The sequence below is a fragment of the Pseudomonas sp. GW821-FHT03A09 genome (assembly GCF_059421065.1).
In genome coordinates, this window is record NZ_JBWKUX010000001.1 from 1 (window position 1) to 112,948 (window position 112,948).

Below are 112,948 nucleotides of genomic sequence, written 5' to 3' on the forward strand. Positions count from 1 at the left end.
GATCTCTCGTCAGCGGGAGGCGAATTCTACAGCGTTACACGCTGCTGTCAACACCTCTTTTTCAACTTCCTGGCCGCTTCGATGAACTGAAGCAACTCACTGCCGAAAACATCATAACTCATTGTTTGACAAGGAGTTTTCCGTTTCGACTGCGCCGGAAGTGGGGCGAATTATAGACAGATATAATTCGCCGTCAACACTTAATTTCTCTTTTCTATCAATAAGTTGGAATTGATTAGAAATCACCCAAACGCCCCTCCCTCTCTATATAGAAGAGAGCCCTCAGATAACGCCCGCCTCCTTTAAAGCGGCCACATTAGCCGGCATCAATCCCAGCACGTCTTGCAGCACCTTGACGGTATGCTCTCCCAATAGAGGTGGCGCGCTCCGATACTCCACCGGCGTCTTGGACAACCGGATCGGGCTGGCAACCTGAGGCACCACCCCCGCCAAACCATGGGGCAGCCTCATCTCCAGTCCGCGCGCCCTGACCTGCGGATCGGCGAACACCTGCGCTAGGTCATTGATCGGCCCGCACGGCACACCCACTCGCTCCAACTGTGACACCCACTCAGCCGTCGTCTTGAAGACCGTAGCCTGACGAATCAACGGGATCAGCTCCGCACGGTTGGCCACCCGCGCCTTATTGCTTGCGAAACGCGGATCATCGACCCACTGCGGCTGCCCAGCCACTTCAGCGAACTTACGGAACTGCCCGTCATTACCCACCGTCAGGATAAAGTCACCATCAGCCGTGGGAAAATCCTGGTAGGGCACGATATTCGGATGCGCATTACCAAGGCGCTTCGGCGACACGCCCGTCGTGAGGTAATTCATGGCCTGGTTAGCCAGACACGCCACCTGCACATCCAGTAGGGCCATATCAATATGCTGCCCGCCACCGTCATGATCGCGGTGGGCCAAAGCAGCGAGAATCGCCACGGTCGAGTAGAGCCCCGTGAGAATGTCAGTCAATGCCACGCCAACCTTCACAGGCCCAGCCCCATCATCACCTTCAGGTCGACCGGTCAGACTCATTAGCCCGCCCAACCCCTGGATCATGAAGTCGTAGCCCGCACGCGTCGCATAAGGCCCCGTCTGACCAAAGCCCGTTATCGAACAATAGATCAGCTGCGGGTTGATCTCCTTGAGCGACTCATAATCCAGCCCATACGCCGCCAGCCCACCCACCTTGAAATTCTCAATGAGGATGTCGGACTTGGCTGCCAGGTCGCGCACCAGCTTCTGCCCCTCCGGCCGCGTGAAGTCGATGGTCACCGACTCCTTGTTACGGTTCGCCGACAGGTAATACGCGGCCTCACTGGTGTTCTCGCCACGGGCATCCTTGAGGAAGGGCGGCCCCCAGGCGCGCGTATCGTCACCGCTACCTGGCCGTTCGACCTTGATCACCTCCGCCCCAAGGTCCGCAAGAATCTGCCCGGACCAAGGCCCCGCCAATACTCGCGATAAATCCAGCACCCGCAGATGCGAAAGCGCGCCCATGCCGTGCTCCTATTAATAGAACGCCTGAAGGCCGGTCTGCGCACGCCCCAGAATCAAGGCATGCACGTCATGAGTCCCTTCATAGGTATTCACCACCTCCAGGTTGACCAGATGACGCGCAACCCCGAACTCATCGGAGATACCGTTACCACCCAACATGTCTCGCGCCATACGCGCGATATCCAGAGACTTGCCACACGAGTTGCGCTTCATGATCGAAGTAATCTCAACCGCCGCCGTGCCTTCATCCTTCATGCGGCCCAGGCGCAGGCAGCCTTGCAGGGCAAGAGTGATCTCGGTCTGCATGTCGGCCAGCTTCTTCTGGATCAATTGAGTCGCCGCCAACGGGCGGCCGAACTGTTGACGATCGAGGGTGTATTGGCGAGCCGTATGCCAGCAGAATTCGGCCGCCCCCAACGCCCCCCAGGAAATACCGTAGCGCGCGGAGTTAAGGCAGGTGAAAGGCCCTTTCAAACCGCGCACGTCCGGGAAGATGTTCTCTTCCGGCACAAACACGTTGTCCATGACGATTTCGCCAGTGATGGAAGCGCGCAACCCAACCTTGCCGTGAATCGCCGGAGCGCTCAGACCTTTCCATCCCTTTTCCAGGACAAAACCGCGAATATCGCCGGCGTCATCCTTGCCCCACACCACAAATACATCGGCGATGGGACTATTGGTGATCCACATCTTGGCGCCCGTCAGGCTGTAGCCACCATCCACCTTGCGCGCACGGGTAATCATCGCGCCTGGATCAGAGCCATGGTTGGGCTCGGTGAGGCCAAAACAACCAATCCATTCACCAGAGGCCAATTTCGGCAGGTACTTCTGCTTCTGCGCCTCAGTACCAAATTCGTTGATCGGCACCATGACCAATGACGACTGCACACTCATCATCGAGCGGTAGCCGGAGTCGACGCGCTCCACTTCACGTGCAATCAACCCATAACTCACATAGTTCAAGCCACTGCCACCGTACTGCTCAGGGATCATCGCCCCCAACAGGCCGGTTTCGCCCATCTCGCGGAAGATCGCAGGGTCGGTCTTTTCATGGCGGAAAGCTTCGAGTACACGCGGCGCCAGCTTGTCCTGGGCGAATTGCTCAGCACTGTCACGCACCATGCGCTCTTCTTCGGTGAGCTGTTGATCCAGCAGCAGTGGATCGATCCAGTTGAAGCTTGCCTTGCCAGCCATGAATAAGTCCTCGCGGAAGAAATCAGAAGTCGTGGATGGAGCCTAGGCCGAGCAGACGCAGAGGGCAAACGAGGTTTCTGCATAGGGTTGTGCTAATTTCTCACTTCGTAATGGTCTAGAATGGCGCAAATGCGCTTTATAAGTGAGTACACCGTACATGCGCAGAAAAATCCCCAGCACCACGGCTCTTGTCAGTTTTGAAGCAGCGGCCCGTCACGAGAGCTTCACCAAGGCTGCGAATGAGCTTTCCATCACCCAGGGCGCCATTTGTCGACAGATCGCCAGCCTTGAGGAGTTTTTAAGTGTCGAGCTGTTTCGACGCTCACGGCGCGGGGTCAAGCTGACGGAAGCCGGGCTGTCTTACAGCCGTCGCGTCGCCATGCAACTGGATGCCGTGGAGCGCGACACCTTATCCGTCATGGGGCAGCAGGGCGCCAACGTTATCGAACTGGCGGTAGTTCCCACCTTCGGCACCCAATGGCTGATCCCCCGACTCAAGGACTTTCAACGCAAGCACCCGGAAGTCACGGTCAACCTTACCAACCGCACGCGCCCCTTTCTGTTTGCCGATACCGAGTTCGACGCGGCAATCTACTTTGGCGATGCTGACTGGTCCGGCACCGAGTCCCATCGACTGATGGGAGAGAACCCAGTTCCCGTGTGCAGCCCGCGCTTACTGGGCGCCCGCACTCACTTCAGCCCCCAGGAGATCGCAGAACTGCCACTGTTGCAGCAAACCACTCGCCCCTACGCCTGGCGCCAATGGTTCAACGCCCAACAGTTGAACGTGCCCCGGGACATGACAGGCCCTCGTTACGAGCTATTCTCGATGTTGTCCCAGGCTGCCATGCATGACATGGGCATCGCGTTGATTCCGCCATTCCTCATCCAACGCGAGCTTGATGAGAAACAATTGGTGATTGCCAACCCCGAGGCATTGAGCAGTTCGAAGGCCTACTACCTGATGATCCCCGAGAGAAAGGTCGAATCCGCATCGCTGCACGCATTCAGGGACTGGTTGATCGATCAATCACAACGCTACAGCCCCAGTATTTAAAAGCCAAAACCGCACTTATTGACCTTGTAGTCAGATAAATTAAAAACCTACAGATATACGTATATGTCGCATTTTGACAGACTGTACCTATTCATCAAAAATGAAGCTCAACACCATGACTTACATGGCTTGTAGCGACTATCACCAAGCAATACGCGACCATTCACGGCAACGATGGAAAAAGACTCAATAAACACCTACAAGCCTTTAAACACCTGTATTTAAAGAGGTTATTTTCGAGCATTGCGACAATCAGTCACAGGGTGACTTGTAGTTAATTTTTCGTCACCCGTCATAATCCCTTGAAGGCCGTAAAGTTCGCCTGCAAAATGCCGCGCCCCGCTGTCATTTCAGCGGGATCGTGCTGATCGGCCGCCCCAGATGCGCCACTCACGGTGCACTGGCCTTTTTACAAAAAGATCAAAAGCAAAAAGATCATGCAGGAGATTTGACGTGCACATTGGTGTTCCTCTCGAAACCCAGACCGGTGAAACGCGGGTGGCTGCCACCCCGGAAACCATCAAAAAGCTGATCGGCCAGGGCCATAAGGTCACTGTACAAAGCGGTGCAGGCGTCAAAGCCAGCATCGTCGACAGTGCCTATGAAACGGCAGGCGCAACCATTGGCAGTGCCAACGATGCATTTGGCGCCGAGCTGATTCTCAAGGTGGTTGCCCCCAGCGACAGCGAACTGACGCTGATCAAAAGCGGCACCGTATTGGTGGGCATGCTCAATCCGTTCAGCAACGAAACCATCGCCAAGCTGGCAGAGCAGGGCATTACTGCCTTTGCGCTTGAGGCCGCACCGCGCACCTCGCGTGCCCAGAGCCTCGACGTGCTGTCATCCCAGGCCAACATTGCCGGCTATAAGGCCGTGTTGCTCGCCGCTCATCACTATCCGCGCTTCATGCCGATGCTGATGACCGCCGCAGGTACCGTCAAGGCTGCTCGCGTGCTGATCCTCGGTGCTGGCGTTGCCGGCCTGCAGGCTATCGCGACGGCGAAACGCCTGGGTGCGGTGATCGAAGCGTCCGACGTGCGCCCCGCCGTGAAAGAGCAGATCGAATCCCTAGGCGCCAAGTTCGTCGATGTACCGTACGAAACCGATGAAGAGCGCGAATGCGCCGTCGGTGTTGGCGGTTACGCTCGCCCGATGCCGAGCAGCTGGATGCAGCGCCAGGCCCTGGCTGTGCACGAACGCGCCAAGCAGGCTGACATCGTCATCACCACGGCCCTGATTCCCGGCCGTAAAGCACCGACGCTGCTGAGCGCAGAAACCGTTGCACAAATGAAGCCCGGCTCGGTGGTCATCGACCTCGCCGCGGCTCAAGGCGGCAACTGTCCACTGACCGTTGCCGACCAGGTCGTGGTAGAGAATGGCGTGACCATCTGCGGCCCGACCAACCTGGCCGGCGCTGTCGCCGCCGATGCCTCGGCCCTGTATGCGCGCAACCTGCTGGACTTCCTGAAGCTGGTCTTCACCAAGGAAGGGCAGTTTGAAATCAACCTCGAAGACGACATCGTCGCCGCATGCCTCATGTGCCGCGACGGCCAAGTCATCCGCAAAAACGCCTAAGCAGGGATTCAGACGATGGAAGAGCTTATCTCCCCCGGTATCTACAACCTGATCATCTTTGTGCTGGCCATTTATGTCGGTTATCACGTGGTCTGGAACGTCACACCCGCACTGCACACACCACTGATGGCCGTGACCAACGCCATTTCCGCCATTGTCATCGTCGGCGCCATGCTGGCCGCGGCCCTCACCGTGACGCCACTGGGCAAGACCATGGGCACCCTGGCCGTGGCCCTTGCGGCGGTCAATGTATTCGGTGGCTTTTTGGTCACGCGCCGCATGCTTGAGATGTTCAAGAAGAAAGCCCCGAAAGTAAAAGAAGAGGCGCCGAAGTAATGAGCATGAACCTCGTCACGACGCTCTACCTGATCGCGTCGATCTGTTTTATCCAGGCCCTCAAAGGCCTGTCGCACCCAACCACCTCGCGACGCGGCAACCTGTTCGGCATGCTCGGCATGGCGCTCGCGGTGCTGACCACCGTGGGCCTCATCTATAAGCTCGGCGCCGAACTCGCTACTGCCGGTATCGGCTACGTGATTGTCGGCCTGCTGATCGGCGGCACCGCCGGTTCGATCATGGCCAAACGCGTGGAAATGACCAAGATGCCGGAGCTGGTGGCGTTCATGCACAGCATGATCGGCCTGGCAGCGGTGTTCATCGCCATTGCCGCCGTGGTCGAGCCGCAATCCCTGGGCATCGTCAAACACCTGGGCGACTCGATCCCTGCCGGCAACCGCCTGGAGCTGTTCCTCGGCGCAGCCATCGGTGCAATTACCTTCTCCGGTTCGGTGATTGCATTCGGCAAGCTGTCCGGCAAGTACAAGTTCCGCCTGTTCCAAGGCGCACCGGTACAGTTCGGCGGCCAGCATAAGCTCAACCTGGTGCTCGGCCTGGCCACCCTCGGTCTGGGCCTGGCGTTCATGTTCACCGGCAACCTCACCGCTTTCGCGCTGATGCTGGCCCTGGCGTTCGTGCTGGGCGTGCTGATCATCATCCCGATTGGCGGCGCCGACATGCCCGTCGTGGTGTCGATGCTCAACAGCTATTCCGGCTGGGCGGCAGCGGGGATTGGCTTCTCGCTGAACAACTCGATGCTGATCATTGCCGGCTCCCTGGTGGGCTCCAGCGGTGCGATCCTGTCGTACATCATGTGCAAGGCGATGAACCGTTCTTTCTTTAATGTACTGCTCGGCGGTTTCGGCAATACAGCGGATGCCGCAGCGGCGACCGGCTCTAAAGAAGCGCGCCCAGTGAAGTCCGGCTCGGCCGACGATGCGACGTTCCTGCTGACCAACGCCGACACCGTGATCATTGTGCCGGGTTACGGCCTCGCGGTAGCCCGAGCGCAGCATGCACTCAAGGAACTGACCGAGAAGCTGACCCACCACGGTGTCACTGTGAAGTACGCGATCCACCCAGTCGCTGGCCGCATGCCCGGGCATATGAACGTACTGCTGGCCGAGGCCGAAGTGCCTTACGACCAAGTGTTCGAGATGGAAGACATCAACTCCGAATTCGGCCAGGCCGATGTGGTGTTGGTATTGGGTGCCAACGACGTGGTCAACCCGGCCGCCAAGAACGATCCGAACTCACCGATTGCCGGCATGCCGATCCTCGAAGCGTTCAAGGCCAAGACCATCATCGTCAACAAGCGCTCGATGGCCAGCGGCTACGCAGGCTTGGACAACGAGTTGTTCTACCTGGACAAGACCATGATGGTCTTCGGCGACGCCAAGAAAGTCATCGAAGACATGGTCAAGGCCGTCGAATAACACTGCGCCAGCGCAATACCCAAAACCCTGGCCTCCAGTAGGCTGGGGTTTTTTATTGGTGCGATGAAACCCGACCAAAGGCTCTAAATCGCTACCCGGCATTCGACCATGGTAGCGGGCCGAATTTTTTTGAAATCACTAAACTGCGCACCTTGCTTCCGTAGCCTGAGATAACAATTCATGTACCGTGATCGTATCCGCTTGCCTTCGCTGTTGAATAAGGTCATGAGCCCGGCCGACGCCGCCGCACTGATCGAGGACGGCATGACCGTCGGCATGAGCGGCTTCACCCGTGCCGGTGAAGCCAAGGCTGTCCCCCATGCCCTGGCGGAACGCGCCAAGACCTCCCCCCTGAAAATCACCCTGATGACCGGCGCCAGCCTGGGCAACGACCTGGACAAGCAACTGACCGAAGCCGGCGTGCTGTCCCGGCGCATGCCATTCCAGGTCGACAGCACCCTACGCAAGGCGATTAACGCCGGCGAAGTGATGTTTATCGACCAGCATTTGTCGGAAACCGTCGAGCAACTGCGTAACAACCAGCTCAAGTTGCCAGACATCGCGGTGATCGAAGCCGTGGCGATTACCGAGCAAGGGCATATTGTGCCCACCACCTCCGTAGGCAACTCGGCCAGCTTCGCGATTTTCGCCAAGCAGGTCATCGTCGAGATCAACCTGGCGCACAACCCGAACCTGGAAGGGTTGCACGACATCTATATCCCGACTTACCGGCCGACGCGCACGCCGATCCCGCTGGTAAAAGTGGACGACCGCATTGGCAGCACCGCGATTCCGATCCCACCGGAAAAAATCGTCGCCATCGTGATCACCAACCAGGCCGACTCAGCTTCCACAGTGACGCCACCTGACAGCGACACCCAAGGCATCGCCAATCACCTGATCAACTTCCTCAAGCAGGAAGTGGACGCTGGCCGCATGACCAATAAGCTCGGCCCGCTGCAAGCCGGCATCGGCAATATCGCCAACGCCGTGATGTGCGGCCTGATCGAGTCGCCGTTCGAAGACCTGACCATGTACTCGGAAGTGTTGCAGGACTCGACCTTCGACCTGATCGACGCCGGCAAGCTGAGTTTTGCATCCGGCAGCTCGATCACGCTGTCGGAGCGACGCAACGCCGATGTGTTCGGCAACCTGGAACACTATAAGGACAAGCTGGTACTTCGCCCGCAGGAGATCTCCAACCACCCGGAAGTGGTGCGTCGCCTGGGCATTATCGGCATCAACACCGCCCTGGAATTCGACATCTACGGCAACGTCAACTCCACCCACGTCTGCGGCACGCGGATGATGAACGGCATTGGCGGCTCCGGGGACTTCGCCCGCAACGCGCACTTGGCCATCTTCGTGACCAAGTCGATTGCCAAGGGCGGTGCAATTTCCAGCGTGGTGCCGATGGTCAGCCATGTGGACCATACCGAGCATGACGTCGACATCCTGGTGACCGAAGTCGGTCTGGCCGATCTGCGTGGCCTGGCGCCGCGGGAGCGAGCCCGCGTGATCATCGACAACTGCGTGCACCCGACCTACCGCGATGCGCTAAATCGTTACTTCGACGCGGCCTGTGCCATCGGCGGGCATACCCCACACATCCTGCGCGAAGCGCTGAGTTGGCACATCAACCTGGAAGAAACCGGGCATATGCTCAAGGGTTGATGGATACGGGATCGAGCTGATGCAAACACAGTTTCATCAGCTCGAAACCCTAACGACCATATCTGTAAAAAACTGTACTGCTGTACCGGTCTTTTCCTACCGAATACTCCTACTCCCTTCATCGAAAATGCCTATTTCGCACTATTTCAGTGCGGACAGGTACAGTTGCCCCATTTCCGTACAGTACAGCCCCTATAAACAGTTAACTGGCCTCTCACAATACAGGCGAACTGTATCTAGAGAGTCTTGCGCGGGAGGAGGATCATTGGCATCAGTTAAACCACTACCTAATCCCGCCACAAGCGGAAGGATGTCATCATGGAACGTACACTCAGTTCCGAACTGTTCTTCGAAGAAAAAGCTGTAAACACCCAGGCTTCCCTGCCTTTGCGCGTTCTCGCCAACCTGATGTTGTGGCAGCGCCGCATCTCCAGCCGCCACCAACTGGCTCGTCTGGATTCGCGTCTGCTGGCTGACGCCGGTATCAGCGAAGCTCAACGCTACGAAGAGCTGAGCAAGCCGTTCTGGCGCTAATGAGCGCCCGCTGGCCCTGACCCACCGGGTCCAACCGCCAGCACCCTGATTTGTCAAAACAAAGCCCGCTCCGGGAAACCCGGGGCGGGCTTTGTCTTTTCTGGAATAAGGCATTGAATGGCCATATTTGCACTGACAATAACAGTTCTATAAAAACAAAATACAACCAGTACAATTCAATTACAGTCTTCCGAATGGACAAACGGCGGCTTAATATCCACACGCCACGTGGCGAACCTTGTAGAACGTGCGTCTGATGCCCAATAGCACCAATGTCCGTTTCACAGTGGCCGCTCTGCGCCGCATTCTTTGTTTATCTACAGGAGTTATCCCATGTCCCGTCTTCGCCTGCTGAGTGCTGCAGCCCTGTTGGCCATCGCTGCCAACGCCAACGCGAGCAGCTTGATCATCACCACCGACTCGATCGTCGGCGCACTCAAAGCCACTTCCGATGCCAGCTCCGATGCCACGTCCTCCCTGCGTGACCACAAGGTGGTACAGGCCGCCCGTGACGACGCTGCCAGCTTCGTTGCCAGTGAAGGTGCCATCCGTGGCGTGAAGCTGGAAAGCGCCCTGGCGCACATCCGCCAACAAGCACCACAACTGAACGCAGCGACTGATGCCCAGTTGGCCCAGGCAATCCTAGTGATCTGATCGCCGCTGACACACAGGGAGCGCCAGCCGCTCCCGGATGCCTCGGCGCTGGCTCTCGCCCGGGCATTGCGCTAGCCTTGGCGCTCGCTTTCAGTTGTCGAGTCCCATGGTTTTTTCATACCGCCTGTTGTTGGTTCCTGTGTTGTCTTCCGCCTGCTGGTCGCCATTGGCTTCGGCCTTTGACGTGTCCACTCAGAGCACCGTCATCAGTGCCTATGCCACCAGCAAGGTGACATCAGCGCCCTTTGACAGAAAGTTGATACTGGCCGCCCAGGATGACGCCGCCGCTTTTATAGCCACAGACGGCCAATGGCGAGGCGCCCGACTGGAATCCGCGCTGGATTACCTGCGCCGCACCCAGCCAAAACTTAACGCCAGCGACCTTGAACTGGCGCAAGCAATTCTCGTCCAATAGTCATCTTTGTATTCTGGAGTTATTCCATGCGTAGCCCGCTGATCGCCGCCGCTCTCGGCCTGCTGTTGTTGACCGATGTCGCCCACGCGCAAACCCTGAAGGCCACCAGTAACATCATCGTACGTGCTTCGGCCCGCACCATTGATTTCACCTCGGACACCACCACCTCCATCCGCGACTCCAAAATCGTGCGTGAAGCCCACGATGACGCCGCCAGCTTCGTCGCCTCCAATGGCGAGATCCGTGGCGCACAGCTGGAAGCCGCGTTCGACACCCTGCGAACCCGCGTGCCTGAAGCTCGCGATGCCAGTGACCAGACCCTCGCCGAAGCTATCCTCGCACTGTGAGGCGCGTCGTCGCCTGGCTATTGGCCGGGGCTGCTGTGCTGCTCTGTACAGGTACCGCCCAGGCCAGCCTGCAGCTGCGGCTCATAACCGAGGGTTTGAGCCCGGCCGAACAGCAGGCCAGCCAGGCGTTGCTCGATGAAGCGATGCGCTCCTTGCCGCCGCGCTTTGTCGAGCAGTTGGACCGGCGCATCGATGTCGGCTGGACCGACAAGATGCCTGAGAATGCCTACGGCCAAGCCTCTCTGGTGTCCGAGCTGGACCTCAATCGCAACCTGCTCGCCAGCCTGACCGACGGCAGTGCCGCCACCCAGAAAACCAATCGCCCCCACGGCACCGTGCGCCGCGAAATGCTCGCCACCGTGCTGCATGAACTGACCCACATCTATGACCGCGCACGCCTGTGGTCCAAAGACGATCGCGCGCTGATCAATCGCTGCAGCCGCCAGAACAACATCACCGGCCTGATCGGCCTGCCCGACCAATGCCGTGGCCAGAATGACCGTCGCTTTACCCTCAGCGACGACCCGCGCCTGCTGGACCTTGCCGGCTGGCCGCAATACGTCGGCCGCCGTGGCGAGCGCGAGCAGCACAACCATCAGGTTGCCCGCAGCCCGGATATCTACGAAACCACCAGCCCGCTGGAGTTCGTGGCGGTCAACATGGAGTATTTCCTCCTCGATCCCAGCTACGCCTGCCGCCGCCCCGCGCTGTTCCGTTACTACAGGGACCACTTCGGCTGGGCACCGCCTGAGCAGGACACCTGCGCCAAGACCTACGCGTTCCTGAATGCCGGCAACGACTTCGCCAAGACGCCGCTGGGTCAGATCGACCCCGAGCGCGTCTACGAAATCGACTACCTGCTGGCCGAAGCCAACCAGAACCTGGTGAGCCGCTGGGGCCACAGCATGTTGCGCCTGGTGATCTGTGCGCCCGGACGCCCGCGTGGCCCGGATTGTCGCCTGGACCTGGACCAGCACCTGGTGCTGTCCTATCGGGCCTTCGTCGGTGACGTACAGCTGTCGAGCTGGGATGGCCTGGTCGGCAAGTACCCATCGCGGTTGTTCGTACTGCCGCTGGCCCAAGTGATCGATGAATACACCAAGACGGAACTGCGCGGTCTCGCCTCGGTGCCGTTGAAACTCAACCGCCAGGAAATCAACGACACCGTCGAGCACGCAGCCGAAATGCACTGGAGCTACGACGGCAACTACTTCTTCATTTCCAACAACTGTGCGGTGGAAAGCCTGAAACTGTTGCGTAGCGGCAGTGCCAACCCACAGCTGACCGGTCTGGACAACATCACCCCCAACGGCTTGCTGGAAGTCCTCAGCGCCCGCGGCCTAGCCGACACCAGCGTACTCAACGACAAGCGCGAGGCGTTGCGCCTGGGTTATCACTTCGACTCGTTCCGCGAGCGCTACCAGGCCATGTTCGATGTGTTGCGCAAGCGCCTGCCGATCAAACAGACCCAAGTCGAAGATTGGCTGTCCCTCAGTGCCGCCGAGCGGCGCCAGTGGTTCAGCCAGGCCGACTTGCGCACCAGCGCTGCGTTGCTGCTGTTGGAACAAGCCAGCTATCGCAAGCAGCTGATGCTGGCCCAGGACGAAGTCAAGCAACGCTACCTCAGCGCCCGCGAGCTGAAAAACGGCGGCATGGAAAAAGCCAACAACACCCTGCAGCAAATCCTCGCCAACAGTGGTTTCCTCAGCCGCCCGGCGGAACTGCTGGGCAGCGGCGGCTACGGCCTGCCGCAACCGTCGGAAGCCAAGCTCTTGGAGTCGGAAAGTGCCGAGCGCCAGAAGCAACTGCAGTCGTTGACCGGCGACCTGGATAAAGAGGTGAGGGCGCTGCTGGACCCTTCCCGCGCCGCCGAGATTGCCGCCTGCGAAGCCAACCTCAAGCAGATGGGCGAGCATCTGCGGGCATTGCACAAGGCTGCCGGCGGCCTCGAACTACCCTGATCTACTGGCGGCAAACACCGCTCTGATGTGGGAGCTGGCTTGCCTGCGATAGCGGTGGGCCAGGCAACCAGGATGTTGAATGTGCCGACGCTATCGCAGGCAAGCCAGCTCCCACATTTGCTCTGCACGCTGAGTATTTCCCTTCATCAGCTGTTTTCTCAGCGAAAGCTGGTTGAAAGGTTTCAAGTCTAGGATCGCCCCACTGTCGGCAACAGACCGGCTGTTAACAACAACAATGGTGATTCCCGATGTCCGCTCGTACCCGCCTGTTCGCCCCCACTCCACCCGTACGCCTCGTGCCTTTCGTTCTGCGCTGACCCCACCCGGTTCGCCATTCCCTAGCCGCGCTACGCCTGGAGTTTTCCTATGCTGACTTTCCTTGGCTTTGCCATGGTCATCACGTTCATGTTCCTGATCATGACCAAGCGCCTATCCGCGCTGATCGCCTTGATCATCGTGCCGATCCTGTTCGCCCTGTTTGGTGGCTTTGCACCGGAGATCGGTCCAATGATGCTCGCGGGCATCACCAAGCTCGCGCCGACCGGCGTGATGCTGATGTTCGCCATTCTCTACTTTGCCCTGATGATCGACTCGGGCCTGTTCGACCCGGCCGTGCGCAAGATCCTCAAGATGGTCAAGGGCGACCCGCTGAAAGTCTCGGTCGGCACCGCCGTACTGGCCCTGGTGGTGTCGCTCGACGGTGACGGCGCCACCACCTACATGATCTGCGTGGCCGCCATGCTACCGCTGTATCAGCGCATTGGCATGAGCCCGCGGATCATGGCGGGTCTGATCATCCTCGCCGGCGGCGTGATGAACATGACCCCTTGGGGCGGGCCGACCGCGCGCGCCGCCAGTGCACTGCATGTGGACCCCTCGGACATCTTCGTACCGATGATCCCGGCCATGGCCGCAGGCGTAGTGGCAATCCTGATGATTGCCTACATGTACGGCAAGCGTGAGCGTGCTCGCCTGGGTGAACTGCACCTGCAGGGCGACGAAGTCGACCATAGCGAGATCAGCGTCTCGCAATACCCCGACGCCCGCCGTCCGAAGCTGATCTGGTTCAACGGCGCCCTGACCTTCGCCCTGATGTGCGCCCTGATCGCCGGCCTGTTGCCGCTGCCGGTGCTGTTCATGGTGGCGTTCAGTATCGCCATGATCGTCAACTACCCATGCCTGCAAATGCAGAAAGACCGCATTGCCGCGCACTCCGGCAGCGTACTGGCGGTAACGGGCCTGATCTTCGCCGCCGGTATCTTCACCGGCATCCTGTCGGGCACCGGCATGGTCGACGCCATGTCCAAGAGCTTGCTGACCGTCATCCCGGATGCACTGGGTCCGTATCTGGCCGTGATCACTGCGCTGGTGAGCATGCCGTTTACCTTCTTCATGTCCAACGACGCGTTCTACTACGGCGTACTGCCGGTACTCGCCGAAGCCGCCAGCCACTACGGCATTACCGCCGTGGAAATGGCCCGCGCCTCCATCGTTGGCCAACCCGTACACCTGCTCAGCCCGCTGGTACCCTCGACCTATCTGTTGGTGGCTCTGGCCGGCATCGAGTTTGGCGATCACCAGCGCTTCACCCTCAAGTGGGCAGTGCTCGTATGCCTGTGCATAATGTTCGCCGCTTTGCTGATGGGGATTTTCCCGCTGTTCAGCACTCTATAATCGTGACACCCCCATCGCGCGGCGCTGCAGCTTGCGTGGTTTAACACTCGCTCAAAGGAATACACATGGAATGGCTGACCAATCCGGAAATCTGGATTGCCTTCTTTACCCTGACAGCCCTTGAGATCGTCTTGGGCATCGATAACATCATCATGATTTCGATCCTGGTCAGCCGCATGCCCAAGCATATGCAGGCGCGCACCCGGATCTTCGGCCTGGCATTGGCCATGGTCACGCGAATCCTGTTGCTGCTGTCGATCACCTGGGTGATGCAACTCACCGCCGACTTGTTCGTGGTGTTTGACCAAGGCATATCCGGTCGCGACTTGATCCTGTTCTTCGGTGGCCTGTTCCTGCTGTGGAAAAGCTCCCAGGAGATGTACCACGCACTGGAAGGTGAAGACGAAACCCACGATGAGCCCAAGGGTGCCGGTGGCAAGTTCATCTACACCATCATCCAGATCGCGATCATCGACATCGTGTTCTCCCTGGACTCGGTGATCACCGCTGTCGGCATGGTCTCCCATGTACCGGTCATGGTCGCTGCGATCGTCGTTGCCGTACTGGTGATGATGATGGCGGCCGGTACGATCAGTGACTTCATCGACAAGCACCCGTCGCTGAAGATGCTGGCACTGTCGTTCCTGCTAGTAGTGGGTACCGTGCTGATCGCTGAGTCCTTCGACGTGCACGTGCCGAAAGGCTATGTCTACTTCGCCATGGCGTTCTCGCTGGCGGTGGAAGCGATCAACATCAAGATGCGCACCGCAATCGCGAAAAAGAAGAAACAGCAGGACCCGGTGAAACTGCGCAAGGACATTCCGGGTCAATAAACCCGAGCCAGACCAAAAGGGGCTTTTAATAAGCCCCTTTTTTCATCCATAAAAAGCTTCAGCTGTATAAAGCTGTTTTCATGACACTTTTGTTTCAATCCCCGCTTTAGCTATGCGATGCTGGCGCAGAGCCCATTCGCCAACTACAGCTTAACGACAAGACGTAGAACGGCACGCGGCAACTTTCCTTCGCTCTTTTTGGAGCGCACCCACACGGGGGGCCGAGCATGCTGACCTTGCTCAATCTGCTTTCCGCCGTGACCCTGCTTATCTGGGGCACGCACATCGTCCGTACCGGCATCTTGCGGGTCTACGGTTCCAACTTGCGCCAAGTCATCGGGCAAAACATGTCCAAGCGCTGGCTGGCTTTTGTCGCCGGTATCCTGGTGACGGCCATGGTGCAGAGCAGTAACGCCACCGCCATGCTGGTGACGTCCTTTGTCGGCCAAGGCTTGATGGGCTTGATGCCCGCCATGGCAACCATGCTTGGCGCCGACGTGGGCACGGCGTTAATGGCGCGGGTGCTGACGTTCGATTTGTCCTGGCTGTCGCCGCTGCTGATCTTTCTCGGCGTGATTTTCTTTTTGTCGCGCAAACAAACGCGGGCAGGGCAGATGGGTCGCGTCGGCATCGGCCTGGGCCTGATCATTCTGGCGCTGCAATTGATCGTCGAAGCCGCGGGGCCGATTACCCACGCCCAAGGTGTCAAAGTCATCTTCGCCTCGCTGACCGGCGATATTTTGCTCGATGCCTTGGTCGGCGCCCTGTTCGCGATGATTTCATACTCCAGCCTCGCCGCTGTCCTGCTGACCGCGACCCTGGCCGGCGCGGGTGTGATCGGCTTGCACGTGGCCATCGGCCTGGTGATCGGCGCCAACATTGGCAGCGGCGTGCTGGCCTTTCTCAGTACCAGCATGCAGAACGCCGCCGGGCGCCAAGTGGCCTTGGGCAGCCTGCTGTACAAACTGATCGGCCTGTTGCTGATCATCCCGGTACTCGACCCGCTCGTGCGCTGGATGGACGGCCTGGACTACAGCGCCCAAGGTATGGTCATCACCTTCCACCTACTCTACAACGTCAGCCGCTGCCTGATCCTGCTGCCCAGCATCGGCCCGATGGCACGCCTGTGTGCCTGGCTGCTACCGGAACAACAGGAAGCCAATGGCAAGGCCAAGCCGCGCCATCTGGACCCTACCGCCCTCGACACCCCCAGCCTGGCCTTGGCCAACGCCGCCCGCGAAACCCTGCGCCTGGGCGACTTGATCGACAACATGCTGACCGCGATGCAAGAAGTGCTGCGCGGCAAACAGACCGCCATCACCCAGGAAATGCGTAGCCTCAGTGATGACGTCGAGGCACTCTACAGCGCCATCAAGTTGTACCTGGCGCAAATGCGCCGCGAAGACCTCAGCGAGCAGGACAGCCGCCGCTGGGCCGAGATCATCGAGTTGTCGATCAACCTGAAACTGGCCGGCGACCTGATCGAACGCATGCTGCGCAAAGTCCAGCAGCAGAAAACCTCGCAACGCAGGCAGTTTTCCGAAGTGGGTCTGGAAGAACTGACCGGCCTGCACAGCCAGTTGATTGCCAACCTGCGCCTGGGCCTGTCGGTGTTCCTCAGCGCTGACCCGGAAAGTGCCCGGCAACTGCTGCGAGAGAAGCGCCGCTTCCGTGCCCAGGAGCGGCGCCTGGCCCACGCCCATGTCAGCCGACTGCAACGCAAGATCGTACAAAGCCTGGAGACCAGCTCCCTGCACCTGGAGCTGATTGCCGACATGAAGCGCCTCAACTCACTGTTTTGCAGCAGCGCGTATGTCGTGCTGGAAACCTCTGACACCGGCGCACTCTCCGCCGAAGATATTGCCGACATCACCCATTCGCCCTGAACGTACGACGGCCTGTGAAGTCAGTTAACAATGGACCTCATCCGCCGGGAAGCTTGTTATGCGTCGCCTGTTATTCGCCTGCCTGCTATTGGGCTCGGCACACACCCTTGCCTTTGACCGCCTGCAAGTCGAGGGCTACACCTTGCCCAACGGCCTGCAAGTGCTGCTCAAACCGGGCACCGAGCGCGGGCACGTGGCCATCCGCCTGGTGGTGGGTGTCGGCCTGGATGACTTCAGTTGTGCTGACAAAGAACTGCCGCACCTGCTCGAACACTTGCTGTTCAGTGGTATCGACGGTGCCGGCGAAAGTGACCTCGAAGACCGCATGCAAGCCCTCGGCGGCGAATGGAACGCCTACACCAGCAACGCCGACACCACCTTTGTCATTGAGGCGCCCGCCCAAAACCAGCGCAAGGTGCTGGACCTGCTACTGGCGATCCTCACCCGTACCCAACTGACCGACGCGCACATCAAGGCCGCCAAGCAAGTGGTGGAACGCGAAGACGGCGGCCATTACTCGCACCTGCAACGCCTGCTCGACCGCCAGGACCTCGGCCACAACGCCAGCAATCAACTGGCCGTCGAGCTGGGGCTCAAGTGTGCTGAACGGGCTCAGGTCCACCACCTGACCCGCAGTCAGTTGGAGGCACTGCGCAAAGATTGGTACGCACCCAACAACATGACCCTGATCGTCGTCGGCGAGCTCGACAAACTGCTGCCTGCGTATCTGGAACGCACCTATGGCCAACTTGACCCGGTGGAGCCAAGCGAGCACCGCCCCCTGCCAGAAATCCAGCACACCGCCGCCAGCCACCGTGACTTGATCCACGGCTGGGTCGGTAACAGCGCCAAGCTGCATTGGTTGTTCCCGGAGCCGGTGCTGGACGACCAACATGACGAAACCTACGACCTACTCAAGGACTACCTCGACTGGGCGCTCTATCGTCAACTGCGCCTCAAGCACGGTTTGTCCTACGGTCCGTGGACTGAGCGCGAAGTGTTCGGCGGTGTGGGTTTCCTGAGCCTGAATGCCGACCTCGAGCGGGACAACCTCGCCGAAGCCGAACAGGTGCTGCAAGACCTCAAAGCGCAATTGCTCAAGGACGGCCTCGACCCGGCCACCTTCACCCGCCTGCAGCAAGCCGCTATTGCACGCCAAGCCTGGGCCGTGCAGGGCAACAGCGCATTGGCCGACTATTACTGGAGCGCGTCGGGCGACTACGCCGATGGCCACTTCAGCGATCCGGCCAAACGCATCAAGGCGGTTAGCCTTGCACAGACCAACCAGGCCATGCGCCAAGTGTTCAGCCAGCCAGGCTACTGGCGCATCGAAAAACCGCTCTTGAGCTATGACGCCCTGACCTCGCTCAGTGCCGGCGTGCTGGGGCTGATGGCTTGTGTGTTAATCGGCTTGCGGCTTTATCGCAAACGAACCGTGTCATGACACACCGAACACAGGGCTAAGACGTTATTCTGTCTGGGATTTTTCCTATTCGAACTGTGAACCGCCCATGCCAAACCTGCCGCCCCTTATCCAGCGCATCCTCGAACTGATCAAGCGCTACCCTGGGGTCATCGCGCTCGGCGGCTTTATCTCGGGTGTTTGCAGTTTCATCCTGGTGGACCGCCAGCAAGGCATGGCCAGTTGGATCGCGGTGATCATGCTGGTGAGCTGGCTATGGCTGATGCTGGAGAACAGCTTCAACCAGCTGTTTGCCAAGGTCTTCAACCGGGAAATTCCCGAGCCCCTGCTGCGCTATGCCACCCAGATGATCCACCAGGAAAGTCTGTTTTTTGTATTGCCGTTCTTTTTCGTCACCACCACATGGAACAGCGGCCAGTCCATTTTCACCGGCTTGCTCGGCGCGGCGGCGCTGGTGTCGATCACCGACCCGCTGTACTACAAGTGGCTGGCACCCAAGCGCTCACTGTTTCTCGCACTGCATACCCTGACGCTGTTCGCCGCGTTGCTGACCGCGCTGCCGATCATCCTGCACCTGACCACTGCCCAGAGTTACAAACTGGCCTTGGGCGTGGCTATGCTGCTATCGATCCCAAGCCTGGCCGCGAGCCTGCCGCTGCGCAGCGTGAAAGGCTGGGCGATGCTGCTGGGGGTAACATCGACCATTGGTTGCGCCGGATGGTTCTTGCGCAGTTGGGTGCCGCCAGCCACGTTGTGGATGACCGAAGTGGCGATCAGCACCCAGTTGCAAGACCGCACGCCGGGCGATGACCTCAAGGAAGTCACCGCCGCCCAACTGCGCAGCGGCGGGCTGTACGCCTACACCGCGATCAACGCACCGCGTGGGCTGGATGAGCGGATCTACCATGTGTGGAAATTCAATGGCCAGGAGGTCGACCGCATTGCTCTGGATATCCACGGCGGGCGCAAGGAAGGCTACCGCGCCTGGACCCACAAGCAGAATTTCCCGGCGGATGCAGTGGGGCGCTGGCAAGTGCGGGTGCTGACCGAAGATGGGCAAGTCATCGGGGTATTGCGCTTCAAAGTCACTGACAGCACACAAACGGACAACCCAAAGTAGGCTGGATCGTGCTATTACGTAGGCATTATGGATAGCCAGACAAACTCGGAGCTTATGACCACCAGTACAACGGGCGGCGCAGCCCACCTCGATACGTCCGCCACTCCGCCGTTACTCAGGATTACGGGGGACTGGACGCTTGCCCACTACGCACACCTGAAAAAGCTCTTGGACAAGCTCGACGGCCCGTACGACGCCAGCGCACGCATCGACCTCAACGGTCTCGGCGCCCTGGACACCGCTGGCGCATCACTGCTGGTGGAACTGCTCGGCCCAGACCGTATCGAGCATTCCGCCGAGCAGACCGATTGCAGCCTGTCCGCCGCCGACCGTGCATTGCTCAAAACCGTCTACCGCTCCTTGAATGATTTCTGCGTGCCGGTCAAAGAACCGGAAGAAGCCGCTGGCATTCAGGTACTGGCCCGCATCGGTCGAGCCGTCGACACGGTGTGGCAAGACGCCATGAAGCTGCTGGGCTTTATCGGCCTGATCCTCGAAACCTTCGCCCGTGGCATTTTCCGCCCCAAACGCTGGCGCCTGACGCCGATGGTCGCGCATATCGAACAAACCGGCCTCGACGCCGCGCCCATCGTGGCCTTGCTGACCTTTCTGGTGGGCGCCGTAGTGGCGTTCCTCGGTGCTACGGTCCTCAAGAGTTTCGGCGCGACGATTTTTACCGTGGACCTGGTGGCATTTTCGTTCCTGCGGGAGTTTGGCGTATTGCTCACCGCGATCCTGATCGCCGGCCGCACCGCCAGTGCTTTCACCGCGCAAATCGGTTCGATGAAGGCCAACGAAGAAATCGACGCCATCCGCACCTTGGGCCTGGACCCGATAGAGCTGCTGGTACTGCCTCGTGTATTGGCGCTATTGGTGGCGCTGCCGATGCTGACCTTCCTGGCGATGCTTTCGGGGATCGTCGGCGGTGGCGTGGTGTGCGCCGTGGCCCTGGATATCTCGCCGGCGATGTTTCTCTCGCTGCTGCAATCGGACATCGGCGTGCAGCATTTCCTGGTGGGCATGGTGAAGGCGCCGATCTTTGCCTTCCTGATTGCCGCCATCGGCTGCCTGGAAGGTTTCAAGGTCAGCGGCAGCGCCGAGTCGGTCGGCGCCCACACCACCTCCAGCGTGGTGCAATCGATCTTTGTGGTGATCGTGCTGGATGCGGTCGCGGCGATGTTCTTCATGGAGATGGGCTGGTGAGTCGTCTACACCGTGCGCCCACTGAGGCGGTGATTGAAGTACGGGGTCTGTGCAACCGCTTTGGCAGCCAGAGCGTGCACGAGAACCTCGATCTGGATTTGTACAAGGGTGAGATCCTCGCGGTGGTCGGTGGCTCCGGTAGCGGTAAGTCGGTGCTGTTGCGCAGCATCGTCGGCCTGCGCCGGCCCAGCGAAGGGGAGGTGCGTGTGTTCGGCAAGAACCTGCCGAGCCTGTCGGAGCATGAACGCTCGCTGGTGGAACGGCGCTTTGGTGTGCTGTTCCAGAAGGGCGCGCTGTTTTCTTCGCTGACCGTCACCGAAAATGTCGCCCTGCCATTGATCGAACACGCGGGCCTCAGCCGCGCCGACGCCGAGCACCTGGCGGCGGTCAAACTGGCGCTGGCCGGGCTGCCGTTGTCGGCGGCCGACAAGTACCCGGCGTCGCTGTCCGGCGGCATGATCAAGCGCGCGGCCCTGGCTCGCGCGCTGGCGCTGGACCCGGACATCCTGTTTCTCGACGAACCCACCGCCGGCCTCGACCCGATCGGCGCGGCGCAATTCGATCAACTGATCCTGACGTTGCGTGATGCGCTGGGCCTGAGCGTGTTTCTGGTCACCCACGACCTCGACACGCTGTACACCATCACCGACCGTGTGGCGGTGCTGGCGCAGAAGAAAGTGCTGGTGGCGGACGCCATCGATATCGTCTCGGAAACGGACGACGCCTGGATTCACGAATATTTCCACGGCCCCCGTGGCCGCGCGGCATTGGATGCCGCTCAATCGCTCAACGAGGTATGACATGGAAACCCGAGCCCATCATGTGATGATCGGTCTGTTCAGCGTAATCGTGGTGGTCGGCGCGATGCTGTTCGGCCTGTGGCTGGCCAAGTCCAGCGTCGACAGCGCCTTTCAGGAGTACGAGGTGGTATTCAACGAGGCGGTCAGCGGGCTGTCCCAGGGCAGCTCGGTGCAATACAGCGGGATCAAGGTGGGTGACGTCACCAGCTTGCGCCTGGACCCCAAAGATCCACGCCGCGTCCTCGCCCGCATTCGCCTGGCCGGGCAGACGCCGATCAAGGAAGACACCCAGGCCAAACTGGCCCTGACCGGCATCACCGGCACCTCGATCATCCAGCTCAGTGGCGGTACACCGCAAAGCCCGGAACTCAAGGGCAAGGACGGCAACCTGCCGGAAATCATCGCCTCGCCATCGCCCATCGCACGCCTGCTCAACAACAGCAACGACCTGATGACCAGCATCAACTTGCTGCTGCACAACGCCAACCACATGTTCTCCCGCGAGAACGTCGAACGCCTGAGCAACACCCTGGACAACTTGCAACAAACCACCGGCGCCATCGCCGACCAGCGCGGTGATATCAAAGTGGTGATGCAGCAATTGCTGCAGGTGAGCAAACAGGCCGGCGCCGCATTGGAGCAAACCACCACGCTGATGCGCAGCGCTAATGGCTTGCTCAATGAGCAAGGCAAGCAAGCCTTCGGCAGCGCCGAGCAGGCGATGAAATCCCTCGAACAAAGCACCACGACCATCAACACCTTGCTGACCAACAACAAGGATTCGGTGAACAGCGGCATGCAGGGCCTCAACGAACTGGCGCCAGCCGTGCGCGAACTGCGCGAAACCCTGGGTTCGCTGCGCGCCATCTCCCGCCGCCTGGAAGCCAACCCCAGCGGTTACTTGCTGGGCAGCGACACGAACAAGGAGTTCACGCCATGAAGCGTGCTTACCAACTGATCATTCCGGTAGCCATTGCGCTAGTCAGCGCTTGCTCGATTCTGCCCAAACCCGACCCTTCGGACGTGTACCGCCTGGCTGCGACCCAGACGGCAACGCAGGGCGCGCCGGTGAGCTGGTCGCTGCGCGTGTCCAAACCCCAGGCCAGCGAGTTTCTCGACAGCCCGCGCATTGCCGTGGTGCCCAATGGCGACCTGATCAGCAGCTATGCGAGATCCCGCTGGAGCGATCCGGTGCCGGTGTTGCTGCGCAACCGCTTCATGGACGGCTTTCAGCGCGATGGGCGGGTGACGTTGCTGAGTACCGATGAGACCAACTTGCAGGCTGACTACGAGCTGGGCGGGCAGTTGCAGGCGTTTCAGAGCGAATACCGCGGTAATGCGGTGGAGGTGCTGATTCGTCTGGATGCGCGGCTGGTGCGTGGGAGTGATCAGCGGATTATTGCCAGTCGACGGTTTGAAGTGAGACAGCCGGTGAGTGATACCAAGGTGCCTGTGGTGGTGGCCGCGTTTGGGCAGGCCGCTGATGGTTTGAATAAGCAGGTGGTGGATTGGGTGGTCGCGCAAGGCAATACCGCTGCGAAACGCTGAGGGCCTCTTCGCAGGCAAGCCAGCTCCCACACTTGAATGTGTTCACAAATCAAAATGTGGGAGCTGGCTTGCCTGCGATAGCGATCTAACAGTTAGCCAAAGAACCAGTAGCACACCGCAATAGCCGCCACTACACCGGCAAACTCCGCCAGCAGCGCACACCCCACCGCATGCCTGGCGCGCTGGATACCCACCGAGCCAAAGTACACCGCCAACACATAAAAGGTGGTTTCCGTACTGCCCTGGATCGTCGCCGCCACCAGTGCCGGGAAGCTGTCCACGCCTTTGGTCTGCATGGTCTCGATCAACAATGCTCGCGCGGCACTGCCGGAGAACGGCTTGACCATTGCGGTGGGCAGTGCGTCGACAAAGCGTGTATCCATGCCGGTCCAGGCCACTACATGACGAATGCCTTCCAGACCGAAGTCCAATGCCCCGGAGGCGCGCAACACGCCCACGGCGCAGAGCATCGCCACCAGGTACGGCAGCAGGTTCTTGGCGACATCGAAGCCCTCTTTGGCACCTTCGACAAACGCTTCGTACACTTTGACCTTGCGCAACGCACCGATCACCAGGAACAGCATGATCAAGCCAAACAGCGTCAGGCTGCCGAGGATCGACGACAAACCCGCCAGCGCCGTGGCAGACAAGGTTGCCAGCAACGCCATGAAACCACCCAACACCAACGCGCCGGGAATCAGGTAGGCCAGCACCACCGGGTCCCACAGCCGCAAGCGCTGCATGATCGCCACCGACAGCAGGCCGACCAGGGTTGAGGCGCTGGTGGCCAACAGGATCGGCAAGAACACCAGTGTCGGGTCGGCAGCGCCTTGTTGGGCGCGGTACATGAAAATAGTCACCGGCAGCAGCGTGAGCGAAGACGCATTGAGCACCAGGAACAGAATCTGCGCATTACTCGCAGTGTTCGGAATAGGGTTGAGCTCTTGCAGCGCCTTCATGGCCTTGAGGCCGATGGGCGTGGCAGCGTTGTCCAGGCCCAGGCCGTTGGCAGCGAAGTTGAGGGTGATCAAGCCGATCGCCGGGTGGCCAGCGGGCACCTCGGGCATCAGGCGACGGAACAGCGGGCCAAGGGCCTTGGCCAGCCAGTCGACGATGCCGGCCTTTTCGGCGATGCGCAAAAAGCCCAGCCACAGCGTCAGGGTGCCGAACAGCAGCACCATCACTTCCACCGACAGTTTGGCCATGGCGAAAATGCTTTCCACCATCGCCGCGAAAATCCCGGCGTTACCGCCGACCAGCCATTGCGCCAGTGCCGACACCATTGCCACGACAAAGAAGCCAAGCCACAGGCCATTTAGCATCAGTTGAGTCCCCCGAAAGATGGGGCGAATGATAGCGGGGCTGACAGAAACGACAAACCCCGGATTTCCCGGGGTTTGTTCAGATCACCTGACGATCAGCTACGGCTGGTCTCGCCGGCCACCAGGGTTTCCTTGGTGCGCCAGTGCGGCAGGGAGTTCCAGTAGCGCTCGCCCTTGGCGTCGTCGTACATGCCTTCCCAACGGGAGATGACCAGTACGGCCAGGGCGTTGCCGATAACATTGAGCGCGGTGCGCGCCATGTCCATCACACGGTCGACACCGGCAATGAAGGCCAGACCTTCCAGCGGGATACCCACGCTGCCCAGGGTAGCCAGCAGTACCACGAAGGACACACCCGGCACGCCGGCGATACCTTTGGACGTGACCATCAGGGTCAGCACCAGCATCAGTTGCTGGCCGACCGACAGGTCGATGCCGTACAACTGGGCGATAAAGATGGCTGCGATGCTCTGGTACAGCGTCGAACCGTCGAGGTTGAACGAGTAACCGGTCGGCACCACAAAGCTGCAGATCGCCTTCGGTGCGCCGTAGGCTTCCATCTTCTCGATCACACGTGGCAGCACGGTTTCGGAGCTGGCGGTGGAGTAGGCCAGTACCAGCTCATCCTTGAAGATACGGATCAGCTTGAGGATCGAGAAGCCAAACAGGCGAGCGATCAAGCCCAGCACCACAAAAGCGAAGAACAGGATGGCGACGTAAACCAGGATCACCAGCTTGGCCAGCGGCAGCAGGGAGGCGAAACCGAAGTTGGCAACGGTCACAGCGATCAGTGCGAAGACGCCGATCGGGGCGTACTTCATGATCATGTGGGTGACTTTGAACATGCTCTCGGACACGCCCTGGAACATCGTCACCAGCGGCTCGCGCAGCTCAGGCTTGAGGCTCGACAAGCCAAGGCCGAACAGCACCGAGAAGAAGATGATCGGCAGCATTTCGCCACGGGCCACGGCGGCAAAGATGTTCGATGGGATCAGGTTGAGGATCGTCTCGATGAACGCATGCTCATGCTGCACTTCAGCAGCGGTGGCGGTGTATTTGGAGATATCGACGGTACCCAGGGTACTCATGTCGATGCCCGCGCCAGGATGGAACAGGTTGGCCAACAGCAGGCCGACCACGATGGCGATGGTGGTGACTATTTCGAAGTAAAGGATGGTTTTGACACCGATCCGGCCGAGCTTTTTCGCGTCACCGACACCGGCAATGCCGACGATCAGCGAGGAAATCACAATCGGGATCACGATCATCTTGATCAGGCGGATAAAGATATCGCCCGCTGGCTGCAACACATTGCTGATCCACCAGGCTTTCTCAGCACTGAAATGGTTGAGCACTGCACCGATTGCGATCCCCAGCACCAAACCGATGAGGATCTGCCAGGCGAGGCTTAGCTTTGCCTTCTTCATGTCATTACCCTTACTTCAAGTGGACTTAAGGCAAATGCGCCAGCTGGAACGCTCGAAAGCGAAAAAGTGTGTGCATCCGCCTCCATGGAAGGTCACCGCAGCATGGCCGAAATGGCTTACTGGCAGGCGAAAAAAGGCGCAACTATTCCGATGCAAGGGGGCGACGTCTAATGCCGTAAACGCCTACCCTATGCCGAATCGGCATGAGTTTTTTTGATAATAGCTGTCTGAACGGTCAGTTCAAATGCGACATATTGTCTGGTAAATATGCCGTGAAGCTGCCAAACCCGGCTCGCTCAGAGATGCTGGACGACTTTTGGCGATTGGCAGAAATGCCTGGAAATTCACGGGATTGGCGTCAGAAATGTCCTATGGCGCAGGCAAAACTTTCTCGATAGATGGTCACATGGACACACCAAGTAATGGTTAGCCGTGAGCAAAAGAGAGTTTTTCGACTAAGGACTGTATGACAGGCCGCGATAAGAGTCATAAGCCCGCCGCAAGTTCAACAAGCATGAGCGCTTGTGAACTTGCGTCGCAGCTTTTCTCCTGACCCGGCCCTCGCGCAAGCACTCCCTGTGCCCGTAGGTCACGCCGATCTCAATTGATCAGAGCAACCCGGCCCCTTGGTCATGCATCACCCTTGGCGAGCGATGCAGACAGAAAGAAGCGAAGCGGCTTCTTTCTATGGATGCAGGTTTCGTCGACGCTGAGTACGCCAGACGGAACCTAGTACCAATTCGGATCTTTCTTGAGCTGCTCCATCAGCAGCTTTTGCATGCCTTCATCCGGTTTGCCGAGGAAACGGTAGTCGGCGTGCCGCGTCGGGGACTTGTCCGCTGGCAAACCGGCCGGGACTTGTACCAACATGGCGTAGGCATGTTTCTTGTCGTAGCTGAAGGCAACGATCAGGCGTTTGCTCAGGCAGGTGTCTGCGGTTTCGCAAAGCGGCCCGACCAGGTACTTGTCGCCATCTTCTTCTACGGCATTCATCTGTTCGGCTGTGCCCGAGAGGTTCATCACCCATTCCGGCAGACGCTCTTCTTTCTTCACCACACCTTGCCAGGTTTCGCGAAACTGCGAATCCGAACTCAGCAATTCATTGGCCCGGGATTGGCCGTCGTTGGCGGCCATCGCCCAGCCGCTGCCGCCCAAGAGCAGGACGGCAGCCATGGCTTTAAAGGACAAAGTGGTCATATTCAGCCTCGGCCGCGACGACCAAAGAAGAACGAAGCGATGAACATCACCAGGAATACGACAAACAAAATCTTGGCGATGCCCGTAGCGGTGCCCGCGATACCACCGAAGCCCAGCACTGCAGCCACAATGGCGATGATCAGAAATGTGATTGCCCAACTCAACATGGCGATTCTCCTTACGCTTCTATAGGGGTAACAGCGGTGGTGCCGTGCAGCCGCTCAACAAGAGCGACCTTTCTTGCCTAGAACACCCAACGTTCTTGGGTGGGAAGCTCGTCCAGGGTGGAGTCCTGGTCGGCCACTCTTAATTGCGGAGCGGTCACATTGGCAGCCGCCACGCTGCCAATGGCACGACTCTCAAAGGAAGAGAAATGGGTCTGCATCCTGACGGGGCGTTCGAATTGCGGGGCTGGCTGTTGACTCTGCTGCCAATGCTGCATTTGCTGACCGGCAATCAACGTGACCATCAAGGCCAGGCTGCCGAACAGACCTTGCTGTAGGCGCAGTGGCGATACACGTAATTGGCTGAGGCTTTGGCGAGTCATGCTGTGTTTCTCCCGCATTCTGATTATTCGTTGGGAGAAGTGTTGCAGGGCGCATGCCAGCTTTTTATAAGAAAAATATTCAATAAAATCAGCATGTTATGAATAATACTTTGAAGCTAAGCCCAGCATCCTGCACGATGCCTCGCTCAAGATCGTGCGAAATGCACGACGGCCAATGGTCGGGCCAAGGGATCGAAAACGACTGTCGAGTTGCCGAAGTGGCAAGTAGGAATGAAAACGCCATCAATTGGCGGGTTTGTAGGAGGGCGTGCAGATAGCTGCACGAAGACGCCTTTTATCAATCAGAATAAACCATGCAACTTGCCCGATTATTCCGGGACTAATCACCATCATTCATAATTAAGGAGCGCGGGACAGATGGAATCAGCCAAGGAGCTTCAAGGCCGCATTCTTTTAGTGGATGACGAATCCGCAATCCTGCGCACGTTCCGGTACTGCCTGGAAGACGAAGGCTACACCGTCGCAACAGCCAACAGCGCTGCCCAAGCCGATGCCCTGATGCAACGCCAGGTGTTCGATCTGTGTTTCCTCGACCTGCGCCTGGGCGAGGACAATGGCTTGGACGTCTTGGCCCAGATGCGCATCCAAGCGCCATGGATGCGCGTGGTGATCGTCACCGCGCATTCCGCCGTGGATACTGCCGTCGACGCTATCCAGGCGGGTGCTGCCGATTACCTGGTCAAGCCGTGCAGCCCTGACCAGTTGCGCCTGGCCACCGCCAAGCAGTTGGAAGTGCGCCAATTGTCGGCACGCCTGGAGGCGCTGGAAGGCGAAGTGCGCCAACCCAAGGACGGCCTCGACTCGCACAGCCCGTCAATGATGGTGGTGTTGGAAACCGCCCGCCAAGTGGCGGGCACCGATGCCAACATCCTGATCCTGGGCGAGTCCGGCACGGGTAAAGGTGAACTGGCCCGCGCCATTCACGGCTGGAGCAAGCGTGCGAAAAAGTCCTGCGTGACCATCAACTGCCCGTCGCTGACCGCGGAATTGATGGAAAGCGAGCTGTTCGGCCACAGCCGCGGCGCGTTTACCGGTGCCAGTGAGAGCACGCTGGGCCGGGTCAATCAGGCCGATGGCGGCACACTGTTTCTCGACGAGATCGGTGACTTCCCGCTGACGCTACAACCTAAATTACTGCGCTTTATCCAGGACAAAGAGTACGAGCGCGTCGGCGACCCGGTGACTCGACGTGCCGATGTGCGCATCCTCGCGGCCACTAATTTGAACCTGGAAGATATGGTGCGTGACGGCCGCTTCCGGGAAGACTTGCTCTACCGTCTCAACGTCATCACCTTGCACCTGCCGCCATTGCGTGAGCGCAGTGAAGACATCCTGACCCTGGCCGACCGTTTCCTGGCGCGCTTCGTGAAGGAGTACGCGCGGCCTGCCCGGGGCTTCAGCGATGAAGCCCGTGAGGCACTGCTCAACTACCGCTGGCCGGGCAACATCCGTGAGCTGCGCAACGTGGTGGAGCGTGCCAGCATCATCTGCCCTCAGGAGAAGGTCGAGATCAGCCATCTCGGCATGGCCGAACAGCCGACCCACAATGCACCACGCATCGGCGCGGCGTTGAGTCTGGACGAACTGGAGAAAGCGCATATCGGCGCCGTACTCGCCACCAGCGACACACTGGATCAGGCGGCACGCACGCTTGGCATCGACGCGTCGACCCTGTACCGCAAACGCAAACAGTACAACCTGTGAGCTGTACCCTATGAAGCTTGCGATGAAACTGCGCACTCGGTTGTTCCTGAGTATCTCAGCGCTGATCACCGTCGCCCTGCTGGGATTGATCCTGGGCCTGGTCAGTGTCATGCAAATGGCCAAGACCCAGGAGTCATTGATCCGCAGCAACTTCATTACCCTGGACCTGGGGCTCAAGCTGCGCCAGAGTCTGGGCGACCAGTTGATCATGATGCTGGAAAAGCGCCCCGATCCCGAGGCACTGCAAGCGTCGAAGCAGCGCTATTTTGATCTGTTGGACCAAGGCATCGCCCATGAACAAAGCGATGGCAACAGCCATGGTTTCAGCCAGGCGCGCACCGACTACCAAAACCTGCTGGAGGCGTTTGACGAATCCCAGCAAGCGACAGCACCACCGGGCAGTAAGGAAAAACTCACCGAAACCTTCAATGTGTTGCGCAACGGGCTGATCGCCGATCACAAGCTGGCGCTGGAAAACATCAGCACCAACGAGCACAAGTCCCGCGAACGCGCGTTGTTGATTGCTGGATTGCTGGGGTTGGTGGGGCTTGCGGTGTTGATCATTGGCTTCGTCACCGCGCATGGCATCGCCCAACGTTTTGGTGGGCCCATCGAGGCGCTGGCGAAAGCCGCCGATAAAATCGGACAGGGCGACTTTGAAGTGACGCTGCCCATTTCCTCGGCCGCGGAGATGAACCAGTTGACCCGCCGTTTCGGCATCATGGCCGAAGCACTGCGCCAGCATCAGGCGACCAATGTCGATGAGCTATTGGCCGGTCAACAACGCCTGCAAGCAGTGCTCGACAGCATTGATGACGGCCTGCTGATGATTGATCGCCAAGGCTGCCTGGAGCACCTCAACCCCGTGGCACAGCGCCAGCTGGGGTGGGACGAGGAACGTCTCGGCCAAGGCTTGGGTGAGGCCCTTGGCCGCCCGGAAATGGATGAGCAACTACAACTGGTGTTGCGCGGTGGCAACCTGGAACGGGCGCCGGAAGATCTGGAGGTGGAAGTCGAAGGCGAGCTGCGCCTGTTGACCTACAGCCTGACGCCTGTGAGCCATACCCAAGGGCATATTCTCGGTGCAGTCATGGTGCTGCATGACGTTACGGAACAGCGGGCCTTTGAACGGGTGCGCAGCGAGTTCGTCTTGCGCGCCTCCCATGAGTTGCGCACACCGGTGACCGGCATGCACATGGCCTTCGGCTTGTTTCGCGAGCGGGCAAAATTTCCCGCCGAGTCCCGGGAAGCGGACCTGCTGGATACGGTCAACGAAGAAATGCAGCGCCTGATGCAGTTGATCAACGACCTGCTGAATTTTTCACGCTACCAGAATGGCCTGCAAAAACTCACATTGTCGCCGTGCGACGTGACTGAGCTGCTGGAGCACGCACGAGCGCGGTTCGCGGAACCGGCGAATGCGCAACACATCGAGTTACTGGTAGAGACCCAAGCCGATTTGCCCCGGCTGTACGCCGACCAGGCCCAGCTGGAACGCGTGCTCGACAATCTGCTGGCCAATGCCCTTCGGCACACGGCCGAAGGCGGACAGATTCGTCTGCAGGCTCGTCGCCATGGCGAGCGCGTCATTATCAGCGTCGAGGACAACGGCGAAGGTATTGCGTACGGCCAGCAGGGACGCATCTTCGAGCCCTTCGTGCAGGTGGGCCGCAAGAAAGGCGGCGCCGGCCTCGGGCTGGCGCTGTGCAAGGAGATCGTGCAACTGCATGGCGGCCGCATGGGTGTGTACTCACGGCCGGGGCAAGGTACGCAGTTCTATATGGCGTTGCCGCTCTAACGCTTATCGATGGTTCAACGCACGCAGGATCGCGGCACTTTCGGCATCTGGCGTACCATCAAACCGTGATGGGCGGAAATGCATCTGGAAAGCCGCCAGCACATGGCGCGTGGCGACATCCAGTTCGCCGGTCTGCGGTGTCTGGTAGCCCAGACGCGCCAGTTCTTCCTGGAACCACGTCACGCTTGGCAACTCCGCTGCGTACTGTACCTGGAACCGGGAAACGGCCTGGGCATCCGGCCAGGCACCCAAGCCTGCAGCGGCCAAGCGCTTCCACGGAAACAGCGGGCCGGGATCAAGTTTGCGCAATGGTGCGATGTCGCTATGACCGATGATGTTCTTCGGATCAATTCCGTTGCGCTTGCTGATGTCCTTGAGCAACACAATCAACGACTGCACTTGCGCTTCGGAATACGGATACCACACGCGGCCCGTCGGCGTGTCGCGATACCCCGGGTTGACGATTTCGATACCGATGGAGCTTGAGTTGAGCCAAGTGCGCCCCATCCATTCGCTTTGCCCAGCGTGCCAGGCCCGCTGGCTCTCATCCACCAACTTGTAGATGGTGCCCGAACCGTCGTCGCCGATCAGGTAATGGCTACTGACCTGGCCGTGGGTCAACAGGGCCAGGGAACGTTCGAGGTTGGCGGAGGTGTAGTGGACGACGACGAACTGCACGCGGTTGTCGTGGTTCACTGAAGGGTGGCTGGTGTCCAGGCGGGGGCCGCTGGCACAACCGGCGAGTAGAAGGAACACAAAAGCAATGTACAAGGATTTCATGACAGATCACGTTACGCTGAAGACGATAATGCAACAGTGTAACGTACGGTGTGCAGCGCAGCGTTCAAATAACAAAATGGAACATCTTTTAAGCCGCCTGCACCTTATTGCGCCCTGCCGCCTTGGCCCGGTACAGCGCCTCGTCGGCACGCTTGAGCGCCAGATCACTGCGTTCACCCGGCTGAAACTCTGCCACGCCCATGGACACCGTGATCGTCACGGGTTCGCCCTTGAAGTGGAACGGGCACGCCTCGATCGCCGCACGCAGCACCTCACCCACGGCCAAGGCATCGGCCAGGGATGAATCGGGCATCAGCAACACAAACTCTTCACCGCCAAACCGCGCGATAAAATCACTGGGGCGCAGGCGCTTGTGCAGCACGTTGGCGATGATCTTCAAGACTTTGTCGCCGGCCAAGTGACCATAACCATCGTTGATGCGCTTGAAGTGGTCGAGGTCCAGCATCGCCAGCGATAAGCTGTTACCGAGCTGGTGCCAGGCATTGACCTCATGATCCAGGCGCTCGCTCCAGGCAGCACGGTTAGGCAGGCCAGTAAGCGGGTCAATCAAGGCTTTCTGACGCTGCACCTCCAAATGCTCGCGGTAGCCTTGAGCTTCCTGCTCCATGCTCGCAACCCGCTCGGCCAAACCTTTCAAGCGCGCCGCCACTTCCTGTTCGCGCTGGTCACGCTGCTGTTGGTGCTCGTCCATGGTGCCAAGCAAACCTTCCAGGTGACTTTCCAGCACCTGCTTGAGGCTGTCCAGGTCGGCGGCTTCCTGCACACTGCTTTGCAGGCCGTCCACCTGTTCACGAATCTGCGTATCCAATTCCCGTGCGGCCGAGCGGCTGTCGGCGTGGCCGTCACTGGCGACCTGAAGATGCCCCTGGAAAGCTTCGAGGCGCTCGTTAAGCTGCTTGAGGTAAGCCTCGAACTCATGCTGGCCGCTGTCGGTGATCGCCAGCATCAACACGGCTAGGTCATCGAGAATCGGCAGCAATTCGTACCAATTCAAACCATTGGCCAGACGCTCACGCATGGATTCGGCCTGGGGCCGGTGGCGCTCAGGTAGCGATAGGTCTTCCAGCAAACCGAGCAACGTGTCTTCGATGTGCTTGGCCACCGAACTGTAGGACGGCTCGGGCGAGTCGGGCAGGGCATAGATGCCCTCCGATTGCAGCGCATCGGAGTCAGACTCCGGACTTTCCAGCACGGGCGGGAGCGACAGGCTGCCGATCGTCGTTTCTTCCGGCGTGTCGACCTGAACCTCAGGCGTTTCGACAAACGCGGCAAGCGCACTCTCAGGTGCCAATATTTGCGCAGGCGGCTCAGAGTCCTCAGGTTCGGGCGCCTCGACCGGCACGGCGGTAGCTACCGATTGAACAGGCGCTTCGAACACAAATGTTTCGCCAGCGACCTCCACACGCTTAGAGGGTGCAACAGGTTCAGGCGGTGGCACCACCGCGGCTGGCGGTAATGGCGTGAAAGCCCGTAAAGCTTCGGTCAACGCTTCGGATTGCGCTGGCTCTTGGGGCTTGGGCACAGGCTTTGCGACAACAGGTTGCGGTGTGGGTGTTGCTGGCGCAAGGGCTGGTTCAGTGACCTCGACAGCGACGTCTTTGCTACCAAACAAGCGTTGAAGCAAGCCTGGTCCAGGGCGCGAGCTTTCACCCTCCGGTTCGAGGTTGTTCAGCGCCTGCCCTTGCAGGCTGCTGAACTCACTGAGCAACAACGGTATTTCCCGCGCCTGCCCGACACGGCCATCAAGCTGCTTGGCGAAGGTTTTCAGCGGGCGAGCCACTTCACGGGGCAGCGGCAACTTCTGCAACTGCGCGACCAGGGCGGTGAGCGCGGTGCTGATCTGGTCGACCCGGGTTTCGCGGCGCTGCTCCGAGTCCAGCACGGCTTTTTCCAGGCGCGGGAGCAATGCGGCGAGAGCTGCGTCCATGTCGTCGGTGCGCACGACATCGCGCATTTCCTTCATGCATTGATCGACCGCGCGGTCTGTCCCCTCTGCGGCGAGCGTGCTACGCACCAGCCCACGACGCAGCAGGTCAAGGCGGGCAGCCCAGCGCCGTTCGAGCTTGTCTTGTTGCTCGATGCTTTTGAGGTATTTCTCTTTCCAGCGCTGGGCGTCGTCGCTCATTCAAGGGATCCGCGAGGGCTTGTGCTCAACGCGGGTAATGCATCAGCCGTGAGCGAACCCGGCAGACGAATCTCTACCGCGACCGGCAGGTGATCGGAGATGGGCTGCGCCAGAACCTGCACACTTTCGAGCGTGAGGGTCGGGCTTAGCAGGATATGATCCAGACAGCGTTGCGGGCGCCAGCTGGGAAACGTGGCTTCGACTTGCGGCGCCAGTAACCCAAGGTCGCGCAACGGGGAATTCTGCAACAGGTCGTTGGCATGGGTGTTCATGTCACCCATCAAAACCTGGTGCTTGTAGTTGCCAATCAACTCTCGCACATAGGCCAGCTGAAGGTTACGCGTACGTCCCCCGAGCGCCAGGTGCATCATCACCACCACCAAGGCTTCCGGGCCCTCGCCAAAGCGCACGAGAATCGCCCCGCGCCCCTTGGGGCCTGGCAATGGGTGGTCTTCGATAGCCGTGGGTTTCAGGCGGCTGAGCACACCATTACTGTGCTGTGCCAAACGGCCGAGGTTGCGATTGAGTTGCTGATACCAGTAGGGAAAAGCACCCAGCTGTGCCAGGTGTTCCACTTGGTTGATGTAGCCGGAACGTATGCTGCCGCCATCAGCTTCCTGCAAGGCGACCAGATCGAAGTCGTTGAGCAGGTTGCCGATCTTTTGCAGGTTACCGGCCCGACCGGTATGGGGCAGCAGGTGCTGCCAGCCGCGGGTCAGGTAGTGCCGGTACTTCTCGGTACTGATGCCCACCTGGATATTGAAACTGAGCAGGCGCAAGCGGCTGTCAGCCGGCAAGCCTGTGGACTCCAGGTGGTGTTCGTTGACCTGCGGCTCATGCAGGCCAACAACGCGTTCGGTACCCCGGCGGCGCATGGTGGGCCCCTTACTTGGCTGCGCGCTCTTTGGCGATCAACTGGTCGGCCACATTCAGGGTCTCTTCAGGACCACCGGTAGTGCCCAGGTCAAAGCGGTATTTGCCGTTGACGATCATGGTCGGTACGCCTTGCACGCCATACTTCTGAGCGAGTTCCTTGGCTTGCTTGATCTGGCCCTGGATCGCGAAAGAGTTGAAGGTGGCGAGGAATTTGTCCTTGTCGACACCCTGGGTGGCGACGAAGTCAGCCATTTCTTCCGGCTTGGTCAGGCGCTTGCCTTGTTTCTGGATAGCGTCGAATACGGCGTTGTGGACCTTGTGCTCCACACCCATGGCTTCCAGGGTCAGGAACAGTTGACCGTGGGCATCCCATGGGCCGCCGAACATGGCTGGGATACGCTTGAAGTTAACGTCGGACGGGAGTTTCTCGGCCCAAGGGTTGATGGTCGGCTCAAAAGCATAGCAATGCGGGCAGCCGTACCAGAACAGCTCCACCACTTCGATCTTGCCAGGCACCGAAACCGGAACCGGGTTGGTCAATTCAACATAGGTTTTACCGGCTTCAAGCGGCACGTCGGCAGCTTGTGCGGTCATGCCGAAAAGGCTGGCGGTGACGAGAGCGGCGCTGAGGATCAGATTACGCATGCTTTACTCCTGGACAAATAAAGTCGCCTCACGCGACCTTTGTTGTGACAGGTCTACGCGGACATGAGTTCGTTAGTGTAACGGCACCGGCCACAAAAAAGGGCGGCCTAAGCCACCCTTTTTATGCTTGCATCGATGGATTAATCGAGCGTTAACGTTGCCGGGCCAATCAGTGCAGACCCTGGATGTAACTGGACAGCGCTTCGATATCTTTGTCCGAGAGCTTGGCAGCAATGTCAGTCATCATTTTGTTACCCGCATCGCCATCGATGTAGCGAACTTTCTCGCGGAAATCCTTCAGTTGCTTGGCCGTGTACTGAGCATGCTGGCCACTCAGGTGAGGGAAGCCTGCGGCCGCGAGACCACCGCCGTCCGGGATGTGGCAAGCCTTGCAGGCGGGCATGCCACCGATTGGCTGGTCTTCAGCGAGCTTGCCGCCTCGGAACAATGCCTGGCCTTTTTCGACCAGTTTCGGATCAGCAGCTCCCACACTGCCTTTCTGGCTGGCAAAATACGCCGCGATATCTGCCAGGTCCTGATCGCTGAGGTTGGTCAGCAAACCGGTCATTTCCAGGACCGTGCGCTTGCCATCCTTGATGTCGTGCATCTGCTTGGTCAGGTAACGTTCACCCTGGCCGGCCAGTTTGGGGAAGTTCGGCGCCGGGCTGTTGCCATCCGGTCCATGGCAAGCACCACATACGGCGGCTTTCGCCTGGCCCGCTGTAGCGTCGCCTGCAGCATGGGCAACACCGGTGATGCCCAAGGTCAACAGCAGACTCACGATCAGTTTGTTCATCAGCTAATCCAACTACGGCTAAGGGGTTTAAGAGTTATCTACCGGGTTTACTCACCATCAACTCAATGACGGCCTGGTAATCCTCAGTACTGCAGTCCATGCACAAACCACGCGGCGGCATTGCCTTGAAACCCTGGGTTACGTGTTGCACCAGCGTGTCCATGCCCTGCGCCAGTCTGGGCGCCCACGCTGCCTGATCACCCCGCTTGGGGGCATTGGGCAGTTGGCCGGCATGGCAAGCCACGCAAACTCGGTTGTACACCGCTTCGGGTTCCTGTGTAGCCTGAGCGCCATACAGCGGCATCAGGACACCAAAAGCGAGCAACCATCGGGTCATACATCGACCTTTTCAGGGTTTGAGAGCGTTTTGCGTTCTAATGCGCAATGAAGGTCTTTCGCTCCCGTGAACCTCATCCTTCGCTGGGACAAAGCACACACAAAATCTGCGGCATTATATACTGGCGCTACTGAAACGGAAACGACACCGCTTGCCGCACCCTTTCTCGGCACCGCCCACATCGGAAATCTCATGCAACTCAAGAATCCCATCCTCGGCCTGTGCCAACAGTCCACGTTCATGCTCAGCGCCGCCAAAGTTGACCAATGCCCCGATGACGAAGGCTTTGAAGTCGCTTTTGCCGGCCGTTCCAACGCCGGTAAATCCAGCGCGCTGAACACCCTGACCCACGCCAGCCTGGCGCGCACCTCGAAAACCCCGGGCCGCACGCAGCTGCTCAATTTCTTCAAGCTAGACGATGATCGGCGTCTGGTCGACCTGCCGGGCTACGGTTACGCAAAAGTACCTATCCCGTTGAAGCTGCACTGGCAGCGTCACCTGGAGGCTTACCTGGGTGGTCGCGAGAGTTTGAAGGGCTTGATTCTGATGATGGATATCCGTCATCCAATGACTGACTTCGACTTGTTGATGCTCGACTGGGCCATGGCCAGCGGCATGCCGATGCATATCCTGCTGACCAAGGCCGACAAGCTGACCTACGGCGCGGCCAAGAACACTCTGCTCAAGGTCCAATCGGAAATCCGCAAAGGTTGGGGTGATGCAATCAGCATCCAGCTGTTCTCGGCGCCGAAGCGCATGGGCCTGGAAGAGGCTTACACCGTACTGGCCGACTGGATGGAATTGGCGGACAAGGGCGCAGAAATCGCCGAATGACTTTTCTGCAGGCAAAAAAAACCCCGGACTTCGTATGGGGAGGGGAAGTTCGGGGTTCAAGTTCTAGACCGCTAGGGTGAGGTCCAGATATCTGCCAACACTTAACACAACATAGGAGCATTGAAGGGCTTCACCACCCATTCAGTAACTCTGAGTAGCGGTTTACGGGTTAAGTTCCGGCAGGTTCAAAAAACTATTGGAAATAACTGACGCCGATTTCTGATCTAAAGCGCTCTGCCATCACCCTCGGTGATGGCAGAGCCGCGAAAGTCAGTGCGCCTCATCCCAGTTGTCGCCCACGCCCACATCCACCACCAACGGCACATCCAACCGGGCCGCCGCGCTCATGTGTTCGCGGATCTTCTCGCTGACTTGCGCCACTAGGTCTTCACGCACCTCAAGCACCAATTCGTCGTGCACCTGCAGGATAACCTTGGCGTCCAGGCCCGACTCGGCCAACCAGTTATCCACCAGCACCATGGCCTTCTTGATGATATCTGCCGCCGTGCCCTGCATCGGCGCGTTGATCGCTGTGCGTTCAGCGGCCGCGCGATCCTGAGGTTTATTGGAGTTGATATCGGGCAAATACAGCCGGCGCCCGAAGAAGGTTTCCACATAACCTTGATCGGCAGCCTGGGCACGGGTGCGCTCCATATACTCGCGAACGCCCGGGTAACGTGCGAAGTACACATCGATGTAGGCCTTGGCGGTCTTGGTATCAACGCCGATGTCCTTGCCGAGCTTCTGCGCGCCCATGCCGTAGATCAGGCCAAAGTTGATCGCCTTGGCACTCCGACGCTGATTGGACGTGACCTCAGCCAACTCAACCTTGAACACCTCGGCCGCCGTGGCCGTGTGCACATCCAGGTTGTTGCGGAAGGCATTCATCAGGCCTTCGTCCTTGGACAGGTGCGCCATGATCCGCAGTTCGATCTGCGAATAGTCCGCCGCCAGCAGCTTGTAGCCCTTGGGCGCGACAAATGCCTGGCGAATCCGCCGCCCTTCGGCGGTGCGTACCGGGATGTTCTGCAGGTTCGGGTCACTGGAAGACAAGCGCCCGGTCGCCGCCACCGCCTGATGGTAAGACGTGTGAATGCGCCCAGTGCGCGGGTTGATCTGCTCCGGCAGGCGGTCGGTGTAAGTGCTTTTGAGCTTGCTCATGCTGCGGTACTGCATCAGCACCTTGGGCAACAGGAAGTCGTCTTCGGCCAGCTTGGCCAGCACTTCCTCAGCGGTGGAGGCCTGGCCCTTGCCGGTCTTTTTCAGAACGGGCAGGCCCAGCTTCTCGTAGAGAATCGCCCCGAGTTGCTTGGGCGAACCCAGGTTGAACTCTTCACCGGCGATCTCAAACGCCTGGCGCTCCAGCTCAACCATCTTGTTGCCCAGTTCGATGCTCTGGATGCCCAGCAGATCCTTGTCGACCAGCGCCCCCTGGCGCTCGATACGGGCCAATACCGGCACCAACGGAATTTCGATATCCGTGAGCACACTCGCCAGAGTCGGGACGGCTGAAAGTTGCGCAAACAGCTCCTGATGCAGGCGCAAGGTAATATCGGCGTCTTCCGCCGCATACGGGCCAGCCTGTTCCAGCGCGATCTGGTCGAACGTCAGCTGCTTGGCGCCTTTGCCGGCAATGTCCTGGAAGGCAACAGTGTCATAGTTCAGGTACTTCTTGGCCAGGCTGTCCATGTCGTGGCGCGTTGCCGTGGAGTTCAGCACATAGGACTCGAGCATGGTGTCGAAGGCGATGCCGCGCACGGTGATGCCCTGTGCAGGGTCGCCACCGATGGCGCAGTTGGCCAGGATGTTCATGTCGAACTTGGCGTGCTGGCCGACCTTGAGCTTGGTCGGATCTTCCAACAGCGGTTTGAGGGCCAGCAGCACGGTGTCGCGGTCCAGCTGCTCCGGCGCACCGATGTAGGAATGGGTCAGCGGGATGTAGGCCGCTTCGTGAGGCTGGACGGCGAAGGAAACACCGACCAACTGCGCCTGTTGGGCGTCGATTCCAGTGGTTTCGGTGTCGAAGGCAATCAACTTCGCATCGTTGAGTTTTTTCAGCCAGGTATCAAAGGTCGCCTGGTCGAGGATGGTGGTGTAGCTCGCCTCTGTCGGCGCCACCGCCTCAACGACTTCCTCAACAACAGATGCCGTCTTGAGCTCTACCCGCTTGGCATCGCGCTGGACCTCATCAATCCAACTCTTGAACTCCAGCAGCGTGTACAGCTCCAACAGCTTCTCGCGGTCCGGCTCAATCAGGTGCAGGTCATCCAGGCCGACATCCAGCGGTACATCGCACTTGATCGTCGCCAATTGGTAAGAAAGAAATGCACTCTCCCGATGCTCTTCCAGCTTCGCCGGCAGCGTCTTGGCGCCTCGGATAGGCAGCGTCGGCACGATATCCAACTGCTCATAAAGCTCTTTGATCCCACCATTCACGCCCACCAGCAAGCCGGAAGCGGTCTTCGGACCAATACCCGGAACGCCCGGGATGTTGTCGGATGAGTCGCCCATCAACGCCAGATAGTCGATGATCTGCTCCGGAGCGACGCCAAATTTCTCCTTTACGCCCTCGATGTCCATCGAACTACCGGTCATGGTGTTGACCAAGGTAATGTGCCCGTCGACCAACTGCGCCATGTCTTTGTCGCCGGTGGAAATCACCACCGGTCGTTTGGCGGCTGCGCTGCTGCGGGCCAGGGTGCCGATTACATCATCGGCCTCGACGCCTTCGACGCACAGCAGCGGGAAGCCCAGCGCGATGACGCTCTGGTGCAGCGGCTCGATCTGCAGGCGCATGTCATCGGGCATGCTCGGGCGATTGGCCTTGTATTCGGCGTACATGTCGTCGCGAAAGGTCCCACCCTTGGCATCGAATACCACGGCGAACGGACTGTCCGGGTACTGCTTGCGCAGGCTTTTGAGCATGTTCAACACGCCCTTGACCGCACCGGTCGGCAGGCCTTTGGAGGTGGTGAGCGGTGGCAGCGCATGAAAGGCGCGATACAGATAAGAAGAACCGTCCACCAGGACGAGGGGGGCTTGGCTCATGAGCAGGATCAACCTTTTCGGCGGGTCAGGCGCTAGAATAGCCGGACCAATGACGACAAAGGGACAAGGTTATCATGCGTACAGTAAATAGCCTGTTGTTGACCGGCTTGATTGCATTCTTGCCATTGGCCGCCACGGCAGCCGACAGCGCGCCTACGGCGGACCCGGAAGTTACGATCCGCACCGAAGGTGATAAAACCATCCAGGAATACCGCCAAAACGGCTTCCTGTACGCAATCAAGGTAACGCCGAAGGGTGCGCCGCCGTATTTTCTAGTGCGGGCGGACGGAACCGATGCGAACTTCATCCGTTCCGACCAGCCGGATATGCTGATCCCGTCATGGAAGATCTTCGAATGGAAATGACTTCTTAACTTCAATTGGCGCCGCCCGTTGCGGCGCCCGTACTGGCAGTTTTAACCATGTCTGTGTTTACCCCCCTGGCTCGGCCCGAGCTGGAAACCTTTCTCGCCCCTTACGGGCTCGGCCGCCTGCTTGATTTCCAGGGGATTGCCGCAGGTAGTGAAAACACCAATTTCTTTATCAGCCTGGAACAGGGCGAGTTCGTCCTGACCCTGGTTGAACGCGGCCCGGTCGCGGAAATGCCGTTCTTCATCGAACTGCTCGACGTGCTCCATGATGCCGACCTGCCGGTGCCTTACGCCCTGCGTACCACCGACGGCGTGGCCTTGCGCGAGCTCAAAGGCAAACCGGCGCTGCTGCAGCCGCGCCTGGCCGGCAAGCACATCAAGGATGCCAACGCCCAGCATTGCGCCCAGGTCGGCGACCTGCTGGGCCATCTGCACTTGGCCACCCAAGGCGAAAAAGTCCTGGAACGCAAGACCGATCGCGGGCTGGACTGGATGCTCAGTGAAGGTGCGCAGTTGATTTCGCACTTGAACGATGCGCAGCAACGCTTGCTGCAAGATGCATTGACCGAGATCGAAGCCCACAAGGCCCAGATACTCGCCCTGCCACGCGCCAACGTGCATGCCGACCTGTTCCGCGACAACGCGATGTTCGAAGGCACGCACCTGACCGGCCTGATCGACTTCTACAACGCCTGCTCCGGCCCGATGCTATACGACGTGGCGATCGCCCTGAATGACTGGTGTTCGGATGCCGATGGCGTGATCGATGGCCAGCGCGCCCGCGCGTTGCTGGGTGCCTATGCGAGCCTGCGGCCGTTCACCGCCAAGGAAGCCGAGCTGTGGCCGACCATGCTGCGCGTGGCCTGTGTGCGATTCTGGCTGTCACGCCTGATCGCCGCCGAGTCGTTTGCCGGGCAGGACGTGTTGATCCATGACCCCGCCGAGTTCGAGCACCGTTTGGCGCAGCGCCAGCAGGTCACGATCCAACTGCCGTTCGCCCTTTAAAGGACCCACTCGGTCAAAAAAATGTGGGAGCTGGCTTGCCTGCGATAACGATGTCGACTGACACACAGCTATCGCAGGCAAGCCAGCTCCCACAGGTCAGAGTGATTCCAGGCAACCCGCCAAATCGTTACCCAACTTCTCCAGCACCTGCTCATAACCCTGGGTGGTTGCCGGTGTGTAGCCGCCCAACGCATCCAACTCCGCCAGCTTCACCGGCAAGCCAGCCACCAGCGTCTCCGCCAAGCGCGGACGCAGCGGCGGCTCACTGAACACACATGTCTTGCCCACTTCCTGCAAGCGCGTACGCATCGCCGCTACGTGCTGGGCGCCCGGCTGCACTTCGGCGGCGACACTGAATACACCCGTGTGCTTGAGCCCATAGGCATCTTCGAAGTAATCAAAGGCCTCATGGAACACGAAGTAAGGTTTGTCGCCGATTGACGCCAGACGCGCCTTCAACCGCGTATCCAACGCATCCAGACGCTCATCGAAGGATTTCACGTTGCTTTGATAGCGCGCGGCATTGGCCGGGTCGGCAGCGCTGAGGTCTGAGGCCATGCGCGCCGCGATCACGCGAGCGTTAACCGTCGACAGCCACAAGTGCGCATCCAGGCTGCCTGGACGGTGATCGTGGTCATGTTCGTCGGCTTCGTCGGCATGAGAGTGGCTATCTTCGGCGAAACGACGCAGTTTCATACCTGGAAGATCCTGTACGGCCACGGTCGGCAGGCTGCGCCCCTTGAGCACGCGCGGCAGGAAGCTCTCCATGTCCGGGCCAATCCAGTACAGCAGGTCCACCGACTGCACGCGCCGTACGTCGGATGGGCGCAAGGCGTAGTTGTGTGGCGATGCGCCGGGCGGTAGCAACACCTCTGGAATCGCCACGCCGTCCTGTACCGCGGCGGCGATCAACTGCAATGGTTTGATGCTGGTCAGCACCTTGACCTCAGCCTGAGCGGCCCCGGCAATGAACAAACTGGTGACAAATACGACAAAAACGGGAAAAAGTCGGGACACGATGACCACTCAATGGCGTAGGAACGGGTAACATAATAACGTCTCTATCAAATGTCTGTCGCCGCTCATGCCTAAAACACCGCTTGCCAGCCGTCCCCACGACCACTCTCACTGCGTGCACACCGCACTGTCGGAAGCCGACACGCTGTGCACACAGAAGGGCCTGCGCCTGACCGCCTTGCGTCGTCGCGTGCTGGAACTGGTGTGGCAGAGCCACAAACCGCTGGGCGCCTACGACATTCTCGGCGTGCTCAGCGAGCAGGACGGCCGCCGCGCCGCGCCGCCTACGGTGTACCGCGCGCTGGATTTCCTGCTGGAAAACGGCTTGGTGCATCGCATTGCCTCGCTCAACGCCTTTGTCGGCTGCAGCCACCCGGAGCACGCGCATCAGGGCCAGTTCCTGATCTGCCGCGAATGCCACGCCGCCATTGAGCTTGAACAGAAAAGCATCAGCGACGCCATCATCAAAAGCTCCGCCGACGTCGGCTTCAAAGTCGAAGGGCAAACGGTGGAAGTGGTCGGGCTCTGCTCCGGTTGCCAGGGGGCCTGATGAGCAACGCGTTAATCCGCCTGGAGCAGGTCGGGGTCACGTTCGCCGGGCAAAACGTGCTGGATAACATCGCCCTGAGCGTCGAGCCCGGGCAGATCGTCACCCTGATCGGCCCTAACGGCGCCGGCAAGACCACCCTGGTGCGTGCTGTCCTTGGCTTGCTCAAGCCCGACAGCGGCACGGTGTGGCGCAAGCCCAAGCTGCGCGTGGGCTATATGCCGCAAAAGTTGCATGTGGACCCGACGTTGCCGCTGTCCGTACTGCGTTTTCTGCGCCTGGTGCCCGGTGTCGACCGTGCCCGCGCCCAGGCTGCGCTCAAGGAAGTCGGCGCCGAGCAGGTGATCGACAGCCCGGTGCAAAGCATCTCCGGCGGCGAAATGCAGCGCGTGTTGCTGGCCCGCGCCCTGTTGCGCGAGCCCGAGTTGCTGGTATTGGATGAACCCGTGCAGGGCGTCGACGTCGCCGGCCAGGCCGAGCTGTACAGCCTGATCACCCGCCTGCGCGACCGCCACGGCTGCGGTGTGTTGATGGTGTCCCACGATTTGCACCTGGTGATGAGTACCACCGACCAGGTCGTCTGCCTGAATCGCCATGTGTGCTGCTCCGGTCATCCGGAGCAGGTCAGTGGCGACCCGGCGTTCGTCGAGTTGTTCGGCAAGAACGCCCAGAGCCTGGCGATCTACCACCACCATCACGACCACGCCCATGACCTGCATGGCGCCGTGGTCGACGATCCCACCGCACCTCACACCCACGTTCATGGAGATAGCTGCAAGCATGGCTGATTTTCTGCTCTACGCCCTGCTGGCAGGCTTGGCTTTGGCGTTGGTAGCGGGCCCCTTGGGCTCGTTCGTGGTTTGGCGACGCATGGCCTATTTCGGCGACACCTTGTCCCACGCCGCGTTGCTGGGCGTGGCCCTGGGTTTTTTGCTGGATGTGAGCCCAACTATCGCCGTTACCGTGGGCTGCCTGCTGCTGGCGGTGCTGCTGGTGACCCTGCAACAGCGTCAGCCGCTGGCCTCCGACACGCTGCTGGGCATCCTGGCGCCGAGTACCTTGTCCCTGGGCCTGGTGGTGCTGAGCTTCATGCATGAAGTGCGCATCGACCTGATGGCCTATCTGTTCGGCGATTTGCTGGCGATCAGCCCTGGCGATCTGGCGTGGATACTCGGCGGTAGCGCCGCCGTGCTGGTTTTGCTGGTGACCCTGTGGCGCCCGTTGCTGGCGATCACCGTGCATGAAGAGCTGGCCACGGTGGAGGGCTTGCCCGTGCCGGCGCTGCGTATGGCCCTGATGCTGCTGATCGCGGTGGTGATTGCTGTCGCGATGAAGATAGTCGGCGTATTGTTGATCACGTCGCTGCTGATCATTCCGGCCGCCGCCGCCCAGCGCCATGCCCGCTCCCCCGAGCAGATGGCCATCGGCGCCAGCCTGCTGGGGATGCTGGCAGTGTGCGGGGGCCTGGCGCTGTCCTGGTTCAAGGACACGCCGGCCGGGCCGTCGATTGTGGTAACGGCGGCCGCCCTGTTTCTGCTGAGTTTTGTCCTGCCCCGTCGAGGGGTGTAGACTTGCTCGCTTTTTGCGCAATTAGAGAGTCGCAGGAATGAAGCCGTTCAACGCCCGTTATCTGCTCCTTGCCGCATTTTCCCTGCTGCTGGGTGCCTGCCAAAGCACACCGCCCGCCGCTCCCGAAGCCCCGGACGCGCGTGCTGCGGCCATCGCGCAGCTGGAGCAAAACCTGGCCAGCAGTGAGCTGGCCACCGCCGAAGACCAACTGGCCGCATTGCAGGCCCAGTCGCCCAACGACCCGGCGCTGGAAACTTACCAGCGCCAACTGGCTGAAGCCTACCTGCAGCGCAGCCAGATCGTGCTGCAAAAGGGTGACGTTAACGCCGCCGCCACCGCCCTGAGCCGTGCCCGTGCGCTGATGCCCAAGGCGCCAGCGCTGACCGGCGGCGTCAACAGCGCCATCAGCCACGCTCGCAAAGCAGAATTGGATAAAGCCGAAGCCGCCCTGAAAGCCGCCGAAGCCAAGCCTGCCGCCAAGGTCATCGACCCGGCCGCAGAAAGCACCACCGTGGCGCTGAACCTCACCGATATTGAAGAACTTCGCCATCAACTGGATGCGATCGCCACCGATGTGGTGAATTACCAGTGCGACGTCAGCATCCAGGCGCCACGCACCCAGGATTACCCATGGCTGGCCACATTGCTGACCAAACGGGTGAAGCGAATTGATTCGGGGTATGACCTGAAGATTCACCGGCAGATTCTGAAGAACATTCCGGCGCAGGTTGTGCTGATTCCGCGCAAGACGCAGTAAAAGCAAAAAGCATCGGGAGCAAGCCCCCTCCCACATTTGAATTGTGAATACATTCAAGTGTGGGAGGGGGCTTGCTCCCGATAGCGATCTAACAAACAGCAGACCACTTAAGCCAGAATCGCCTTGGCATCCGCACCGACGATCAACCCCGCACCCACTTCAAGCTCCAGCAATGGCCTTCATCAGCCCCCGAGGACATTAAGCTGCTTGAGTAGTCACGGGTGAGATTTTGCACCGTTCCGTTTTTATGACCTTTGATCGCGTTATTGCCAAATCACTGGTTGAATGCGAAATAAATGCTAAGAAACACTATACGGACAGGCTAAAATGCGCGCCCGGCTAACCGCTGATCCCCCTTTCATGCGCCCCACAAGGTTCGCTACGTGATCGAGTTTCATAACGTCCATAAAACCTACCGCGTCGCCGGTAAGGAAATCCCCGCCCTGCACCCCACCAGCCTGCGCGTCGAAAACGGCCAGGTGTTCGGCCTGATTGGCCACTCCGGTGCGGGCAAAAGCACACTGCTGCGCCTGATCAACCGCCTCGAAGAACCGAGCGGCGGCCAGATCAATGTCGACGGCGAAGAAGTCACCGCCCTGGATGCCAACGGCCTGCGCCGTTTCCGACAGCAAGTCGGGATGATCTTCCAGCACTTCAACCTGCTGGCCTCCAAGACCGTCGCCGACAACGTCGCACTGCCGTTGACCCTGGCCGGCGAATTGTCACGCAAGGACATCGACCTGCGCGTGGCCGAGCTGCTCGCCCGCGTTGGCTTGTCGGACCACGCCAAGAAGTACCCGGCGCAGTTGTCCGGCGGCCAGAAGCAGCGCGTCGGCATCGCCCGCGCCTTGGCGACCAAGCCGAAAATCCTGCTGTGCGACGAGGCCACCAGCGCCCTCGACCCACAAACCACTGCCTCGGTCCTGCAGTTGCTGGCCGAGATCAACCGCGAGCTGAAACTGACCATTGTGCTGATCACCCATGAAATGGACGTGATCCGTCGCGTCTGCGACCAGGTGGCCGTGATGGATGCCGGTGTGATCGTCGAGCAAGGCTCGGTGGCCGATGTGTTCCTGCACCCCAAGCACCCGACCACTAAGCGCTTCGTGCAAGAGTCCGAGCAGGTCGACGAAAACGAGCAACGCGACGACTTCGCCCACGTCCCAGGCCGCATCGTGCGCCTGACGTTCCAGGGCGATGCGACCTACGCGCCGCTGCTGGGCACCGTCGCCCGCGAAACGGGTGTGGACTACAGCATCCTCGCCGGTCGTATCGACCGCATCAAAGACATCCCTTACGGGCAATTGACCCTCGCCGTCACCGGTGGCGACATGGAAGCCGCGTTTGCGCGCTTCACCGCCGCTGACGTCCACATGGAGATCCTGCGCTAATGGACGTCCTGTTGAGTTTCTTCGCCAATATCGACTGGTCCGAAATCTGGCTCGCCACCGGCGACACCATGACCATGCTGTTCGGCTCGCTGTTCTTCACCGTGGTGCTCGGCTTGCCGCTGGGCGTGCTGTTGTTCCTGACCAGCCCGCGCCAACTGTTCGAACAGAAAGGCCTGTACGCGCTGCTGTCGCTGATCGTGAACATCCTGCGCTCGCTGCCGTTCATTATTCTGTTGATCGTGATGATCCCGTTCACTGTCCTGATCACCGGCACTTCGCTGGGCGTGGCGGGCGCAATTCCGCCGCTGGTCGTGGGCGCGACGCCATTCTTTGCGCGACTGGTGGAAACCGCCCTGCGTGAAGTGGACCGCGGCATCATCGAGGCCACCCAATCCATGGGCGCCAGTACACGCCAGATCATCACCAACGCCTTGCTGCCCGAAGCGCGCCCCGGCATTTTTGCGGCGATTACGGTGACGGCGATTACACTGGTTTCCTACACGGCCATGGCCGGTGTGGTCGGTGCCGGTGGCCTGGGTGACCTGGCGATCCGTTTCGGTTACCAGCGTTTCCAGACTGATGTGATGGTGGTCACCGTGGTGATGCTGCTGATCCTGGTGCAAATTCTGCAAACCGTCGGCGACAAGCTGGTGGTGCACTTTTCTCGAAAATAACGGCCATGGCCGGCCCCCGCCGGCACTTGCCCGAACAAGGAGCTTGCTGGATGAAAAAACTACTGGTTGCTTTCGCCGCCGTTGCCGCCTTTTCCGCCCACGCCGAGACCATCACGGTCGCCGCATCGCCGGTGCCCCACGCGGAAATCCTCGAATTCGTGAAGCCGGCCCTGGCCAAAGAAGGCGTGGACCTGCAGGTCAAAGTCTTCACCGACTACGTGCAGCCAAACGTGCAGGTGTCTGAAAAGCGCCTTGACGCCAACTTCTTCCAACACCAGCCGTACCTGGATGAGTTCAACAAGGCCAAGGGCACTCACCTGGTGAGCGTCGGCGCCGTGCACCTGGAACCCCTGGGCGCCTACTCCAGCAAGTACAAAAAGCTGGAAGACCTGCCGAACGGCGCCAACGTGGTGATCCCGAACGACGCCACCAACGGTGGCCGTGCACTGCTGCTGCTAGCCAAGCACAACCTGATCACCCTGAAGGACCCGACCAACATCCTGTCGACCATCAAAGACATCAGCGGCAACCCGAAAAACCTGAAGTTCCGCGAACTGGAAGCCGCCACCCTGCCACGCGTGCTGACCCAGGTCGACCTAGCGCTGATCAATACCAACTACGCCCTGGAAGCCAAGCTAGACCCATCCAAGGACGCACTGGTGATCGAGGGCAATGACTCGCCTTACGTGAACATCCTGGTCACTCGCGAAGACAACAAGGATTCGGACGCCGTGAAGAAGCTGGTTGCAGCACTGCACACGCCTGAAGTGAAGAAATTCATCGAAGAGAAGTACAAAGGCGCGATCAAGCCGGCGTTCTGATCCAACTCGATATCCTAAACACTGGAGATCAAAAAATGTGGGAGCGGGCTTGCCCGCGAATGCAGAGAGTCAGTCGATACATTCGTGACTGATACACCGCTTTCGCGGGCAAGCCCGCTCCCACATTTCGTTCTGTGTTTGCAGTTACTTACGCTGCAACAGGCCAGGCAGTTGCGCGATTAGCTTCTGGTTATTCAACGGCGCCCGAATAAACCCACGCTGAGTACCATCCGGCCCGATCACTGCCAGGTTGCCGCTGTGGTCGACGGTGTAGTTCGGCTTGGTGGTATCCGCCGGAATGAACGGAATGCTCACCGCATTCGACACTTTCTGCACCTCCTCCACATTCGCGCCGGTCAGCCCCTCGAATTGCGGGTCGAAGTAGCCCAGGTACTGCTTGAGCTGGGCGGGCGTGTCGCGGTTCGGGTCGACGCTGACCAGAATCACCTGCAACTTATCCACAACATCTTTGGGCAACTCGCTCTTGATCTGACGCAGCTGGGCAAGGGTGGTGGGGCAGATGTCCGGGCAGAAGGTGTAGCCGAAGAACAGCAGGCTCCACTTGCCCTTGAGCTCATTGACCACCACGGGCTGGCCATCCTGGTTGGTCATGGTCACCGACGGCAACTGGCGGCTTTGCGGCAGCAGGATGATGCCGGCGTCAATCAGCGCGGTAGGGTCGCCCTGGCCTTTGCTGTTCAGCACTTTGTTGACGGTCAGGCCCATGATCAACGCGACGATGGCCACCAGGATAAAGACGGTTTTTTGAGTTCGAGTCATAGGTTCAACAATAGGTAGTGGTCGACGAGCAGGGCGATAAACAACAGCAGCAGGTACCCAATAGAGTACTTGAAGGTGTTGATCGCCGCGTGCGGCTTGCTGCCACGGTACAGCACCCAGGCCCATTGCAGAAAGCGTCCGCCCAATACCAGCGCACAGGCCAGGTACAGCAGCCCGCTCATATGAATCACATAAGGCATCAGGCTCACCGCCAGCAGGGCGAAGGTGTAGAGCAGGATATGCACCTTGGTGTAGTGCTCACCGTGGGTGACCGGCAGCATCGGAATATCGGCCTTGGCGTATTCTTCCTTGCGATGGATGGCCAACGCCCAGAAGTGGGGCGGGGTCCAGGCGAAAATAATCAGCATCAGCAGCAACGGCTCGGCACTGACATGGCCGGTGACCGCGACCCAACCCAGCAACGGCGGAGCCGCGCCGGCCAGGCCTCCGATGACGATGTTCTGCGGCGTCGCACGCTTGAGAAAGCCGGTATAGATCACCGCATAGCCGAGCAACGAAGCCAGCGTCAGCCAGGCCGCCAGAGGATTGGTGAACGCCAGCAACAGGGTCAGGCCCGCAACCGCCAGAAACAAGGCAAAAGCCAGCGCAGCAGCAGGCGACACGCGCCCCTCGGCCAATGGTCGTTTGTGGGTACGCGCCATCACCGCATCGATCCGCCGATCCACCACATGGTTGACCGCCGCCGCACCACCCGCACACAAGGCAATACCCAGGTTGCCGAACACCAGCACCGTCCACGGCACACCCGCGCGAGTGGCGAGGAACATGCCCACCAGGGAAGTGATGAGCATCAGCACCACCACTTTCGGCTTGGTCAGCTCCAAGTAGTCACGCCAGATCGCCTGATCGCGGCGTGCGCCGATCAAGGTCGCCATGGCATTTCTCCTTTAAGGGTAATGAGGCCCGATACGTGCTTGCGTGGAATGAAGCGCCACCCGAACGGTAGCTGATTACGTACCCGGACCAAGCTGGTACGCGCGTGGTAATTGACCAGCACCAGCGTCAGAAGCAACGCTGCGCCACCCGCGTTATGCGCGACGGCCACCGGCAACGGCAGGTGAAAATACACGTTGCTCAGGCCCAGGCTGATTTGCGCCGCCAAAGCGATCAGCAGCAAACCCGCCAACCGGGTCATCCCCACGGCACGCAGTTGCCAAGCCAGGCCCAGCAGCACCAGCGTGACGATGATTGCGCCGATTCGGTGGGTCAGGTGGATGGCCGTGCGCGCATCACTATCGAGCTGCCCGCCCAGGTAATTGGGGCCGATGTGCTGGGTCAGGTGGAAACCGTTGGCAAAGTCCGCCGCCGGCCACCACTGACCGTGGCACGTCGGCAGGTCGATACAGGCCACCGCCGCATAATTGGAACTGACCCAGCCACCCAGGACGATCTGCCCGATCACCAGCACCAACCCCGCCGTCGCCCAATACTGCAGGCGCTTCGGCACGATCAATGCGGGCAGCACGCCGGACAGGCGCAGCGTTAGCAGAAACAACAGACTCAAGGTCGCAAAACCACCCAGCAGATGGCTCGTGACCACTTGCGGCCACAGCTTCAACGTCACCGTCCACATACCAAAGGCCGCCTGGGCAAACACCACCGCCAGTATGAACAGCGGCAACTTCACCGGTTGGCCGGGATCACGTCGATGGCTCCATGACCGCGCCGCCAGCAGCACGATCAGCAAACCTAAAGTGCCGGCAAAGTAGCGATGAGTCATCTCAGCCCAACCCTTGCCGGCCTCCACCGGCGTGTCGGGGAAATGCAACTCGGCGTGGGCCAACTGGGCTTCGGTCTTGGGCACGCTGATAAAGCCATAGCAACCGGGCCAGTCCGGGCAGCCTAGCCCGGCGTGGGTCAGGCGGGTGTAGGCGCCCAGCAGCACGACCAGCAGCGCCAGCAAGGTGGCAAACAACGCGAGGCGAAATCCAGGTTTGGCCATGACGATGCCCTTATCCGATGTTGGACAGTTTCAGCAGCAGGCGCAGGTCGTTGAGCAGGTCCTTGCCCTTGACCTTGGCGTCGTAGCGCAACACCAGGTTGCCGTGGGGGTCGACGATCCACAGTTGTGCATCGCCCGGTACGGCGGCATCTTTGGTGAAGGTCGACAAGTCCAGCGCGTAGCGTTGCAGCTGCGGGTACTCGGCCTTGAGCTTGGCCTCGTAGTCGGCACTCAGCGGCTGGGCACTGGCCAGGGCGTGGCTGGCCCGGGAAGCATCCCGGCCCAGGCTGATTTGCAGCTGGCGCGCCAGGTACACCAGTTGCTGGCAATCGGCGGCGCAGGCGGTGGGCGCAGTGACCAACAGTTGCCAACGGTCTTCGTCCGCTTGTACGCCGATGTCGGCGCGGGTCTGACCGTTGCCGATCATTTCACCGTGATAACTGCGACTGTCCGGCACCCAGAACTGCAACTTGTACATGAACGTGGCCAACGCCATCGGGCCGATCACCATCATCAGGATCAACATCAGCTGCCAGCGACCTTTACGCCGGTCGGGCACCTCAGACATGTTGAGTGGATTCATGGCCGCTCCCATGGGACTTCTCCTTTTTGTTGTGCCATCCGAGGTAGAGGTAAAGCGCCAGCAACGCCAGCGCCATGGCGAACCACTGCACGGCGTACCCCAAGTGTTTTTCCGGGCCCATGGCGACCACCGCCCAGGTGGTGTCGTACGTACCAGGACCAGGCTCGGCACGCAGCTCGTAGGCAAAACCGCTGCGACCCAACTCCGCCCACAGGGCGGCGGGGTGCAGGGCGGTGAGCAGACGCGGCCATTGTGTGGTGGCCGGGTCGGCATGCAATTGGAAGGTCTCGCCGGGAGCGACGTACACCCAGGCGTCTAGGTTCAAAGGTTGTTCAGGCGTGCTGAAGCTCGGTGGCGTACGCCGGTCCGGCCAGGGCAGCCAACCGCGATTGAGCAGCAGCCAAAGGCCACTGGCCTGATCATGAAACGGTTGCAATAGCTCCACACCTGCGCGGCCGTCACGCATACGGTTGTCGAGCAGCACGCTGTGCTCGGCGTCGAACTGACCCCGCAGATGCACGCGGCGAAAGGCTGGGTCTGCCATGTCATTGAGTTGCACGCTGCTGATCGGATCGGCCATGCGTCGCTCGACATAACTGTCCACCAGCAGCTGTTTTTCATGGCCGCGAGCCAACTGCCAGAAACCCAGGCCCACCATCAGCGGCAGCAGCACCAGCACCACCAACGTGGGTGCGAGCCCTGGACGAAAGCCTTTTATGGCGCTGGCTATACTTGTTTTCATTGCCCGCCTTTTCATTGCCCACCCATCCGAATGGAACCTGACCATGCTCAAAGCAGCCATTGCCCTGATGCTGATCGCGACTGTCGTGAGCCTGTTCAGCGGCTTGTTCTTCCTGGTCAAGGACGAGGGCAACTCCAACCGCCTCGTCACTGCCTTGACCGTGCGCGTCGTACTGGCCGCGATCACCGTAGGCTTGATCGCCTGGGGCTTTTTCAGCGGCCAGTTGGTCTCTCATGCACCGTGGTAAGCCGCCTCACAGCACATAAACGAAGAAAAACAGGCCGATCCACACCACATCCACAAAGTGCCAATACCAACTGGCCGCCTCGAAGCCGAACTGGTGCTCGGCATTGAAATGCCCACGCAGGATGCGCATCAGCATCACGAACAAAATGATGGTGCCGATGGTCACGTGGGCGCCATGAAAACCCGTCAGCATGAAGAAGGTTGCGCCGTACACGCCCGAGCCGAGGGTCAGGCCCAGCTCTTTATAGGCGTGCATGTACTCCTCGGCCTGGAAGCCCAGGAATGCCCACCCCAGTAGAACGGTGAGCGCCAGCCAGATTTTCAGCGCACCGCGATGCCCCTTGCGCAACGCATGGTGGGCGATGGTGATAGTCACGCTGGAGCTGACCAGCAGGATCGTGTTGACCAGTGGCAAGCCCCACGGGCTGATAGTGCCTTCTGGCGGGGGAAAGAGTTTCGGGTCTGGGTTATTGAGCAGCGGCCAGGTGAATTCGAAATTCGGCCACAGCATGTGCGCGATGCCTTTATGACCCTCACCCCCCAGCCATGGACCAGACATGTGCCGCACATAAAACAGCGCACCAAAGAAGGCAATGAAGAACATCACCTCGGAAAAGATGAACCAGGTCATGCCCCAGCGAAACGAGCGGTCCATCTGCGGGCTGTACAACCCGGCGCGGCTTTCCTTGATCACTGCGCCGAACCAGCCGAACAGCATGTAGGCCAGCAGCAGGCCGCCGACGAAAAAGATCCACGGGCCATGGGACTCCGGGCGCGCCGCCTTCAAGTCGTTGAACCACACGCCAAGGCCGTACACCGTGATCAACATGCCAAACGTGGCAATTATGGGCCATTTGCTTTGTGCTGGTACGTAGTACGTATCATGAGACGACATGTATTCGCTCTCCTGATTGAGGGGGCAAACAGTAGCTAGCCGCCGGTATGGACGGCCACCGGCGGTTGGCGCGCAGTGATGTCAAACAGCGTGTACGCCAGGGTCAAATGTTTCACATCCTTGGGCATCGCCCGGTCGACGATGAAACGCACCGGCATCTCGATACGCTGACCTGGCTGGAGCACTTGCTGGGTGAAGCAAAAGCATTCGGTCTTGTGGAAATACATCGCCGCTTCGGCCGGCGAAATGCTCGGCACCGCCTGGGCGGTCATGGCTTTGTCGGTGGGGTTGTAGGCCACGAACAGCATCTCGGTGACGGCGCCTGGGTTGACCACCACTTCGTCAGCCTTGGAGTGAAACTCCCAGACCATATCGATAGCGTTGGTGGACAGGAACTGCACGCGCACCTGGCGCGTCGGGTCTACCACCTGCTCCCCCTCGTACTGCCCGGCAGTCTTGCCGTTGATGCCGAAGGCCTTGCACATCACGTCATAGATCGGCACCAGAGCGAAACCGAAGGCGAACATCGCCACCACCAGGATCAACAGGCGGGTAACCAGGCGCTTGATCGGTACGGACTCAGCCATGACGACCACCTGAGCCGAACTCGGTCAATGTGGGAGGGGGCTTGCCCCCGATAGCGATATCACCGCCAATAATGATGTCGACTGGCACACCGCCATCGGGGGCAAGCCCCCTCCCACATTGACGGTGTTCACAGCGCAGCCGGGTGTTCATTTGACCTCCGGAGGCGTGGTGAAGGTGTGATACGGCGCAGGCGAGGGGATGCTCCATTCCAAGCCCTCGGCACCGTCCCACGGCTTGGCTGGCGCAGGCGGGCCGCCACGGATGCACTTGATCACGATGAACAGGAAGAAGATTTGTGTGGCACCGAACATGAAGGCGCCAATGGACGAAACCATGTTGAAGTCGGCGAATTGCAGGTTGTAGTCCGGCACCCGGCGCGGCATGCCGGCCAGCCCCACGAAATGCATCGGGAAGAACGCCATGTTCATCCCGATGAAGGACAGCCAGAAGTGCAGCTTGCCCAGGGTTTCGTCGTACATGTGGCCGGTCCATTTCGGCAGCCAGTAGTAGGCCGAGGCGAAGATGCCGAAGATCGCGCCGGGCACCAGTACGTAATGGAAGTGCGCCACCACGAAGTAGGTGTCGTGGTACTGGAAGTCCGCTGGCGCAATCGCCAACATCAGCCCGGAGAAGCCGCCAATGGTGAACAGAATCACGAAGGCCACGGCAAACAACATTGGCGTCTCGAAGGTTAGCGAGCCTTGCCACATGGTGCTGACCCAATTGAAGACCTTCACCCCCGTCGGCACGGCGATCAGCAGCGTGGCGTACATGAAGAACAGCTCGCCCACCAACGGAATACCCACCACGAACATGTGGTGCGCCCATACGATGAACGACAGAAACGCGATGCTCGCCGTGGCATAGACCATCGAGGTGTAGCCAAACAATGGCTTGCGCGAGAAGGTCGGGATGATCGAGCTGACGGCACCGAAGGCCGGCAGAATCATGATGTACACCTCGGGGTGGCCGAAGAACCAGAACACGTGCTGGAACAACACGGGATCACCGCCACCCGCCGCACTGAAGAAGCTGGTGCCGAAGTGGATGTCCATCAGCATCATGGTCACGCAGCCGGCCAGCACCGGCATTACCGCGATCAGCAGGAACGCGGTGATCAGCCAAGTCCAGACAAACAGCGGCATCTTCATCAGGGTCATGCCAGGCGCACGCAGGTTGAGGATGGTGGCGACCACGTTGATCGCGCCCATGATCGAACTGATGCCCATCAAGTGAATGGCAAAAATGAAGAACGTCACGCTTTCCGGCGCATAGGTGGTGGAGAGCGGCGCGTAGAAGGTCCAGCCGAAATTCGGCCCGCCGCCCGGGGTGAACAGCGTCGATACCAGCAGCAGGAACGCGGCCGGCAGCAGCCAGAAGCTGAAGTTGTTCATGCGCGGCAAGGCCATGTCCGGCGCGCCGATCATCAGCGGGATCATCCAGTTGGCCAGGCCGACGAAGGCCGGCATCACCGCGCCGAACACCATGATCAGACCATGCATGGTGGTCATCTGGTTGAAGAACGCCGGTTGCACGATCTGCAGGCCCGGCTGGAACAGCTCGGCACGGATGACCATGGCGAACGACCCGCCAAGCAGGAACATGGTGAAGGCGAACCACAGGTACATCGTGCCGATATCTTTGTGGTTGGTGGTCAGCACCCAACGCATCAGGCCCTTGGCGGGTCCGTGGGCATGGTCGGCATGACCATGGTCGATCACAGTGCTCATGGCCGTTCTCCTGCACGCGAGTGGGCGGATGGGTTCAGGGCATACGCGGTGAGGGCAGTCATTTGCTTTCCGCCTGTTTCAGAGCCAGCACGTCTTTGGGCGTGACCATGTCGCCTTTGTTGTTACCCCAGGCATTGCGTTCGTAGGTCACTACGGCCGCGATATCCACTTCCGACAGTTGCTTGCCGAACGCGGCCATGGCGGTGCCAGGCTTGCCGAAGTAGACGCGGTGCAGGTGGTCTTCCTTAGACCCAGTGGCGATTGGCGAGCCTTTGAGCGCCGGGAACATCGGCGGCAAACCTTGGCCCTCGGCCTGGTGACACGCCACGCAGGTGGTGTGGTAGATCTTGTCGCCACGGGCCACCAGCTCATCCAACGTCCACTCTTTGGAGGTCAGCTCCTTGAGCTTGGCGGCTTCTTCCTTACGCTCGCCAAGCCAAGTTTCGTAGTCGGCCTTGGATTTGACATCGACCACAATCGGCATGAAGCCGTGGTCCTTGCCGCACAGTTCAGCGCACTGGCCACGGTAGATGCCGGGCTTCTCGATCCGGGTCCAGGCTTCGTTGACGAAGCCGGGAATGGCGTCACGCTTGACCGCAAAAGCCGGCACCCACCAGGAGTGGATCACATCGGCAGCCGTCACCAGGAAGCGCACCTTGGCGCCCACCGGCAACACCAGCGGTTGGTCGACTTCGAGCAGGTAATGCTCGCCCTTGGTGGCCTGGTTATGGATCTGCTCGGCCGGCGTGGCCAGGTTGCTGAAGAACTCCACGTCCTGGCCCAGGTATTTGTAGTGCCACTTCCACTGGTAGCCGGTGACCTGGATATCGATATCCGACTCACTGCTGTCGTAGATGTTGATCAGGGTTTTGGTCGCCGGAATGGCCATGGCCACCAGGATCAGAAAGGGCACCACGGTCCAGAGAATCTCCACGGTCGTGCTCTCGTGGAACTTGGCCGCCACCTGGCCTGTAGAGCGACGGTGCAGGATCATCGACCAGAACATCGCGCCAAACACGACGATGCCAATCACCACACAAATCCAGAAAATGGTCATGTGCAGGTCAAACACGGCGTGGCTGACTTCAGTAGCCCCTGGAGCCATATTCGTGGTCCAGGCGGCGTGCGCCTGGCCGAATACCGACCACAACAGTAGGCCCATCCAAACATGTGGATGTCGCGTCATTGCGGGTTCCCCTTTATGTTTCTTGTTATCCCGCCGGTTTGCACCTGCGGCGAAGGGAGCGGCTTCCATACTGCTTACAACCGCCAAGCCTTGCCTGCGTCTGCAGTTGGGCGTCATCAGCTAATTGCGTACAAACCCGAGTATAGACAGCACCTGCAACCCCGCAATGTGTGGGGGCAAATGAACAAAAAACGACGGGCGGGCCTAATAAAACCGGGGGCGCAAACGTTTATCCGACGAACGATGGCAATTCGATATAACCGCCACGCATAACCATGAAATAATTATGACAAATGCGTCTTAGGCGCTCGTATAAACGAGCTACCTTATCCTCTCCCTTTTCCTACGCCTGTTTCACTGGAGCCTTCATGAACACCGCCGCATTGCGCGAGCAGATTTCCCGTGCCCATCAACACGAAGCCACTACGGGCCAGCTTGCCCTGCAGCTGGAAAAACAATTGCCGCACCTGCATTCGGCCATCTCCCTGGCTGACGGTGATCGCAACATTGTCATGACTCGCTTCGTGACCGCCTACATCGACCTCGTCCCCGACCTGCTGGAGGCCGCCAACGACGTGGCCCGCGAAGCCGGGATTGAGAGCCAGATCAAGCCAGTCCTGAAAATCGCCGAGCACTTCTTCCTGCAGCCCCCTGCAATCCTGGCCGGCCACGAAGGTCTCGACGGCTTGTTGGACGAGGCCTACCTGGCCCATCGCCTGGTGGAAGAGGTCAACGATCTGTATATCAAGCATTTCGGCCAGCCGTTGATCCCAGCCGATACCACCGTCGCCAACTTGATCGCTCATCAACTGATCGGTGAGCAATTCGCCAATCAGTTGGATGAAGCGGTGCATCTGGCCGTGGATGAAATGCTCAACGAAGAGAGCTTTGCGCTGGAGTCGGTCGAGGCCTATCGCGAGACGCTCAAGAGCCCGAACACGGAAGCGGCGTGGAAACGCTGGCCGTGCCTGTCGCGGCAGTTGGGGGTTGAGTTGTCACTGGATCAACCTGCCTAAACTTTCCGGCCTACGAAGATCAAATGCGGGAGGGGCTTGCCCCCGATTGCGGTGTATCAGCCAAAGAGATTTCGACTGGTGCACAGCTATCGGGGGCAAGCCCCCTCCCACAGTTTTGTCAGCTAACAGACGGTGCAGAGCCTATCCCCACCGTCGTCCGCACCCGCCCTTCCAACCGTCGCTTCAACCCTCGCGCCTCGATCACCAGCGTCGACCCCTTGGCCGCATTTGCCCGGCCCCATTCCTCCAGCAACTCCAGGCAGGAATGATCGATGTAACTCAAGTTGTTAAGCGGTACATGCACGGTAGTCCCGGCAGGCACCGTCGACAGCACCTGGGTCAGCGCCGGCACTTTCAGAAAGGTCGCCGCCCCCGTCAGACGCAATTCCATCTCGCCGTCTTGCGGCAAGTCGATCAGGCTGACTTTCAGCCGCGAAGCCTTGAACGCCAGCTTCACCAACGTCAGCCCGAAGCCCACCAGTACGCCCGTCAACAGGTCGGTGAAGATGATCGCCAGTGCGGTGGCCGCGTAAGTGAACATCGGCATGCGTCCATATCGGCCCAGCGCCTTGAACGCCTTGAGGTCCACCAGCTTGATCCCGGTGTACACCAGCACACCCGCCAGACTCGCCACTGGAATGCTTTGCAGCACACTCGACAGCAACAGCACGAACGCCAGCAGCCACAGCCCATGGAACATGGCCGACAGCCGCGTGGTAGCACCGGCCTGCACGTTGGCCGAGCTGCGCACGATCACACCGGTCATCGGCAGGGCACCGACCAGACCACAGAGCATGTTGCCCACGCCTTGGGCAGACAACTCTTTGTCGAAGTCCGAACGCTGACCGCTGTGCATGCGGTCGACCGCCGCTGCGGAGAGCAAAGTTTCGGCGCTGGCAATAAACGCCACGGCAAATGCAGCGATCAACAACTGCGGATCGGCCAGGTTCAGCAGGTCACTGGGACGCAGCCAGTCGATGGCATCGGCGAGGTTTTCCGGGACTTCGACACGCTTGACCTGCAACGCCAGCACCAAACTGACAACCGTCGTCAGGCCCACACCCAACAGGGCGCCCGGAACGAAGCGCAGGCTTTGCGGGCGCAACTTGTCCCACAGGTACATCACCAGCATCGTCGACAGACCGAGCAGGCCAGCCTGCCAACCCAGGCCACCACCGAGGGTTGGAATCGCTTCGCCCAGCGCAGCCGGAAAACCCGCCAGGTTATCCAGCCCTGAAGGTTTGGGTGCACCGTCGAGCATCACATGGATCTGTGATAGCACGATCAGTACACCGATCCCCGCCAGCATGCCGTACACCACCGCAGGTGCCGTGACGCGGAACCAGCAACCCAGGCGCAGACGCCCAGCCACCAATTGCAGGAACCCCGCCAGCAACAAAATCGGCCCCAGCATCAACATGCCGTGCTGGCGCACCAGCTCGAATACCAACACCGCCAACCCCGCCGCCGGGCCACTGACCTGCAGCGGCGAACCCGCCAGCCAACCCACGACCAGGCCACCGATAATCCCGGTGATCAACCCCTTGGCCGGCGGCATGCCGGAAGCAATCGCGATACCCATGCACAGGGGCAGGGCAACCAGAAACACAACCACAGAGGCGAGCAGCTCCCGCGGCAATACAGCTTTCAATTGAGCAGCACGCATGATGACTCTCCCAAGGCATTTGCCGGGCGCGGCAAAGCCTGGCTGCATCCATGGCAGCCACCGCTTGGCCCGGCAGGGAAGTGTTTTAGAAGCGCGCTTTAGGCGTCGCGGAAGGAATCGGCTCGGTGCCGTTCAACGGTCGAAATGCCGCTGTGTCCGCATCGTAGGCTCGGACTTCGCTGGTCTCGATGTTGTAGATCCAACCATGGATAAACAAATGACCGTTGGCCATGCGCGAAGCCACGGAAGGGTGGGTGCGCAAATGTTGCAGTTGAGCGATGACGTTTTCTTCCGTCAGCACTTTCATGCTCTCGCCTTCATTGGCGCAGTCGCAGTTGTCATGAACCATGGTCTTGGCGACCTCGGCATGCCGCAACCAGGCTTTGACCGTCGGCATCTTCTCCAGGCTGTCCGGGTTGAGTACCGCACGCATGGCACCACAGTCTGAGTGCCCACACACGATGATGTGCTGCACGCCCAGGGCAAGTACCGCGTATTCGATGGCAGTGGAAACACCACCGTTCATCTGGCCGTAGGGCGGTACTACGTTACCGACGTTACGGGTCACGAACAGGTCGCCAGGGGAGCTTTGGGTGATCAGCTCGGGCACGATGCGCGAGTCGGCGCAGGTAATGAACATCGCCCGCGGGCTCTGGGCCGTGGCGAGTTTCTTGAAGAGTTCTTCCTGTTGGGGGAAGACGTCGTGATGGAAATGCAAAAAGCCGTCAACGATATGCTTTAGCGCTGCATCGGCGGTTTCCGCCACCTGAGGGGCTGAAGCCGACGCAGCCAACGGCTGTTTATCCTTGTCACTCATGATTCATCCTCTTGATTAATGCAGGGGAGTGTTCAAGTCAGATCGACGCCAGTCAGTAAAAATTCCTACAGCGGCGAAGCAGACTCATCAGCCACTCGTTAAACAAGGTAACCATCGAAACTTAACTCAAACTGAAAGAACCGCTCTAGATCGCGGGTTTCAGTGATGTCAAAACGCGACTATTCCTACAGAACTAACGCGCTACTCCTAGGCAGTTTACAGCAATGCCATCTGTCTGCCCGGTGGGCAGAATGCTGCGCAATCCAGATTGAACCCTTCCCGACGGTTCAACCCCAGCCGCTTGATCGCCTTGCTGAACCGCTGCGCCAACAAATCGGCAAACGGTCCTTCACCACGCATGCGTACGCCGAAACGGCTGTCGTACACCTCGCCACCGCGCACCTGGCGCACCAGGCTCATCACATGGACTGCACGCTGCGGGTAATGTGCGGCCAGCCACTCCTCGAACAACGGCGCCACCTCCAGCGGCAAGCGCAGCATCATGTAGGCCGCACTTTGCGCACCGGCGGCATGGGCCTCGGTGAGCAGGCTCTCCAGTTCGCTGTCGTTGATCATGGGGATCATCGGCGAACACAGCACGCCCACCGGGATGCCGGCCTCCCGCATCACCCGAATCGCCCGCAGTCGCGCCTTGGGCGCCGCCGTGCGCGGCTCCAGGATGCGCTTGAGCTCATCATCCAGGCTGGTGAGGCTGATCATCACCGCCACCAGGCGCTGGCGGGCGAGTTCGGTCAGCAGGTCGAGGTCGCGCAATATCAGCGACCCCTTGGTGATGATGGTCACCGGGTGCCGGTAGCGCAGCAATACTTCAAGCGTTTGCCGGGTAATCTTGTACTCACGCTCAATGGGCTGGTACGGGTCGGTGTTGGAGCCGAGATTGATCGGCGCACACACGTAGCCGGGTTTCGACAGCTGTTGCTCCAGCACATCGGCGGCATTGGTCTTGGCGATCAGTTTGGTTTCGAAATCCAGGCCCGGCGACATGTCCCAATAGGCATGGCTGGGTCGCGCATAGCAGTAGATGCAGCCATGCTCGCAGCCGCGATAAGGGTTGATCGAACGATCGAAGGGCAAATCCGGCGAGTTGTTGCGGGTGATGATGGACTTGGCCGTTTCGATACGCACTTCAGTGCCCTGGGTCGGCGGTACTTCCTGAAACCAGCCGTCGTCCTCGGCCACACTGACGGTGGGCGCAAAGCGGTTATGCAGGTTGGTGGCAGTACCCCGGCCACGGGGTGGCAGCGCAGTCGACATAAAAACGCCTCGATACTGTTTTTATATACAGTATCGAGGCGCACGGTTTCTGACCAGTGCCGTTTGGCGGTCAGGGCAGGGTCAATGCTTTTGCGTCACTTGCCCCAAGTCATCGCCGGACGTGGTGCGCCTATCACTCTTGCGCAGGTCGGCCACGTCGCTGGCCTTCACTGGCGCCCCTTTATTGCCCCAACTGCCGCGAACGAAACTGACCACATCCGCCACTTCCTGGTCCGACAGGCGCCAGGCGAACGCCGGCATGGTGAAGGTGGATGGTGCCGTGTGGGTCGCCGGCAAGGTGCCGCCATTCAACACGATGTTGATCAATGACGTGGCATCCGCCGTCTGCAGCACCGGGTTACCCGCCAACGCCGGGAACACCCGCGTATAGCCATGACCGTCAGTGCGATGGCAGGCCGCGCAGTTGTCGATGTACACCGACGCACCCGGCTTGCTGTCATCACCTTTCCACAAGGCCTCTGCCACCTGCTTGTCGTACTGGTGCGGCTGATCCTTGGGATCGACCGCCGGCAGGCTCTTGAGGTAACGGGCGATGGCAGTCAGGTCATCTTCCGACATGTACTGCATGCTGTGGACTACAACGTCACTCATGCCGCCAAACACCGCGCTACGGTCGCTACGGCCAGTCTTGAGGAATTGCACCAGTTGCTCTTCGCTCCAACTGCCGAGACCGTCCTTGTGGTCACCGCGCAGGCTTTTCGCGATCCAGCCTTCCAGCGGCGCGCTGCCGGACAGGAACGCATTGCCCTCGGTGGCACTCAGGGCTTTTTCCTGCATGGTCAGGGCACGCGGTGTATGACAAGCACCACAGTGACCAAGACCTTCCACAAGGTACGCACCACGGCTGACCACCGGATCGTCAGTCGCTTGGGTCGGCTGCTCCTGCACCGCCGGGGCAAACATCCAACGCCATGCCGCCAAAGGCCAGCGCATGCTCAAGGGCCAGGGAATATCGCTGTCCTTGTTCGCTTGAGCAACCGGCTCGACCCCCTTCATGAAATACGCATACAACGCCTGCATATCGCTGTCGCTGACGCGCGCGTAAGACGGGTAGGGCATCGCCGGGTAAAGCGTACTACCGTTCTTGGCGACGCCATGGCGCACAGCCTTGTCGAAGTCTTCGAAGCTGTAATCGCCCAGGCCCGTCTTGTCCGGGGTGATGTTGGTGGAATAAATCACGCCGATCGGGGTTTCCATCGGCAGGCCGCCAGCAAAGGGTTTGCCGTCCTTGGCGGTATGACAGGCGACACAGTCGCCGGCACGGGCCAGGTATTCACCTTGCTTGATCAGGTCCGTTTCAGCCGCGCTGATCGAGCAACTGCTGAACAGCGCCACGGAGGCGATAACGAGTGCTTTCATAGTCATCGCTCCTTATGCCTGAACCAATGGGCCGGGGTTTTTCAGGTACTGCTCGCGGATCGCCCGCGCCGACCAATAGGTCAACGCCGCCACCAGGCCGGTAGGGTTGTAACCCAAGCCCTGTGGGAAAGCGGACGCGCCTGGGACAAACACGTTGTGTACATCCCAGCTCTGCAAGTAGCGGTTCAACGCACTGGTTTTGGGGTCGGTGCCCATGATTGCGCCACCGTTGAGGTGAGTGGTCTGGTAGGACGCCGTGTTGAAGTGCTCACCGACTTTTTTACCGAGCATGGCAATGGCCTTCGGGTTCATCGCTTCAGCGACCTTGCCCATTTTCTCCATCATGAAGCGGTTCATCTTGATGTCGTTTTCCTGCCAGTCGAACGTCATACGCAGCAGCGGCAGGCCGTAGGCATCGCGGTATACCGGGTCCAGATCCAGGTAGTTGCTCCGGTAGGATTGATGGGCGCCGTGGGCATCCATCGACACCTGATGAGTGTAGTAATCGGCGGTAGCACGCTTCCACGCACTGCCCCAGGCCGGCGTGCCCGGCGGGTTGGAGGTACCCGCAATCGGCCGGCTGCCCGCTTGGTTGACCCACATCGGCGAGCCGCCCACAAAGCCGTGTGGCCCGTGGTCGAAGTTGTCCGCGTTGAAATCATCGATGGCCACGCCATTGCCGCCGGCACCGATGAAGTTGTTGGTGTAGGTGTCTTTATCGAAGAAGGCCTTGATGGTGCCCATGTTCTGGTAGGCGAAGTTCCTGCCCACCACGCCTTCATTGGTAATCGGGTCGTAGGGTTTTCCGATGCCCGACAGCAGCATCAGGCGCACGTTATGGAATTGGAAAGCGCCGAGGATCACCAGGTCCGCCGGCTGCTCGCATTCGCGCCCCTGAGCGTCGATGTAGGTCACGCCGGTGGCTTTTTTCTTAGTGCTGTCCAGGTTGACCTTGAGCACGTGGGAATTGGGACGCAGCTCAAAATTCGGCACCTGCCGCAGCGCCGGCAGGATGTTCACGTTCGGCGACGCCTTGGAATACATGTAACAAACGTAGCCGCTGCAAAAACCGCAGAAGTTGCACGGCCCCATCTGCGCCCCGTACGGGTTGGTATAAGGCCCTGAGGTATTGGCCGACGGCAGGTTGTAGGGTTTGTAACCCACGTCGCTAGCCGCTTTCTGAAACAGCTGTGCGGAGACGGTGTTTTTCTGCGCCTCCAGCGGGAACGGGTTGGAGCGATCCGGCGCATACGGGTTGCCGCCACGGCCTTCGCCCACCAACTGACCTTTGACGGTCCAGGCCTGGCCCGAGGTGCCGAAGACTTTCTCCGCGTAATCGAAAAACGGTTCCAGCTCTTCATAGCTGACGCCAAAGTCCTGGATGGTCATGTCCTTGGGGATGAAGTTCTTGCCGTAGCGCTCTTCATAGTGGCTACGCATGCGCAATTCGATCGGGTCGACACGGAAATGCACACCCGACCAGTGCAGGCCTGCACCGCCCACGCCATTCCCCGGCAGGAACGCACCCAACTGGCGGTTGGGCAGGGCGACGTCATTCACGCTATGGCGAATGGTCACCGTCTCCTTGGAAATGTCCTGGAAGAGTTTTTTACGCACGCTGTAGGTCAACTCGTCGATGACCTGAGGGTAGTTGCCGTCCGGGTAAGTGTCCTGCATCGGGCCGCGCTCCAGCGCTACCACGTTCAGGCCAGCTTCCGTCAGCTCCTTGGCCATGATCGCGCCGGTCCAACCGAAACCTACGATCACTGCATCCACTTTCTTCATGATGGTCGCCACGTTTATGCCCTCTCGCCACGGATGGAAACAGCCGGGAAGGGGTACTGCTCGTTGCGTTCCACCCAATCCATGAAATCGGCGCGGGCGCCGGGGAAGCCGATCATGGTCCAGCCGACCATGCCTTTGTTGCCACCGTGGATCGGGTCGCAGAAGAAACCTTCCTTGGTGTTTTGCAGCAGAAGGTTGAAGAACATTTTGGCCGGCACCGCTTCAAAATGCGCGCTCACTTCACTACCGCCCGCCTCCAGACGACGCAGCATGTCATCCTGGGTAGCGCTGTCTTGCCCAGCAAAAGCTTTACCATTGAACGCTTTCGACCACGCATCCGTTGCGGCAATGCCCAGGCGATAGATCTCTTTGGGCACCAACTTGCTCTGCCAACCCATCTCAGGCGCGGCATCGGCGTTGAACGGACCTTGCATGAACCACAGTGCGCCACTGGCGTAAGGCGTGTTCATCTGACGATCGATGTATTCCGGTGCACCCGCTTCCAAAGCGCCAGGGCCTTGGGCATCGGCGGGAATCAGGCGGGCGACAGCAGCGTTGATAAACGCCCATTCTTCAGCGGTGAAATAGCTGGGCTCGTAGGCTTTGTCGCTCGCAGGCGTCTTGGCCGGTGCGGCCTGGGCAGGCTCCGGTGCGGCCATCAACATCGAGCCGCCAAGGCCAGTGCTGGCAACCGTGACCACCGGGATCAAGGTCAAGGATTTGCGCAAAAAGTCGCGCCGCGGGTTGTCTTGATCTTGATCAGACATGGGTGCACCTCATCATGTGGTCACGGGTTTATCCGCCGCTTCTGGGAGCAGCGTGAAGGCATGGATGCCAAGGGCGTAGAACACCCTGGCAAACAATAGTTACAAATGATAGCAGCCTAAGAATTGGGGCGAATCGATTCAGCGGCAAAAAAAACGTAAATCAGCGCCGCCCGTTCACAATTCTTTGACGAGGACCTCACACCCTGTTGACCCCCCATAGGTGAATCTGTGGCCCATCAGCCATTTCCCTATTCGGTCACAAAGCGCATGTCCAAGATTCGATTGTTGCCTGCCCTCGGCCTGGCGTTCATGGCCTTGTTCGCCACCGTTCACGCTCAAGCCGAGGACGTTCCGTCGACTCGCTCGCCGGAGTGGGCCCAGCCTGTAGGCAACCAGTTCAACCTGCACCAGATGACCCCCACGCTCTATCGCAGCGCGTTGCCGGACAGCAGTGCCGTGCCTGTGCTGGAAAAACTCAAGATCGGTACGGTGATCAACTTTCTGCCGGAGTCGGATGCCAACTGGCTGAAATCACCGGATATCAAACAGGTGCAGTTGTCTTATCGCACCAACCATGTCGACGATACCGACGTACTCGCCGCCCTGCGTGCCATTCAAGAGGCCCAGGCGAACGGCCCGGTGTTGATGCACTGCAAGCACGGCTCAGACCGCACCGGCCTGATGGCAGCGATGTATCGCGTGGTGGTACAGGGTTGGAGCAAGGAAGACGCACTGAATGAAATGACCCAGGGCGGCTTCGGCACCAGCAATGGTTTCAAGGACGGCGTTCGCTACATGATGAAGGCTGATATCGACAAGTTGCGCACTGCCTTGGCGAATGGCGATTGCAGCACCAGCGCCTTTGCCCTGTGCTCGATGAAAAGCTGGATCACCACCTCGACGAAGGATGAGAAACAGCTTTAACAGACACACCAATAGCTGCAAAAAAAAGCGGGGCACTTTAGGTGCCCCGCTTTTTTAGTCTTTTTTCAGCTTCGGATTAGGAAAGAACTGCACCGCCTGCACCTTCGGGTCCGGTGCTTTCAACGCCGAGGTATTCACCCGCGTACCCAACTCCTTGGGCACCGACAAACCTTGGTCATTCAGCGTATCGGTGTACCCACAGGCCACGCACTCACGATGTGGCACGCTGTCCTCGGTCCACATCTTCAACTTGTCCGGCTCGCTGCACGCCGGGCAGACCGCCCCGGCGATAAATTGCTTTTTGGTAATCACAGGCCCTTCACTCATGCTGCCGCGTCCTCACTCAGGCCGCTGTGGCGCAAGAGTGCGTCAATCGATGGCGCACGTCCGCGGAAATCGACGAACAGCACCATCGGCTCCTGGGAACCGCCACGAGCCAGGATGGCCTCGCGGAAAGCGCGGCCCGTCTCGGGATTGAGCACGCCGTCTTCTTCGAATTTGGAGAAGGCATCCGCCGACAGCACTTCGGCCCACTTGTAGCTGTAGTAACCCGCCGCGTAACCGCCCGCGAAGATATGCGCGAAGCTGTTGGGGAAACGGTTGTAGGCTGGCGGACGCATCACCGAAACCTCATCGCGCACGCCTTCCAGCACCTGCGCTACCGTGCGGCCATCGCCATGGGTAGCGTGCAGCTCGAAGTCGAACAGCGAAAACTCCAACTGGCGCACCATCATCAGGCCGGACTGGAAGTTCTTCGCCGCCAGCATTTTTTCCAGCAGATCCTGGGGCAGCGGCTTGCCGGTTTCATAGTGGCCGGAGATCAGCGCCAGGCCTTCCGGCTCCCAGCACCAGTTCTCCATGAACTGGCTCGGCAACTCCACCGCATCCCAGGCCACGCCGTTGATGCCGGACACACCAGCATGTTCCACGCGGGTCAGCAGGTGATGCAGGCCATGGCCGAATTCGTGGAACAACGTGGTCACTTCATCGTGGGTCAGCAGGGCAGGTTTGCCGCTGTCGGCCGGGGTGAAATTGCACACCAGGTTAGCCACCGGGCTTTGCAACACGCCATCAATCGTGCGACGACGGTCGCGCGCACCGTCCATCCAGGCACCGCCACGCTTGTTGGCGCGGGCGTACAGGTCAAAGAAGAAGCGGCCGACATGCTGGCCGTTTTCCTTGATTTCAAACAGGCGCACATCCGGATGCCAGGCGTCGAAGCCTTTCTGCTCGGCGATCTCGATGCCGTACAGGCGTTGCACAATGGCGAACAGCCCGCCCAACACTTTGTCGATAGGGAAGTAGGCGCGCAGGGCTTCCTGGGACACGCTGTAGCGCTGCTCCCGCAGTTTTTCGCCGTAGAAACCGCTGTCCCAGCTTTGCAGGTCGGCGCAGCCTTGCTCGGCGGCGTACGCCTTGAGCTGTTGCAGGTCCTGGGCGGCAAACGGCTTGCTGCGCTTGGCCAGGTCACGCAGGAAACTCAGCACCTGGTCACTGGACTCGGCCATCTTGGTGGCCAGGCTCAGCTCAGAGAAAGAGGCATAACCCAGCAGTTGGGCCAGCTCCTGACGCAGGTCGAGGATCTGCTCCATCACCGGGCCGTTATCGTTCTGACCGGCATTCGGGCCCTGGTCCGACGCACGGGTGCAGTAGGCGGCGTAGACTTCTTCACGCAGGGCGCGATCCTGAGCGTAGGTCATCACCGCATAGTAGCTGGGGAATTCCAGGGTGATCAGCCAGCCATCGAGGCCCTTGGCCTGGGCGGCGGCGGCCATTTGCGCCTTGGCCGAGTCGGTCAAGCCGGCGAGGGTGGCTTCATCGGTAACGTGCTTGGTCCAGGCTTGAGTGGCGTCCAGCAACTGGTTGGAGAATTTGCTGCCCAGCTCCGACAGCTTGCTCTGCACTTCGGCGTAGCGTTTTTGTTGCTCTGCGGGTAAATCGATACCCGACAGGCGGAAGTCGCGCAGGGAGTGTTCCAGAATGGTTTTTTGCGCCACGTCGAAGCCGGCGGCCTCCGGGCTGTTGGCCAAGGCTTCGAAAGCCTGGAACAGTGCGCGGTTCTGACCCATCTCGGTGGAGTAGGCGCTCAACGCAGGCAAGCACGCCTCGTAGGCTTCGCGCAGTTCGGCGCTGTTGCACACGGCATTGAGGTGGCTGACCGGGCTCCAGGCGGCGCCCAGGCGGTCGTTCAGTTCGTCCATCGCCAGGATCAGCCCGGCCCATGTCGGATTTTTACCCTGGCTTTGCAGGATGCCTTCGATGGCAACACGGTTGTCGGCGAGGATCTGTTCGATGGCCGGCTGCACGTGCTCGGCACGGATCGCCGAGAACGGCGGCAGGTCGTAGGACTGCAGAAGGGGGTTGTTCGCGCTCACGGTTGGCACCTTGGCTGAAGAAACGGATAAGACAAAGATGGGGCCATCTTAATTACAATCAATGCCCACCGCAGCTATCAGCAAAAGAGAGAGAGGCTATCGTGACCCTTCGCACCTATCAGAATCACACGCCAACCCTGGGCACCGGGGCGTTTGTCGATATTTCGGCGGTGGTGATCGGCGATGTCGAAATCGGCACCGACAGCTCAGTGTGGCCGCTGACCGTCATCCGCGGCGACATGCACCACATCCGCATCGGCGCACGAACCAGCGTGCAGGACGGATGCGTGTTGCACATCACCCACGCCGGGCCCTTCAACCCGGACGGCTTCCCACTGCTGATCGGCGATGACGTGACCATCGCCCATAAAGTCATGCTGCACGGCTGCAGCGTAGGCAACCGCGTGTTGATCGGCATGGGCAGCATCGTGATGGATGGCGCCGTGGTGGAAGACGACGTGATCATCGGCGCCGGCAGCCTGGTGCCGCCGGGCAAGAAACTCGACAGCGGCTTTTTGTATGTGGGAAGCCCGGTTAAACAAATCCGCGCGCTGACTGACAAGGAGCGCGCCTTTTTCACCTACAGCGCCGCGAACTACGTGAAGCTCAAAGACCTGCACCTGGCCGAAGGATTCAATCAATGACCCTGCATTACTCCACCGTGCTGTTCGACCTGGATGGCACCCTGACCGACCCGCGTGAAGGCATCACCCGCTCGATCCAATACGCCCTCGCCAAGCTCGGTATCGACGAGCCGGACCTGACCCAGCTGGAACACTTCATCGGCCCGCCGTTGCTGCAAGCGTTCATGCAGTTCTACGGGTTCGATGAAGCCAAGGCATGGGAAGCGGTGAACTTCTACCGCGAGCGCTTCAAGGTCACCGGCCTGTATGAAAACCGTGTGTTCGACGGCGTGATGCCGCTGTTGGAAGAATTGAACAGCCAGGGTCGCCAGCTGTACGTGGCGACCTCCAAACCGTGGGAATTCGCCCGCGAGATCGCCCGGCATTTCGACTTTGCCAAACACTTCAAGGTGATCTACGGCAGCGAACTGGACGGTACACGCACCAACAAAGTCGAGCTGATCGCCCATTTGATGCGTGAAGAAGGCCTGGACCCGGCCACCACCTTGATGATTGGTGACCGCAAGCACGACCTGATCGGTGCGCGTAGCAACGGGCTGGATTCGGCGGCGGTAGGCTATGGGTTTGGCAGTTTTGAAGAGTTGAATGCCGAGGCGCCGACTTGGCATTTTGAAACCCTGGATCAGATGCATCAGGCGTTTATGCAGCGCCCTTGAGATGGCTATCGCAGGCAAGCCAACTCCCACATTTTGACCGTGCTCGACGATCCAATGTGGGAGCTGGCTTGCCTGCGATGGGGCCCTATCGGCCACTGACTTCCAACTGTTTCAACGCCGCCTTACGCTGTCCCACCGACAACCCACCCATCTTCTCTACCGCCGCAAAAAACCTCACCCAATCCCCACCTTCCTGCCGAAACAACGCCGCAAACGCCGGCACCCACTGGTCGTACAGCCCAAACGGCAACAACCGTGCGTTGTTCATCGGCTGATTGACCCACACGTCATAGCGCTTGTCGCCCCCCCACTGGCTGTCGCGCATCCGTCGGTACTCACTGCGCAAGCGTTCGAATTCCGCCGCCTTGGCCTGGCGCATCACGTCCGCCGCCAAGGGCTGCGCGTACAGCGTTTCCAAGCGTTTGCGGGTGTCGAGGACCAGCCGGATAAATTGATCACGCTGCCTCAACGCTGCGTCACCGACAGGCGCCAAGCCTCGGGCCGCACGCCATTGACGGGTGCCTTCCTGCTCGACGAAATTGGCGTAGGACTCGTTGAACTCGGTGTCGTCCTTTACATAGAAACGCTGGTGCGCCAGCTCATGGAAGATCAACGTGGCCAGTCGCTCGTCACCCCAGTTCATCATCGAGCTCATGATCGGGTCATCGAACCAACCCAGGGTGGAATAGGCCTCGACGCCACTGACCGACACGTCCATGCCCCGTTGTTGCAACAGCGCCGCTTCGCCACGCGCCGCACCTTGGTTGTAGTAGCCGCGATAAGCCACACAACCGGCGATGGGGAAGCAATGGGTTTCAGGCGACAGAGAAAATTCCGATGTGGCGAAGACATTCCAGACGACATAGGGTCGACCGATGTCGGCGTACAGCCGGTAACTCCGGTTGTCAGGCAGGTGCAGGTGTTCGCTGGCAAAGGTCCGCGCCTTCTGCGCTTGCACCAGGTGATCGCGCAAGACCTGTGGCCGTGACGGGTCTGCGATGACCTCGGAAACCGGCTCCCGGGCCCGCAATAATTGCCACTGGCCGCTGGCTAATTGGCTGTAGTAACTCACGCTGGAACAGCCGCTGAGCAGTACAACCATCAACCCTGGAAGAAAACGCCTGACCATGCCCCGATGACTCCTGGGTAAATTGCCCGCCAGACTAGCCTGCCTGTGTGGGATTTTTCCATGGCGTGGCGTGTTTATACTGATAGAGAGTCCGCTCCATCCCTTCCACCGCCTGAGTGCCCGCCATGCGCCAGCTATTGTTTTGCATCACCGCCCTGTTTCTCAGCGCCTGCGCTTCAACCCCGATTCCACCGGTTGACCCGCATCAGGCCTGGGTCGACTTCACCACGCCGACACCGGGCGCCAAACTGGTGATGGCCCAGCGCCTGGACGGCAAGAGCCTCAACGACGGGCGTTTCTTTCAGGTGCCACCCGGCAGCCATGAGCTAATGGTGCGGTTTGATTTTGAAGTCCCCACGGGCGGCAGCTTCGGCGGTTTTGGGCAAACAACTGACCGTACCTGCTTCATGACTTTGCAGTACGACAACTTCCAGGCTGGCCAGCGCTATGTGTTGGAAGGGCGGTCGCTGGCCTACACGCCCAATATTCGGCTGTACAACACAGCTCGTCAGTTGTTGGCCGAGGAACGCAGTGTGAACTGCATCTGATCAGTCGTTGTTTCTCTGATAGATGATGCGCTTGGTGCCGTTTTCACAGGAGCCGACAATCATGGCGCTGTCGTGATTCTTGGCCTCTTCGGCAGTGATGATCTCCAAGGTGTAAGACGGAATCGCCTTGGCCTGGATCTTCACTTCGATCTCTTTCCTGAGCTCTTCACAATCTTTTGGCGCGGCCACAGCCGAAGTGGCCAACGCACCGCAAATGATCGCCAAGGCAAAACGTTTCATGTGTGAAGCTCCCTGAATGCATGCGCACGGGTGTGCGCCTAGGCTGCATAGCCTATAGGACCACATCTAGGAAACACGAGTTCTGATTTAACGCAGAACTAAATGAATGTGGGAGGGGCAAGCCCCTTCCCACATTGGATCTGCTGCGTTAGTTGACCAGCGTGGCATCCAGGCTGATTTTCGCATTCAGCACCTTGGACACCGGGCACCCTTCCTTGGCCTTTTTGCTCAGCTCATCGAATTGCGCCTGGCTGGCGCCCGGAATCTTGGCTTTCAGAATCAGGTGTACGGCGGTGATCGCAAAGCCACCGTCTACTTGGTCCAGAGTGACTTCCGCCTGGGTGTCGATGCTGTCGGCCTTGAGGCCGGCGTCGCCGAGAATCATGGAAAACGCCATGGAGAAACAGCCGGCATGAGCAGCACCGATCAGTTCTTCGGGGTTGGTGCCTCTACCGCCTTCGAAGCGTGCCTTGAAGCCGTAAGGCGCGTCGCGCAGCACGCCGGTTTCGGTCGAGATGGACCCCAGACCGGTCTTCAAGTCGCCTTCCCAGTGAGCCGATGCTTTTTTCTTGATACTCATAGCTATCTCCTCGAACGGTGGTTTTGCGTCAGTTGGAGTTCTGAGGATAGAAGCTTTGGCAAAGTTCATCTTGTCAGAGAAACCTAGTGCTCCAGTAGGAAATTTTACGATCGCCTATTGAATCTCGGGTATATGCCCTCATTGCATGAAGCATGCACATGAAGCGGCAGGTTTTGGTTCGTCTATAAGCCTGCGCACCCAATGGAGAAGCAGGCTTATGAAATCGCTGTCCGACGTAAAGTTCTCGACCCTCGACCTCGTGCCCGTGCGCGCCAATGGCAGCCCGGCGCAATCGTTGCGCAATTCCCTGGACCTGGCCCAGCACGTGGAAAAGTTCGGCTACCACCGTTTCTGGGTGGCGGAACACCACAACATGGACGGCATCGCCAGCTCGGCCACTTCGGTGTTGCTGGGCTACCTGGCTGGCGGCACCTCGACCATCCGCGTCGGCTCCGGCGGCGTGATGCTGCCCAACCACGCGCCCCTGGTGATCGCCGAACAGTTCGGTACCCTGGAAAGCCTCTACCCCGGCCGTATCGACCTGGGCCTGGGCCGCGCCCCCGGTTCAGACCAGATGACGGCCCGCGCCCTGCGCCGTGAACGCTCCGGCAGCGCCGACGACTTCCCGGAAGACGTGGCCGAACTGATGGCCTACCTCGGTCCGCGCACGCCCGACCAACGGGTGATCGCGGTCCCAGGCACCGGCACCAACGTACCGGTGTGGCTACTCGGTTCCAGCCTGTTCAGTGCACAACTTGCGGGGGAGCGAGGCTTGCCCTACGCCTTCGCCTCCCATTTCGCTCCGCGCCTGATGCATGAGGCGATTCGCGTGTATCGCAATCACTTCAAGCCTTCAGCCGTGCTGGATAAGCCCTACGTCATGCTTGGCATTCCGCTGGTAGCCGCCGATACCGACGAGCAGGCTGATTACCTGGCCACTTCGGTCTACCAACGTATCCTCGCGCTGATGCGCGGCCAAAGCCTGGTGCAGCGCCCGCCCGTAAAAACCATGGACGGCCTGTGGCTGCCCCATGAAAAAGACGCGGTCGGCAGCTTCCTCGGCCTGGCGATGGTGGGCAGCCCGGCGAAGATCCGCGCCAAACTGGAGGTGTTGATCGAGCAGACCGGCGCCGATGAGCTGATCTTTACCTGTGACCTGTACGAGCACGCCGACCGGATTCATTCCTACGAACTTCTTGCGCAGTTGATGAAGGGCTAAAACCCATAGGCGAAAAAAACCGACGCACTCGCGTCGGTTTTTTATGTCTGGAACACGGGATTAACCGCGCTTGTAGACGATTTCCTTGGTGCCGCCGCCGCAGGTGCCGACTACCGAGCCACCGGCCGAAGCGCCTTTATCCACGATTTCCAGGGAGTAGTGCGGTACGCCTTTAGCGTCGATTTTCGCTGCGATCTCGCTTTTCAGCTCTCCGCAGTCCTTCGCCGCCATCGCTGTGCCCGCAATGCTCAACAAACCTACCGCTAACAAGAACTTCTTCATCCGTTACTTTCCTTGCGCTGATCGAAAAGAGCGTGCCGACGCTTATGGCATCGGCCCCCAAAGGTTGTAGCGCAGGTTATGGCAATCGGCCAGTCAGCAAAGTTCAACTGTCGCGCTTAACTGCTGGCAATTCGGAATCCCACCTTGAGCGTGACCTGGAAGTGCGCGGCCTTGCCGTCCTTGATGTGGCCACGGGTTTCGGTCACTTCGAACCACTCCAGGTGCTTGATGCTCTTGTTGGCCTCGGCCAGCGCATTATTGATGGCGTCTTCGATGCTGGTGGTCGAGGAGCCAACCAGTTCGACTTTCTTGTAGGTGTGATGATCAGACATGACGTTTCTCCTGAGGACTTTAATCAGCGTAGCAGTCAATGTTCGTACTGCTTCTGGCGACCGTTCCTAAGTGAAAGTTCAGATTTACTGCACTTTCTGAAACCGGTGCAGTCGGTATCTACACATGCCACTCAATCACTTCAGGAGAGTCCAAATGGCCAACACTTCTTTACGCAAAGCGTCGCTGGAAAGCATGGAAGCCGAGATTTCGAGCCTGCTCAAGTCTCTGGAAAGCCTCAAGGACGACGCATCTGACGAGTCGCGCAAGACCCTGAAGGCCCTGAAAAGCAACGCCGAGAATGCCCTCAAGCACTCCCGCCACCTGATCAGCGATGCCTACGAAGAAAGCAAAGTCAAAATCCGCGAAACCGGTGCTGCGACCCGGGATTACGCACAAGAGCATCCATGGACTACAGCCGGTGTCGCCGTTGGCGCACTGGGCCTGATAGCCGCTTACCTGCTGTGCAAACGCCGTGACTAAACCGGCTGGCGCAAAAGCTCTGCCTTGAGCCACTGCGCCAACCGACCAGCGCGCCCGTCTGCGGCGCGCTTGGGTAGCCACAACGCCAGGTGCGCCGGGGTTTCACTGAAACCCCAGGGCGCCACCAGGCGACCCGCGCGCAGGTCCTCTGCCACCAGCGGCTCTGGCGCGATCGCCACTCCCAGACCCGCCACCGCCGCCTCCAGCAAGTAATACAAATGCTCAAACCCTTGGCCGTGTTTCAACGCGCCAGGCTCGATGCCGTATTGCCGCGCCCAACTGGGCCAGGCTTGCGGACGCGATGTGGTATGCAACAAAGCTTCGCCACACAGGGCTTGCGGCGGCGCCTGGTGCAGGCGTTCGTAACCGGCAAAACGCGGGCTCATCACCGGGCCGATACGTTCGCTCGCCAGCTCGTACACCTGCATATCCGCAGGCCAGGGCGGTTCAGCGAACACCAGCAGAGCATCCAGGCCAGGGCGCCGCGGGTCGAGGTCGCCGTCACCGGCCGACAGGTGCAGGCGCAGGTCTGGCAAGTCGGCGTTCAAGCGGCCCAGGCGCGGGATCAACCAGCGCGCCAGCAAGCTCCCCGAGCAGCCGAGCACGAAGGGCGCGTCAGCGCTGGCCTGGGTCAGCTCGGCACACACGTCCCTTAAACGTTCGAACGCTTCAGCACTGGCATCCCGTAGTCGAACGCCGGCATCTGTGAGTTTAAGGCCGCGCCCGTCTTTGGCGAACAAACTGACACCCAAGTGTTCTTCCAACACCTTCAGCTGGCGGCTGACGGCGCCGTGAGTCACGTGAAGTTGCTCGGCAGCCTGACTGACGCTGTTGAGGCGGGCAGTAGCTTCAAATGCACGCAGGGCGTTGAGGGGCGGAAGGTCTCGACTCATCTGTGAGTTTTCCTGACATGTTGCGGCGATCTTATCGGTTTTCAGCGTAGAGCGTGAAGGGTAGAGTGGCCCTCATTGTTTCCTACACCCATTCTTTCCTGGAGCGTCCCATGACTCAGTCCCAGACCGATCTACGCAACGGCCCAGACGCCAACGGCCTGTTCGGCGCGTTCGGCGGCCGTTACGTCGCTGAAACCCTGATGCCGTTGATCCTCGACCTGGCCCGTGAGTACGAAGCGGCCAAGATCGATCCGGCCTTCAATGAAGAACTGGCCTACTTCCAACGCGACTACGTCGGCCGCCCAAGCCCGCTGTATTTCGCCGAGCGCCTGACCGAGTTCTGCGGTGGCGCCAAGATCTACCTCAAGCGCGAAGAGCTGAACCACACCGGCGCGCACAAGATCAACAACTGCATCGGCCAGATCCTGCTGGCACGGCGCATGGGTAAAAAACGCATCATCGCCGAGACCGGCGCCGGCATGCACGGCGTGGCCACTGCCACCGTGGCGGCACGCTTCGGCCTGCAATGCGTGATCTACATGGGCACCACCGACATCGAGCGCCAGCAGGCCAACGTGTTCCGCATGAAGCTGTTGGGCGCCGAAGTGATCCCCGTGGTCGCCGGCACCGGCACGCTAAAGGACGCGATGAACGAAGCCCTGCGTGACTGGGTGACCAACGTCGACAGCACCTTCTACCTGATCGGCACCGTGGCCGGCCCGCATCCGTACCCAGCCATGGTGCGCGACTTCCAGGCCGTGATCGGCAAGGAAACCCGCGACCAGTTGCAAGCCCAAGAGGGCCGCCTGCCGGACAGCCTGGTGGCGTGCATCGGCGGTGGCTCCAATGCCATGGGCCTGTTCCACCCGTTCCTGGACGACACCAGCGTCGAGATCATCGGTGTCGAAGCGGCCGGCCACGGCATCGAGACCGGCAAGCACGCCGCCAGCCTCAACGGTGGCGTACCGGGTGTGCTGCACGGCAACCGCACTTTCCTGCTGCAGGACGACGATGGCCAGATCATCGACGCCCACTCGATTTCCGCCGGCCTCGACTACCCGGGCATTGGCCCTGAGCACGCCTGGTTGCACGATATCGGCCGCGTCCAATACACCTCCGTGACCGACGACGAAGCGTTGGATGCCTTCCACAAATGCTGCCGCCTGGAAGGGATTATTCCTGCACTGGAAAGCGCCCACGCCCTGGCCGAAGTGTTCAAACGCGCACCGACCTTGCCGAAGGATCACCTGATGGTGGTCAACCTGTCGGGCCGTGGCGACAAAGACATGCAAACCGTGATGTTCCACATGGAACACTCCCAACAAGAGCAGTCTCAACAAGAACAATCCAAGCAGGAGAAACACTGATGAGCCGCCTGCAAACCCGCTTCGCACAGCTTAAAGAACATAACCGCGCCGCTCTGGTGACCTTCATCACCGCCGGCGACCCGGGCTACGACACCTCGCTGGCGATCCTCAAGGGCTTGCCTGCCGCCGGCGCCGATGTGATCGAGCTGGGCATGCCTTTCACCGACCCGATGGCCGACGGCCCGGCCATTCAACTGGCCAACATCCGCGCGTTGACCGCCAAGCAGAACCTGGCGAAAACCCTGCAAATGGTTCGTGAGTTCCGCAAAGACAACAACGACACGCCACTGGTGTTGATGGGCTACTTCAACCCGATCCACAAATACGGCGTGCCGCAGTTCATCGCCGACGCCAAGGCAGCCGGTGTTGACGGCCTGATCGTGGTCGACATGCCGCCCGAGCATAACGCCGAGCTGTGCGACCCGGCCCAGGCAGCAGGCATCGACTTTATCCGCCTGACCACGCCAACCACCGACGACGTGCGCCTGCCGACCGTGCTCAACGGCAGCTCCGGCTTTGTGTACTACGTGTCGGTGGCGGGTGTGACCGGTGCCGGTGCCGCGACCCTGGAACACGTCGAGGAAGCCGTGACCCGCCTGCGCCGCCATACCGATCTACCGATCAGCATCGGCTTCGGTATCCGCACGCCAGAACAGGCCGCGGCCATCGCACGCCTGGCCGATGGTGTGGTGGTGGGTTCGGCATTGATCGACCACATCGCCACTGCCAAAAATGATCAGCAGGCAATTGATGGCGTATTGAGCCTGTGCGCAGCGCTGTCGGAAGGTGTTCGCAGCGCCCGTAAGTAAACGCCGTGTAGCGGTGGGTAAAGTTCCTGATACAGAGGAATCATACGGGCGAATCAGTACCTAAACTGACAAGACCAAGGGATTTCGAACCCGGTTCGAAATCCCTTTTTTGTGCGTGCAGTACTGAGGAATACCCCCATGAAAATGCCTAAACGCTTGATCGCTGGTCTCGCCGTGCTGATGCTCGGCGCGAGTGCCCTGGCGCAGGCCGCGCCCTACGATGAGCGTGGCGGTCCCGGCCCCGACCGAGGCGGCCCGCAAGGTCAGCATGAGCAACGCGGTGATGACCATCGAGGCCCGCAGAACAACCACCGTGGTGGCCCACCGGAAGACTTCGGCCCGGTGCGCCAGGTGATCCGGGATAACCACAACGACTTCCGCCGTGGCGCACCGCCGCCGCCCGGCGTGCGTCTGGTGCGCGGCCAGCCGCTGCCGCGCAACTACTACGGTGAGCGCTTGGACAACCGAGCCCTGGCCCACCTGCCGCAATACCCTGGATATGAATGGCGTCGCTCCGGTGGCGACATCGTATTGATCGCCATCGGCACCAGCATCGTCTATCAGATCCTGGATGGCGCGCTGTACTAAAAGTGGGGGGCGCCGTTGTGGCGAGGGAATAAGCGCCCTCGCCACAGGGTTTACCTAAAGCTCTATGCGCTCGACTTTGCCTACCAGCAATACGTAGGACAACGCCCCAAGCAACGCCAGCACCGCGATGTAAGTGATCGCCGGCGCAAACGAATCGCCACTGGCCAGAAAGCCAATCACAATCGGCGTGGCAATCGCCGACAAGTTACCGATGAAATTGAATACGCCACCGGTCAAACCCAACAGCCGTGCCGGTGCCAGGGTCGACACCAGCGACCAGGTAATCGACGCCAACCCATTGCCAAAGAACGCCACCGCCAGGAACGCAATCACCCACGCTGTCGAGTCCACATAGTTGGCGCCGATGATTGCCGTGGAAATCAGCAACCCGCCGATGATCGGCAACTTGCGCGCAAAACCCACCGACGCGCCGCGGCGAATCAGCCAGTCGGAAAAGATCCCCGAGCACAGCACGCCGACGAACGCCGCCAGGAAGGGCAGCGATGCGAGCAAGCCCGACTTGATGAAGTCCATGCCGCGATATTTCACCAGGTAGGTCGGGAACCACGTCAGGAAAAACCACAGCGTGGAGTTCAGGCAGAACTGGCCCAGGTAGATGCCCCAGAGTTTGCGCTTGCTCAGCACGATGCCCAGGTCGACCCAACTGAATGGCGCCTTGGCGGTTTTTTCCTGCATGTCCACCAACCCGCCACCTTCACGGATCAGGTCGATTTCAGCTGCGTTCGCGCCTTTGAAATCCTTCGGCTCGCGATACACCGCGTACCAGATCACCGCCCACAAGATCCCCACGCCACCGGTGGCCACAAACACCATATGCCAGCCAAATGCATGCTGCAGCCAGGCCAGTACCGGCGTGAGAAACGCCAGACCGACAAACTGCCCGGAGGTGTAGACGCCAATCGCCGTCGCGCGCTCACGCTCGGGAAACCAAGTGGTGACCACGCGGCTGTTGATCGGATAGGCCGGAGCCTCCAAAGCACCCACCGCCATACGCAGCACGAACAGCGCGATAAAACTGGCGGCAAAGCCGAGCATTACCGTGGCGACGGACCATAGCAGCAGGGCGGCCGTGTAGAGAATGCGCGGCGGCACGCGGTCCACCAGCCAGCCACCAGGGATCTGCATGGCGGCGTAGGTCCAGCCGAAAGCGGAAAAAATCAGCCCGACATGCACCGGGTCGATACCCAGCTCACTGGTCAGGGCAGGGGCGGCAATCGACAGGTTGCTGCGGTCGAGGTAGTTGATCACCACGGTGATGAATAACAAAACCATGATGAAGTAGCGCTTTCGGGTAGGCGTGACTAAAGAAGCCTGCCCGGTGAAGGATTCAGGGTGCATGGGGGGTTGCCTCTTCTTATGTTTATTGAGGACCGAATGGATCTGACTGAAGAAGCCGAATCAAACTGTGGGAGCTGGCTTGCCTGCGATAGCGGTGTATCCGTGCCAGATGTGCACACTGGCCCACCGCTATCGCAGGCAAGCCAGCTCCCACAGTTTTAACCGCATTTCTTCAGTAGGAAATCACCACTCGGCGAAGCTGCCGTCGGCATGGCGCCAGATCGGGTTGCGCCAGCGATGGCCGATGGCCGCGCGTTCGATCACATATTCCTCGTTGATCTCGATACCCAGGCCCGGCCCATTAGGGATTTTCACGAAACCCTGGTCATAGTCGAACACGCCCGGATCGCGCACGTAGTCGAGTAGGTCGTTGCTCTCGTTGTAGTGAATGCCCAGGCTCTGCTCCTGGATAAACGCGTTGTAGCAAGCAGCGTCCAATTGCAAGCAGGCCGCCAGGGCAATCGGGCCCAGCGGGCAATGGAGGGCCAGGGCCACATCGTAGGCTTCGGCCATGTTGGCGATCTTGCGGGTTTCTGTGATGCCGCCCGCGTGGGAAGCATCCGGCTGGATGATGTCGACATAGCCTTCGCTGAGCACGCGCTTGAAGTCCCAACGCGAGAACAGGCGCTCGCCCAGGGCAATCGGCGTACTGGTGAGCGGCGCCAGCTCTTTCAATGCTTCGTAGTTTTCACTGAGCACCGGCTCTTCGATGAACATCAGTTTGTACGGGTCCAGTTCCTTCATCAGCACTTTGGCCATGGGCTTGTGCACACGACCATGGAAGTCGACGCCGATACCGACGTTGGGGCCGACCGCATCACGCACGGCGGCGACATTGGCCAGGGCCAGGTCGACTTTTTCGAAGCTGTCGACGAACTGCAGTTCTTCAGTGCCGTTCATCTTCACGGCAGTGAAGCCGCGGGCCACGGCCTCTTTGGCGGCACGGGCGGTGTCGGCGGGGCGATCGCCGCCAATCCAGGAATACACGCGGATCTTGTCACGCACTTGGCCACCGAGCAGATCACTGACCGACACGCCGAGGGCCTTACCCTTGATGTCCCACAGCGCCTGGTCGATGCCGGCCAGGGCGCTCATGTGCACCGCGCCGCCACGGTAGAAGCCGCCACGGTAAAGCACCGTCCAAATGTCTTCGATATTGCGTGGGTCTTTGCCGATCAGGTAGTCGGACAGTTCTTCGACGGCAGCCGCCACGGTATGGGCGCGGCCCTCAACCACGGGCTCACCCCAACCGGTCACGCCCTGGTCGGTCTCGACCTTGAGGAAGCACCAGCGCGGCGGGACGATAAAGGTCGTCAGTTTGGTAATTTTCATCTGTTATCTCTCTTATAGATGCAGCGCCTGCGGGCGCGAACTTGAAGTCAGCTCAGGGCGTTCCAGGCAGCCACATAAGCCTGGGCGCGGCTCGCTACCTGATCTGCCGTCATACCCGGTTTGAACAACCCGGAACCCAGCCCGAACCCTTTGGCGCCGGCGTCGATAAACACCTGCATGTTGTCCGGGGTGATACCGCCCACCGGCAGCAACAAGGTGCCCGCAGGTAAGACCGCCAGCCACGCCTTGATCACGGCGGGGCCCATTTGCTCAGCGGGGAACAGCTTTAATACGTCGGCACCTTCGTCCAGGGCGGCGAAGGCTTCGGTGGGCGTTGCGACGCCCGGCGACAGCAACAAACCCGCTGCCTTGGCGGCACGCAGCACCTTGGCATCGCTGTGGGGCATCACGATGACCTGGCCACCCGCGGCTTTCACCTGTTCGACCTGTGCAGGCGTCAACACCGTACCGGCACCGATCAGGCAATCGGCGGGCAGGGTGTCACGCAGGGTGCGGATGCTGGTGTAAGGGTCCGGCGAATTCAGTGGGACTTCGATCACACGAAAACCCGCTTGGTACAGCACCTGGCCGATGGCTTGGGCCTCGTCCGGGTGAATGCCGCGCAGAATGGCAATCAAACCGTTTTGCGCGAGTGCTTGCTTGAGCATGTCAGGCCTCCGATACAGGCTGAGTGAGCCCGGCCGCCACGGCCAGTTGCCACAGGCCACGCTCGGTGGCTTCCTGCGCCAGGCTGACGTGGGCAAAGCCGCAAAGGGCGAGGGCACGTTGATAACGGGCGCAGAGGGCGGCGGCGCCGACCAGGATGATGGGCTTGTATTTGGCACTGACGGGCAGGCCTGCGAGTTCATGACCGATGAGCAAGCCGGACAAGTAATCGGGCTGCTGGTCAGGGGCGAGTTCGGCAGTGAGTCCAAGGGTGCGGGCACTGAACAAGGTCGACAACACGCCGCGCTGGCCATCTTTTGACAGCGCCACCTGCACGCCACGGTCAAAGGCTTCGGCCTGGAAGTGCTCGGATACTCGTTGAGTCCGCCCAAGAAGGCTGTGCTTGCTCAGCACCGCGAACAGCTCGCCGGTCATGAAGGTGTCGAAGTGGGTGATGCAGCCTTCGACGACCTCGACCCACTTGGAATGGCTGCCCGGCAAGCCGATCAACACATCAGCGCCCAGCCCTTGCAGCACGCCCAATACCTGGGTTTCTTCGCCGCGCATCACATTGGGCAAGCCAACCTGCTCGATCACACCCGGCACGATGTGCACGTCGACCCCACGCACGCTGTGCACGCGGTGCAGCGCCTGGCCCAGGCTTGCAACGTCGACCGGCGTGTTGCGGTAGGCCGCTTCGCTCCAGCCCTGGGCGCTGCCGACCATGCCGCAGGCGATCACCGGCAGGCTTGGCTCGGCGTCGAGCCAATCGCCACACGCCGCATCGAACGCCAGCTCGAAGCCGTTGCTGCAACGCACACCGGCAATGTCCCGGGGCTCGCTGGGCAAATGCATGATGCCCCACGCCAGCGAGCGCTGTTCCAGCACCACGCCTGCCGGACCGAGTTTATAAGCACGAAGGGAACTGGTTCCCCAATCGAGCGCGATCAATTGCGCCTGCATCGCTTCACCTGAAATGAGTGGGTGCTGAAAAAAGCAGATGGGCGAATATAAACCTATGCCCGGCGATATCTCAATATATAAATATCAGTCCCACATGTTGAGCAATAACCATAAAAAATCCCGTCGCCTTTGCACAAGGGAACGGGATTCGTATCAGCTTTGATTAAAAAACAGACAAATTCAGCTCGCGCATCGCCCCCATCCAGATCGCGTAGTCGGTGTGATCTTTCAGGTCATCACCGGTTTCAGGGTGCAGGAACACCACCAGGCCATTGCGGTGCAACGCCAACCACGGCAGTACCACGCCGATGTATTCCGGCTCGAACGCCAGTTGGCAGCTCCAGTCCGGGTGCGGGCCCACAGGCCGCTCGTGCACGCGCCCCATACGCAACGGGAACAGCTTGGTCGCGTCTTCACACAGGGTGCGCGCCTGCTCGATGGTGCTGGCGTCGAAATAGATATGGGCGTGATAGCCCTTGATACGTTGCATGGCGAAATCCGTGTCCACTGTGCGCCGATCCTAGACCGCAATCGACGGCAGGGCCAGCCCGGTCAACGACTTCGCGCTGCTGGCCTGCTCCGCTACCAACCAGTCGACAAAGCGCTCGATCAACTGGCCCCGACGTTTACGTTGTGGCTGCACGACGTAATACCCGAAGCGCGACACCACCGTGTCGCTGATCGGCCGGCACAACCAGTTCTGTTGCAGCAGATCATCCACCAGGTGGCGCCAACCGATGGCTACACCCTGGCCGGCAATCGCTGCCTGGATCAACAGCGTGTAGTTGTCGAAGCGCAACTGGCCTGGGGTGGGCGTGGCAGTGATGCCCAACTCGCGAAACACACCGCTCCAGTCGAACCACTGGCTGTTGTTTTCCTGGCGCAGGTGCAGCAGGGGAGAATCCTGCAAATTCCGTACAGTCAGCGGCGTGGACTGCGCCTTGAGCCACTGCGGGCTGCATACCGGGAAAACTTCCTCATTGAACAGCCACAGGCTGTCGCCCTGTTTGAAGCGGCCATCGCCGAACAACACCGCTACGTCGATATCACTGCGCAGGGTGGCGTGGTTGCGTTCGCTGGTGACCAGGCTGACATCCACCAGCGGGTTGGCCTGATGGAAGCGGTGCAGGCGCGGCATCAGCCAGTAGGCGGCGAACGCGAAGTCGGTGGCTACTTGCAACACCTCGTGCTGACCCTGCTGGGTGATTGCGCTCAGTCCTTGGTTGATGGTCTGCAAGCCCCCCTGGGTGTGCTCGAACAACAGCGCACCCGCGTCGGTCAATTCGATGCCTCGGTAGATGCGATCAAACAAGCGAATCGCCAACTGTTCCTCGAGGCGCTTGATCTGCTGGCTGATGGCCGGCTGGGTGGTGCCCAGCTCCATCGCGGCAGCGGTAAAGCTGCGATGGCGCGCTGCGGCTTCGAAGACACGCAGCAGGTCAAGGGACAGGCCAGCGAGGGCTTCATACATAAGCTGTAGTTATCCTAGACATTGCTTTTCATGGGCTTTACCCCAATTTTCATGGGCCGCATGCTCATTCGCATAAACACTGCCTATGGAATGCCGATAGATCATGAAGCGCAAGAACATTCTTTTCATCATGGCCGATCAAATGGCTGCGCCGATGCTGCCGTTCTACGGACCTTCCCCGATCAAACTACCGAACCTGAGCCGCCTCGCCGCCCAGGGCGTAGTGTTCGACGCTGCCTATTGCAACAGCCCCTTGTGCGCGCCGTCGCGCTTCACGCTGGTCAGCGGCCAGTTGCCGAGCAAGATCGGCGCCTACGACAACGCGGCGGATTTCCCTGCCGATGTGCCGACCTATGCCCACTACCTGCGCCGCCTCGGCTATCGCACAGCGCTGTCAGGCAAGATGCACTTTTGCGGCCCCGATCAGTTGCACGGCTACGAAGAGCGCCTGACCAGCGACATCTACCCCGCCGACTATGGCTGGGCCGTGAACTGGGATGAACCGGACGTGCGTCCCACCTGGTACCACAACATGTCGTCGGTGCTGCAAGCCGGCCCGTGTGTACGCACCAACCAGCTGGATTTCGACGAAGAGGTGGTGTTCAAAGCCCAGCAGTATCTGTTCGACCATATCCGTGAAGACGGCGACCAGCCGTTCTGCCTGACCGTATCGATGACCCATCCCCACGACCCGTACACCATTCCCAAGCCATTCTGGGATCTGTACGACGACAGCGACATCCCATTGCCTACGACGCCGCCTCAGGCTGATCTCGACCCGCACTCACAGCGCCTGCTCAAGGTCTACGACCTCTGGGGCAAGCCATTGCCTGTGGATAAGATTCGCGATGCGCGGCGCGCCTACTTTGGTGCGTGCAGCTACATCGACAGCAACGTCGGCAAGCTTCTGCAAACCCTGGAAGACACCGGCCTGGCCGACGACACGATCATCATCTTCTCCGGCGACCACGGCGACATGCTCGGCGAACGCGGCCTCTGGTACAAAATGCACTGGTTTGAAATGGCCGCCCGGGTGCCGCTGCTGGTGAATGCGCCGGGGCAATTCGCGGCGGGCCGCGTGTCTCAAGCCGTGTCCACCGCCGACCTGTTGCCTACCCTGGTGGAGCTGGCCGGCGGCGAGCTGGACCCGCGCCTGCCGCTGGACGGCCGCTCACTGCTCCCGCACCTGCAAGGGCAGGGCGGGCATGATGAAGTGTTTGGCGAGTACATGGCAGAAGGCACTGTCAGCCCGCTGATGATGATTCGCCGTGGCGCCTACAAATTCATCTACAGCGAAGACGACCCTTGCCTACTGTTCGATGTACACAACGACCCACGGGAGCAGGAAGACCTCAGCCAGTCGCCGCACCATCAGGCGTTGTTTGCAGCTTTCCTGGACGAGGCTCGGGCCAAATGGGACATCCCGGCGATCCACCAACAGGTGCTCGCCAGCCAACGCCGCCGTCGCCTAGTGTTTGAGGCGCTGACCGAGGGCAAGCTGAAGAGCTGGGACCACCAGCCACTGGTGGACGCCAGTCAGCAATACATGCGCAACCATATCGACCTCGACGACCTGGAGCGCAAGGCACGTTATCCACAACCCTGCCAAAACCAATAAATAGACAGAGGGAAGGCCATGCAAAAGTTAACTGTGATGCTGGGGCTCCTGGCGCTGGGAAGCGCCAATGTTTACGCAGACGCCAGTTGTGAAACGGTAAAGATGGCCGATCCAGGCTGGAGCGATATCGCGGCCACCAATGCCATCACCGGTTTTCTGCTGACGGGCATGGGCTACAAACCCAAGGTCGACACCCTGGCCGTGCCGATCACTTTTGGCGGGCTCAAGGACGGTCAAGTGGATGTGTTCCTGGGTAACTGGATGCCGGCGCAACAGGGTTTCTATGACAAGTTCGTGGCCAATGGCGATGTGGTGCAACTGGCGAAGAACCTCGACGGCACCGAGTTCACCCTCGCCGTGCCGGACTATGTGTGGGACGCCGGGGTGCATGACTTTGCCGACCTGAGTAAATTCGCCGACAAGTTCGACAAGAAGATCTACGGCATCGGCTCCGGCGCGCCGGCAAATATCTCGTTGCAGGAAATCATCAAGAAGAACGACTTTGATCTCGGCCAGTGGAAGCTGATTGAGTCCAGCGAGCAGGCGATGCTTGCCGAGGTGTCGCGCTCGGTGAAGAAACAGAAATTCGTCACCTTTCTTGGCTGGACACCGCACCCGATGAACGTGCAGTTGAAAATGCATTACCTCAAGGGCGGCGAGAAATACTTTGGCGACACCGGCAGTGTGTATACCTTGACCCGAAAGGGTTATGCGCAGGCCTGCCCGAACGTCGGGAAGCTGCTGACCAATCTCGGCTTCACCCAGGAAATGGAGAACAGCATCATGGCCGAGGTGGCCAACAACAAGGTCAGCAATGCCGATGCGGCGAAGGCGTGGATCAAGGCCAATCCGGCCGTGCTCGACAAGTGGCTGGACGGCGTGAAGACCCTGGACGGCCAAGACGCATTGCCCGCCGTAAAAGCCAAACTCTAAAGGCCTCAGCCGCCCCCTGTGGGAGCTGGCTTGCCTGCGATAGCATCACCGCCGGTGTTCCTGTAACACCGAGGTGCCAGCATCGCAGGCAAGCCAGCTCCCACAGGGGATTGCGTGTACTGATACCCTGGCTCACACCTTTTCCTACCCGAGTCCGCGATGCCCCGGCCCAACCGCCATACACTTTTCCCCTTCCTCAGTTGGCTCCCGCGCCAGACCCGCGTCAGCGTGGGTCGAGACGCAATTGTCGGCCTCAGTGGCGCGGTACTCGCACTGCCTCAATCGATTGCCTACGCGCTAATCGCCGGACTCCCACCGGAATACGGTCTGTATGCGGCCATCGTCCCGGTGCTGATCGCGTGCCTCTGGGGTTCGTCCTGGCACCTGATCTGCGGCCCGACGGCAGCGATTTCCATCGTGCTGTACGCCAGCATCAGCCCCTTGGCGGTACCAGGCTCCCAGGACTACATCACCTTGATCCTGTTGCTGACCTTCCTGGCCGGCGTTTTCCAGTGGCTGCTGGGCATGCTGCGCTTCGGCGCGCTGGTGAACTTTGTCTCCCATTCAGTGGTGCTGGGTTTCACCCTGGGCGCCGCCGTGGTGATTGCCCTGGGCCAGTTGCCCAATCTGCTGGGCCTGGATTTGCCGAGTCAGGCCACGGCGATCAAGAGCTTGCTGGCGCTGGTGGAGCATGGCGGGGAATGGGACCACGCCTCCCTCGCGCTCGGGCTTGGCACATTGCTGTTGGGTGCACTGCTCAAATATTGGGTGCCACGCTGGCCGACATTGTTGATTGCCCTGGCGTTGGGCAGCCTGACGACTTGGCTGTGGCCGGCGATGTTCGGGCACGTCGCGCTGGTCAGTTCATTTGTCGGCAAGTTACCGCCATTCAGCCCGCTGCCGATGGACTTGGACCTGCTTCTGCGCCTGCTGCCCAGTGCTGTAGCAGTGGGCATGCTGGGGCTGGTGACCAGCCTGTCGATTGCCCGCTCGCTGTCGGCCCGTTCGCAGCAACTGCTCGACGCCAACCAGGAAGTCCGCGCCCAGGGGTTATCCAACATCGTTGGCGGATTTTTCTCGGGGTACTTGTCGGCCGGTTCCTTTACCCGCTCCGGTCTCAGCTATGACGCCGGGGCATGCTCGCCATTGGCAGGGATGTTTTCCGCCCTCTGGGTGGCGCTGTTCGCCTTGTTTGGCGCGGCGTTGATCGCGCACATTCCAATCCCGAGCATGGCGGCGAGCATTCTGCTGATTTGCTGGGGCCTGGTGGACCATCGAGGCATTCGCGCGTTGTTCCGAGTGAGCCGCGCCGAGTTTGTAGTGATGAGCCTGACCTGCATTGCCACCTTGCTGCTGGAGCTGCAAACAGCGATTTACGCCGGGGTGTTGGCGTCGCTGTTTTTCTACCTCAAGCGCACCTCACAACCGCGGGTTCAACAGTGGCGTGACGGCGACGACGATGTGCTGCGGGTCGGCGGCTCGATCTTCTTCGGCGCCAGCCATTACCTGCAAGTGCGCCTGCAAAGCCTGCACGGCCAGCGGGTGGTCATCGAGGCACAGCAGATCAACTTTATCGACTATTCCGGAGTGGAGATGCTGCATCAGGAAGCGCGACGATTGCGGGGCTTGGGGCGCAGTTTGACCCTGCGCCGTGCCCGGCCGCAGGTGGTGGATGAGTTGAAGAAGCTGGAAGGGGCCGACAACTGTCCCCTCCACTTCGAAGACTGAACGCAGTTAAAAATGTGGGAGGGGGCTTGCCCCCGATGGCAGCGTGTCAGCCAAGAATTACTTAGCTGAACCACCACTATCGGGGGCAAGCCCCCTCCCATATTGACGGTGCCCACATTAGATTGGAGCTAGATGAGTTGGCGGCGTAGTTCTGCGAGCACCGGTGCCGAATCCGGGCGCACACCGCGCCACAGGAAGAACGCTTCCGCCGCCTGCTCCACCAGCATGCCCAGGCCATCCATCGCGACGGCTGCGCCTTGTTCGGTGGCCCAGCGACAGAACGCAGTCGGCTCCTTGGCATACATCATGTCGTAGCAAAACGTCTTGCCCGGTTCGATCAGGCTGCCGGCAATCGGCGGTACATCGCCTGACAGGCTCGCGGACGTGGCATTGATAATCAGGTCCACCGGCTCACGCAGCCAGTCGAAACCGCTGGCGGATACCGGTCCGAGATCTTCAAACAGCCCAGCGAGCAATTCGGCCTTTTCCACCGTACGGTTGGCGATGATCAACGAGGCCGGTTGCTCCGCCAGCAAGGGTTCCAATGCACCGCGGACAGCGCCACCGGCGCCCAGCAGCAGGATGCGCTTGCCTTGCAGGCTCAACCCGGCATTGACCGTCAGGTCGCGCACCAGGCCCGCGCCGTCGGTGTTATCACCCAGCAGGGTGCCGTTACCCAACTTGCTCAGGGTGTTCACCGCACCTGCGCGCTGGGCGCGCTCGGTCAAGGTAGTGGCCAGGCGGTAGGCCTCTTCCTTGAACGGCACGGTGACGTTGGCGCCTCGGCCTTGCAGAAAGAACTCACGGGCACAGCCGGCGAAATCCTCCAGCGGCGCGAGCAGGGTACTGTAGTCCAGCTGTTCGCCCGTCTGCTCCGCGAACATTCGGTGGATCAACGGCGATTTGCTATGGCCGATGGGGTTGCCGAACACGACATAACGGTCCATCAGACAGCCGCCTTCGGCGCGGCCAGGCCGAGCCAGTCGCGGTCTTGCAGGAAGTAATCGGTGAGGCGCGCTTCTTCGCTGCCGGCTTCAGCCTTCCAGTCGTAGCTCCAGCGTACTTGTGGGGGCAGCGACATCAGGATCGACTCGGTGCGGCCACCCGACTGCAGGCCGAACAGGGTGCCACGGTCGTAGACCAGGTTGAATTCAACGTAGCGCCCACGGCGGAATTCCTGGAACTCGCGTTGCTGCTCGGTATAAGCCATGGCTTTGCGACGTTGCACGATCGGCAGGTAGGCGTCGATGTAGGCGTCACCGATGGCGCGGATGAAGGCGAAGCAGGTGTCGAAGTCCCACTCGTTCAAGTCATCGAAGAACAGACCGCCGATACCGCGTGGTTCGTTGCGGTGCTTGATGTGGAAGTAGGTGTCACACCACGCCTTGTAGCGCGGATACACGTCCGCGCCGAACGGCGCACAGGCCTGCTCGGCCACGCGGTGCCAATGGATGCAGTCTTCTTCATTGCCATAGTAGGGCGTGAGGTCGAAGCCGCCACCGAACCACCACACCGGCTCTTCACCTTCTTTTTCGGCGATGAAAAAACGCACGTTGGCGTGGGACGTCGGCACATGGGGATTGTGCGGGTGGATCACCAGCGACACGCCCAGCGCCTCAAACCCGCGACCGGCCAACTCCGGGCGGTGAGCACTGGCGGACGGTGGGAGGCCGCTGCCAAACACGTGGGAAAAGTTAACGCCGCCTTTTTCGATCACCGATCCGTTTGCGATCACACGGGTGCGACCGCCACCGCCGGCAGGCCGGGTCCAGGCGTCTTCGATAAAGCGAGTGTCCGTCTCGAAGGTTTCCAGGGCGCTGCAAATGCGGTCTTGCAGGTCGAGCAGGTAGGCTTTAACAGCCTCGGTGCGGGTAGTCATGGCATCACCTTGAATCGGGCAAAGCTACGCGAGGCCATTGGGCGTCGGCGGCAAATGGGCGCACAGGATACCACCGCACCCACGTGCGTCGCAGTTGACGAAGATCAAGCATAGGAGTGGGATAGGGGGCTACGCGATTCGACCTCAAGGAGAAGTGCAGATGGCCAAACGTATCCAGTTCAGCGCCCATGGCGGCCCCGAAGTCCTCGAATATGTGGACTACACGCCAGCAGAGCCCGGCCCGCAGCAAGTTCGCGTGCGTAACGAGGCGATTGGCCTGAACTTCATCGACACCTATTTCCGCAGTGGTCTGTACGCGCCGCCAGCGTTGCCATCGGGGTTGGGCGCAGAAGGTGCCGGTGTGGTTGATGCGGTCGGCAGCGAAGTCACTCAATTCAAAGTCGGTGACCGTGTGGCTTACGGCAGTGGCCCGTTGGGCGCCTACAGCCAACTGCATGTATTGCCCGCCGCCAACCTGGTGCACTTGCCGGACGACATCAGCTTTGAGCAGGCCGCAGGCGCCATGCTCAAGGGTCTGACCGTGCAATACCTGCTCCGCCAGACTTATGAGCTGAAGGGTGGTGAAACCATTCTGTTCCACGCCGCTGCCGGTGGCGTAGGTTCCCTGGCTTGCCAATGGGCCAAAGCCTTGGGCGTGAAGCTGATCGGCACCGTGAGCTCGCCGGAAAAAGCCGCCCTGGCCAAATCCCTTGGCGCGTGGGAAACCATCGACTACAGCAAGGAAAATGTCGCACAGCGTGTGCTGGAATTGACTGACGGTAAGAAAGTGCCGGTGGTGTATGACGGCGTCGGCAAGGACACCTGGCTGACCTCACTGGACAGCGTGGCACCGCGTGGCTTGGTGGTGAGCTTCGGGAATGCCTCGGGTGCGGTAGATGGGGTGAATCTGGGGATTCTGGCGGCCAAGGGCTCGCTGTATGTAACCAGGCCGACCCTGGCGACCTACGCCAACAACCCACAAAACTTGCAGGCGATGGCCGATGATCTGTTTTCGATGATCAAGAGCGGCAAGGTGCGCATTGATATCAACCAGCGGTATTCGCTGGCGGACGCGGCGAAGGCGCAGACGGAGTTGTCGGGGCGGCGGACTACTGGGTCGACCATTCTGTTGCCGTAAGACGATAGATCTCTAGAGGTTATGAAGGCCTCTTCGCGAGCAAGCCCGCTCCCACACTCGACCGCATTCTCATGTTGGAACTCGGTCAAATGTGGGAGCGGGCTTGCTCGCGAAGGCCGCACCTCGGTCTCAAGACGGACGCACGACCTCACCCGTCGCCAAATCACGAATCAGGCTCGGGTTCTTGCGCCCACCCAGGGCACCACCCAATACCAGATCCACCTGACCACGGAAATACTGCTCCACACGAATCCGCGTGCGTGCCGCCGGGCGGCCTTGAGGGTTGGCCGACGTAGAAATCAGCGGCCCCACCAACGAGCACAAATCCCGCACCAGCGGATGATCACTCACTCGCAAGGCTACCGTGTCATGCACACCGGTTACCCACTCAGGCAACAAGTCCTGATGGGGCACCAGCCAGGTATTCGGCCCCGGCCAGGTGCTGGCCATGCGCTCGATCCAAGTGTCCGGGAAGTCTTCAAAGAGAAAATCGAACTGGCGAATGTTGTCCGCCACCAGGATCAGGCCCTTGTCCACCGAGCGATTCTTGATCGCCAGCAGCCGGTCCACCGCTTCTTCGTTCCACGGATCGCAGCCCAGGCCCCAGACCGCCTCGGTCGGATAGGCAATCACCGCGCCTGCGCGAATTTCTCGTGCGGCTTCCAGCACACGCCACCTGTTGACCATTGTTCACTCTCCGGACTAAAGCTCTGCGCAGTTTACCGATCTTCTTTACAAAACCTAGCGGCGCGCGAGCCAGCGGCCACTCTCGCAGATCACTTGGCCTTCAAGCTCCAGTTCCGTCAGCGTCGACAGCACTTGGGACAACGGCCGCCCGCTGGCAATCGCCAGCCCCTCGCTGGTATGGGGTGCGGCATGCAGCAACGCCACCAGCGGATGGGTAACTGGCATGGGGGCCGGACAAGACAGGGCCTGCCAGCCGCGCAAACCTTCCAGAATGTGCTCAATGGTTTCCACCAGCACCGCACCCTCACGGATCAATTGGTGGCAACCCTTGGCACCGGGATGATGAATGGACCCCGGGATCGCATACACCTCACGCCCTTGCTCGGCCGCCAGCTTCGCGGTGATCAACGAGCCGCTGGCCATGCTGGCTTCCACCACCAGCACACCCAACGACAAGCCGCTTATGATCCGGTTGCGCCGGGGGAAATTGCCCGCTTGAGGTGCGGCATCCAGTGGAAACTCGGAAATCACCGCGCTGCCTTGCTCAGTCATCGCCGCCGCGAGCGTTCTATGGCGCTGTGGATAAAAATTTTCCAGGCCTGTGCCCAACACACCGATTGTCTGGCCTCCCACCGCCAATGCCGCCTGATGCGCCGCGCCATCGATGCCCAGCGCCAAGCCACTGGTGATGACAAAACCGGCGCTCGCCAGGCTGCGGGAAAACGCGGCGGCCGTGTCCATGCCGGGGCGTGAGGCGCGACGGCTACCGACAATTGCCAGTTGGGGTTTTTCCAGGATTGCCGGGTTTCCGGCGACGAATAATAACGGCGGCGCATCGTCGATCTGGGCGAGCAGCGCAGGGTACTCAGGCTGGTCCCACATCAGTAAATGCTGGGCCGGACGGGCCAGCCAGGCCAAGGCGTGGCTGGCACCCTCACGGATTTCCGGGCTGCGCCGCGACTCGGCACAGATAGCCGGCAACCCGAGAGAACGCCAGGCGCTGGCCGGCGCACTGATGGCTTTTGAAGCGCAACCGAACGCTTCGATCAATACGCGAAAACGCTTGGGTCCCAGTTCCGGCAGCCTGTGCAAGCGTAGTCGGGCTTCCAGCTCTGCTGGGGAAATTTTATGACTGTTTGTCGGATACATCTGATCATCCTTGATCGGAACAAGCTGTGGATAACTCTGTTGGTAACTTATTTAGCAGGCTATTTATTGCGTTTGATGGGCAGTCTCGAATCGGTCCATGACCGCCAGTGAGCGCGAGGCACTAAGGACCAATCCATAGCTGAGCTTTTCAAAGGTGCGAAACACCAGCAGGGTGCCGGCACGTTCGTCGGGAAGTTGAGTCGGGGCACCTGAGAGCACATCTCGCACAGTGGTGCCGGCCTTGATCACCGTCAGCAGTTGGCCTTCAAGCAGGCCGTCGCGGCGGCCTTTGTTGAGGGTTACCGTATCCAGCACGCCAATTTGGGTGACGCCTTTGGGGATGTCGATGATGTGCCCATCGACAAAGGGGGCGGACTTCCGTTGCTCCAGGTTGCCCGCATCGACGGGAGGTTGCGTACGAAGGAGGCGGTCTCCGGGGCGCACCTCCTGTGTCACCTGCTGAACGGCCAGGGTAGTAAGGTCGCCCGCCATCACAAAACGTGCAGTGCCAATGTGGTCGGCATTGATACCAAGCAGTTCTTGGGTTTTCGGGTCGGTGTAGGCCCGGCCGCGTCGGAAGATCCCGTAGTCTGGCTGGGACGGGTCCAGATTCCCTCTGGCGTGAACGCGCTCGCCATTAGCGCCCAAAACCCGCCCATCGCCTGCCGCGACAATGTACGGCGCGTGGTCCAGGTCCTGGGCTGTATCGAGAATGCGGTTATGCAGTAAAAAGCGCTGGATAGCCTGTTGCGTGGGTTGATCCAGGCGCTGTGCAGGCTGGGACAACAGGGCCACGGCGAACGGCGCCCACAGCAGCAAGACGAGTAGCGATTTCCTCATGGGGTCAATCTCCTTTATTATGTACATTCGCGTGAAATGCCACGGCCTTCGCGGCTTTTGAGCATTTCACACCGGCTGTCTGGGTCCATCCCAACGCCGATTTGCCTCTACCTCACATGTGCAGCAATTACGCTTATGGCTATTTTGAACATCCTCGAATTTCCCGACTCGCGCCTGCGCACGATCGCCAAACCGGTGGCCGTAGTGGACGACAAGGTTCGTCAGTTGGTCGATGACATGTTTGAAACAATGTATGAAGCCCCGGGCATCGGCCTCGCCGCCACCCAGGTCAACGTGCATCAGCGCGTCGTGGTCATGGACCTGTCGGAAGATCGCAGCGAACCACGGGTGTTCATCAACCCCGAGTTCGAACCGCTGACCGAAGAGATGGGCGAATACCAGGAAGGCTGCCTGTCGGTGCCGGAGTTCTACGAGAATGTAGAACGCCCGCTGCGCGTGAAGATCAAGGCCCTGGACCGTGACGGCAAGCCCTACGAACTGATCGCCGAAGGCCTGCTCGCCGTGTGCATCCAGCACGAGTGCGACCACCTCAACGGCAAACTGTTTGTCGATTACCTGTCCACGCTCAAGCGCGACCGGATCAAGAAGAAGCTGGAAAAAAAGCATCGCCAGCAAGCTTGATGCCTCTCTTCCAAAGGCTTGCTGCGGCAAGCCTTTTTCTTTTGTGACTGTTTTTAACCGAGACCTCCCATGACCGAGCCACTGCGCATTGTTTTTGCCGGCACTCCCGAATTCGCTGCCGAACACCTCAAGGCACTGCTGAGCAGCCCTTATGACATCGTCGCGGTGTACACCCAGCCGGATCGTCCGGCCGGGCGCGGGCAAAAACTGATGCCGAGCCCGGTCAAGCAGCTGGCGCTGGAGCACAACATCCCTGTGCTGCAGCCGCCGACCCTGCGCAACGCGGATGCCCAAGCCGAGCTGGCCGCGCTGAAGCCGGACCTGCTGGTGGTCGTCGCGTATGGCTTGATCCTTCCCCAAGCGGTGCTGGACATTCCACGCCTGGGTTGCATCAACAGCCATGCCTCGCTGCTACCACGCTGGCGCGGTGCGGCGCCGATCCAGCGCGCCGTTGAAGCAGGCGACCACGAAAGCGGCGTGACCGTGATGCGCATGGAGGCGGGCCTGGACACCGGCCCGATGCTGCTGAAAGTGACCACCCCGATCACCGGTGCAGACACCGGCGGTAGCCTGCACGACCGTTTGGCCGAGCTGGGCCCGCCTGCCGTGATCCAAGCCATCGCCGGCCTGGCTGCTGGCACCCTGGAAGGTGAAGTGCAAGACGACAGCCTCGCGACTTACGCCCACAAGCTGAACAAAGACGAAGCCCGCATCGACTGGAGCCGCCCGGCCGTGGAGCTGGAGCGACTGGTGCGCGCCTTCAACCCGTGGCCGATCTGCCACAGCACCCTCAATGGCGAAGCCTTGAAAGTACTGGCCGCCACCTTGGCCGATGGCAAAGGCGCGCCCGGTGAAATCATCGGCGCCAGCAAAGATGGCCTGTTGGTCGCCTGCGGTGAGCAAGCGCTGTGCCTGACCCGTCTGCAATTGCCCGGTGGCAAGGCGCTGAATTTCAGCGACTTGTTCAACAGCCGTCGTGAGAAATTTGCCCTGGGTACGGTTCTCGGGGCGGTTGCCCAATGAACCCGCGTCTGGCCGCCGCCAAGGCTCTCGCCGCCGTCCTCAACGGCAAAGCTTCGTTGAACAGCTCGTTGCCCACCCAGTTGGATAAGGTCGAGGACCGTGATCGCGGCTTTACCCAGGACCTGGCCTTTGGTACGGCCCGCTGGCAGCCACGCTTGTCGGCGCTGGCGGCAAAACTGCTGCAAAAACCGTTCAAAGCGGCGGACGCGGATGTCGAAGCGCTGCTGCTGGTCGGCCTCTATCAGTTGCTCTACACCCGCGTGCCGGCCCACGCCGCCATCGGTGAAACCGTCGGTTGCGCCGATAAGCTGAAAAAGCCCTGGGCCAAGGCTCTGCTCAACGCCGTGCTGCGCCGCGCGCAGCGTGAAAGCGAAGCGCTGTTGGTCGAGCTGGAGCATGACCCGGTAGTGCGCACTGCTCACCCACGCTGGCTGCAAAAATCCCTGAAAGCCTTCTGGCCTGAGCAGTGGGAAACCATCTGCGCAGCCAACAATGCACACCCGCCGATGATCCTGCGGGTCAACCGTCGCCATCACAGCCGTGACGCCTACCTGCAATTGCTCACAGGTGCCGGCATCAACGCCACGCCATGCGTGTATAGCGTCGACGGTATTGTGCTGGAAGAAGCCATTGACGTGCGCAGCCTGCCGGGCTTTGCCGAAGGCTGGATCAGCGTGCAGGACGAAGCGGCGCAACTGGCCGCCGACCTGCTCGACCTGGCACCAGGCCAGCGCGTGCTCGACGCCTGCTGCGCACCCGGCGGCAAAACTTGTCACATCCTGGAAGTCGAAAAAGACCTGGCCGGGGTAGTTGCCGTCGACCTGGAAGCCAAACGCCTGGTGCGCGTGCGCGAAAACCTCGCACGCTTGGGCCTAAGCGCCGAGCTGATCGCCGCCGATGGCCGCGATACTGCCACTTGGTGGGACGGCAAACCGTTCCAGCGCATCCTGCTCGACGCACCGTGTTCCGCCACGGGTGTGATTCGCCGCCACCCGGACATCAAACTCACCCGCCAACCCGACGACATTGCTGCGCTGGCCGTACTGCAAGGCGAGTTGCTCGACGCCATGTGGCCAACCCTGGAGGTCGGCGGCATCCTGCTCTACGCCACGTGCTCCACCTTGCCGACGGAGAATACCGAGGTGATCGAAGCCTTCCTCGCCCGCACCAGCGGTGCACGGGAACTGGACCTCGCGACCACGGCCGGCATCAAGCAACCCCACGGCCGCCAATTGCTCGCACAGGAAGGCGGCCACGATGGCTTCTACTACGCCAAACTGATCAAGATCGCCGCCGCACGCGGCTGAATGGTTTTAAGGGAGTGACCGGATGAAAATCATCATCCTTGGGGCAGGGCAGGTCGGCGGCACGCTGGCCGAGCATTTGGCCAGCGAAGCCAACGACATCACCGTGGTCGACACCGACAGCGAGCGTCTGCGCAACCTCGGTGACCGCCTCGACATCCGCACCGTGCAAGGCCGCGCGTCGTTCCCGACGGTGCTGCGCCAGGCCGGCGCCGACGATGCCGACATGCTGGTGGCCGTCACCAACAGCGACGAAACCAACATGGTCGCCTGCCAAGTCGCCCACACGCTGTTCCACACCCCGACCAAGATCGCCCGCGTGCGCGAAGCGGCCTACCTGACCCGCGCCGGGTTGTTCGACAACGATGCGATTCCGGTCGACGTATTGATCAGCCCAGAACAGGTGGTGACCCACTACATCAAGCGCCTGATCGAGATTCCCGGGGCCTTGCAGGTGATCGACTTTGCCGAAGGCAAGGCGCAACTGGTGGCGGTGAAGGCTTACTACGGCGGCCCGCTGGTCGGCCAGCAACTGCGCCAGCTACGCGAACACATGCCGAATGTGGAGACCCGCGTAGCGGCGATTTTCCGTCGTGACCGGCCAATCCTGCCCCAAGGCGATACGGTGATCGAGGCTGACGACGAAGTCTTTTTCATCGCCGCCAAGGCGAATATTCGCGCAGTGATGAGCGAAATGCGCCGGCTCGACGAGAGCTACAAACGCATCGTGATCGCGGGTGGTGGGCAGATCGGCGAACGCTTGGCGGAGGCGATCGAAAGCCGCTACCAAGTGAAGATCATCGAGATGAACCCGACGCGCTGCCGGCATTTGTCCGACACCCTCGATAGCACTGTCGTACTCCAAGGTAGCGCCTCGGACCGCGACCTGCTGATGGAAGAAAACATCGCCGACGCCGACATTTTCCTGGCCCTGACCAACGACGACGAGGCCAACATCATGTCCTCGTTGCTCGCCAAGCGGCTGGGGGCGAAGAAGGTGATGACCATCATCAACAACCCGGCCTATGTGGACCTGATCCAGGGCGGCGATATCGACATCGCCATCAGCCCACAACTGGCCACCATCGGTACGCTGTTGGCGCACGTGCGCCGTGGCGATATCGTCAGCGTGCACTCCCTGCGCCGTGGCGCGGCGGAAGCCATCGAGGCGATTGCCCACGGTGATGCGAAGTCGAGCAAGGTGATCGGCAAGGCCATCCGCGATATCGGCCTGCCACCGGGCACCACCATCGGCGCGATCATTCGGGATGAAGAAGTGATCATCGCCCACGACGACACGGTAATCGCCACAGGCGACCACGTGATTCTGTTTCTGGTGGATAAAAAACATATCCGCGATGTGGAGAAACTGTTCCACGTGGGATTGAGCTTTTTCTGATTTGACGGAGTGACCGACATGCTCGAATCCCTGGAAAAAATGCTCGCCAAGGGTGTGGATAACTCGCTGCTGCGCTTTGGTTTGGGCAAGGGCTATCTGGATTTGAAGGACAACGCCAAGGCCGCCGAACATCTGCGGAAATGCGTGGAGTTTGATCCGAAATATTCGGCAGCGTGGAAGCTGTTGGGCAAGGCGCAGTTGGGCTTGGAAGATCGTGCGGCGGCGCGGCGGGCGTGGGAGAAGGGTATTGAAGCAGCCCAGGCCCATGGCGACAAACAGGCCGAAAAAGAAATGGCGGTGTTCCTGAAGAAACTCGACCGCCAACCCTAAGCGGAACCCAATTGTGGGAGCTGGCTTGCCTGCGATGGCATCACCTCGGTATCACTGAAAAACCGAGTTGCCCACATCGCAGGCAAGCCAGCTCCCACAGTTGATCTCCATGGGCCTGGAGGTCAGCGGTAAATCAGTACCAGCGCTCTTCACCCGGCGGACGCTTCTTGAAGCGCTTCATGCTCCACATGTACTGGCTCGGGTAGGCGCCGACATAGCGCTCCACCACCTTGCTCATCGCCGCGCAGGACGTGGCGGTGTCGGTGCTGTACATGTCTTCCGGTGCTGCTTCCAGGATCACCTTGTAACCCGAACCGTCCGGCAGTCGCAGCGCATGCAGGAACACGCCCACCGCCTTGTGGCCCGCGAGCATGTTCGGCACGAACTTGCTGGTAAGCGCCTGGGTAGCGAAGAACGGCACAAAAATCCCGGCGGACTCTGCCGGCTCAGGGTCGGCGGGAATCCCCACCTGGCCACCTTTGCGCACTTCCTTGATCACACTGAGGATGCCTTCCTTGGTGGACGCCGCCACGCGATTGCCCAACTGCACGCGCTGTTTGCGCAGCAACTCATCCACCGCCTTGAGCTTGGGCGGACGGTAGAAAATGATCGGTTTGCACTGGCTGCAATAGAAGTGGTTCAACACCTCCCAGTTGCCCAGGTGGCTGGTGATGCCGACCACGCCTTTGCCCGAGGCCAGGGCTTCGTGCAGCACTTCCAGGCCTTCGACTTCACGCACCAGGTCGATGGAACGCTGGGCCGGCCAGATCCAGGCGCAGGCGCTTTCGGTGAGGGACTTGCCGATGTCCATCAGGCTCTGCCCGACGAGGCGCTCGCGGGCCGCAGGGTCCATGTCCGGGAAGCACTTGGAAAGGTTGATCCGCACCGTGTCGCGGGAACGGTTGGGGGTTTTCCACATGATCCAGCCAATCGCCGTGCCGACGGCCTGGACAGCGCGCCAGGGCAGCAGGGCGAACAACCGGAGAGCGCCTACCAGCAAGGCGCCTTTAAACTTTTCCACAGGTCACTCCTGATCGTGTGTGGTGCGCAAAGCGGGCATTCTAACCGGCGTTGGCCAAGTCCGCGTAACGGTAGCAGTCTTGGGTGTGGTCCATGACCATGCCACTGGCCTGCATGAAGGCGTAGCAAATGGTCGGCCCGACGAAGGTGAAACCGGCTTTTTTCAGGGCTTTGCTCATGGCCTCAGCTTCCGGGGTAATCGCCGGGACTTCGCTGCGGTCCTTGAAATGATTGACCTTGGGCACGCCGCCAACGAACGACCAGAGCAGACCCACCGGATCTTCGAGAGCCAGCCAGGCAGAGGCATTGCGGCGGGTGGCGTTGAGCTTCAAGCGATTGCGCACAATGCCCGGATCGAGAATCAAGGCTTCGATTTCAGCATCGGTCAGCGTCGCCAACCGTTGCGCATCAAAACCAAACAAGACCTTTCGATAATGCTCGCGTTTGCGTAAAACAGTGATCCAGGACAGGCCCGCCTGGAACCCTTCGAGCAAAAGCAACTCGAACAAACCCTGCGCATCGCGCAGCGGCGTTCCCCACTCCTGATCGTGATAAGCCATGTATAGCGGATCTTCAGAACACCAAAAGCAGCGTGGCATAAGGCTCCAGGGAGTGGTGGCGGGGCCGAATCGGGTATACTCCCGCTCTTTAAATCGCAGCCCAAGTAACAGGTGAATTTCGTGAGCCAGCCTACGCCAGCCGTGCGTACCTTCCAAGACTTGATCCTCGCCCTCCAGCAATACTGGGCCGAGCAAGGTTGTGTGGTACTTCAGCCCTACGATATGGAAGTAGGCGCCGGCACTTTCCACACCGCAACATTCCTGCGGGCCATTGGCCCGGAAACCTGGAACGCCGCTTATGTGCAGCCCAGTCGTCGCCCGACTGACGGCCGCTACGGCGAAAACCCGAACCGTCTGCAGCACTACTACCAGTTCCAGGTGGTATTGAAGCCGAACCCGGACAACTTCCAGGAACTGTACCTGGGCTCGCTCAAGCATGTCGGCCTGGACCCGTTGGTCCACGACATCCGTTTCGTCGAAGACAACTGGGAATCGCCGACCCTGGGCGCCTGGGGCCTGGGCTGGGAAGTCTGGCTCAACGGCATGGAAGTGACGCAGTTCACTTACTTCCAGCAAGCGGGCGGCATCGAGTGCTACCCAGTGACTGGCGAGATCACCTACGGCCTTGAGCGCCTGGCCATGTACCTGCAAGGCGTGGACTCGGTCTACGACCTGGTGTGGGCTGACGGCCCGTTCGGCAAAGTGACCTACGGCGATGTGTTCCACCAGAACGAAGTGGAGCAATCCACCTACAACTTCGAACACGCCAACGTCGACAAGCTGTTCGAACTGTTCGACTTCTATGAAAGCGAAGCCAAGCGCCTGATCGAACTCGACCAGCCGCTGCCGTTGCCAAGCTATGAAATGGTGTTGAAGGCCTCCCATACCTTCAACCTGCTGGACGCCCGCCGTGCCATCTCGGTAACTGCGCGCCAGCAATACATCCTGCGTGTACGCACCCTGGCGCGCTCCGTCGCCCAAGCCTACCTGCTGGCTCGTGCCAAGCTGGGCTTCCCGATGGCTACCCCGGACCTGCGTGATGAAGTGTTGGCTAAGCTGGAGGCTGCACAATGAGTGCTCAAGATTTCCTGGTTGAACTGGGCACCGAAGAGCTGCCACCCAAGGCACTCAATACCCTGGCCGACGCGTTCCTGGCCGGTATCGAAAAGGGCCTGCACAGTGCCGGCCTGAAATTCGCTGCGAAGAAAGTCTACGCCGCGCCACGCCGCCTGGCCGTGTTGCTGACCGCGCTGGAAACCCAGCAGCCGGACCGCAGCATCAACCTCGACGGCCCGCCACGCCAGGCCGCTTTCGACGCCGAAGGCAACCCGACCCAAGCCGCCCTTGGTTTTGCCAAGAAGTGCGGCGTCGAGCTGAGCGAGATCGACCAGAGTGGCCCGAAACTGCGTTTCAGCCAGGTCATCACCGGCAAGCCGACCGCCAGCCTGCTGCCAACCATCGTCGAAGATTCCCTGAACGACCTGCCGATCCCGAAGCGCATGCGCTGGGGTGCACGCAAAGAAGAATTCGTACGTCCGACTCAGTGGCTGGTGATGCTGCTCGGTGACCAAGTCATCGATTGCACCATCCTCGCCCAGAAGGCTGGCCGTGATTCCCGTGGTCATCGCTTCCACCACCCGGAAAGCGTGCGCATCACTTCCCCGGCCAACTACCTCAACGACCTGCGTGCCGCCTATGTACTGGCCGACGCCAACGAGCGTCGCGAGCTGATCAGCAAGCGCACCGAAGAGCTGGCCCGCCTGCAGGAAGGCACCGCCATCGTGCCGCCAAGCCTGCTGGACGAAGTGACCGCCCTGGTTGAATGGCCGGTGCCGCTGGTGTGCTCGTTCGAAGAGCGTTTCCTCGACGTGCCGCAAGAAGCCCTGATCACCACCATGCAGGACAACCAGAAGTATTTCTGCCTGCTGGATGTGGACGGCAAGCTGCTGCCGCGCTTTATCACCGTGGCCAACATCGAAAGCAAGGACCCACAGCAGATCATCGCCGGTAACGAAAAAGTCGTGCGCCCACGCCTGACCGACGCTGAGTTTTTCTTCAAGCAAGACAAGAAGCAAAAGCTGGAAGACTTCAACCTGCGCCTGCAGAACGTGGTGTTCCAAGAGAAGCTCGGCAGCGTCTACGACAAGGCCGTACGCGTTTCCAAGCTGGCCGCCTACATTGCGCCACGCATTGGTGGTGATGCTGCCTGGGCCGCGCGTGCGGGCTTGCTGTCCAAGTGCGACCTGGCCACTGAAATGGTCGGCGAGTTCCCGGAAATGCAAGGCGTTGCCGGCTACTACTACGCCCTCAACGACGGCGAGCCGGACGATGTTGCCCTGGCACTGAACGAGCAGTACATGCCGCGCGGTGCTGGCGCTGAGCTGCCAACCACCTTGACCGGTGCAGCCGTGGCTATCGCCGACAAGCTGGACACGCTCGTTGGTATCTTCGGTATCGGCATGCTGCCAACCGGCAGCAAAGACCCGTATGCGTTGCGCCGTGCGGCCTTGGGCGTGCTGCGTATCCTGATCGACAAGAAGCTGGACCTCGACCTGACCCAGGCCGTGGTGTTCGCGGTCGGCCAGTTCGGTGGCAAGGTCAAGCAAGCAGGCTTGGCCGAGCAAGTGCTGGAGTTCGTGTTCGACCGTCTGCGTGCACGTTATGAAGACGAAGGCGTGGACGTTTCCGTCTACCTGTCGGTACGTGCCCTGCAACCGGGTTCAGCGCTGGACTTCGACCAACGCGTACAAGCCGTACAAGCGTTCCGCAAGCTGCCGGAAGCCGAAGCCCTGGCCGCTGTGAACAAGCGTGTGTCGAACCTGCTGAGCAAGGCCGACAACCTCGGCAATGCCAAAGTCGACCCAGGCCTGTTTGCCGATGCCAAGGAGTTCTCGCTGAACTCGGCTATCGCCAAAGCGGAAAACGCAGTGAAACCGCTGCTCGCCGAACGCAACTATGCCGAAGCACTGGCATGCCTGGCCAGCTTGCGCGAGCCGGTGGATGCGTTCTTCGAAGCCGTGATGATCAATGCCGAAGACGCCGGTGTGCGGAAAAACCGCTACGCCATGCTGGCGCGTCTGCGCGGTCTGTTCATCGACATCGCTGACATTTCCGTATTGGGCTGATCATGTTGAAACTGCTGATTCTCGATCGGGACGGAGTGATCAATTACGACTCCGACGCTTACATCAAGTCGGTGGCGGAGTGGATTCCACTGCCCGGTTCGATCGAGGCCATCGCGCAGTTGAGCAAAGCCGGCTGGACGGTGGCCATCGCCACCAACCAGTCCGGCATCGCCCGCGGTTACTACGACATCGCCACCCTGGACGCCATGCACGCGCGCTTACGCACGTTGGTGGCCGAGCAGGGCGGTGAGGTGGGGCTGGTGGTGTACTGTCCCCACGGGCCGGATGAGGGCTGCGATTGCCGCAAACCCAAGCCTGGCATGTTGAAAACCATTGCAGAACATTACAAGGTGCCCTTGGCTGGGCTATGGTTCGTCGGGGACAGCCTCGGTGACCTGGAAGCGGCCAAAGCCGTCGACTCTCAGCCAGTTTTGGTTAAGACCGGAAAAGGCGAAAAGACCCAGGCGAAAAACCTGCCGGTAGGCACTTTGATTTTTGACGATCTGGCGGCGGTTGCCGCAGAACTTATCAACAACTAGCCGCCCTCGACTTCCTGACCAAGGACTGTTCGGGAGTGCGCTTTTAACAGGCGGGCCGTGTCCCGCAACGGTAAATGCCGCCATGTCGATCTTGCAGGCCATCAGAACCTTTTTCTTTTACCTGCTGCTGGGCACCAGTTCGTTTCTCTGGTGCACCTTGAGCTTTTTTATTGCACCGTTCTTGCCGTTCAAGGCGCGCTATCGCTTTATCAACGTCTATTGGTGCCGCTGCGCGTTGTGGCTGACCAAGGTGTTCCTGAACATCCGTTTCGAGGTCAAGGGCACTGAAAACGTCCCCGACCAGCCCTGCGTGATTCTGTCGAACCACCAGAGCACCTGGGAAACGTTCTTCCTGTCGGCTTACTTTTCGCCGTTGAGCCAGGTGCTCAAGCGTGAGCTGCTCTACGTGCCGTTCTTTGGCTGGGCCATGGCCATGCTGCGGCCGATCGCCATCGACCGTGACAATCCCAAGGCCGCACTCAAGCACGTGGCCAAGAAGGGTGATGAGCTGCTCAAGGACGGCGTTTGGGTGCTGATCTTCCCGGAAGGTACTCGCGTGCCCTACGGCACCGTAGGCAAGTTCTCACGCGGTGGTACCGCGTTGGCGGTCAACGCCAACTTGCCGGTCTTGCCGATTGCTCATAACGCCGGCAAATTCTGGCCGAAAACCGGTTGGGCCAAGCGCGAAGGCACCATCACGGTGGTGATTGGCGAGCCGATGTACGCTGAAGGCGAGGGACCACGCGCCATTGCCGCACTCAATGACCGCGCCGCCGCGTGGAACGAGGCACAACAGCGGGCTATGGGTTCGCTGCCTCCGCTGTCGGCCGAAATTGATTCGGCGACAATTTAATGTTCTGTGGATAACCTGTGTACGGTTTGTTGGCGAACGGACATTTTTAAATTCTAAGTCACTGATTTAACTTCATATTTCTCAAGCTCATAAAACAGCGAAAAAGGTGCATAAGTTTTTCCTGCATTAAAAAACCGGCTCTAGCAGCCGGTTTTTTATGCACAAGAAAAAGACCTGCCAACTCACTCGGTCCACAATGGCAATTGCAGGCTGAACGTGGTGCCTTTCCCTACTTCACTCTCACACTCAATACATCCGCCATGGCGATCCACTACCGTCTTGACCATTGTCAGCCCCAACCCCAGTCCTTCACTGCCTTGGGCCGACGCAAAACGCCGGTACTGCCCAAACAAGTCGGGAAGGTCCTCATGGGCAATACCCGAGCCCTGATCGCTGATTCGACATTCCAGCCATTCGTCGGCTCTGCTTAGGCTTAACATCACCGTAGTCCCGGACGGGCTGTACTTGATCGCGTTCTCCAGCACGTTGAACAAAGCACGCGTCAGCTGCGATTGATCCGCCAAGACCATCTCCTCGCCGGCCTCATCCAGGTCATGAACCAAGTGGATATCCTTCAATTGGGCAAGCAGCGCCACTTGATCAAACGCGTCGAGTACCAGCATTGCGAACAGGCTAGGCTCAAACTTGTAACCCTCGGATTCGGCCTTGGCCAACTGAACGAATGACTCGGTGAGGTTCAAGGCGCGTCGCACCTGCTGTTCGATCTGAGTAAATACCCAGGTATCCCTTGAGGACTCGTGGCGCTGGACATCCAGCAACGCCAGGATCGCTGAATGAGGTGCACGCAGATCGTGGGACAGGAAGCGCAGCAGGGTTTCTCGTTGCTGCTGGGTATCTCGTTCAATGCTCAAGTCCGTCATGCTCAGCAGCCACCCCAAGGCCACATCGCCATCTGCCGGCCGCAGAGGGGCCAGATCCAAGCGTAGGCTACGTTGCTGGGTGTCGCGAAATTCAACGATTTCCAATGTCGACAACGAAGGACGACTGCCAGCTTGTAACGGTGGGTAACCCAATGCAGTGAGTTGTTCGAGCAGGTTTTCAGCAACCAACTCATTACCAAACACGTCTCGAGCAATCCGGTTCGCCAGTAAGATGTTCCCCATCGGGTCGGTGATCAACGTGGCCACCGGCAGACACTCCAGACCATCCGCCATGAAGCGCCGGGTATCGCGGGTACGGCTGACGGCCTGTTCCAGGGCAAAGATCCTTCCTTGCAACACATCACCCTTACTGGCAGGCGCACGACGCCGTTCCGGCAGGACCTTGGGTTCGTTGTCCAAGCGGGCCAGTTCCCAGCCGAAATAAGCCAGGATCACGCTCAGGCGACGCCAATTCCAGATCAGGTAGGCCAGCAGCAAGCCAATCAGACAGGCCGCTGGCGACCACCAGTCACCCAGCCTCAACATCGCCCAGGAACCGAAGAGGGAAGCACTCATACAGCCCAAGGTCAGCCACAGTGCGTAGCGCGGCCGGAACAGCAGCAAACCCAGCAGCAGAGCCACCATTGCGGTGGCTATCAACGCTGCCAGCCAACCGGGCAACACCACGATGCTGCGCTCTTGCAGCAGGCCATTGAGGACGTTGGCCTGGATCTCGACACCTGCGGTGGTGCCCACGCGGGCTGATAACGGTGTGACATAGCGATCACCCATGCCGGGCGCAGTGGCCCCCACCAAAATCAGGCGATCACGCAAAACTTCGGACGGAACCTCTCCGCGCAACACGCTGACATAGGGCACGCTGGCAAAGCCTGCACTGGCATCGATGAAGGGAATCCGAATCGCATTCTCCCGTTGCCAATCGGCATGTCCCTCAGGCCCGGACAAGCCCGGCATGGAAGCAGCCTGCCCAGCCAACTCGAACGCCAGCCACGCCAACTGAGGCGTCATCTGCCCAGGTGGCCCTTCACGTAAATAGAGGTTGCGAACGATGCCATCGCTGTCGGCCTCGACATTGATATGGCCAACACCCCGGGCACAATCACGCAGAGGGCGCACGGGTTGAATTTGCATCACAGCCTGGCCGTAGCGGGGCATTTCTTCGCGAATCAATGGCAGCAATACATTACCGGCGTTGCAAATGGCTTCGGCCAGACGTTGATCGTTGGCAGGCTCACGGGCCGGTTCGCTGAAAATCACATCAAACAAAATACCCGCGGGCTTGGCAGCACTCAGACGATCAATCAAGTCGGCGTGGACGAGCCGCGACCATGGCCATTGACCAAGTTGTTTAAGGCTACGTTCGTCGATGGTCACCAGCAGAATGCGCGGATCAACCGGCAAGGGGCTCAAACGGCGAAGGCTGTCATACAGCAGGTTATTGAGGGCGAGACCAGGATTGAGAGACAGGAATGCCGTCAGGGGCAACAACAGGAGGCTGATCCACATCCACTCACGAACCAGGCCGTTGAACAGCCGCTGGGCCTGGGTTGGCTCACGCTTTTCAGTCCTGCGCCACAGCCTCACCGATCAACCGCCGGATGCCTGCTGAACACGAGTCGTGGGTGGGTAATAAAAGATGTCATAGACCCCGGTGGCGCCCTCCAGCCCGTGTTCATCATAAGCAGACAAGCGCACATGGTAGAACGACGCTTTCAGCCCAGTGAAGCTCATTTTCGGCTTACTGGAGAAGTTTTCCTGCTTGATGTCCATGAATTCCTTATCGGTAGCAACCTGTGCCCGATAGCGTTGAGCACCCGGCAGTGGTCGCAAGAACAGGGTCCAGACTGGCGCGTCACCTTTCTGGCCATCTTGCCCCACTAAAACAGGAGGATTCAGCAACTCTACCGGCTTGAGCTCACCTTGTTTCTTAACCACCAATCCTTGGCGAGCGCCGACCTTTACTTCGTCCGCCATTGGGCCGATCACTGGTTTCTTTTTATTAGCGGGATGAGTGCTGGGCCGCAGCTCGTCACGATTTACCGCCACTTGCCCATTGAGCACTTCGACAACCGATTGTTCGCCATCGTTGCGAACCCGGAAGTGCGTGCCACGCACACCCAATACACCCACAGGCGTCACGATCTGGAAGCGGTCATAATCGCTGGCACGCTTGATCACATAGGTTTCGACTTGGCCCTGCTCAAGAATGACCTGAGGGATCGCCTGTTCCTCCACCAGGTGCAATCGGACCTGAGAGCTGGAAGGCAGGACAATCCGCGAGCCATCCCCCAGCAGCAAGCTGACAAATGCCGAAGGGGACGTTTTTACACTCTCTTGCTCATCAATAGCCATGCCTTCCATCAGCACGGTCGACACGCCGTTTTCATCCAGCTTCCAGGCTTCGCCCGTCAGATGCTGGACGAGCGCCGGCAACGGCTGCGCACGGCAGAGCAGGTTGTCATCAATATAGGGCGCACGGGGAGGAGCAGAGCGCGCAACCGCAGGCGAACTCACTGAGCTCAACGCAGCGATCAGGCCCGAGCCCAAAAATGTGAAAAAAAGACGGCGGTATTGGCAGGAAAAAAAGGTCATGGCGCTCATCAAGATTCTGGTTCTAATGGATCATCAGAAAGCACTTCCAGAAGCTTGCAGCAGGAAGACCTTGAATGCCACCTACGATACCCGATGATGTATCGCACTTGATAGCTGTAATGTCCGGGGAGTGGAGTTCATCGCATAGGATGACACGTCCCTGTGTCGAACCCGACCTAGTGTCCTGGTTCGGGGTATACATCGAAGAAAAACTGTCCATCTCATCCCTCCGACAGCAGTCCATGGCGAACCTTGGACTGTGGTTGACACATCCTGTGTCGGAGCGCATCCCGCGCTCCAATCTGCGTGTCACTCAGCGAGAGAGAATTTACCTACAGCAAAGGTGTATTTGGAGAATATGTAACATTTGTTCAGATTCAACACGGCTAGAAGACCCAGCGTTGGCCCCCTTGGATTACTTCTGCTTGCTGGAAGGGGGAGCTTGCGAAACCCATTCCATCACCCGATTCACCTAACGTCTGCCGCTCGTCAAACGGAGTAGGCGCCGCTGCCGGGCTAGAGACAGCAATCGTTTCCGTTCCCAGAACCGCCGCAATCACCAACAAAACCATCCGCCCCCACACATTGACCTGCTCCATGACGATCGCTCGTCTCGACACAGCATAAAGCCTGATTGCCATTGATCCTTTTCCTGACGGTCTCGAGCCGGTATCTTCCCAGCATGGATATTGATGACTTCCTATGGCTTAACGGCCATTTGACATCATCGTACCTAGAGATCCAGGGGCTTGAGAATTCGGCAATAATTGTTCAGATTCAACAGCTGAAATCTGCGCAGCGCAGAGCAGCCCCTACCGAAACCTGACGACTGCCGTACTCTTCAAGAAGAAAGGACCCACCCATGCGTGTCGCAATACTGGATGACGAGCCTGCCGAACTGCGGCGGGTTGAACAGACACTGCGACAGATCCCCAGCACTGCGGAACAGCCCTGGTCCCTGCATTGTTTTGAGCGCGGCGAAGACCTGCTGCGCCAGCTACGTCGGGAAACTTTCGACCTGCTGATACTCGATTGGCAACTGCCCGATATCACCGGCATCGCCTTGTTGCGCTGGACCCGAGAACACATGGATTCTCCCCCTGCGGTCATCATGCTGACCAGCCGAGATGCAGAGAGCGATATTGTCACGGCCCTCAACAGCGGCGCTGATGATTACGTCAGCAAACCCTTTCGCCCCAACGAACTCAAGGCACGGGTCAGTGCCGTCTTACGTCGCCATGGCCTGCAGAAGCCCGCCACCAGCGAACTGCAGAGTTTTAATGACCTGACCTTTGATGATGCCGAATTAACTGTCACCCGTGCGGGCACACCGATCAGCCTGACCGAACGGGAGTACCGACTGGCCAGTTGCTTGTTCGCCAATCTGGCACGGCCGCTGTCTCGGGAATATCTGTATGAACGGTTTTGGTCCCATGAAGAAATGGTGTCGTCTCGACCACTGGATACACATATCTATCGGCTGCGGAATAAGTTGGGACTGACCGCGGACCGAGGCTGGCAGCTGCTAACCATCTATGGGTATGGGTATCGGTTGGAGAGCGTGGCGACTACGCCAGGCTAAAATCGGCGATGTTCCACGTGGAGCATCTTGGAAATTCTTATCGGATTTCCAATAAAAAAGGCCAACGCTAAGCGTTGGCCTTTTTGATTTAGCAGGCTGACCTGATCAGAAGTCCAGGTTGGACACCGCCAAGGCATTGCTCTCGATGAAGTCACGGCGAGGCTCGACCGCATCACCCATCAGGGTGTTGAAGATCTGGTCTGCGCCAATGGCGTCTTCGATGGTCACCCGCAGCATGCGACGCTGACTTGGGTCCATGGTGGTTTCCCACAGCTGATCCGGGTTCATTTCGCCCAGACCTTTGTATCGCTGGATAGTGTGACGCTTGGTGCTTTCAGCCATCAACCAGTCGAGGGCTTCTTTGAATTCCTTGACCGGTTTTTTGCGCTCGCCACGCTGGATGTAAGCGCCGTCGTCGAGCAGGGTGCTCAGTTGAGCGCCCAGTGTCACTACGGTTTTGTAGTCGTTGCTACCGAAGAAGTCGCGGTTGAAGGTGACGTAGTTCGACAGGCCGTGGGAGATCAGTTCGACCTCTGGCAGCCACACGCCACGTTCACGATCTTCACGCAGGCTGGCTTTATAGACCAGGCCGGACTTCTCAACGGTACGCAGACGTACTTCGTACTGAGCCAGCCATTCCTGCATGGCGGCGTGATCGCCCAACTGCTCCAGGCTCACGGCCGGCAAGTAGATGAAGTGTTCGGTCAGCTCCTGAGGGTACAGGCGCGACAGACGCTTGAGGGTCTTCATCACCATGCGGAAGTCGTTGACCAAGCGCTCCAGCGCCTCACCGGAGATACCTGGAGCCTCGTCGTTCAAGTGCAGGCTGGCATCTTCCAGAGCCGACTGCGTCATGTACTCTTCCATGGCGTCGTCGTCTTTGATGTACTGCTCTTGCTTGCCTTTCTTCACTTTGTACAACGGTGGCTGGGCGATATAGATGTAACCGCGCTCGATCAGCTCCGGCAACTGACGGAAGAAGAACGTCAGTAGCAAGGTACGGATGTGCGAACCGTCGACGTCAGCATCGGTCATGATGATGATGTTGTGGTAGCGCAGCTTGTCGATGTTGTACTCGTCACGACCGATACCGCAGCCCAACGCCGTGATCAAGGTGCCAACTTCCTGGGAAGAAATCATCTTGTCAAAACGGGCTTTCTCGACGTTGAGGATCTTACCTTTCAACGGCAGGATGGCCTGGGTGCGACGGTTACGACCCTGCTTGGCGGAACCGCCAGCAGAGTCACCTTCCACCAGATACAGTTCGGAGAGGGCAGGGTCCTTCTCCTGGCAGTCCGCCAGTTTGCCTGGCAGGCCGGCGATATCCAGCGCGCCTTTACGACGGGTCATCTCACGGGCTTTACGCGCCGCTTCCCGGGCACGTGCGGCGTCGATCATCTTGCCGACAACCAGCTTGGCTTCGTTCGGATTTTCCAACAGGAAGTCAGAGAAGTATTTACCCATCTCTTGTTCCACTGCGGTCTTCACTTCGGAAGACACCAGCTTGTCTTTGGTCTGGGAGCTGAACTTAGGGTCCGGTACTTTAACCGAGATAATCGCGGTCAAGCCTTCACGCGCATCGTCACCGGTGGTGGCGACTTTATGCTTCTTCGCCAGGCCTTCGGCCTCGATGTAGGTGTTCAGGTTACGCGTCAGCGCGGAGCGGAAACCCACCAGGTGAGTACCACCATCGCGCTGTGGAATGTTGTTGGTGAAGCACAACAGGTTCTCGTTGAAGCTGTCGTTCCACTGCAGGGCGATTTCCACGCCAATGCCGTCTTCACGCTGGATGTTGAAGTGGAACACCTGGTTGACCGCAGTCTTGTTGGTGTTCAGGTATTCAACGAATGCACGCAGGCCGCCTTCGTACTTGAACAGTTCTTCCTTGCCGCTGCGCTCGTCCTTGAGGACGATACCCACACCGGAGTTGAGGAAGGACAGTTCACGAATACGCTTGGCCAGGATGTCCCAGCTGAAGTGAATATTCTTGAAGGTCTCGCTGGAGGCCTTGAAGTGAATCTGGGTA

Annotated in this window: 110 protein-coding genes (1 of these 110 cut by a window edge); 56 read left to right on the top strand and 54 right to left on the bottom strand. The window is 59.9% G+C overall.

Annotated features, from left to right (window positions below):
* Positions 1 to 282: 282 nt before the first annotated feature.
* Both AC07V4_RS00005 and AC07V4_RS00010 read right to left on the bottom strand, forming a co-directional pair.
* Complete coding sequence (locus AC07V4_RS00005; protein WP_492635281.1) at positions 283 to 1,503, bottom strand: CaiB/BaiF CoA transferase family protein; 1,221 nt, start codon at positions 1,501 to 1,503, stop codon at positions 283 to 285.
* Positions 1,504 to 1,515: 12 nt separating this feature from the next.
* The gene (locus tag AC07V4_RS00010; protein WP_003187423.1) at positions 1,516 to 2,697 is read right to left on the bottom strand and encodes an acyl-CoA dehydrogenase; all 1,182 of its coding nucleotides are present in this window, start codon (positions 2,695 to 2,697) and stop codon (positions 1,516 to 1,518) included.
* A 157-nt stretch (positions 2,698 to 2,854) separates the two neighbouring features.
* Between AC07V4_RS00010 and AC07V4_RS00015 the strand changes: the two genes are divergently transcribed.
* The 19 genes from AC07V4_RS00015 (at position 2,855) to AC07V4_RS00105 (ending at position 23,173) form a co-directional block, all read left to right on the top strand.
* Positions 2,855 to 3,754, top strand: a complete 900-nt coding sequence (locus AC07V4_RS00015) for a LysR family transcriptional regulator (RefSeq protein WP_492635280.1) — start codon at positions 2,855 to 2,857, stop codon at positions 3,752 to 3,754.
* Between the two features lie 453 nt (positions 3,755 to 4,207).
* Positions 4,208 to 5,329 carry a Re/Si-specific NAD(P)(+) transhydrogenase subunit alpha gene (locus tag AC07V4_RS00020; RefSeq protein ID WP_431749414.1) on the top strand — a complete coding sequence of 374 codons (1,122 nt, stop codon included), beginning with the start codon at positions 4,208 to 4,210 and terminating at the stop codon, positions 5,327 to 5,329.
* 15 nt (positions 5,330 to 5,344) lie between these two features.
* The gene (locus AC07V4_RS00025; protein WP_003187417.1) at positions 5,345 to 5,665 is read left to right on the top strand and encodes an NAD(P) transhydrogenase subunit alpha part 2; all 321 of its coding nucleotides are present in this window, start codon (positions 5,345 to 5,347) and stop codon (positions 5,663 to 5,665) included.
* On the top strand, positions 5,665 to 7,101 hold the full coding sequence (locus tag AC07V4_RS00030) for an NAD(P)(+) transhydrogenase (Re/Si-specific) subunit beta (protein WP_431749413.1): 1,437 nt from the start codon (positions 5,665 to 5,667) through the stop codon (positions 7,099 to 7,101). Before AC07V4_RS00025 ends, AC07V4_RS00030 begins: the two co-directional genes overlap by 1 nt.
* A gap of 180 nt (positions 7,102 to 7,281) precedes the next feature.
* Complete coding sequence (gene scpC, locus AC07V4_RS00035; protein ID WP_492635279.1) at positions 7,282 to 8,775, top strand: succinyl-CoA:acetate CoA-transferase ScpC; 1,494 nt, start codon at positions 7,282 to 7,284, stop codon at positions 8,773 to 8,775.
* A gap of 318 nt (positions 8,776 to 9,093) precedes the next feature.
* The gene (locus AC07V4_RS00040) at positions 9,094 to 9,309 is read left to right on the top strand and encodes a DUF1127 domain-containing protein (RefSeq protein WP_003187413.1); all 216 of its coding nucleotides are present in this window, start codon (positions 9,094 to 9,096) and stop codon (positions 9,307 to 9,309) included.
* 333 nt (positions 9,310 to 9,642) lie between these two features.
* The gene (locus AC07V4_RS00045; protein WP_492635278.1) at positions 9,643 to 9,963 is read left to right on the top strand and encodes a DUF2388 domain-containing protein; all 321 of its coding nucleotides are present in this window, start codon (positions 9,643 to 9,645) and stop codon (positions 9,961 to 9,963) included.
* A 106-nt stretch (positions 9,964 to 10,069) separates the two neighbouring features.
* Positions 10,070 to 10,378: a DUF2388 domain-containing protein gene (locus tag AC07V4_RS00050; RefSeq protein WP_492635277.1), complete on the top strand. Its 309-nt coding sequence runs from the start codon at positions 10,070 to 10,072 to the stop codon at positions 10,376 to 10,378.
* Between the two features lie 26 nt (positions 10,379 to 10,404).
* Positions 10,405 to 10,725: a DUF2388 domain-containing protein gene (locus AC07V4_RS00055; RefSeq protein ID WP_017849050.1), complete on the top strand. Its 321-nt coding sequence runs from the start codon at positions 10,405 to 10,407 to the stop codon at positions 10,723 to 10,725.
* Positions 10,722 to 12,686: a DUF7844 domain-containing protein gene (locus tag AC07V4_RS00060; protein ID WP_492635276.1), complete on the top strand. Its 1,965-nt coding sequence runs from the start codon at positions 10,722 to 10,724 to the stop codon at positions 12,684 to 12,686. Before AC07V4_RS00055 ends, AC07V4_RS00060 begins: the two co-directional genes overlap by 4 nt.
* A 366-nt stretch (positions 12,687 to 13,052) precedes the next feature.
* Positions 13,053 to 14,360 (top strand): CitMHS family transporter, encoded by a 1,308-nt coding sequence (locus AC07V4_RS00065; RefSeq protein ID WP_492635275.1) that lies wholly within the window; start codon positions 13,053 to 13,055, stop codon positions 14,358 to 14,360.
* Positions 14,361 to 14,425: 65 nt separating this feature from the next.
* The gene (locus tag AC07V4_RS00070) at positions 14,426 to 15,193 is read left to right on the top strand and encodes a TerC family protein (RefSeq protein ID WP_492635274.1); all 768 of its coding nucleotides are present in this window, start codon (positions 14,426 to 14,428) and stop codon (positions 15,191 to 15,193) included.
* Between the two features lie 227 nt (positions 15,194 to 15,420).
* Positions 15,421 to 17,079, top strand: coding sequence for a Na/Pi cotransporter family protein (locus AC07V4_RS00075; RefSeq protein ID WP_492635273.1), 1,659 nt, complete (start codon positions 15,421 to 15,423; stop codon positions 17,077 to 17,079).
* Between the two features lie 58 nt (positions 17,080 to 17,137).
* Complete coding sequence (locus AC07V4_RS00080; protein ID WP_492635272.1) at positions 17,138 to 18,523, top strand: M16 family metallopeptidase; 1,386 nt, start codon at positions 17,138 to 17,140, stop codon at positions 18,521 to 18,523.
* A 67-nt stretch (positions 18,524 to 18,590) separates the two neighbouring features.
* Complete coding sequence (locus AC07V4_RS00085) at positions 18,591 to 19,622, top strand: DUF5924 family protein (RefSeq protein ID WP_492635271.1); 1,032 nt, start codon at positions 18,591 to 18,593, stop codon at positions 19,620 to 19,622.
* Positions 19,623 to 19,676: 54 nt separating this feature from the next.
* A complete protein-coding gene (locus AC07V4_RS00090; protein WP_492635270.1) occupies positions 19,677 to 20,825 on the top strand; it encodes an ABC transporter permease in 1,149 nt (382 codons plus the stop codon).
* Positions 20,822 to 21,625, top strand: coding sequence for an ABC transporter ATP-binding protein (locus AC07V4_RS00095; RefSeq protein ID WP_431750415.1), 804 nt, complete (start codon positions 20,822 to 20,824; stop codon positions 21,623 to 21,625). The genes AC07V4_RS00090 and AC07V4_RS00095 overlap by 4 nt, the downstream gene beginning before the upstream one ends.
* 1 nt (position 21,626) lies before the next feature.
* Entirely contained in the window at positions 21,627 to 22,565 is a 939-nt protein-coding gene (locus tag AC07V4_RS00100) for an MlaD family protein (RefSeq protein ID WP_492635269.1), read from the top strand.
* Positions 22,562 to 23,173 (top strand): ABC-type transport auxiliary lipoprotein family protein, encoded by a 612-nt coding sequence (locus AC07V4_RS00105; protein ID WP_492635268.1) that lies wholly within the window; start codon positions 22,562 to 22,564, stop codon positions 23,171 to 23,173. Before AC07V4_RS00100 ends, AC07V4_RS00105 begins: the two co-directional genes overlap by 4 nt.
* 92 nt (positions 23,174 to 23,265) lie before the next feature.
* Here the strand turns inward: AC07V4_RS00105 and AC07V4_RS00110 are convergent, their stop codons facing one another.
* The 5 genes from AC07V4_RS00110 to AC07V4_RS00130 all read right to left on the bottom strand — a co-directional run bounded on the left by AC07V4_RS00110 (position 23,266) and on the right by AC07V4_RS00130 (position 27,666).
* Positions 23,266 to 24,495 (bottom strand): nucleoside recognition domain-containing protein, encoded by a 1,230-nt coding sequence (locus tag AC07V4_RS00110; RefSeq protein WP_492635267.1) that lies wholly within the window; start codon positions 24,493 to 24,495, stop codon positions 23,266 to 23,268.
* A gap of 95 nt (positions 24,496 to 24,590) precedes the next feature.
* Positions 24,591 to 25,922 carry a glutamate/aspartate:proton symporter GltP gene (gene gltP, locus AC07V4_RS00115; protein WP_492635266.1) on the bottom strand — a complete coding sequence of 444 codons (1,332 nt, stop codon included), beginning with the start codon at positions 25,920 to 25,922 and terminating at the stop codon, positions 24,591 to 24,593.
* Positions 25,923 to 26,651: 729 nt separating this feature from the next.
* A complete protein-coding gene (locus tag AC07V4_RS00120; protein WP_492635265.1) occupies positions 26,652 to 27,119 on the bottom strand; it encodes an inhibitor of vertebrate lysozyme family protein in 468 nt (155 codons plus the stop codon).
* A 2-nt stretch (positions 27,120 to 27,121) separates the two neighbouring features.
* Positions 27,122 to 27,286 carry a DUF1328 domain-containing protein gene (locus AC07V4_RS00125; protein WP_003170804.1) on the bottom strand — a complete coding sequence of 55 codons (165 nt, stop codon included), beginning with the start codon at positions 27,284 to 27,286 and terminating at the stop codon, positions 27,122 to 27,124.
* A 77-nt stretch (positions 27,287 to 27,363) separates the two neighbouring features.
* Positions 27,364 to 27,666 (bottom strand): hypothetical protein, encoded by a 303-nt coding sequence (locus AC07V4_RS00130; RefSeq protein ID WP_492635264.1) that lies wholly within the window; start codon positions 27,664 to 27,666, stop codon positions 27,364 to 27,366.
* Between the two features lie 378 nt (positions 27,667 to 28,044).
* On the opposite strand from AC07V4_RS00130, the gene algB reads away from it, so the two are divergent.
* Together algB and AC07V4_RS00140 are read left to right on the top strand one after the other, a co-directional pair.
* Entirely contained in the window at positions 28,045 to 29,391 is a 1,347-nt protein-coding gene (algB, locus tag AC07V4_RS00135) for a sigma-54-dependent response regulator transcription factor AlgB (RefSeq protein WP_431752380.1), read from the top strand.
* Positions 29,392 to 29,401: 10 nt separating this feature from the next.
* On the top strand, positions 29,402 to 31,189 hold the full coding sequence (locus tag AC07V4_RS00140) for a KinB sensor domain-containing domain (RefSeq protein WP_492635263.1): 1,788 nt from the start codon (positions 29,402 to 29,404) through the stop codon (positions 31,187 to 31,189).
* A 3-nt stretch (positions 31,190 to 31,192) separates the two neighbouring features.
* Here AC07V4_RS00140 and AC07V4_RS00145 read toward each other — a convergent pair whose 3' ends face one another.
* The 6 genes from AC07V4_RS00145 to AC07V4_RS00170 all read right to left on the bottom strand — a co-directional run bounded on the left by AC07V4_RS00145 (position 31,193) and on the right by AC07V4_RS00170 (position 36,769).
* The gene (locus tag AC07V4_RS00145; RefSeq protein ID WP_492635262.1) at positions 31,193 to 31,969 is read right to left on the bottom strand and encodes an N-acetylmuramoyl-L-alanine amidase; all 777 of its coding nucleotides are present in this window, start codon (positions 31,967 to 31,969) and stop codon (positions 31,193 to 31,195) included.
* A gap of 88 nt (positions 31,970 to 32,057) precedes the next feature.
* Positions 32,058 to 34,115, bottom strand: coding sequence for a diguanylate cyclase (locus tag AC07V4_RS00150; RefSeq protein ID WP_492635261.1), 2,058 nt, complete (start codon positions 34,113 to 34,115; stop codon positions 32,058 to 32,060).
* Positions 34,112 to 34,990, bottom strand: a complete 879-nt coding sequence (locus tag AC07V4_RS00155) for an endonuclease/exonuclease/phosphatase family protein (RefSeq protein ID WP_492635260.1) — start codon at positions 34,988 to 34,990, stop codon at positions 34,112 to 34,114. Before AC07V4_RS00155 ends, AC07V4_RS00150 begins: the two co-directional genes overlap by 4 nt.
* Positions 34,991 to 35,000: 10 nt before the next feature.
* Entirely contained in the window at positions 35,001 to 35,636 is a 636-nt protein-coding gene (gene dsbA / locus AC07V4_RS00160; protein ID WP_492635259.1) for a thiol:disulfide interchange protein DsbA, read from the bottom strand.
* A gap of 169 nt (positions 35,637 to 35,805) precedes the next feature.
* Positions 35,806 to 36,432 (bottom strand): c-type cytochrome, encoded by a 627-nt coding sequence (locus AC07V4_RS00165; protein ID WP_134661070.1) that lies wholly within the window; start codon positions 36,430 to 36,432, stop codon positions 35,806 to 35,808.
* 34 nt (positions 36,433 to 36,466) lie between these two features.
* Positions 36,467 to 36,769 carry a c-type cytochrome gene (locus tag AC07V4_RS00170; RefSeq protein ID WP_431752374.1) on the bottom strand — a complete coding sequence of 101 codons (303 nt, stop codon included), beginning with the start codon at positions 36,767 to 36,769 and terminating at the stop codon, positions 36,467 to 36,469.
* A 192-nt stretch (positions 36,770 to 36,961) separates the two neighbouring features.
* Here AC07V4_RS00170 and yihA point away from each other — a divergent pair, with 192 nt between their 5' ends.
* A complete protein-coding gene (yihA, locus tag AC07V4_RS00175) occupies positions 36,962 to 37,603 on the top strand; it encodes a ribosome biogenesis GTP-binding protein YihA/YsxC (RefSeq protein ID WP_492635258.1) in 642 nt (213 codons plus the stop codon).
* Positions 37,604 to 37,873: 270 nt separating this feature from the next.
* Here the strand turns inward: yihA and polA are convergent, their stop codons facing one another.
* Positions 37,874 to 40,651 carry a DNA polymerase I gene (gene polA / locus AC07V4_RS00180; protein WP_492635257.1) on the bottom strand — a complete coding sequence of 926 codons (2,778 nt, stop codon included), beginning with the start codon at positions 40,649 to 40,651 and terminating at the stop codon, positions 37,874 to 37,876.
* A gap of 74 nt (positions 40,652 to 40,725) precedes the next feature.
* Between polA and AC07V4_RS00185 the strand changes: the two genes are divergently transcribed.
* Both AC07V4_RS00185 and AC07V4_RS00190 read left to right on the top strand, forming a co-directional pair.
* Positions 40,726 to 41,016, top strand: coding sequence for a DUF2782 domain-containing protein (locus tag AC07V4_RS00185; RefSeq protein ID WP_431749643.1), 291 nt, complete (start codon positions 40,726 to 40,728; stop codon positions 41,014 to 41,016).
* Positions 41,017 to 41,072: 56 nt separating this feature from the next.
* Positions 41,073 to 42,026 (top strand): homoserine kinase, encoded by a 954-nt coding sequence (locus AC07V4_RS00190; RefSeq protein WP_492635256.1) that lies wholly within the window; start codon positions 41,073 to 41,075, stop codon positions 42,024 to 42,026.
* A gap of 96 nt (positions 42,027 to 42,122) precedes the next feature.
* Here AC07V4_RS00190 and AC07V4_RS00195 read toward each other — a convergent pair whose 3' ends face one another.
* On the bottom strand, positions 42,123 to 43,052 hold the full coding sequence (locus AC07V4_RS00195) for a zinc ABC transporter substrate-binding protein (protein ID WP_492635255.1): 930 nt from the start codon (positions 43,050 to 43,052) through the stop codon (positions 42,123 to 42,125).
* A gap of 58 nt (positions 43,053 to 43,110) precedes the next feature.
* Between AC07V4_RS00195 and AC07V4_RS00200 the strand changes: the two genes are divergently transcribed.
* The 7 genes from AC07V4_RS00200 (at position 43,111) to AC07V4_RS00230 (ending at position 48,802) form a co-directional block, all read left to right on the top strand.
* Entirely contained in the window at positions 43,111 to 43,593 is a 483-nt protein-coding gene (locus AC07V4_RS00200) for a Fur family transcriptional regulator (protein WP_431749640.1), read from the top strand.
* Positions 43,593 to 44,378: a zinc ABC transporter ATP-binding protein ZnuC gene (gene znuC, locus AC07V4_RS00205; RefSeq protein ID WP_492635254.1), complete on the top strand. Its 786-nt coding sequence runs from the start codon at positions 43,593 to 43,595 to the stop codon at positions 44,376 to 44,378. Before AC07V4_RS00200 ends, znuC begins: the two co-directional genes overlap by 1 nt.
* The gene (znuB, locus tag AC07V4_RS00210; RefSeq protein WP_492635253.1) at positions 44,371 to 45,159 is read left to right on the top strand and encodes a zinc ABC transporter permease subunit ZnuB; all 789 of its coding nucleotides are present in this window, start codon (positions 44,371 to 44,373) and stop codon (positions 45,157 to 45,159) included. Before znuC ends, znuB begins: the two co-directional genes overlap by 8 nt.
* Before the next feature lie 37 nt (positions 45,160 to 45,196).
* Positions 45,197 to 45,916, top strand: a complete 720-nt coding sequence (locus tag AC07V4_RS00215; protein WP_492635252.1) for a PA5502 family lipoprotein — start codon at positions 45,197 to 45,199, stop codon at positions 45,914 to 45,916.
* A gap of 383 nt (positions 45,917 to 46,299) precedes the next feature.
* Positions 46,300 to 47,307: a methionine ABC transporter ATP-binding protein gene (locus AC07V4_RS00220; RefSeq protein WP_492635251.1), complete on the top strand. Its 1,008-nt coding sequence runs from the start codon at positions 46,300 to 46,302 to the stop codon at positions 47,305 to 47,307.
* Complete coding sequence (locus AC07V4_RS00225) at positions 47,307 to 47,981, top strand: methionine ABC transporter permease (RefSeq protein ID WP_010207814.1); 675 nt, start codon at positions 47,307 to 47,309, stop codon at positions 47,979 to 47,981. The genes AC07V4_RS00220 and AC07V4_RS00225 overlap by 1 nt, the downstream gene beginning before the upstream one ends.
* Before the next feature lie 50 nt (positions 47,982 to 48,031).
* On the top strand, positions 48,032 to 48,802 hold the full coding sequence (locus AC07V4_RS00230; RefSeq protein ID WP_492635250.1) for a MetQ/NlpA family ABC transporter substrate-binding protein: 771 nt from the start codon (positions 48,032 to 48,034) through the stop codon (positions 48,800 to 48,802).
* Between the two features lie 144 nt (positions 48,803 to 48,946).
* On the opposite strand, the gene AC07V4_RS00235 is transcribed toward AC07V4_RS00230, so the two are convergent.
* The 5 genes from AC07V4_RS00235 to AC07V4_RS00255 are packed head-to-tail and all read right to left on the bottom strand — an operon-like array spanning position 48,947 to position 52,870.
* Positions 48,947 to 49,582 carry an SCO family protein gene (locus tag AC07V4_RS00235; RefSeq protein WP_492635249.1) on the bottom strand — a complete coding sequence of 212 codons (636 nt, stop codon included), beginning with the start codon at positions 49,580 to 49,582 and terminating at the stop codon, positions 48,947 to 48,949.
* Positions 49,579 to 50,478, bottom strand: a complete 900-nt coding sequence (cyoE, locus tag AC07V4_RS00240; RefSeq protein WP_431750849.1) for a heme o synthase — start codon at positions 50,476 to 50,478, stop codon at positions 49,579 to 49,581. The genes AC07V4_RS00235 and cyoE overlap by 4 nt, the downstream gene beginning before the upstream one ends.
* Positions 50,466 to 51,545 (bottom strand): COX15/CtaA family protein, encoded by a 1,080-nt coding sequence (locus tag AC07V4_RS00245; RefSeq protein ID WP_492635248.1) that lies wholly within the window; start codon positions 51,543 to 51,545, stop codon positions 50,466 to 50,468. The genes cyoE and AC07V4_RS00245 overlap by 13 nt, the downstream gene beginning before the upstream one ends.
* Before the next feature lie 10 nt (positions 51,546 to 51,555).
* The gene (locus AC07V4_RS00250) at positions 51,556 to 52,140 is read right to left on the bottom strand and encodes a PA_0111/PP_0108 family redox-active disulfide protein (protein ID WP_492635247.1); all 585 of its coding nucleotides are present in this window, start codon (positions 52,138 to 52,140) and stop codon (positions 51,556 to 51,558) included.
* Entirely contained in the window at positions 52,106 to 52,870 is a 765-nt protein-coding gene (locus AC07V4_RS00255) for an SURF1 family protein (protein WP_492635246.1), read from the bottom strand. Before AC07V4_RS00255 ends, AC07V4_RS00250 begins: the two co-directional genes overlap by 35 nt.
* A gap of 43 nt (positions 52,871 to 52,913) precedes the next feature.
* Here AC07V4_RS00255 and AC07V4_RS00260 point away from each other — a divergent pair, with 43 nt between their 5' ends.
* Positions 52,914 to 53,117, top strand: coding sequence for a twin transmembrane helix small protein (locus AC07V4_RS00260; RefSeq protein WP_016969525.1), 204 nt, complete (start codon positions 52,914 to 52,916; stop codon positions 53,115 to 53,117).
* A gap of 6 nt (positions 53,118 to 53,123) precedes the next feature.
* On the opposite strand, the gene AC07V4_RS00265 is transcribed toward AC07V4_RS00260, so the two are convergent.
* From AC07V4_RS00265 to coxB, 4 genes are all read right to left on the bottom strand, one after another.
* A complete protein-coding gene (locus tag AC07V4_RS00265; RefSeq protein ID WP_492635245.1) occupies positions 53,124 to 54,011 on the bottom strand; it encodes a cytochrome c oxidase subunit 3 in 888 nt (295 codons plus the stop codon).
* Between the two features lie 35 nt (positions 54,012 to 54,046).
* Entirely contained in the window at positions 54,047 to 54,598 is a 552-nt protein-coding gene (locus tag AC07V4_RS00270; RefSeq protein ID WP_492635244.1) for a cytochrome c oxidase assembly protein, read from the bottom strand.
* 147 nt (positions 54,599 to 54,745) lie between these two features.
* Positions 54,746 to 56,329 carry a cytochrome c oxidase subunit I gene (gene ctaD, locus AC07V4_RS00275; RefSeq protein ID WP_431750855.1) on the bottom strand — a complete coding sequence of 528 codons (1,584 nt, stop codon included), beginning with the start codon at positions 56,327 to 56,329 and terminating at the stop codon, positions 54,746 to 54,748.
* 58 nt (positions 56,330 to 56,387) lie between these two features.
* Positions 56,388 to 57,515, bottom strand: a complete 1,128-nt coding sequence (gene coxB, locus AC07V4_RS00280; RefSeq protein ID WP_492635243.1) for a cytochrome c oxidase subunit II — start codon at positions 57,513 to 57,515, stop codon at positions 56,388 to 56,390.
* 368 nt (positions 57,516 to 57,883) lie between these two features.
* Between coxB and AC07V4_RS00285 the strand changes: the two genes are divergently transcribed.
* On the top strand, positions 57,884 to 58,531 hold the full coding sequence (locus tag AC07V4_RS00285) for a hypothetical protein (protein ID WP_431750857.1): 648 nt from the start codon (positions 57,884 to 57,886) through the stop codon (positions 58,529 to 58,531).
* A 118-nt stretch (positions 58,532 to 58,649) separates the two neighbouring features.
* Here the strand turns inward: AC07V4_RS00285 and AC07V4_RS00290 are convergent, their stop codons facing one another.
* From AC07V4_RS00290 to AC07V4_RS00315, 6 genes are all read right to left on the bottom strand, one after another.
* Complete coding sequence (locus AC07V4_RS00290) at positions 58,650 to 60,197, bottom strand: SulP family inorganic anion transporter (RefSeq protein WP_492635242.1); 1,548 nt, start codon at positions 60,195 to 60,197, stop codon at positions 58,650 to 58,652.
* A gap of 85 nt (positions 60,198 to 60,282) precedes the next feature.
* The gene (locus AC07V4_RS00295; RefSeq protein WP_492635241.1) at positions 60,283 to 61,014 is read right to left on the bottom strand and encodes a carbonic anhydrase; all 732 of its coding nucleotides are present in this window, start codon (positions 61,012 to 61,014) and stop codon (positions 60,283 to 60,285) included.
* A gap of 216 nt (positions 61,015 to 61,230) precedes the next feature.
* A complete protein-coding gene (locus AC07V4_RS00300; RefSeq protein WP_492635240.1) occupies positions 61,231 to 62,289 on the bottom strand; it encodes a PA0069 family radical SAM protein in 1,059 nt (352 codons plus the stop codon).
* Positions 62,290 to 62,370: 81 nt separating this feature from the next.
* A complete protein-coding gene (locus tag AC07V4_RS00305) occupies positions 62,371 to 63,669 on the bottom strand; it encodes a c-type cytochrome (protein ID WP_492635239.1) in 1,299 nt (432 codons plus the stop codon).
* 12 nt (positions 63,670 to 63,681) lie between these two features.
* Positions 63,682 to 65,466 (bottom strand): GMC family oxidoreductase, encoded by a 1,785-nt coding sequence (locus AC07V4_RS00310; RefSeq protein WP_492635238.1) that lies wholly within the window; start codon positions 65,464 to 65,466, stop codon positions 63,682 to 63,684.
* 2 nt (positions 65,467 to 65,468) lie between these two features.
* Positions 65,469 to 66,221, bottom strand: a complete 753-nt coding sequence (locus tag AC07V4_RS00315; protein ID WP_492635237.1) for a gluconate 2-dehydrogenase subunit 3 family protein — start codon at positions 66,219 to 66,221, stop codon at positions 65,469 to 65,471.
* A 267-nt stretch (positions 66,222 to 66,488) separates the two neighbouring features.
* Here AC07V4_RS00315 and AC07V4_RS00320 point away from each other — a divergent pair, with 267 nt between their 5' ends.
* Positions 66,489 to 67,145: a dual specificity protein phosphatase family protein gene (locus AC07V4_RS00320; RefSeq protein WP_492635236.1), complete on the top strand. Its 657-nt coding sequence runs from the start codon at positions 66,489 to 66,491 to the stop codon at positions 67,143 to 67,145.
* A gap of 54 nt (positions 67,146 to 67,199) precedes the next feature.
* Here AC07V4_RS00320 and AC07V4_RS00325 read toward each other — a convergent pair whose 3' ends face one another.
* Both AC07V4_RS00325 and prlC read right to left on the bottom strand, forming a co-directional pair.
* Entirely contained in the window at positions 67,200 to 67,472 is a 273-nt protein-coding gene (locus AC07V4_RS00325; RefSeq protein WP_027608125.1) for a YheV family putative zinc ribbon protein, read from the bottom strand.
* Positions 67,469 to 69,520, bottom strand: coding sequence for an oligopeptidase A (gene prlC, locus AC07V4_RS00330; protein WP_492635235.1), 2,052 nt, complete (start codon positions 69,518 to 69,520; stop codon positions 67,469 to 67,471). The genes AC07V4_RS00325 and prlC overlap by 4 nt, the downstream gene beginning before the upstream one ends.
* Positions 69,521 to 69,621: 101 nt before the next feature.
* Here prlC and AC07V4_RS00335 point away from each other — a divergent pair, with 101 nt between their 5' ends.
* Positions 69,622 to 70,164 carry a gamma carbonic anhydrase family protein gene (locus tag AC07V4_RS00335; RefSeq protein ID WP_431750719.1) on the top strand — a complete coding sequence of 181 codons (543 nt, stop codon included), beginning with the start codon at positions 69,622 to 69,624 and terminating at the stop codon, positions 70,162 to 70,164.
* Positions 70,161 to 70,820 (top strand): HAD family hydrolase, encoded by a 660-nt coding sequence (locus AC07V4_RS00340; protein ID WP_492635234.1) that lies wholly within the window; start codon positions 70,161 to 70,163, stop codon positions 70,818 to 70,820. The genes AC07V4_RS00335 and AC07V4_RS00340 overlap by 4 nt, the downstream gene beginning before the upstream one ends.
* A gap of 85 nt (positions 70,821 to 70,905) precedes the next feature.
* Here the strand turns inward: AC07V4_RS00340 and AC07V4_RS00345 are convergent, their stop codons facing one another.
* A complete protein-coding gene (locus tag AC07V4_RS00345) occupies positions 70,906 to 71,949 on the bottom strand; it encodes an aminopeptidase (RefSeq protein WP_492635233.1) in 1,044 nt (347 codons plus the stop codon).
* 125 nt (positions 71,950 to 72,074) lie between these two features.
* On the opposite strand from AC07V4_RS00345, the gene AC07V4_RS00350 reads away from it, so the two are divergent.
* Positions 72,075 to 72,497 carry a PA0061/PA0062 family lipoprotein gene (locus AC07V4_RS00350; protein WP_492635232.1) on the top strand — a complete coding sequence of 141 codons (423 nt, stop codon included), beginning with the start codon at positions 72,075 to 72,077 and terminating at the stop codon, positions 72,495 to 72,497.
* On the opposite strand, the gene AC07V4_RS00355 is transcribed toward AC07V4_RS00350, so the two are convergent.
* Both AC07V4_RS00355 and AC07V4_RS00360 read right to left on the bottom strand, forming a co-directional pair.
* Positions 72,498 to 72,737, bottom strand: coding sequence for a DUF1161 domain-containing protein (locus AC07V4_RS00355; protein ID WP_431750783.1), 240 nt, complete (start codon positions 72,735 to 72,737; stop codon positions 72,498 to 72,500). It lies immediately after the preceding gene.
* Positions 72,738 to 72,885: 148 nt separating this feature from the next.
* Positions 72,886 to 73,317 (bottom strand): OsmC family protein, encoded by a 432-nt coding sequence (locus tag AC07V4_RS00360; protein ID WP_492635231.1) that lies wholly within the window; start codon positions 73,315 to 73,317, stop codon positions 72,886 to 72,888.
* A gap of 217 nt (positions 73,318 to 73,534) precedes the next feature.
* Between AC07V4_RS00360 and AC07V4_RS00365 the strand changes: the two genes are divergently transcribed.
* Positions 73,535 to 74,536, top strand: a complete 1,002-nt coding sequence (locus AC07V4_RS00365) for an LLM class flavin-dependent oxidoreductase (protein WP_024072590.1) — start codon at positions 73,535 to 73,537, stop codon at positions 74,534 to 74,536.
* Positions 74,537 to 74,596: 60 nt separating this feature from the next.
* Here AC07V4_RS00365 and AC07V4_RS00370 read toward each other — a convergent pair whose 3' ends face one another.
* Both AC07V4_RS00370 and AC07V4_RS00375 read right to left on the bottom strand, forming a co-directional pair.
* Complete coding sequence (locus tag AC07V4_RS00370) at positions 74,597 to 74,818, bottom strand: DUF1161 domain-containing protein (protein WP_431750781.1); 222 nt, start codon at positions 74,816 to 74,818, stop codon at positions 74,597 to 74,599.
* A 116-nt stretch (positions 74,819 to 74,934) separates the two neighbouring features.
* On the bottom strand, positions 74,935 to 75,150 hold the full coding sequence (locus tag AC07V4_RS00375) for a dodecin (RefSeq protein ID WP_005783406.1): 216 nt from the start codon (positions 75,148 to 75,150) through the stop codon (positions 74,935 to 74,937).
* A 154-nt stretch (positions 75,151 to 75,304) separates the two neighbouring features.
* On the opposite strand from AC07V4_RS00375, the gene AC07V4_RS00380 reads away from it, so the two are divergent.
* On the top strand, positions 75,305 to 75,631 hold the full coding sequence (locus AC07V4_RS00380; RefSeq protein ID WP_431750780.1) for an ElaB/YgaM/YqjD family protein: 327 nt from the start codon (positions 75,305 to 75,307) through the stop codon (positions 75,629 to 75,631).
* Here the strand turns inward: AC07V4_RS00380 and AC07V4_RS00385 are convergent.
* Positions 75,628 to 76,524 (bottom strand): LysR family transcriptional regulator, encoded by an 897-nt coding sequence (locus AC07V4_RS00385; RefSeq protein ID WP_492635230.1) that lies wholly within the window; start codon positions 76,522 to 76,524, stop codon positions 75,628 to 75,630. The genes AC07V4_RS00380 and AC07V4_RS00385 overlap by 4 nt on opposite strands.
* Before the next feature lie 110 nt (positions 76,525 to 76,634).
* Here AC07V4_RS00385 and trpB point away from each other — a divergent pair, with 110 nt between their 5' ends.
* The 3 genes from trpB (at position 76,635) to AC07V4_RS00400 (ending at position 79,288) form a co-directional block, all read left to right on the top strand.
* On the top strand, positions 76,635 to 77,891 hold the full coding sequence (trpB, locus tag AC07V4_RS00390; RefSeq protein ID WP_492635229.1) for a tryptophan synthase subunit beta: 1,257 nt from the start codon (positions 76,635 to 76,637) through the stop codon (positions 77,889 to 77,891).
* Positions 77,891 to 78,700 carry a tryptophan synthase subunit alpha gene (trpA, locus tag AC07V4_RS00395; RefSeq protein WP_492635228.1) on the top strand — a complete coding sequence of 270 codons (810 nt, stop codon included), beginning with the start codon at positions 77,891 to 77,893 and terminating at the stop codon, positions 78,698 to 78,700. The genes trpB and trpA overlap by 1 nt, the downstream gene beginning before the upstream one ends.
* A gap of 138 nt (positions 78,701 to 78,838) precedes the next feature.
* Entirely contained in the window at positions 78,839 to 79,288 is a 450-nt protein-coding gene (locus AC07V4_RS00400) for an anti-virulence regulator CigR family protein (protein WP_492635227.1), read from the top strand.
* A gap of 54 nt (positions 79,289 to 79,342) precedes the next feature.
* On the opposite strand, the gene AC07V4_RS00405 is transcribed toward AC07V4_RS00400, so the two are convergent.
* The 6 genes from AC07V4_RS00405 to AC07V4_RS00430 form a co-directional block, all read right to left on the bottom strand.
* On the bottom strand, positions 79,343 to 80,647 hold the full coding sequence (locus tag AC07V4_RS00405; protein WP_492635226.1) for an MFS transporter: 1,305 nt from the start codon (positions 80,645 to 80,647) through the stop codon (positions 79,343 to 79,345).
* Between the two features lie 183 nt (positions 80,648 to 80,830).
* Positions 80,831 to 81,979, bottom strand: a complete 1,149-nt coding sequence (gene dgoD / locus AC07V4_RS00410; RefSeq protein WP_178923977.1) for a galactonate dehydratase — start codon at positions 81,977 to 81,979, stop codon at positions 80,831 to 80,833.
* Positions 81,980 to 82,026: 47 nt separating this feature from the next.
* Positions 82,027 to 82,647 (bottom strand): 2-dehydro-3-deoxy-6-phosphogalactonate aldolase, encoded by a 621-nt coding sequence (locus AC07V4_RS00415; protein WP_492635225.1) that lies wholly within the window; start codon positions 82,645 to 82,647, stop codon positions 82,027 to 82,029.
* Position 82,648: 1 nt separating this feature from the next.
* Positions 82,649 to 83,608: a 2-dehydro-3-deoxygalactonokinase gene (locus AC07V4_RS00420; protein WP_492635224.1), complete on the bottom strand. Its 960-nt coding sequence runs from the start codon at positions 83,606 to 83,608 to the stop codon at positions 82,649 to 82,651.
* Between the two features lie 163 nt (positions 83,609 to 83,771).
* Positions 83,772 to 84,098, bottom strand: a complete 327-nt coding sequence (locus AC07V4_RS00425) for a DOPA 4,5-dioxygenase family protein (protein ID WP_492635223.1) — start codon at positions 84,096 to 84,098, stop codon at positions 83,772 to 83,774.
* Positions 84,099 to 84,128: 30 nt separating this feature from the next.
* Entirely contained in the window at positions 84,129 to 85,079 is a 951-nt protein-coding gene (locus AC07V4_RS00430; protein WP_492635222.1) for a choline sulfate utilization transcriptional regulator, read from the bottom strand.
* Positions 85,080 to 85,182: 103 nt separating this feature from the next.
* On the opposite strand from AC07V4_RS00430, the gene betC reads away from it, so the two are divergent.
* The 3 genes from betC to AC07V4_RS00445 all read left to right on the top strand — a co-directional run bounded on the left by betC (position 85,183) and on the right by AC07V4_RS00445 (position 89,358).
* Complete coding sequence (betC, locus tag AC07V4_RS00435) at positions 85,183 to 86,697, top strand: choline-sulfatase (RefSeq protein ID WP_492635221.1); 1,515 nt, start codon at positions 85,183 to 85,185, stop codon at positions 86,695 to 86,697.
* Between the two features lie 18 nt (positions 86,698 to 86,715).
* Positions 86,716 to 87,630, top strand: coding sequence for a choline ABC transporter substrate-binding protein (gene choX / locus AC07V4_RS00440; RefSeq protein WP_492635220.1), 915 nt, complete (start codon positions 86,716 to 86,718; stop codon positions 87,628 to 87,630).
* A 159-nt stretch (positions 87,631 to 87,789) separates the two neighbouring features.
* Positions 87,790 to 89,358 (top strand): SulP family inorganic anion transporter, encoded by a 1,569-nt coding sequence (locus AC07V4_RS00445; RefSeq protein WP_492635219.1) that lies wholly within the window; start codon positions 87,790 to 87,792, stop codon positions 89,356 to 89,358.
* A gap of 128 nt (positions 89,359 to 89,486) precedes the next feature.
* Here AC07V4_RS00445 and aroE read toward each other — a convergent pair whose 3' ends face one another.
* The gene (gene aroE, locus AC07V4_RS00450; protein WP_492635218.1) at positions 89,487 to 90,305 is read right to left on the bottom strand and encodes a shikimate dehydrogenase; all 819 of its coding nucleotides are present in this window, start codon (positions 90,303 to 90,305) and stop codon (positions 89,487 to 89,489) included.
* On the bottom strand, positions 90,305 to 91,237 hold the full coding sequence (gene hemF / locus AC07V4_RS00455; RefSeq protein ID WP_492635217.1) for an oxygen-dependent coproporphyrinogen oxidase: 933 nt from the start codon (positions 91,235 to 91,237) through the stop codon (positions 90,305 to 90,307). Before hemF ends, aroE begins: the two co-directional genes overlap by 1 nt.
* A 160-nt stretch (positions 91,238 to 91,397) precedes the next feature.
* On the opposite strand from hemF, the gene AC07V4_RS00460 reads away from it, so the two are divergent.
* Positions 91,398 to 92,375, top strand: coding sequence for a quinone oxidoreductase family protein (locus AC07V4_RS00460; RefSeq protein ID WP_431751130.1), 978 nt, complete (start codon positions 91,398 to 91,400; stop codon positions 92,373 to 92,375).
* A 129-nt stretch (positions 92,376 to 92,504) separates the two neighbouring features.
* Here AC07V4_RS00460 and tsaC read toward each other — a convergent pair whose 3' ends face one another.
* The 3 genes from tsaC to AC07V4_RS00475 all read right to left on the bottom strand — a co-directional run bounded on the left by tsaC (position 92,505) and on the right by AC07V4_RS00475 (position 95,051).
* Positions 92,505 to 93,062 (bottom strand): L-threonylcarbamoyladenylate synthase type 1 TsaC, encoded by a 558-nt coding sequence (tsaC, locus tag AC07V4_RS00465; RefSeq protein WP_110623903.1) that lies wholly within the window; start codon positions 93,060 to 93,062, stop codon positions 92,505 to 92,507.
* A 54-nt stretch (positions 93,063 to 93,116) separates the two neighbouring features.
* Positions 93,117 to 94,211, bottom strand: coding sequence for a DNA-processing protein DprA (gene dprA, locus AC07V4_RS00470; RefSeq protein ID WP_492635216.1), 1,095 nt, complete (start codon positions 94,209 to 94,211; stop codon positions 93,117 to 93,119).
* Between the two features lie 63 nt (positions 94,212 to 94,274).
* Complete coding sequence (locus AC07V4_RS00475; protein WP_492635215.1) at positions 94,275 to 95,051, bottom strand: peptidoglycan-binding protein; 777 nt, start codon at positions 95,049 to 95,051, stop codon at positions 94,275 to 94,277.
* 135 nt (positions 95,052 to 95,186) lie between these two features.
* On the opposite strand from AC07V4_RS00475, the gene def reads away from it, so the two are divergent.
* From def to AC07V4_RS00500, 5 genes are all read left to right on the top strand, one after another.
* Positions 95,187 to 95,693, top strand: coding sequence for a peptide deformylase (gene def, locus AC07V4_RS00480; protein WP_017135146.1), 507 nt, complete (start codon positions 95,187 to 95,189; stop codon positions 95,691 to 95,693).
* Between the two features lie 69 nt (positions 95,694 to 95,762).
* On the top strand, positions 95,763 to 96,716 hold the full coding sequence (fmt, locus tag AC07V4_RS00485; protein WP_492635214.1) for a methionyl-tRNA formyltransferase: 954 nt from the start codon (positions 95,763 to 95,765) through the stop codon (positions 96,714 to 96,716).
* Positions 96,713 to 98,023, top strand: coding sequence for a 16S rRNA (cytosine(967)-C(5))-methyltransferase RsmB (rsmB, locus tag AC07V4_RS00490; protein WP_492635213.1), 1,311 nt, complete (start codon positions 96,713 to 96,715; stop codon positions 98,021 to 98,023). Before fmt ends, rsmB begins: the two co-directional genes overlap by 4 nt.
* 22 nt (positions 98,024 to 98,045) lie before the next feature.
* On the top strand, positions 98,046 to 99,419 hold the full coding sequence (gene trkA, locus AC07V4_RS00495; RefSeq protein WP_431750725.1) for a Trk system potassium transporter TrkA: 1,374 nt from the start codon (positions 98,046 to 98,048) through the stop codon (positions 99,417 to 99,419).
* Positions 99,420 to 99,437: 18 nt separating this feature from the next.
* Positions 99,438 to 99,749, top strand: a complete 312-nt coding sequence (locus AC07V4_RS00500; protein WP_492635212.1) for a tetratricopeptide repeat protein — start codon at positions 99,438 to 99,440, stop codon at positions 99,747 to 99,749.
* 133 nt (positions 99,750 to 99,882) lie between these two features.
* On the opposite strand, the gene AC07V4_RS00505 is transcribed toward AC07V4_RS00500, so the two are convergent.
* Both AC07V4_RS00505 and AC07V4_RS00510 read right to left on the bottom strand, forming a co-directional pair.
* Positions 99,883 to 100,770, bottom strand: coding sequence for a lysophospholipid acyltransferase (locus tag AC07V4_RS00505; RefSeq protein ID WP_071490897.1), 888 nt, complete (start codon positions 100,768 to 100,770; stop codon positions 99,883 to 99,885).
* A gap of 40 nt (positions 100,771 to 100,810) precedes the next feature.
* Complete coding sequence (locus AC07V4_RS00510) at positions 100,811 to 101,368, bottom strand: DNA-3-methyladenine glycosylase I (protein ID WP_492635211.1); 558 nt, start codon at positions 101,366 to 101,368, stop codon at positions 100,811 to 100,813.
* An 81-nt stretch (positions 101,369 to 101,449) separates the two neighbouring features.
* Here AC07V4_RS00510 and glyQ point away from each other — a divergent pair, with 81 nt between their 5' ends.
* The 4 genes from glyQ to AC07V4_RS00530 all read left to right on the top strand — a co-directional run bounded on the left by glyQ (position 101,450) and on the right by AC07V4_RS00530 (position 105,846).
* The gene (glyQ, locus tag AC07V4_RS00515; protein ID WP_003187265.1) at positions 101,450 to 102,403 is read left to right on the top strand and encodes a glycine--tRNA ligase subunit alpha; all 954 of its coding nucleotides are present in this window, start codon (positions 101,450 to 101,452) and stop codon (positions 102,401 to 102,403) included.
* Positions 102,400 to 104,454 (top strand): glycine--tRNA ligase subunit beta, encoded by a 2,055-nt coding sequence (glyS, locus tag AC07V4_RS00520; protein ID WP_431751224.1) that lies wholly within the window; start codon positions 102,400 to 102,402, stop codon positions 104,452 to 104,454. The genes glyQ and glyS overlap by 4 nt, the downstream gene beginning before the upstream one ends.
* Positions 104,454 to 104,993, top strand: a complete 540-nt coding sequence (gene gmhB / locus AC07V4_RS00525) for a D-glycero-beta-D-manno-heptose 1,7-bisphosphate 7-phosphatase (protein WP_174245652.1) — start codon at positions 104,454 to 104,456, stop codon at positions 104,991 to 104,993. Before glyS ends, gmhB begins: the two co-directional genes overlap by 1 nt.
* Positions 104,994 to 105,075: 82 nt before the next feature.
* A complete protein-coding gene (locus tag AC07V4_RS00530) occupies positions 105,076 to 105,846 on the top strand; it encodes a lysophospholipid acyltransferase family protein (protein WP_492635210.1) in 771 nt (256 codons plus the stop codon).
* Positions 105,847 to 106,028: 182 nt separating this feature from the next.
* Here the strand turns inward: AC07V4_RS00530 and AC07V4_RS00535 are convergent, their stop codons facing one another.
* Together AC07V4_RS00535 and AC07V4_RS00540 are read right to left on the bottom strand one after the other, a co-directional pair.
* Positions 106,029 to 108,332, bottom strand: a complete 2,304-nt coding sequence (locus AC07V4_RS00535; protein ID WP_492635209.1) for a CHASE2 domain-containing protein — start codon at positions 108,330 to 108,332, stop codon at positions 106,029 to 106,031.
* A gap of 3 nt (positions 108,333 to 108,335) precedes the next feature.
* Complete coding sequence (locus tag AC07V4_RS00540; RefSeq protein WP_492635297.1) at positions 108,336 to 109,340, bottom strand: FecR family protein; 1,005 nt, start codon at positions 109,338 to 109,340, stop codon at positions 108,336 to 108,338.
* 862 nt (positions 109,341 to 110,202) lie between these two features.
* On the opposite strand from AC07V4_RS00540, the gene AC07V4_RS00545 reads away from it, so the two are divergent.
* Positions 110,203 to 110,922 carry a response regulator transcription factor gene (locus AC07V4_RS00545; RefSeq protein WP_492635208.1) on the top strand — a complete coding sequence of 240 codons (720 nt, stop codon included), beginning with the start codon at positions 110,203 to 110,205 and terminating at the stop codon, positions 110,920 to 110,922.
* 105 nt (positions 110,923 to 111,027) lie between these two features.
* On the opposite strand, the gene gyrB is transcribed toward AC07V4_RS00545, so the two are convergent.
* Positions 111,028 to 112,948 carry the 3' portion of a DNA topoisomerase (ATP-hydrolyzing) subunit B gene (gene gyrB / locus AC07V4_RS00550; protein ID WP_492635207.1) on the bottom strand. 497 nt of this gene lie beyond the right edge of the window, so only the last 1,921 of its 2,418 coding nucleotides appear in the window; the start codon falls outside the window, past its right edge; its stop codon occupies positions 111,028 to 111,030.

Bases quoted from the DNA above. Each gene is read 5' to 3' on its own strand.
- AC07V4_RS00005 (WP_492635281.1), bottom strand. From the start codon at position 1,503: ATGGGCGCGCTTTCGCATCTGCGGGTGCTGGATTTATCGCGAGTATTG.
- AC07V4_RS00010 (WP_003187423.1), bottom strand. From the start codon at position 2,697: ATGGCTGGCAAGGCAAGCTTCAACTGGATCGATCCACTGCTGCTGGAT.
- AC07V4_RS00015 (WP_492635280.1), top strand. From the start codon at position 2,855: ATGCGCAGAAAAATCCCCAGCACCACGGCTCTTGTCAGTTTTGAAGCA.
- AC07V4_RS00025 (WP_003187417.1), top strand. From the start codon at position 5,345: ATGGAAGAGCTTATCTCCCCCGGTATCTACAACCTGATCATCTTTGTG.
- AC07V4_RS00030 (WP_431749413.1), top strand. From the start codon at position 5,665: ATGAGCATGAACCTCGTCACGACGCTCTACCTGATCGCGTCGATCTGT.
- scpC (WP_492635279.1), top strand. From the start codon at position 7,282: ATGTACCGTGATCGTATCCGCTTGCCTTCGCTGTTGAATAAGGTCATG.
- AC07V4_RS00040 (WP_003187413.1), top strand. From the start codon at position 9,094: ATGGAACGTACACTCAGTTCCGAACTGTTCTTCGAAGAAAAAGCTGTA.
- AC07V4_RS00045 (WP_492635278.1), top strand. From the start codon at position 9,643: ATGTCCCGTCTTCGCCTGCTGAGTGCTGCAGCCCTGTTGGCCATCGCT.
- AC07V4_RS00050 (WP_492635277.1), top strand. From the start codon at position 10,070: ATGGTTTTTTCATACCGCCTGTTGTTGGTTCCTGTGTTGTCTTCCGCC.
- AC07V4_RS00055 (WP_017849050.1), top strand. From the start codon at position 10,405: ATGCGTAGCCCGCTGATCGCCGCCGCTCTCGGCCTGCTGTTGTTGACC.
- AC07V4_RS00065 (WP_492635275.1), top strand. From the start codon at position 13,053: ATGCTGACTTTCCTTGGCTTTGCCATGGTCATCACGTTCATGTTCCTG.
- AC07V4_RS00070 (WP_492635274.1), top strand. From the start codon at position 14,426: ATGGAATGGCTGACCAATCCGGAAATCTGGATTGCCTTCTTTACCCTG.
- AC07V4_RS00075 (WP_492635273.1), top strand. From the start codon at position 15,421: ATGCTGACCTTGCTCAATCTGCTTTCCGCCGTGACCCTGCTTATCTGG.
- AC07V4_RS00080 (WP_492635272.1), top strand. From the start codon at position 17,138: ATGCGTCGCCTGTTATTCGCCTGCCTGCTATTGGGCTCGGCACACACC.
- AC07V4_RS00085 (WP_492635271.1), top strand. From the start codon at position 18,591: ATGCCAAACCTGCCGCCCCTTATCCAGCGCATCCTCGAACTGATCAAG.
- AC07V4_RS00090 (WP_492635270.1), top strand. From the start codon at position 19,677: ATGACCACCAGTACAACGGGCGGCGCAGCCCACCTCGATACGTCCGCC.
- AC07V4_RS00100 (WP_492635269.1), top strand. From the start codon at position 21,627: ATGGAAACCCGAGCCCATCATGTGATGATCGGTCTGTTCAGCGTAATC.
- AC07V4_RS00105 (WP_492635268.1), top strand. From the start codon at position 22,562: ATGAAGCGTGCTTACCAACTGATCATTCCGGTAGCCATTGCGCTAGTC.
- AC07V4_RS00110 (WP_492635267.1), bottom strand. From the start codon at position 24,495: ATGCTAAATGGCCTGTGGCTTGGCTTCTTTGTCGTGGCAATGGTGTCG.
- gltP (WP_492635266.1), bottom strand. From the start codon at position 25,922: ATGAAGAAGGCAAAGCTAAGCCTCGCCTGGCAGATCCTCATCGGTTTG.
- AC07V4_RS00120 (WP_492635265.1), bottom strand. From the start codon at position 27,119: ATGACCACTTTGTCCTTTAAAGCCATGGCTGCCGTCCTGCTCTTGGGC.
- AC07V4_RS00125 (WP_003170804.1), bottom strand. From the start codon at position 27,286: ATGTTGAGTTGGGCAATCACATTTCTGATCATCGCCATTGTGGCTGCA.
- AC07V4_RS00130 (WP_492635264.1), bottom strand. From the start codon at position 27,666: ATGACTCGCCAAAGCCTCAGCCAATTACGTGTATCGCCACTGCGCCTA.
- algB (WP_431752380.1), top strand. From the start codon at position 28,045: ATGGAATCAGCCAAGGAGCTTCAAGGCCGCATTCTTTTAGTGGATGAC.
- AC07V4_RS00140 (WP_492635263.1), top strand. From the start codon at position 29,402: ATGAAGCTTGCGATGAAACTGCGCACTCGGTTGTTCCTGAGTATCTCA.
- AC07V4_RS00145 (WP_492635262.1), bottom strand. From the start codon at position 31,969: ATGAAATCCTTGTACATTGCTTTTGTGTTCCTTCTACTCGCCGGTTGT.
- AC07V4_RS00150 (WP_492635261.1), bottom strand. From the start codon at position 34,115: ATGAGCGACGACGCCCAGCGCTGGAAAGAGAAATACCTCAAAAGCATC.
- AC07V4_RS00155 (WP_492635260.1), bottom strand. From the start codon at position 34,990: ATGCGCCGCCGGGGTACCGAACGCGTTGTTGGCCTGCATGAGCCGCAG.
- dsbA (WP_492635259.1), bottom strand. From the start codon at position 35,636: ATGCGTAATCTGATCCTCAGCGCCGCTCTCGTCACCGCCAGCCTTTTC.
- AC07V4_RS00165 (WP_134661070.1), bottom strand. From the start codon at position 36,432: ATGAACAAACTGATCGTGAGTCTGCTGTTGACCTTGGGCATCACCGGT.
- AC07V4_RS00170 (WP_431752374.1), bottom strand. From the start codon at position 36,769: ATGACCCGATGGTTGCTCGCTTTTGGTGTCCTGATGCCGCTGTATGGC.
- yihA (WP_492635258.1), top strand. From the start codon at position 36,962: ATGCAACTCAAGAATCCCATCCTCGGCCTGTGCCAACAGTCCACGTTC.
- polA (WP_492635257.1), bottom strand. From the start codon at position 40,651: ATGAGCCAAGCCCCCCTCGTCCTGGTGGACGGTTCTTCTTATCTGTAT.
- AC07V4_RS00185 (WP_431749643.1), top strand. From the start codon at position 40,726: ATGCGTACAGTAAATAGCCTGTTGTTGACCGGCTTGATTGCATTCTTG.
- AC07V4_RS00190 (WP_492635256.1), top strand. From the start codon at position 41,073: ATGTCTGTGTTTACCCCCCTGGCTCGGCCCGAGCTGGAAACCTTTCTC.
- AC07V4_RS00200 (WP_431749640.1), top strand. From the start codon at position 43,111: ATGCCTAAAACACCGCTTGCCAGCCGTCCCCACGACCACTCTCACTGC.
- znuC (WP_492635254.1), top strand. From the start codon at position 43,593: ATGAGCAACGCGTTAATCCGCCTGGAGCAGGTCGGGGTCACGTTCGCC.
- znuB (WP_492635253.1), top strand. From the start codon at position 44,371: ATGGCTGATTTTCTGCTCTACGCCCTGCTGGCAGGCTTGGCTTTGGCG.
- AC07V4_RS00215 (WP_492635252.1), top strand. From the start codon at position 45,197: ATGAAGCCGTTCAACGCCCGTTATCTGCTCCTTGCCGCATTTTCCCTG.
- AC07V4_RS00225 (WP_010207814.1), top strand. From the start codon at position 47,307: ATGGACGTCCTGTTGAGTTTCTTCGCCAATATCGACTGGTCCGAAATC.
- AC07V4_RS00230 (WP_492635250.1), top strand. From the start codon at position 48,032: ATGAAAAAACTACTGGTTGCTTTCGCCGCCGTTGCCGCCTTTTCCGCC.
- AC07V4_RS00235 (WP_492635249.1), bottom strand. From the start codon at position 49,582: ATGACTCGAACTCAAAAAACCGTCTTTATCCTGGTGGCCATCGTCGCG.
- cyoE (WP_431750849.1), bottom strand. From the start codon at position 50,478: ATGGCGACCTTGATCGGCGCACGCCGCGATCAGGCGATCTGGCGTGAC.
- AC07V4_RS00245 (WP_492635248.1), bottom strand. From the start codon at position 51,545: ATGGCCAAACCTGGATTTCGCCTCGCGTTGTTTGCCACCTTGCTGGCG.
- AC07V4_RS00250 (WP_492635247.1), bottom strand. From the start codon at position 52,140: ATGGGAGCGGCCATGAATCCACTCAACATGTCTGAGGTGCCCGACCGG.
- AC07V4_RS00255 (WP_492635246.1), bottom strand. From the start codon at position 52,870: ATGAAAACAAGTATAGCCAGCGCCATAAAAGGCTTTCGTCCAGGGCTC.
- AC07V4_RS00260 (WP_016969525.1), top strand. From the start codon at position 52,914: ATGCTCAAAGCAGCCATTGCCCTGATGCTGATCGCGACTGTCGTGAGC.
- AC07V4_RS00265 (WP_492635245.1), bottom strand. From the start codon at position 54,011: ATGTCGTCTCATGATACGTACTACGTACCAGCACAAAGCAAATGGCCC.
- AC07V4_RS00270 (WP_492635244.1), bottom strand. From the start codon at position 54,598: ATGGCTGAGTCCGTACCGATCAAGCGCCTGGTTACCCGCCTGTTGATC.
- ctaD (WP_431750855.1), bottom strand. From the start codon at position 56,329: ATGAGCACTGTGATCGACCATGGTCATGCCGACCATGCCCACGGACCC.
- coxB (WP_492635243.1), bottom strand. From the start codon at position 57,515: ATGACGCGACATCCACATGTTTGGATGGGCCTACTGTTGTGGTCGGTA.
- AC07V4_RS00285 (WP_431750857.1), top strand. From the start codon at position 57,884: ATGAACACCGCCGCATTGCGCGAGCAGATTTCCCGTGCCCATCAACAC.
- AC07V4_RS00290 (WP_492635242.1), bottom strand. From the start codon at position 60,197: ATGCGTGCTGCTCAATTGAAAGCTGTATTGCCGCGGGAGCTGCTCGCC.
- AC07V4_RS00295 (WP_492635241.1), bottom strand. From the start codon at position 61,014: ATGAGTGACAAGGATAAACAGCCGTTGGCTGCGTCGGCTTCAGCCCCT.
- AC07V4_RS00300 (WP_492635240.1), bottom strand. From the start codon at position 62,289: ATGTCGACTGCGCTGCCACCCCGTGGCCGGGGTACTGCCACCAACCTG.
- AC07V4_RS00305 (WP_492635239.1), bottom strand. From the start codon at position 63,669: ATGAAAGCACTCGTTATCGCCTCCGTGGCGCTGTTCAGCAGTTGCTCG.
- AC07V4_RS00315 (WP_492635237.1), bottom strand. From the start codon at position 66,221: ATGTCTGATCAAGATCAAGACAACCCGCGGCGCGACTTTTTGCGCAAA.
- AC07V4_RS00320 (WP_492635236.1), top strand. From the start codon at position 66,489: ATGTCCAAGATTCGATTGTTGCCTGCCCTCGGCCTGGCGTTCATGGCC.
- AC07V4_RS00325 (WP_027608125.1), bottom strand. From the start codon at position 67,472: ATGAGTGAAGGGCCTGTGATTACCAAAAAGCAATTTATCGCCGGGGCG.
- AC07V4_RS00340 (WP_492635234.1), top strand. From the start codon at position 70,161: ATGACCCTGCATTACTCCACCGTGCTGTTCGACCTGGATGGCACCCTG.
- AC07V4_RS00345 (WP_492635233.1), bottom strand. From the start codon at position 71,949: ATGGTCAGGCGTTTTCTTCCAGGGTTGATGGTTGTACTGCTCAGCGGC.
- AC07V4_RS00350 (WP_492635232.1), top strand. From the start codon at position 72,075: ATGCGCCAGCTATTGTTTTGCATCACCGCCCTGTTTCTCAGCGCCTGC.
- AC07V4_RS00355 (WP_431750783.1), bottom strand. From the start codon at position 72,737: ATGAAACGTTTTGCCTTGGCGATCATTTGCGGTGCGTTGGCCACTTCG.
- AC07V4_RS00360 (WP_492635231.1), bottom strand. From the start codon at position 73,317: ATGAGTATCAAGAAAAAAGCATCGGCTCACTGGGAAGGCGACTTGAAG.
- AC07V4_RS00365 (WP_024072590.1), top strand. From the start codon at position 73,535: ATGAAATCGCTGTCCGACGTAAAGTTCTCGACCCTCGACCTCGTGCCC.
- AC07V4_RS00370 (WP_431750781.1), bottom strand. From the start codon at position 74,818: ATGAAGAAGTTCTTGTTAGCGGTAGGTTTGTTGAGCATTGCGGGCACA.
- AC07V4_RS00375 (WP_005783406.1), bottom strand. From the start codon at position 75,150: ATGTCTGATCATCACACCTACAAGAAAGTCGAACTGGTTGGCTCCTCG.
- AC07V4_RS00380 (WP_431750780.1), top strand. From the start codon at position 75,305: ATGGCCAACACTTCTTTACGCAAAGCGTCGCTGGAAAGCATGGAAGCC.
- AC07V4_RS00385 (WP_492635230.1), bottom strand. From the start codon at position 76,524: ATGAGTCGAGACCTTCCGCCCCTCAACGCCCTGCGTGCATTTGAAGCT.
- trpB (WP_492635229.1), top strand. From the start codon at position 76,635: ATGACTCAGTCCCAGACCGATCTACGCAACGGCCCAGACGCCAACGGC.
- trpA (WP_492635228.1), top strand. From the start codon at position 77,891: ATGAGCCGCCTGCAAACCCGCTTCGCACAGCTTAAAGAACATAACCGC.
- AC07V4_RS00400 (WP_492635227.1), top strand. From the start codon at position 78,839: ATGAAAATGCCTAAACGCTTGATCGCTGGTCTCGCCGTGCTGATGCTC.
- AC07V4_RS00405 (WP_492635226.1), bottom strand. From the start codon at position 80,647: ATGCACCCTGAATCCTTCACCGGGCAGGCTTCTTTAGTCACGCCTACC.
- dgoD (WP_178923977.1), bottom strand. From the start codon at position 81,979: ATGAAAATTACCAAACTGACGACCTTTATCGTCCCGCCGCGCTGGTGC.
- AC07V4_RS00415 (WP_492635225.1), bottom strand. From the start codon at position 82,647: ATGCTCAAGCAAGCACTCGCGCAAAACGGTTTGATTGCCATTCTGCGC.
- AC07V4_RS00420 (WP_492635224.1), bottom strand. From the start codon at position 83,608: ATGCAGGCGCAATTGATCGCGCTCGATTGGGGAACCAGTTCCCTTCGT.
- AC07V4_RS00425 (WP_492635223.1), bottom strand. From the start codon at position 84,098: ATGCAACGTATCAAGGGCTATCACGCCCATATCTATTTCGACGCCAGC.
- AC07V4_RS00430 (WP_492635222.1), bottom strand. From the start codon at position 85,079: ATGTATGAAGCCCTCGCTGGCCTGTCCCTTGACCTGCTGCGTGTCTTC.
- betC (WP_492635221.1), top strand. From the start codon at position 85,183: ATGAAGCGCAAGAACATTCTTTTCATCATGGCCGATCAAATGGCTGCG.
- choX (WP_492635220.1), top strand. From the start codon at position 86,716: ATGCAAAAGTTAACTGTGATGCTGGGGCTCCTGGCGCTGGGAAGCGCC.
- AC07V4_RS00445 (WP_492635219.1), top strand. From the start codon at position 87,790: ATGCCCCGGCCCAACCGCCATACACTTTTCCCCTTCCTCAGTTGGCTC.
- aroE (WP_492635218.1), bottom strand. From the start codon at position 90,305: ATGGACCGTTATGTCGTGTTCGGCAACCCCATCGGCCATAGCAAATCG.
- hemF (WP_492635217.1), bottom strand. From the start codon at position 91,237: ATGACTACCCGCACCGAGGCTGTTAAAGCCTACCTGCTCGACCTGCAA.
- AC07V4_RS00460 (WP_431751130.1), top strand. From the start codon at position 91,398: ATGGCCAAACGTATCCAGTTCAGCGCCCATGGCGGCCCCGAAGTCCTC.
- tsaC (WP_110623903.1), bottom strand. From the start codon at position 93,062: ATGGTCAACAGGTGGCGTGTGCTGGAAGCCGCACGAGAAATTCGCGCA.
- dprA (WP_492635216.1), bottom strand. From the start codon at position 94,211: ATGTATCCGACAAACAGTCATAAAATTTCCCCAGCAGAGCTGGAAGCC.
- AC07V4_RS00475 (WP_492635215.1), bottom strand. From the start codon at position 95,051: ATGAGGAAATCGCTACTCGTCTTGCTGCTGTGGGCGCCGTTCGCCGTG.
- def (WP_017135146.1), top strand. From the start codon at position 95,187: ATGGCTATTTTGAACATCCTCGAATTTCCCGACTCGCGCCTGCGCACG.
- fmt (WP_492635214.1), top strand. From the start codon at position 95,763: ATGACCGAGCCACTGCGCATTGTTTTTGCCGGCACTCCCGAATTCGCT.
- rsmB (WP_492635213.1), top strand. From the start codon at position 96,713: ATGAACCCGCGTCTGGCCGCCGCCAAGGCTCTCGCCGCCGTCCTCAAC.
- trkA (WP_431750725.1), top strand. From the start codon at position 98,046: ATGAAAATCATCATCCTTGGGGCAGGGCAGGTCGGCGGCACGCTGGCC.
- AC07V4_RS00500 (WP_492635212.1), top strand. From the start codon at position 99,438: ATGCTCGAATCCCTGGAAAAAATGCTCGCCAAGGGTGTGGATAACTCG.
- AC07V4_RS00510 (WP_492635211.1), bottom strand. From the start codon at position 101,368: ATGCCACGCTGCTTTTGGTGTTCTGAAGATCCGCTATACATGGCTTAT.
- glyS (WP_431751224.1), top strand. From the start codon at position 102,400: ATGAGTGCTCAAGATTTCCTGGTTGAACTGGGCACCGAAGAGCTGCCA.
- AC07V4_RS00530 (WP_492635210.1), top strand. From the start codon at position 105,076: ATGTCGATCTTGCAGGCCATCAGAACCTTTTTCTTTTACCTGCTGCTG.
- AC07V4_RS00540 (WP_492635297.1), bottom strand. From the start codon at position 109,340: ATGACCTTTTTTTCCTGCCAATACCGCCGTCTTTTTTTCACATTTTTG.
- AC07V4_RS00545 (WP_492635208.1), top strand. From the start codon at position 110,203: ATGCGTGTCGCAATACTGGATGACGAGCCTGCCGAACTGCGGCGGGTT.